Origin of the sequence: Streptomyces sp. NBC_01012 (assembly GCF_045162755.1) — a bacterium.
Classification (GTDB): domain Bacteria; phylum Actinomycetota; class Actinomycetes; order Streptomycetales; family Streptomycetaceae; genus Streptomyces.
Genome location: NZ_CP108688.1, coordinates 4449514 through 4562412 on the forward strand (window position 1 = coordinate 4449514; position 112899 = coordinate 4562412).

Below are 112899 nucleotides of genomic sequence, written 5' to 3' on the forward strand. Positions count from 1 at the left end.
ACCGTCGGCCCGGTAGTAGACCTGCTTGCCGTCCTTGCGGGAGATCACCAAGCCACCGCGGCGCAGCAGGCTCAAGTGCTCCGAGGTGGTCGACGGCTTCAGGGCACAGCGGTCGGCGATCTCGCCGACCGTCAGCTCGATCCCGCCGGCGAACTGCTGCAGCACTTTCTGGCGGGTTTCGCTGGCCAGTGCCTTGAGGAAGTCGGCCGTCGCCGGATCCACGCGGGTCGTACCAGCGCCGTCTTCTGTCACAGCTTCCTGCCCAACATTTCGTCACATCCCGAAATAACGACTAAAGTGAAGGGTCCACTTTCTCATGGAGCATGCCGATCTCATCGTCATCGGCGCCGGACAGTCCGGCTTGGCCACCGCTGCCCTTGCCCCGCGTCATGGCTTCACCCGCGTGCTGGTCCTGGAAGCCGCGGAGAAGCCGGGCGGGTCTTGGCCGCGCTACTACGACAGCCTCACGCTGTTCTCCCCGGCCCGGTACTCCTCCCTTCCCGGCATGCCGTTCCCCGGCGACCAGGACCGCTACCCGCGCCGGGACGAAGTCGTGGACTACCTGCGCGACTACGCCAAACGCCTGCCCGCCGACATCCGCACCTCGACCTCCGTCACCTCTGTAGCGCAGCAAGACGGTGCCTGGTCCGTGCTTGCCAGCGACGGGCGGAAGTTCACGGCTGGGGCGGTCGTCGCCGCGACCGGCGACTACGGCACGCCCTTCACTCCGGACCTCCCTGGCCGCCAGGACTTCGGCGGCCAGGCACTGCACGCCGCTGACTACCGCAGTCCCGACGTGTTCGCGGGGAAGCGGGTCGTCGTGGTCGGCGGAGGCAACTCCGCGATTCAGATTGCTGCGGACCTCGGCGTGGTCGCTGACACCACCCTGGCCAGCCGGCGCCCGATCGCTTGGGCACCTCAGCGCCCGCTCGGTCGGGATCTGCACTGGTGGCTCAAGCGCACCCGGCTCGACGTCGCATCGATCCGTCCCCTGCTCGCGAAGGTACCGGTCTCCGTGATCGACGACGGCAGCTACCGCACCGCGCTGGAGAGGTACGGCGTCGACCGCCGTGACATGTTCAGCCGGCTCACCACCGATGGCGTCGTCTGGGTCGATGGGGCCAAGGAGGCAGTTGACGTGCTCGTGTTCGCCACCGGCTACCGCCTCTCGTTCCCCTACCTGACCAGCTCGGGAACCCTCGACGAGACGGGGGCACCCCGGCATCGCGACGGAGTGTCCACCGCGGCGCCAGGACTGGGCTTCGTAGGCATGGAATTTCAGCGCAGCTTCTCCTCGAAAACTCTGCGCGGAGTGGGCCGTGACGCCGACTACCTCCTTCAGAGGCTGGCACCCGCCCGCCGTTGATCTTCAGGCGGTGCCGCTCTGGGGCCACAGTGCCTCGAACTCGCTCACCTCTTCAGGGCTGAGGTGGCTGGGGCCCAGGATCTTCACCAGCGTTGTGTCCCAAGGCCGCGTGCCGCTGTAGTTGGGGGTCAGCAGTACGCCCACGCTGCACAGCGACTCCGGACGCCCTGTGCGTTCGCCGACCTGATGGTGACGCAGCATGACGTAGCTGCCGAACGACGCTTCCACGTACTTGTCGAACCGCGTCCCGCACACAAAGAGCATCTGCCGGTCACCATCCGCCTCTTCGTGGAGCTGACGCCGGGATCGCCATTTCACGTGGCCCTCGGGGGCCTGCTCTACGTCGTCGAGCATGTCCAGGAGCAGCTGACCCCATTCCTCGCGCATGCCGACGGGGAGCCGGTCGAGGTCGGCGAGCACCATGAGCCGGTCGCTCTCCGCGACGCCGTCGCGCAGCATGCTGGTCGCCACGTCTTCGAGCACGACCCGGATGACCAGGTGAGCGTTGGTCTCCCCGCCGCCGGCCGGCACCTGGGGCAGCAAGGGCGTGGAGAAGCGGCGGCCTCCGGGTCCGACGAGTTCCGTGTCGATATCCACGGGCGGTGCGGCGGCGTCCGCCGCCGCTAGTTGGTAGTAGCGCACCGGCTCGTCGCCGAGGGCGATGGGCGGCTCTCCGGCCACCCGGAACAAGTAATCCAGGACTGCGGTGGTGGAGCGCAACTGGTCGAAGAGAAAGTCCCAGTCCCGGCGGGTTAGCGTCAGCGCGGGCATGCCAATGGGCTCGAACCTGGGCACCGTCTCGTCGGGGACATGCTCGTGATCGAGCAGGGACACAGCCATCCACTCGTAGGCGTGGCCTGCCACCGACAGCGTCGTGCCTCGCCCGTTGACCATGTCGGCCGCCTGGAGGCGCAGCATGCGCACAGTCCCTTTGGCCTGGCTCATGGCCTTCTTGGTCACCTTCTGGATCCAGGCCCGCTCTTCCTCGTCGCCCTTCGGCTTCACGGTGCGGCTCTTGATCTGGATGACCGCACCACGCTTGCCGCTGAGCAGCAACCGATCGCCGAGTTCCCGCTGCCCCGAGCCCTTGCGGGTAAGCGAGGACTGAAACACGAAGTCGGGCAGACCCCAGGTGGCAGCCGCTGTATGCGCTGCCTTCTCGGCGCCGATGCCCGGTTCCACATCGGTGGGCAGGGGCATGGCCCGTGGTATTCGGCGCACGTGTGTGCCGGCGGGAGTCTCGATGATGAGGCTCACGGATTCATTGCCGGGGTCGGTAAAGCGCCACAGGGCGTCAGACACAGTCACAGCGCTCATTAGAAGCCTTTTGGCAGCTCAAGTACCCATATTTTCAAAGGTCGGCATCACCCGGTCGAGGTTCCGCAGCAAGCTACTGGGCGCAAAGTGGCGTCGAGGTCGGCTGGTTACCCCGTCGCAGACACGTGACGTCCCTGTCAGGCCGCCATCGTCCGGCAAAGGCCGGTGTGATGTCAGTGGCTGCAGGGATGATGCTCTGGTGAGCATCGATATCGAGTGGGCTCGTGCTGAACTGGCCAGTTTTCTGAAGCTGACCGAGCTGTATTCGCCACCCGACCCGCCTGGCGTGGTCTTCTTCACCAGCAGAATGTCCAACCGGGGTGGAGACCGCGAGATAGTGGCAAGCGCCCAGGTCGTGGAGCAGATCCTGGACCGGGTTCTGCCGCGGTGGCGTACGGAGGTTCCCGACGACCGCAACAAGTCCGTCAATCGCTGGTGCCAGCACCGTGAAGCCGTCCAGCGGGCCGATGCTGTCCTGCTGCGGGACGTGGAGGTGCGTGAGCGACTTGGGGACGATGCGCCTCAGCTTAGCGCCGGGGCGATGCACCGGTGGGTGTGGGACGGGGCCAGGTCCCTGTGGCGCAGCGGGCACTTTCGTGAGGCGGTCACCGCTGCGGCCCGGAAGGTCAACGCCGAGACGCAGAACAAGGTTGCTCGCCGCGACGTGAGCGAGACGGCGCTGTTCCAGAGCGTGTTCTCGAAGGACGCGGCGAAGCCCGGTCAGCCTCGCCTTCGCCTGATGGCAGACGACAACAGCGACACGTTCCGCAGTGTGCACCGCGGCGCGATGTCCTTCGCCGAAGGCTGCTTCGCAGGCATCCGGAATCCCAACAGCCATGAGGACGGGCTGCCGGAGTTGCCCGAGCACGAGGCCCTGGAACAGCTCGCGGCGTTCAGCGTTCTGGCGCGATGGGTGGACAGGGCGGCCGTCGATTTCCCCTGAACACACTGCTGGGGAGACGTCAGTCCAGCAGGGCGGCGATCTCGCGGGCGGCCTCGCGGGCCGGGCGGCCGACGCCGATCAGCGTGGCCGAGGCGGGCCCGGTCCAGTCGCCGTAGCCCAGGAGATGCAGGCGCGGTTCGCCGATGGCCCGGGTTCCGTGGGTGTCGATGTGGCCGCGGCGGCCTCGCAGGCCCAGTGGGGCCAGGTGAGACAGGGCTGGTCGGAAGCCCGTGCACCAGATGATGGCGTCGGCCTCGGCACGCGTGCCGTCGGCCCACTCGATGCCGTTGGCGGTGAGCCGGGTGAACATCGGTGACGCCTTGAGCAGTCCGGCATCTCGGGCCTCGCGGACTGGAGAGACGGCGACGATGTCGCCCAGCGAGGCAACCCCACCGGTGTCGGTGCGACCCTCGTCCAGGGCGCGACGCCTGGCGGTCGCAGCGTCGAAGAGGGCCCGGCCGTCGATGTCGTCGGCGAGGAAGTGGGGCGGGCGCTGGGTGACCCAGGACAGGTCAACGCCTTCGTGTGTAGCGAGGTCCGCAGCGATCTGGGCCCCCGAGTTCCCGCCGCCGACCACGACGACTCGCTGCCCGGCGAAGTCGGACGGTCTCCTGTAGCCGGTGGTGTGCAGCTGGCGGCCGACGAAATCGTTGCGGCCGGGAGTGGCGGGCAGGAAGGGGCGCCACCAAGTGCCGGTCGCCGAGACGACCGCGCGGGCCGACCAGGTGTCCGTGCCTGTCTCCACTCGTAGTCGATCACCGTCCCGGCGCACCTGCTGGACACTGACCGGACGGTGAACTGGGAGGTCGTAGCGCTGCTCGTAATCGCTCAGGTAGTCCACGACATGCTTGGCGTCCGGGTACTCCTGGCCGGATTGACCAGGCATGAGTCGGCCAGGCAGCGAGGAGAACGCGGCCGGCGAGAACAAGTGCAGCGAATCCCACGTGTGCTGCCACGCTCCGCCGGGCGTGCCCTGGGCGTCCAGGATCACGAAGTCCAGCTGCTTGCGGCGCAGGTAGTACCCGGCGGCGAGGCCGGCTTGCCCGCCGCCGATCACCACTACGTCTGTCTGCCTGGTCACGGCGTCAGGACCGCCGCGCCCGGCGCCTCGGCTGCGGCACACAGTAGGCACAACACCCGGCGAGCTCCGGTTTCACCTGGAACTCCTAGCGGGCTGCCGAGCCGCACAGTCCGGGGTGCGATGCGGGCGTGAACCGCGCATGCCCCCGCTCCGCATGCCTGGCAGATGCCGATGGTGGGGCTGTTCGTCCCCATGGTGCGGCAGTCGAGACAGTGCATCAGGATTCTCCTCCTGATGTGGTGAGGGCTGCAGGGGCGAACTTCTTGCGCCAGGCCAGCGCCACGTACACGAGCCCGATCAGGACGGGCACCTCGATCAGCGGACCGACCACACCGGACAGCGCCTGGCCGGAAGTGACGCCGAAGGTCGCGATGGCGACGGCGATGGCCAGCTCGAAGTTGTTGCCTGCCGCGGTGAACGCGAGGGTGCTCGTACGGTCGTAGGCGAGGCCAAGGCCCTTGCCGAGGAGGAAGGAGCCGAAGAACATGATCGCGAAGTACACCAGCAGGGGGAGGGCGATGCGTACGACGTCCAGGGGCTGCGAGGTGATCGTCTTTCCCTGAAGTGCGAACAGGATGATGATCGTGAACAGCAGCCCGTACAGCGCCCAGGGGCCGATCTTCGGCAGGAACTTCGTCTCGTAGGACTGGCGGCCCATCTTCTTCTCGCCGATGCGGCGGGTGAGGAAGCCGGCCAGGAGCGGGATGCCGAGGAAGACGATGACGTTCAGCGCGATGTGCCACACGGGGACGTCGAGACCCTGTCCGTCGCCCAGGCCCAGCCACTGCGGCAGCAGGTCCAGGTAGAACCAGCCCAGCACGCCGAACATGATGACCTGGAACACGGAGTTCAATGCGACGAGGACAGCGGCGGCTTCGCGGTCACCGCAGGCCAGGTCGTTCCAGATGATGACCATCGCGATGCAGCGGGCGAGACCGACGATGATCAGACCGGTGCGGTACTCGGGCAGGTCGGGCAGGAAAATCCACGCCAAGGCGAACATGACCGCGGGGCCGACGACCCAGTTGATCACCAGCGAGGACACCATCAGCTTGCGGTCGCCGGTGACTGTGTCCAGCCGGTCGTAGCGGACCTTGGCCAGCACGGGGTACATCATCACCAGCAGACCGAGCGCGATCGGCAGGGAAATCCCGCCGACCTCGATCTTCGCGAGCGCGTCGTTCATCCCTGGGATGAGCCGGCCCAGCCCCAGGCCGACGGCCATGGCCAGCAGGATCCACACCGCCAGGTAGCGGTCGAGAGTGGAGAGCTTCTTGACGATCGAGTCGTCCCCCGCCGGGCCGGCACCCTGGGTGGAGACTGTGGTGGGCTCAGTGGAGGTCACGGGCAGGCCCTCTTGTTCTCGGCGGCTGTGCGGGCGGACTCGGCGAGCGCCGCGAATTGCTCGGAGAGCCCGGCGAGGACCTCGGGGCGCAGCTTGTAGTAGGTGAAGCGGCCACACGGCTCGGTCTCCACCACGCCGGCTTCGCGCAGGACCTTCATGTGGTTGGACAGGTTGGTCTGCTTCGCGCCGGTCTCCTCGACCAGGTGCGTCGTACAGAGCGTCTCGCGCGCCAGCAGGGTCACGATCTGGAGGCGGAGCGGATCGCCCAGCACCCGGATCAGATCAGGATCGACTGAAGTCAGCATGCACTGATACTCTCACATCATCACTCGCTGATACCAGCGGGGGCTGAAGTCATTGGCGGCTGGTCCCGCCGTGCGACGAGAGAGAACGATCACCATGGCCGAGTCTTCCGGCAAGCCGTCCGTCCTGTTCGTCTGTGTCCACAACGCCGGCCGCTCCCAGATGGCCGCTGCCTGGCTGACTCACCTTGCCGGGGACCGCGTCGAGGTCCGCTCCGCCGGCTCGAATCCGGGCGCCTCCGTCAACCCTGCTGCCGTCGAGGCGATGGCCGAGGTCGGCATCGACATCTCCGCCGAGACCCCCAAGGTCCTCACCATCGACGCGGTCCGCGAGTCTGATGTCTGCATCACGATGGGCTGCGGTGACACCTGCCCTGTCTTCCCCGGCAAGCGCTACCTCGACTGGAAGCTCGAGGACCCCGCAGGCCAGGGCGTGGAAGCCGTCCGCCCCATCCGCGACGAGATCAAGACCCTCGTGGAGGGCCTGATCGCCGAGATCGCTCCGGAGACCACGGCGTGAGCGTGATACGTGACGTCGTCATCATCGGCTCCGGCCCTGCCGGCTACACCGCTGCCCTCTACACCGCCCGTGCTCAGCTCAGGCCCGTCCTCTTCGGGAGCAGCATCTTCGTCGGTGGTTCCCTGACCACTACCACGGAGGTCGAGAACTTCCCTGGCTTTCCTGAGGGCGTCGACGGCCCCGATCTCATGGCAAAGATGCGGGCCCAGGCCGAGAAGTTCGGCGCCGAAATGATCGACGACGACATCACCAACGTCGACCTCACCGGCCCGGTCAAACTCCTCACCGACTCGAACGGCACCGTCCACCAGGCCCGGACGGTGATCGTCGCGACCGGCTCCGGCTACCGCAAGCTCGGCGTCCCAGGCGAAGAAGAGCTCTCCGGCCGAGGAGTGTCCTGGTGCGCGACCTGCGACGGATTCTTTTTCCGTGACCGCGACATCGTCGTGGTCGGCGGCGGCGACACCGCTATGGAGGAAGCCACCTTCCTGACTCGTTTCGCCAAGTCCGTGACCGTCGTCCACCGCCGTTCCGCCCTTCGCGCTTCGAAGGTCATGCAGAACCGCGCCTTCGCCGACGACAAGATCTCCTTCGCCTTCGACACCGAGGTCGCCGAACTCCGGCAGGAGGGGACCATGCTCGGCGGCATCGTTCTCCGGGACGTCTTCAGCGGCGCCACGCGAGAAGTAGCGGCCACCGGACTCTTCATTGCGATCGGACACGACCCGCGCACCGAGCTCTTCCGCGGTCAGCTCGACTTGGACGAGGAGGGCTACCTCAAGGTCTCCTCACCCACGACCCGGACGAACCTCCCTGGCGTCTTTGGTGCAGGCGATGTCGTCGACCACACCTATCGGCAGGCCATCACCGCTGCCGGCAGTGGGGCCTCGGCCGCCCTGGATGCCGAGCGCTATCTGGCAGGGCTCCCCTCCGGCGACCTGGCTGACGCATCCATAGCCTCTGTCGCGGTCGCCTGATCCTGAACCGCAGGAGGTCTGCGGGATCAAGGCCCCTGTCGCCCCGCCCTCGAAGGGGAGGCGAGGCGGGTTCCGAGCCGCCTGCTGGCCCTCGCCAGTCAGTCAGTCAGTCAGTCAGTCAGTGATGTGACCTGCTCGTTCACGAAGTTGCTGAGCCTCGGGAACCGCGCTGTACCGGCGCAGGCGTACGCGCATGTCCCGCAGTGCGGCCTGGACCTTGACCGAACGGATGCCGTCGGCGCAGTCGAGGAAGTCGCGCCAGGTGGCCATGGCACCGTCGATGTCTCCTTGGCGTAGGCGGACGCCGCCGAGGTCGGCGAGGACGATGGCGCGGGTGCGGCGGCGGTCGAGGCCGTGGATGTCGAGGGCGAGGTGGAGGTGTTCTTCGGCGGCGTCGAGGTCGCCGAGGCGGGAGAGGATCATGCCGGATTCGTGGGCCCAGCGGCCGGGGGAGTAGTGGGCGGCCCAGGAGTCGCTGCCTGCGACAGCGGGTCTGCCGATGGCGGTCTCGGACATGGCAAGGTGCTTGGTCGCCATGTGGCGGTCGTCGTCTTGGGCGGCTGCGTTGGCGAGGGTGGCTTCGTAGTAGGCGACGGCTCGCGGGTTGTCCAGGTGACGGCCGTACTCCACGCAGGCTTCGCCGAGCTGGACGGCTTCGGCTCGGTAGCCCAGGTCGACGCACTGGACGGCGAGCCCTCGCAGGGCTGTGGCAGACAGTTCGGCGTCGCCGGCCTCGGCGGCCAGGCGGAAGGAGTGGGCGTAGTAGCCCTGGGCGAGCCCGTGCAGTTCGGGGGTGTCGCCTTCGTCCTGGGCCATCCATCCGGCGAGGTGGACGAGCTGGGAGGTTGCGGCGAACAGCTGGCGCCCGGTGGCCTCGGTGAAGCGGCCTTCCAGCCCCGCGTCGTCGACGTCCTTCGCCTTCACCTCGAAGGTGACCGACGCATACGCCGTGGAGCCGTCCTTACTCACCGCGGCCGTTCCATACGGTCGGCCGCCCGGACCACCTGGTCGAGCCCCCCGACCTTGCCCACGACCTCGGTGACGGCCGCCCGGTTCGCCTGGTCGGTGACCTTCTCCCCGTCAGGCGCGACGAACACAAGCTTCGCGCTCGCCCCCTCTGAGGCGGCGCTCCCCGTGCTGTTGGCGGGGAAGCGCTCCTCGATGAGGTCGAACGCCCGCTGCGACTCCGTCCCCGGCATCGAGTAGGAACCATCCGGTGCGGCCGGGGCCAGCGCCGACGCCACCCCGGCAGCAACGAGTGCCACCACCCACACCGCCAGGACGCGCCAGCGTCGACGGAAGGCCAACCGGCACAAACGATCAAGAAAAGCAGCGACAGGAGGGTCTCCACATCCGAACTCGGGGAACCCTTTCCACCCTGTCCGACCTGGTGTTCGCCGGCGTCGTGCAGCTGCCGACAGTTCTCTAATACGTACGCAGTAGTGGCCGCCCCGATGGCGGCCGCTGCTCCGGCAACGGGTGGGGGCACCACGTGCTTCAGGTTTCTAACGGTGGCGGCCTGGACTCTTGGCCGGCCGGTGCAGTGCGGCAGACGGCGTCGGGCGACGCGGAGCCGAAGAGGTGCGTATGGTCTGGGTGCTACGGAGAACCCTGCCCCGGGTGGCCCGTCAATGCTGGTTCAGCGCGCGCCTGGCCGAGTTGATGACGTTGTGGGCGTCGGCCCCGTACACCGCCGATTCGCGGAGGGTCTTCCAGACTTTCATGTACAAGGTGACGCTGTCGGCGTCGTCCAGCCACATCTCGGCGTGCCAGTCCTCGGCGACGACGAGGCGGTCGTCGAGGACCCAGAAGCCGTTGGCCGGCACGATCTTCACGGACGCGGTGAACGGGATGATGCCCAGCTCGACCGTGTCCATCCCGATCACGCCCGTGAGGCGGTCGAGCTGCGCGGCCAGGACGGAGGGAGGGCAGATCAGCGAGCGCAACGCGGCTTCCCACGTCAGCACGTGCAGCTTGTGGCCGGGACGGTACAGCCACTCCTGCCGCTGTACCCGGGAGCGCACCGCATCCTCGATGCCGCCGGCTCCGCCCAGCAGCTCCGCGTAGCGCTGGATGACGTGGCGGGCGTACTCGGGGGTCTGTAGAAGTCCGGCGATCACCGACTCTTCCCAGAGCCACATTTCCGTGGTGCGCTCGATCTCCGCGCTCAGCCCCTCGTGCAAGGGCTTGAAGCCGTTCGCCAGTGCTCTGCGCCAGGATCTGATGTGGGACTCGAACCCGGCGAGCCGGGAGGCAAGCTCGGCGTACGCGCCTGGCTGCTCGGTAGCGTCGGCCCACGCCCGAAGATCCTCGGGGGTAGCCGTCTGCCTGCCGTTCTCCAGCTTGCTGACCTTGGACCCTTGCCAGCCCAACCGCTGGGCGAGCTGCTGACCGGTGAGCCGGCCCCCCGGGCACGAGAAGCGGAGTTCACGCAGCCGCGCCCCCAGAGCTGCCCGTGCCTGCTGGTAGTCGGTGCTCACCGGTCACGCACGCTATCCGGTCGCGGCCACCTGCGCCGCGAACCGGTCGTACGGAACGGCATGGTGCATGGCCGCGTCGCGGATGGTGGCGTAGCGCACGACCTGGGCCGGTTCGGTGATCAACTCGATGTCGAGCATGGTGTCTTCGTCGTCGAAGCGCAGCAGCGCCACGATCCGTGAATCGAAGATCCAGAAGTCCTCGGCGGGCAGGGTCGCCTGGTCGGCGTCCTCGCGCCACAGGTAGCGGATGTCCTCGCCGACCGCCGTGTTGTGCCGGGCGTAGTCGAGCAGGAATCGCTGCTCGGTAGTGGGCGGGTTGTCGGCGATGCGGACACGGCCGACCGTCTTGCCGGCGTCCGTCTGGGTCCTGATGTTGAGGAACCAGGGCTCCTCGGGGTCGCAGGGCGACGAGCCGGTGGCGAGGAACGCCTGGAAGTCGGGGTCCTGCCGGTCGGAGGCGTAGCCGCGCCGCGTCTCCAGCCGCCATGCGGTGTGCTCGAAGGTCGTGAACAGGCGCCGGAAGGTGTCCCGGTCGACCATCTCCGGTACCCGGTCCATTTCCTTCGGTCCCCAGTTCACGAGCAGTTCGCGAGGCACGGCAACCGCTGCGTCGTCCGGCCCGTAGTGCTGGAGCTGTGCGAGGTCTTCGGGGTCGGTCACGGGGGTTCCTTGAACGATGATCTCGCCGGTGCCCTCGTCCGTGTGCAGGGCGGGGCAGCCGTCGACCTTGCTGTCTGTGCCGCTGAAGCGCAACTGGCGAGCCATGGACGCTCTCCCTTCCAGGGGTGGTGATCAACAGCATGGCCGGAGCACCAGCTCGGCACTACGGGATCAGGCAGGGCCCAGGAGAAAACACCAGCAATCTTCATGACCTGTCGAGCAAATCCGAGAAAACAGCGTACCGCCGGACAACTTCCCACTTCTAGCGTCTGGTTCATGGCAACCAAGGAACAGCAGGACATCGATCCCTTCACTGCGGTGGAGTCCTTGAGAGAGGCACTGGCCGAGGCCGGGATTGTTCTTCCTTCGCTGAGCGTCGACGCCGCGTCACCGGAGTTGCGGCTCGTTGAACTGGGGCGCGTGCGCTCCGATGTGGCCGCCCGTCTGGCCGAGGCACTTCAGCGAGGAGGTCGCGAGTGACGGCGGCACAGCAGCCGGAGGGCGCACTGGTCGTCGACACCCAGCGCGACAGGCTGGGGTACGTCATGGGACACGAAGGGCCGTACGTTCAGCTTCGGCCGGTGACCGGTGGGTGCGAGTGGGACGCCGACCCCGATCGTGTCCGCCGGGCCACCGACGACGAACGCCAAAAGGCCATACGGGAGCGGACGCGCGCCCTGAACTCGGCCAGCAGCGGCGGCATCCTCTGATGAGCCCGGACACCTCAGGCATGTCGCCGGAATGTGCCCTTGCCCATCGTCCGGGCTACAAGGACCTGCACCGCGAGTGCCGCCAAACCGAGGACGTGTCGCTGCCCCACGGAGGTGGAATCCTGCTCGTGCGCCGCTGCACCTGCGCCCACCACGACTGCAGGGTGGAAGCACTTGACCTGCTCACTCCTGAGTCGACTGGCCAGGCGTGATCACCTGCGCCGGGGCCCAGCCGTGGTGGCGGGCGTGGTCGGTGCCGCGGGCTGCGGGGGAGCTGCGGGGCGTAGAGAAGCTGTTGGGCGCAGGAGGGTGCTGTGTGCTTGCGCTGCGAGGGCACGGCGGCTCGGTGCGGGTCGCTGCGAGAGCCGTTGCATGCGCCAGGCCAGGGTGCGTGCTGGGGAGCGGGCGTCGTTGAGGGTGCGTTCGTCTGCTGCTTGCTGCAACAGGCGTCCGGGATCGTGTCCTGCGGTTTCCGCGGCGGCCATTGCGGTGGTGAGTGCGTCGGTGGCGGGGTCGGTGAGGATCTGGTCGGCGTGCGTGGGGGTGGTCTGGCGGATGAGCTGGGCGTACCGGACTGCGACCTTCTGAGGCGGTCGGTGCTGGCCGGCGGTGAGTAGGTGCCCGGATGAGGTTCGGCCGTAGGCGGTCTGGAGGTGGAGCAGAGTCTGGTGGGCGGCTGCGGCCTGTTGGTTGTGCTGTCGTTGGTCGTGCCAGCGGGCGGCGGCGATGACGGCCAAGAGCGCGGCATCGAGGAACATCGCCAGGAGAGCTCCGTCCTTGGGTGAGGGCTCGCGGAGCATAGATTTCACTGCCCCGCGCAGGGCACGGGCGTGGTGGTGTTCGGCGTGGATACGTGAACGGGTTGCCCGTTCGAAGGCAGAGGCTGCTGCTCGGAGTTCGGTACGGATGTCCGGTGGTGCGGTGAGGGCCACGGCGTCGAGTGCTTCGCCGAGGGCGGCCAGGTGGGCCTGGGCGGCTTCGGCGTCCGGCCGGCCGAGGTGGTGGGGGATGCGCTCTGTGGCTGCGGTGGCTTGGTGCCACGGGTGCGGCCGTAGATGCCCGTTGGGATTGTCGGCAGGGATGTCTGCTGCGGCGAGACGGCTCTGGATCTTGGGGAGGGAGAGGTCCGGTGACAGCGTGGAGCCGGAGAACCACACCGGCTCTCCTTCGGCGTTCGTGTCGTGCTCCAGGGCGACTTTGTAGCCGCGTGGTTCTCCGGAGGGAAAGTGCAGGACCTCGACGAGGACGCCGCTGGTACGGGTGAGTAGAGCGAGGAATTCCTCGGTGTTGGTGGCGGCAGCCGCTGCTGTGCGGACAAGGGTGCGCAGGCGTACGCGGGCGGGCTTGTCGTGGCCGGCCCGGTGGGCCTTCTCCTGCTCGGCGCGGGTGGGCCGTTTCGCGGCGGTGCGGTCTCCGCATACGACTTGGAAGAGGCCGTATTCCTTCTCGACGGCTGCGAGTTCGCGGTCGGCGGTGAGGTAGTCGTTCCAGTGGCGTGCGGTGCGCAGGTCGCCTCGGATCTTGGTGGCGGCGATGTGGATGTGGTCGTCGGCATGCCGGACGGCGACCCATCGGCAGCCGTCGGGATCGTCTGTCGGTGCGATGCCGGTCGCTGTGACGACACGACGGGCGATCTCCGCCCATTCGGCGTCGTCGAGGATGCGGTCGCCGGGTGCGGCGCGGACGGAGCAGTGCCACACGTGCTGCTTCGGGGCCCGGCCGAGACGCCTGGCCTGCTGCACGCGTAGGTCGAGGTCGGCCACGAGCAGCTTCTTCGTGGCGGCGATGTCGTCGGAGCGGCCGGGGTCGGGTGCGAAGCCGTCCCAGGAGGCGACGAGGTGCGGGTCGGTGTGCTCGTTGGCCCGGCCGGGGCCGTAGAGGTAGCGGATGAGGCCGGCTGTGCTCCTGCCGCTGCTGATCTTCGCGATCACCGTGGCCCCTTTGTGGCGGCGGCCTGAGTGGCCGCTGCGGCGATGTGGCGGACGGCTGTGACGGCCGTGCTGAGGACGAGTTCCGCATGGTCGAGGAGTGCGGTGTCCCCAGGGTGTGGACGGTCGCCGGAGTTGAGCTTCTTGGCGATCTGGTTGATGTTGTGGCCGATCTTGGCGACTTCACCGCGGAGGGCTGTGAGTTCGTCGATGTAGTCGTCGAGCTGAGTGCGCTGACCAGGCAGCGTGAGGTCTCCCTGGATGTGGGCCATGACGACGGCGCCGACGTAGTGGGCGGCGGCGATGTTCAGCGAGCGGGCCACGGTGAGGATCGCTGTTTTCTCGTCGGTGCTGTAGCGGACGTCCACGCGTTCCTTGCGCTGGGTCTCTTTGCGCTGACGGCGGCGGGCGACTCGGTGCAGTGCGGCAGCTTCGGCGGCACGCTGCGGCAGCACGGTGCGGGTGGCGGTGTCGACGGGCTTGTTCCGGTCGGGCGCCCCCTGGCGCCCGAGCTCCTCCGCCACCCCCGGGGCGGAGGCATCTGCGTTGGACCGGCCCGTGGACGGTCCAACGCCATACCTTGCTCCGCCTGATGCCGGGGTGGAGGTGGTCTGCTGCTGCGCCGACGAGGGCTCGCGGACGGGCCTGTGCATGAGGGCTCCTGCAAGCGGTGGTGGAGGGAGAGGGCCCGTTCCTCCGGTGCTGGTTCATGGGAGGAGCGGGCTGGGGTGACGTGGGGTGCGAGGTTCAGTCGGTGCTTGTGGTGACGGCGTCGAGTTCGGCCTGCAGCAGGTCCTTGACCTGGTCCAGGCGGGCGCGTGACATGCCGAATCCGTTGTCCCGGATCGCTTTCTCGACGTTGCGGCGGGAGACGCTGTTGCCTCGTCCGAGGGGAGCCGTGCGGCCGATGGCCACGGCCTGCTCCAGGGAAACGCTCGACTGCTTGCCTCCCGGCTTACCGGGCTGCTGCGGCACATCGGTGTCCGTGTCCGTGTCCGTGTCGTGTGGTGGCGCGAGCTCACCGATGGTGTGGTCGGCGCCGGGTTCGTGGCGGTCGTCGCTGTTGTGGCGGTCAGGGGTAGTGGGGCGCCGGGCGACGAGGAGGTAGAAGTGGACGGCCCCGGCCAAGGCGAGTGGCGCGATGGCGGAGATGGCCCCGACGGTGAGGTCGTCGAGAGAGAGTCCGTTGTGGCGGGTCTGCTGGTTGAGGCGGATGGCGTGCAGGACGTTGGCCCAGATGCTTGTGGCGGTGGCGGTGCCGACTAGCGCCGAGACGTAGAGGCGGGCGGACAGGGGCGCGGTCCGCAGGACGAGCAGGGCGCCGATCCCGATGGCGATGAACCCGTCGATGACGAGCGGGAAGGCGTAGGTGAGCGCCGGGTGAATGTGGCTGGCGGCGGCCATCTGCCGCAGGGCGTCATAGGAAAGCGCGAAGGCTGCCACGGCCAGCAGCGCCACGCCTGTGCGGATCGCTGCGGTCAAGGGCACCGGGGCAGGGGAAGGTACCGCGGTGGAAGTGGGAGAAGGCAAGGGGGAGCGCTCCAGGAGTACGGAGATGAGACTGGTGTGGCCCGGTCGCGGGTGAGAGAGACCCGTCGCAACTCGTCGCGTGCCTGGTCAGGGCAGGTACGGGTGCGGAGGTGACATCGAGTCGACTCGTCACCGGGTCCCGACCCGTCACCGCGCTGACCTGCGCGGAGACGAGTCGCGACGGGTCGTGCCGGGTCAGGCCCCGGTCGTCGTTTCGGGTGCGGGCTCCGGGCAGTAGCGTGCCCAGGAGTCGGTGAAATGCAGGAGGGCGTAGCCCCGGGCCTGGACGTTGCCATGGAAGCGGCGGGGTGCGGAGCTGATGCCGTACTCCTTGAGCAGGATCTGCAGGCCCCGAGGAGTCAGGCCGTTGGTGGTGTACTCCGGCCAGGGGGTCTCGGCGTCCTGGTTGAGGATGTCGAGGAGCCGGCTGGTGCGGAGAGCCGGCGGATTGCCTTCGGTGGCGAAGGCGCGGCGGATGTCGGCCAAGAGGCGGATGCCGAGACTACTGCTGTCCTGGTCCTGCTCGGCCTCGTGCTTGGCCATGACCCGGCAGGCTGTGCGGGCAAGGTCGGGCCACGTCCCGCCGGCGAGGTCGGCAACGGTCACCAGCGGCTGCCAGGTGTCGGCCGCGCGGTCTTCGACCGGCATGGCCGGTGTCAGCTCCATCGCCTCGGCGTGCAGCGGGGCCAGCCAGGCGACGAGCCGGTCGCGCAGCGCGTGGAGGGGCGGGGTGTCACGGAAGGTACGGAACTCCGCCACCTTCTCGCCCGGCCTGCGGCGCCGCATCCGGATGACAATCGACCGGTCCATGATCGTGTCCGGCAGGTCGCCGATGCCGGCGAGGGCTGCCATGGCGAACGTGGGGAACTTCGAGACCTCGTGGTTGGGTCCGGAAACCCGCAGGGTGGGGCGGTTGCGCTGGTGCCCCGCGTTGAGCAGGCCGCGCATCTCCTCGTTCTTCTCCGCGACCTTCGCGGAGCCGAAGAGAGTGTCGGCCTCGTCGACCAGCAGGGTGGGCGGTGTGGCGGTGATCGACCGGAATACCGCGGCGGCTGACGCGTTGACCGTGATCAGCGGATCGTGGACGCTCTCGGTGATCACGTCCAGCAGCCGCGACTTGCCGCACCGCTTCGCCGGCCCGACCACAGCCAGGCGCGGGGCGTGCTGCCATGCCGTCTGCAGATGAGTCGCCGCCACCCACAACGTCACGGCCGTGAACGCTTCCTCGCTCGGCAGTACGACGTAACGGCGGATCTGCTCCAGCAGCTCCGTCAGCACCTGATCCCCCTCGGATACCGGGGCAGTCTCGGAGACGGCTGCGGGCGGCTCTCCCGGTGAAGCAGGGTGGCCCGTCGACTGGCCGGGTATGGCCACCGGCGGCCACGAAGGCTTGTCAGGGGTGGAATAGGGCTCGGTTGCCGCGTGTTCCACGGGGCAGCTCCTCGTCTGGCGGTGGTGGGCTTGCCTGCCCTTGCCGCCGGGTTGGTTCTTCCAGGGCCGTTCGGGGCTGCTCGGGCCTCCGGCGTTGCCTCGCCGGAGGCCCACTTCGTACCCCGAGGGAACACGGACCGTACGTCCACTCCTGCCGACAGTCCAGCGATTCTGTGTCAGCTCAACGCAGAATGCTTTGCTACGCTGCCGTCCCTTCATGCCGCCAGCCCGAGCAGATCCAGCAGATCTGCGGTCACGACGCGGTAGGCGTTGCCGAGCCGCAGGACCTTGCACGGGTACGCGCCCCGCTTCGCCAGCTCATACCCCTTGCTTCGGCCGAGGCCCAGGGCTCGATTGCTTGTTTCCAGGTCAACGGCTACCGGCAAGGCCAACAGGTCTTCCCGGCTCATGCCCTTGGGCTGTCCCCCTGTGGTGTTATCGCGCATGCGGCATCCCTTTCGGTACAGCCCTCGGCGGACGTGGTCATCCCGTCCGGCTCCAGGCGTCTACCAATCAGCATCCTCAAGCTAATGTGTCTACATGACACAACGTCGTTCGGATGATGAAGAGGATGACTTCCCGGAGTGGGTGGACCGGGTCCAGGCAAACGTGGCCGGTGAGGTCCGCCGGAGAAGGAAGGAGATGGGGTGGAGCGCGCAGGATCTGGCCGATCGGTGCGAGGGGCTCGGGCATCCCATTCCCCGCAACGTGATTGCCAACATGGAGTCGGGCCGTCGGGCTGGCCTCCCGCTGGTCGACGTCATCGTCCTCGCCGCCGCGTTGGAGACGTATCCGGCCTGTCTGATCTTCCCGGTCGGTTACGTCGACCGGACGCAGGAACTTCCATTCCAGGGTCTGGTGCCGACCTGGGACGCCCTGCGGCGCTTCACAGGCGAAGAGGAAGTGTTCGGTTATGACTCGGGCCTCGTGCCCGATTTCGAAGCCCACACCAGTCTCGTGCGCACCGCACTAGCCGCGCTCGACGAGGAAGAGCAGGCACGGTTTGCGGCCAAGACGGCAACGAGCCGCGCCCAGCAGGAAGAGGCCGAACGCAAGCAGAGCGCGTACGCCGACCAGGCCATCTCCGCCAAGTACAAGCTCCGCTACCTCCGTCGCGAGCTCAGCGAAGACGGAGCCACCCCACCCGACCTCCCACCCGCACTTCACGACGTAGACCCGCCCGAATGGGCCCCTGAGACCACCTAGGAGGAACGCCCTTGAAGGGCTCCACCCACCGCCGCTGCTACTGCCGCGACCCCAAGACGGGAAAGCCGCTCGGCAAGAAGTGCCCCAAGCTCGCCGGCCGCAAGCACGGCTCCTACTCCGTACGCCAGGAACTCCCGCCCCGTGCCGACGGAACCCGCCGCTCGTTCAGCCGTGCCGGCTACGAGAACCTCAAAGCCGCACAAGCCGAACTCGACCACATACGCGCGCTTCTCGGCCTTGCCGACGCCGACGACTCCGAAGGTCTGGATCAGATCGCCGAGTTGCTGGAGAAGGTGGGGGACGAGAAGGCCCCGCTACCGGACATCGAGTCGACCCGTCGTCGGCTGAGCCACGGCTTGGATCTCACCAGCCGCCTCACGGTCGGCGACTGGCTGGATATCTGGCTGGCGGGCAAGAAGGGGCGGCAGAGCGCGATCAGCCGCGACGAGAGCAACATTCGTGTCCACCTCCAGCCGCGCATCGGGCACCTGCGACTCGACCGCCTTCGGGTCACCCACCTGTCGGAGATGTTCGAGGCCATAGCCGAGGCCAACGTCGAGATCGCCGAAGGAAACGCCGCACGGCGCAAAGCGGTCGAGGATCTCGCACAGATCCCCTGGAAGGGGCGCGAGCCGCGCTCCCGCCGCATGGCGATGAAAGCGGCCATCGCAGAGATGGAGCCCTACCGCCGGATCGTCGGTCCGGCAACGCGCCAACGCGTTCGCTCCACACTGCGTGCTGCGTTGAACGCCGCGATCGCTCAACAGTTGATCACCTTCAACCCGGCCTCCCACGTCGAGTTGGAGGCAGGCAGGCGTCCCAAGGCACTCGTGTGGACCGAGGAGCGCATCCTCCACTGGAGGCGCACCGGAGAGACGCCCTCGCCGGTGATGGTCTGGACGCCGGAACACACCGGCCTCTTCCTCGACCATGTAGCCGAGGACCGGCTGTACGCGCTGTTCCACCTGGTCGCCTTTCGTGGGCTACGGCGAGGTGAGGCATGCGGTCAGAGGTGGACCGACACCAACCTGAGCGCCGGCCTCCTCACCGTCGCCAAGCAACTCGTGGTGAACGGCTGGGAGGTGTACGAGGACGACCCCAAGACCGACGCCGGAGCGCGCACCATCGCCCTCGACTCCGATACGGTCCAGGCCCTCAAGCGGCACCGCGCCCAGCAGGACAAGGACCGCGAGAAGTGGGGGAGCGCCTGGGTGGAGACCGGAAGGGTCTTCACTCGCGAGAACGGAGAATTGCTCCACCCTGCCAACGTCACGCGGCGATTTATCGAGCTGTACGAGGAGATCGGCCTCCCGCCGGTCCGGCTCCACGACCTCCGTCACGGTGCCGCGACTCTGGCTCACGCAGCAGGTGCCGGCCTGAAGGACATCCAGGAGATGCTCGGCCACTCCTCGATCACCATCACGTCGGACACGTACACGAGCCTGCTCCCCGAAGCGGATCTGGCAATCGCAGAGGCTGCGGCCCGGCTCGTGCCGCGAGCGCGCACAACCCCCGAGAACATCGCTCCCGAGGCGGAGGCCGAACTCGACGACGCGGAGTCTGCCGACGCGGAATCCGGGCCGGATGGTGCTGATCCGTTGGGGGAAATCCGGGAGATCAACTTCCCGTCCGCTCACGCACCGCTCACGCAAACGGCCCCGGACGAGAAGTCCGAGGCCGAGTAAGACCCCTCCCTGGGGGAGAAACCCCAGGTCAGAGCGGTAACGCGTTGTGCCCCCGGCAGGATTCGAACCTGCGACACCCGCTTTAGGAGAGCGGTGCTCTATCCCCTGAGCTACGAAGGCGAAGACGCAGGGACCAGCGTAGCGGATGGTGGTCCGGACAGGGTCATGGATACGGGGGTGGCTCGGATGCCGGGCGGCTGTAGTCGGGTGACCTGCACATTTGCCGGGATGTCCGGGGCTCCGGACATCCCGGGCCGGGATCGTCGGGCACCCCGTCGAACCCTGATGTGTCCGTGCGCGGGCGTGCGCATGGCTCGCATGTGCGCCCCCTTTCCGTTCAATGCGCCTCTATGGTGATAAACGCGCCAGCTCCAGCGCCACGGAAAGATCCCCGATACAGCGACTCGGCCTCAGCAACGACTTACTGATGCGCGCCGGCCTCAGCGTCGCGGACTGGGGTCGTCCTCGTGACTGACACGGCCTCCACTGCGGGGCCCCCTTGCCGGATGTTCACTCACCACGTCGTAACGGGGGCCAGAACCAGGCTCGTCCGGTTCGGAGCCCCGCCACTTGTGTTTCTTGAGGATCAACGGGGCATCGCATCCATCGGAACCCGGTTCAGCGGGGCAGGGTGTCCTGGGCCTGGTGGAAGCCCGCTCTGCGGTTGATGCTCGCGGCCATGCGTGTGACCGTTCTGCGGGGGAGCAGCCGTACCGCCCAGGTGGACGCCCGGTTGCTTGCCCGGCCCGGGTACGAGGCCGTCCTGCCGCGTGCGAAGTCGTCCAGCGTCTTCGCGGCGACCGTCCGGGGGCTGTCCGTTCGGCCGGGGTCCATGACGGCCGTGGTGTTGTCGAAGAAGCCGGTCGCGGTCGCGCCGGGGTGGGCGGCCATGACGCGTACCTCCGTGTCCTGGAGTTCCCCGGCGAGCGCCTCCGTGAACGAGAGGACGAACGCCTTCGTCGCGGCGTAGCTCGCCTGGTAGGGCATGGGCAGGAACGCGGCGGTCGAGGCGACGTTGATGATCCCGCCCGAACCGCGTTCGAGCATGCCCGCCCCGATGAGGCGGGTCATCAGCATCAGGCCTGTGATGTTGAGGTCGACCGACCGCAGGTTCTGGTCGAGAGGACGGTCGAAGAAGGGGCCGACGGAGCCCATACCCGCGTTGTTCACCAGCAGGTCGACGGTCAGGGGCCCTCTGTGCAGCTCTTCGACGACGGCCGCGGGGCCCGCCGGGTCCGCGAGGTCCGCTCCGATCACATGGACGTCCACCGGGTGTGCCGCGCGGATCCCGGAGGCGAGCTGGTCGAGGGCCGGGGTCGAGCGGGCGACGAGAATCAGGTGCGAGCCTCGGCGGGCGAGTTCCTGTGCGTAGGCCATCCCGAGCCCTTTGGAAGCTCCGGTGACCAGGGTGGTGGTGCCGTTGTAGCCGTACATGTGACCGGGAGCCTTTCAGCGAGGGTCGGGGGTCAGGTGCGTGGAGGGGCGGGGTGTGTGGTCCTCTCTCGCGTACCAGCGCCGGTAGCGGCGCAGCGCCCGATGGCGGTGGAGGCGTTCGCGCAGCAGTGCCAGGACGGGCGACAGGGGCGTGCGGGTGTCGCGTCCCGCGCCGAGGCGTGCGAGCCGGTGGCGGATCATGGCCTGGGTCGCGGCGGCGGTCAGTGACTTGTCCTTCCACCGCGGCTGCACCGGCTCGACGACCGTCTCGTCGCCGCTGAGCCACCGCTGCGGGAGGTCCGGGACGCAGGCCAGCGCCGTTGCCATGCCGGCCAGCGATCCTCCCTGGTCGAGGACGCGCCGGGCCACCGCGGCCCGTCTGATTCCGCCGGTCACCATGACCGGCAGCCGTGCGGTACGGATGATGTCGGAGGCCAGCTCCAGGAAGTAGGCCTCCCGTGCCAACGTCCGCTCATCGGCGGGGTATCCATGGGTGGCCAGGCTTTCGACGGAGCCGCCGGAGAGCTCGACCAGGTCGCAGCCTGCCGAGGCGAGCGCGTCCACGACCTGGACCGCTTCGCCCTCGTCGAATCCACCCCGCTGGAAGTCGGCGGTGTTCAGTTTGACGGCCACCGCGAAGCCCTCGGGCACTGCGGCGCGTACGGCGTGCACCACGTCGAGGAGCATCCGCGCCCGGTTCTCCAGGTCGCCGCCCCACCGGTCGGTGCGCCGGTTGGTCAGCGGGGAGAGGAACTGGGCCAGCAAGTAGCCGTGCGCGGCGTGGATCTGTACGCCGTGGAACCCTGCCTCGGCGGCCAGCGCCGCCGTCGCGGCGAAGCGGGCGACGGTGCCGGCTATCTCCGCCTCCGTCATGGCGCGAGGCCGGCCGAACATACGGGAGTAGCGCCCGACGTCGACCGCGACGTCCGATGCGGACAGCGCGGGACCCGGCATGTCGGAATTGACCACGCGGCCCGGGTGGTTGATCTGCATCAGGACCCGCCCGCCCGCTCCGCGTACGGCACCGGCCCAGCGGGTGAACGGTTCGAGCGGCGTGCCGTCCTGAAGGACCACGTCGGACGGGTCGGCCAGGGCGCTGCCGTCGACCATGACGTGTCCGGTGATCAACAGTCCGGCGCCGCCCCTCGCCCAGCGTCGGTACAGCTCCAGCAGCTGCTCGCCCGGCAGCTGTCCTTCGATGGCCAGGTTCTCCTCCATCGCGGCCTTCACCAGCCGGTTGGGCAGGGTCAGGCCGCCGGGAAGCACGAGTCGGTCGTCGATCCTGGGCAAGGGAGGACACTCCGTCCGCAGGGGTGCGCCGTGTGGCGGCACAATGTGTACAGCGCCAACAATCACCCAAGGAAGTGTGCAGTGTCAACATCCGATCGGTCGAGCTATCACCACGGTGATCTGCGTGCCGCGCTGCTGTGGTCCGCACTGGACCTGCTGGACGCCGACGGCGTGGACGCGCTGTCCCTGCGGGCCGTGGCCCGGCACGCCGGTGTCTCCGCCAACGCCCCGTACCGGCACTACCAGGACAAGGAGGCCCTGCTCGCGGCCCTGGCCGTACACGGCTTCACGGAACTCAAGGCGCGCTTCGAGGGGTCCTCGGAGGGCGGCGCGTCCTCCGCTCCCGCGGATCTGGCCGACGCTCTGGCGCCCGTGGCGCGGGCCACGGTGCACTATGCCCTCGACCACCCCGGCCTCTTCCATCTGATGTTCGGGCATCCGTGCGTCAGCCATGCCGAGGTGGGCGCCGCCTCCGACGCGGTGTTGGCTGTCGTGATGGCGCGGATCGCGCCCTTCGCGGCTCCGGACCGCCGTGAGCCCCTCAAGGTCGGGGTCTGGGCACTCCTCTACGGACTCAGCCTCCTGCTGCTCGACGGCCGCCTCGGTGACCCCGATGCCGACCGGATCGACACGGTGGTCGATTCGGTGGTGCGCACCGTGATCAGCGCCGACCGGATGTCCGGCAGTGACGCGCCCGATGCGCGGGACGTGCGGGATGCGCGGGATGTGCGCGATGAGCCCGGCGTGGCAGGCGCCCGTTCGGTCGAAGGGGGAGCCGGTTGACGGAGGCGGAGTGCGGGCATAGCGTCGCCGGGTCGCTGAGCCAGTACGCCGTACGTGGGAGGCCGCTCGTGCCGCACAGCAGTTCATCCGGCCCGGCGGATCTCGCCCGGATCGAGGCGTCACTGACCGGTCCGGGGGCCCCGTTCGCCGTGGTGCGGGCGGAGCACGGGCCTCTCGTCTACGCGAACGGCCCGCGCACACTGCGGGAGTTCATGGAGGCCACCTGGGCGTTCGGCGATCAGCCGTTCCTGGTCTCGGGTGAACGGACCTGCTCGTACGGTGAGTTCTTCGCCGCCGCCTCCTCGCTGGCCCGGCGCCTCACCGATGTGTACGGGCTTCGCCCCGGGGACCGGGCCGTGCTGGCCATGCGTAACCACCCCGAGTGGCAGATCGCCTTCTGGGCGGTTCAGCTGGCAGGCCTTGTCGCCGTACCGCTCAACACCTGGTGGACCGAAGGCGAGTTCGGATACGCCCTCGACGACTGCGAGCCCGCCGTGCTCCTGGCCGACGCCGAGCAGGTGCCGAAGGTGGCGGGCTGGGTCCGCGCGGCCGGGGCGCGGCTCGTCGTCTTCCATGACGAAGTCAGAGGCGAAGGCGAAGGCGACCGGGCGCACGTGCCCGGGGCCGAGCGATACGCCGACCTGCCGGAGCCCGATCCGTACGCCGCGCCGCCCGAGGTGGAGATCAGGCCGGAGGACGACGCCACCATCATCTACACCTCAGGCACCACCGGTCGGCCCAAGGGCGCCGTGGCCACCCACCTCGCGCAGGCGGGCGCCGCCCTCAACCCGCGCTACCAGGCGGCCGTATCGGCGCTCGGCCGTGGCATCGTCCCGGGCCAGGGCCCCGCGCCGGTCACCCTGATGACCTTCCCGTTCTTTCATGTCGCGGCGTTCACCGGGCTGTACGCGGCGATGGCCGCGGGCGGCGCCCTCGTCCTGATGCCGAAGTGGGACGCGGGCGAGGCCCTGCGGCTGATCCGCCGGCACGAGGTCACCCACTACGCGGGCGTACCCGCGACCGCGCTCCAGCTGCTCGCGGCGGCGGACGGCGCGGGCGACGGTCTGGAGAGCCTGAAGGGGCTGAACACCGGTGGGGCGGCGGTCCCTCCCGACCTGGTCGCGCAGCTCACGACCCGGTACGGCGAGCGCATCGAGCCGCGCAACGGTTACGGCCTGACCGAGACCAGCGGCGGGGTACTGGCCGCCTTCGGAGCGGCGTACCGGGCGCACCCCGAATCGGCCGGCACCCCGACGCCGGTCACCGAGGTGCGGATCGCCGGACCCGCGGGCGAGGCCCTCCCGGACGGCGATGCGGGTGAGCTGTGGCTGCGCGGCCAGTCCCTGGCCCGTGGCTACTGGCGTGACGAGGCGGCGACGGCCGAGGCGTTCACGGGCGGCTGGTTCCGTACGGGGGACCTCGCCGTCGTCCGGGACGGGCGGGTGACCGTCGTGGACCGGATCAAGGACATGGTGATCCGGGGCGGCGAGAACGTGTACTGCGTGGAGATCGAGGCCGCGCTGCACGACCACCCCGACGTCCGGGACGCGGCGGTGCTCGGCGTCCCGCATCCGGTGCTGGGCGAGGAGGTCGCGGCGGTCGTCCGGGTGCGCCCGGGGTCCCCTGTCACGCCGGACGCGCTGCGGGAGCACGTGGGGCGTGGCCTGGCCGCGTTCAAGGTGCCGGCCCATGTGCTGGTGACGGCGGAGCCGCTGCCCCGCAACGCCACGGGAAAGATCCTCAAGCGGGAGCTGCGCGGCGTGGTTCAGGAGCACGTACGAGAAGGGCGCCACCCTCAGGCCGGGTGACAGGGAGGCCCCGGGAGGTCCCACGACAGGGGCCCCGGATGGCCCCACGGCAGGGAGGTCCCGAAGGCCCCACGGCCGGGCGGCGCGGCGCGGCGGCAGCGGGACGGTCCGCGGCCTCAGGGCCGGGTGATCCGTACCCGGTAGTTCCCGTCGGCGTCCTTGTCCAGCACGGATATGCGTATGCCGTCGGTGCGGTCGGTGAACGTCTCGCCGGGCTGGAACGGGGCGTCGGAGAGCTCGGCGTGGACGTTCGGCCGACGGGTGCAGCCACCGCTGTCCTCGGTGCTGTCCACGACGGACACCGGGCCCCGGCCGGTGTCCACGTCGGAGCTCACCTTGTAGATGAGGACGCCTGGCCGGCACACCGCTTCGTCGTTGCCCTCGGCGGTCCGTACCTCCACCGCGTAGCCGGACTCCGCGCTCACCGGCACGAAGGCCAGCTTCGGGCCGCCCGGCGTGGCCAGCGGCCCGAGCGTGTGTTCGCTGGTGCCGGGCATGGCGGCGCAGCTGACCTGGTCGCTGTCCAGCCAGCCGAGCTTCCACTTGTGCCAGCCCAGGAAGTCGTTGTTGGCCCCCCAGTCCTCGGACATGATGTCCCAGTGCCCCACGGAGCCGCCGCCCTCCATCGTGTAGAGGTCGGGCAGTCCGAAGACATGGCCGTTCTCGTGGGGCAGGACCCGGTAGCCGGTCGTCGCGTACGAGCCGGAGCCGTCGTCCTGGCGGCTGTAGACGAAGGACGTGTTGGCGAGCGGGGTGCCGTCGGCGAACGGGGCGTCGTCGTTGCCCGAGAAGGTCACCGACAGGACGGTGTCCAGCGCCGAGGGGCCGGCGTTCGGGGTGACCAGCACGTTGACCAGGTCGTACGCCGAGAAGTCGACCTTCGGATCGGCGACGGACACCAGGTCCTTGACCATCTTGCGGTAGCCGGGTTCGTACGGTGAGCCGCGCTCGATCCCGTACTCGGAGAACGGCTTCGGCATCCGCAGCCAGTCCTTCACGGGTGCTTCGGGCACATAGGTGAGCCGGCCGTAGGAGCTGGTGCGGTACCAGTCGGAGGTCTGCGGGAAGAATTCGTCGAGGCGGTCGGTCGCCGGTTCCGTGGCCTGTGCGTCGGGGAAGTCGATCATCAGGTTCAGTGCTTTGATCCGGCCGGTGGAGCGGGCGTAGCCGGGCGGTGTCGGCATGCCCTCCGACATCTGCACGCCCATGGCCGAGGGTATTCGGCACGGCGCGAGCCCGGTTCCCCGTGGTGCGGACGCGGGCCCGGCGGAGGCGCGGCTGGCGACGGGGAGGGTGGAGCTGGCCGTGGCCACGGTCGCGATGACCAGGGCCGTCGCTCCGGCGAGTGCGAGGGGACGGCGGTATCGGCGTATCCGGTGGCGGGGCTGCGGCATGGGGCGACGCCTTCGGGTCCGCGGCAGTCGGCCGGCCCTGACTGCGCTCTGGCGATCAGCCTCTGCCGGGTGGTGGGGGACCGCTCGTCGGGTGCGCCGATGGAGGGTTTCTGCCCGCCATGTCATGTGATGTAGGTCACATGATCTGAGGGAAATAACTGGGGATCCCCTCCCCGTTTGCACCTGTGTCCCCATGAAGCGGGGACGCGGTCCCCGGTTCCGATCGGGGGACCGGTCAGACACCGGAAGGAAAGCCGTGAAGTCCGTCGCCGACATCGCCGCCTGCGCGGCGCAGCGCCGTACGCCCCGCACGCGGGCCGACGCACTGCGCAACCGGGAGCGGATCGTGACGGCCGCGCGTGAGATGTTCGTCGAGTTCGGTCCTGACGTGCCGCTCGACGAGGTCGCCCGGAGGGCGGGTGTCGGCAACGCCACGCTCTACCGGAACTTCCCCGACCGGTCGGCTCTGATCCATGAGGTCGTCCTCGCGGTCACCTCTCGTACCATCGAGAGGGCGCAGGAGGCCGTCGCGGCCGAGCCCGATCCGTTCGCCGCTCTCAGCCGCTTCGTGCACGCGGCTGCCGGCGAGAGGATCGGCGCCCTGTGCCCGATGCTGTCCGGTGGCTTCGACAGCACCCATCCCGAACTGCTCACCGAGCGCCGTCGCCTCGAAGAGGCCGTCGAGGGGCTCGTGGAGCGTGCCATGTCCGCGGGGAGGCTGCGCACCGACATCGCCGTCGGTGACGTACTCGTCGCCCTCTCCCAGCTCACCCGGCCACTGCCCGGCATCGCCTGCCCGGACATCGACCGGTTCACCCACCGCCATCTGCAGCTCTTCCTGGACGGCCTGGAGAATCCGGCCCGTTCCGAGCTGCCGGGATCGGCGGCGACCTTGGAGGACCTGCGCAGCGGGCGGTGACGCCCGCGCACCGGAGAACCGACCCACAGACTCCCGGCCCCCAGCGGCCCACCCCAGTCCCATGAAGCCGGACCGGACCTGACAGGCAGGTCCGGCCGCCGGAATCGCTCGCCCTTTTTTCGGCTCCGTACGCGGCCCCGTCGCGGCCCGTCCCGCCGGATTCACCACTCTTCGTGTCCTTAGGTGGCTAGTTCCATGTCGAAAACAGCCGGAACCCTTCCGGATCCCAGTCGCTGGAAAGCGTTGGCGTTCATCGCCCTCGCCCAGCTGATGGTCGTGCTCGACGCGACCATCGTGAACATCGCCCTGCCTTCCGCCCAGACCGACCTGGGCATCTCCGACGGCAACAAGCAGTGGGTGATCACCGCGTACGCGCTCGCGTTCGGTGGGCTCCTGCTCTTCGGTGGGCGCATAGCCGACCTCTGGGGCCGTAAGCGGACCTTCCTGGTCGGTCTGATCGGCTTCGCCCTGGCCTCCGCGCTCGGTGGCGCCGCCACCGGCCAGGCCATGATGTTCGGTTCGCGCGCGCTCCAGGGTGTCTTCGGGGCCCTGCTCGCACCGGCCGCGCTCTCGCTGCTCGCGGTGATGTTCACCGATGCCAAGGAGCGCGCCAAGGCCTTCGGTATCTACGGAGCCATCGCGGGTGGCGGTGGCGCGGTCGGCCTGATCCTGGGCGGCTTCCTCACCGAGTACCTGAACTGGCGCTGGACCTTCTTCGTCAACATCCCGTTCGCGATCATCGCCGCCGCGGGTGCGTACTTCGTCATCCGGGAGCCGTCCGGCGGCCGCAACCGCTCCCCGCTGGACATCCCCGGTGTCGTCCTGTCCACGCTTGGCCTGGTGTCCCTGGTCTACGGCTTCACCCGCGCCGAGTCGGCGGGATGGTCGGACTCGCTGACCATCGGCATGTTCGTCGCGGCCGGTGTGCTGCTGCTGGCCTTCGTCGTCACCGAGGCGCGGGTCAAGTCCCCGCTGCTGCCGCTGCGCGTCCTGACCGAGCGCAACCGTGGCGGTGTCTACCTCTCGCTGGGCCTCGCCATCATCGGGATGTTCGGGCTCTTCCTCTTCCTGACGTACTACCTCCAGGTCGTCCAGGGCTACTCACCGGTGAAGACCGGCTTCGCGTTCCTGCCGATGATCGCGGGAATGATCACCGGCTCCACGCAGATCGGCGCGCGGCTCATGACCCGCGTTCCGCCGCGGTTCCTGATGGGCCCCGGCTTCCTGGTGGCGGCCGTCGGCATGCTGCTGCTGACCCAGCTGGACCTCGACACGTCCTACGCGTCCGTCATCCTGCCGGGCCAGCTGCTGCTCGGCCTCGGTATGGGTACCGCGTTCATGCCGGCCATGTCGCTGGCCACGCACGGCATCGAGCCGCGTGACGCGGGGGTGGCCTCCGCGATGGTGAACACCTCGCAGCAGGTCGGCGGCGCCATCGGTACGGCGCTGCTCAACACCATCGCCGCCGGTGCCACCACGGCCTACATCGCCGATCACGCCGCAGGGGCGAGCGACCCGAAGGTACTCCAGCTGCAGGCCATGGTCGCGGGCTTCTCCGGCGCGATCTGGTGGGCGGTCGGCATCCTGGTCGCCGCCTCGGTGATCGCGGTGACCCTCGTCAACACCGGACGCCCCGGCACGGGTGCGACCGGCGGCTCGGGGGAGCTGACGGAAGGGGCCGAGGACGAGGTCAGGATCCCGGTCGTCGCACACTGACCGGTTCGCGCACCGGCCGGTTCGCGTACTGACCGATTTCGCGCACTGGCCGGTTCGCGCGCCGACTCTGCCCTGGTTCCGCTCAGCGGAGCCAGGGCAGGTCTGTGTCCGTGCCTTCCGGCTGCAGGCCTGAGGCGATGACCTGCATGATCTCGCCGAGGTGTTTCACCTGCTCAGGGCTGAGCCGGTCGAACATCGCCTGACGTACGGCTTCGACGTGCCCCGGTGCGGACCGCGCCAGCATGGCCTCGCCCTCGTCGGTGAGGATCGCGTTCTGGCCGCGCTTGTCGGTGCGGCAGTTCTCGCGGCGGACCCAGCCGTTCTTCTCCAGCCTGGCCACGGCGTGCGAGAGACGCGAGCGCGTGATCTTGGCGTCCTTGGCCAGCTCGGTCATGCGCTTGCGCCGCCGAGGGGCACGGGAGAGGTGGACGAGCAGTCCGTAGTAGACGTGCGGCATGCGGGCATCGCGCTGCAACTGACGGTCGAGGTGGTCCTCCATGAGCGCGGTGGCCTGGAGATAGGCCTGCCACACGCTCTGCTCTTCGTCGGTGAGCCACCGGGGCCCACCGTGGGATGCCGTGGTCATGTACTCCACTGTACGACCTTTTCTTGAAAGTTGAACTAGATAGAGCTAAGGTCTCTGGTAGTTGGAACTTGAATCTTCAAGTTTCCGTTACCTGTGTAGAACACACATACCTTGATCGGCAGCGGAATGGGAGCGTCATGACAACCACCACGGAGCGCATGCCCGCCCTCTACCTCTCGCACGGCGCGCCGCCGCTCGCCGACGATCCGGTCTGGCCCGGCGAGCTGGCCGCCTGGTCGGCCGGGCTGCCGCGCCCCAAGGCGATCCTGATGGTGTCCGCGCACTGGGAGGAGGCCCCGCTGGCACTCGGTGCCACCAGGACCGTGCCGCTGGTCTACGACTTCTGGGGCTTCCCCGAGCACTACTACCAGGTGCGTTACGCCGCCCCGGGGGCCCCGAAGCTCGCGGACGACGTCCGTAAGCTGCTGCGCGGCGCCGGGACCCCGGTCCAGGACATCCCCGACCGCGGTCTCGACCACGGGGCGTACGTGCCGCTGGTCGAGATGTTCCCGGATGCCGACATCCCCGTGCTCCAGATCTCGATGCCGACGCTCGACCCGCAGAAGCTGATGGCCATCGGACGCAAGCTGGCCCCGCTGCGCGACGAGGGCGTGCTGATCGTCGGGAGCGGCTTCTTCACACACAACCTGGCGGCGCTGCGGCACCCCGGTGGCGGCACCCCGGGCTGGTCGGCGGAGTTCGACGACTGGGGGCACCGGGCGCTGCAGGGGCAGGACATCGACTCCCTGCTGGACTTCGAGCACGTCTCACCGGCGGGCCGCCTCGCCCACCCCCGTACGGAGCACTTCGCGCCGCTGTTCGTGACCCTGGGCGCGGCCGAGGGTGAGCTGGATCAGGGGCGCAGCGTCATCGACGGCTTCTGGCTGGGGCTGGCCAAGCGCTCGGTGCAGTTCGGCTGAGCGGCCGGGCCTCTACGGCCCTGAGCGGCCGGGTCCCTGTGACGCCGGGCCGGCCGTGTCCGTACGGCGCTCAGCGGCCGGGCTCCTGTGGGGGCGTCCCCCGCAGTCGCTTCTCGTACCAGGACACGTCCCAGTAGCTGCCGAACTTGCGGCCCACCTCCGTGTACGTCCCGACGTGCCGGAAGCCGAAGGTGTCGTGCAGCCGCACCGACGGCTCGTTGGGCAGCGCGATCGCCGCATAGGCGCGGTGGACGTCCTCGCCGGACAGGGCGTCGAACAGTGCCTCGTACAGGAGGGTGCCGATGCCGCGGCCCGTGGTGCCGGGTGCGCAGTACACGCTCACCTCGACCGAGGTGCTGTAGGCGGCCTTCGGGCGGTACGGGCTGCTGGTGGCGTAGCCGAGGACATACGGCGCGTCGTGCCGGGTATCCGGATCCGAAGCAACCAGGAGCCGGTGGGGGCCGTCTTCCGGGTGGGAGTGCAACCACGGCAGGCGCTCGTCCCGGGTGAAGGCGACCGTGTCGAAGGTGAGCGCGGTCTCACGGACGTAATGGTTGTAGATGTCTGTGAGGGCCCCCAGGTCGGCCTCCGCGCCCGGCCTGACCTGCACTTTTGCGGGTATCTGCACGTTGTGTCCTCATTTTTTGGGCGACAGGGTACTGCATGATCTCGAAAGTGAATGGTCCCCGTGGGAATTCTGTCCGGATTCCAGTCGTTGTTTCCATCGGATGCAGGGCACCCGGGAGGGTGTCGCGACCTACTCAGCAAGGGAGCACGCATGGCAACCCGTGCCGTCGCCCGTCGTACGTCCGCCAGCACCGGCGGGACCGACCGGGCAAGCAGTGTTCGCGCCACAGGCGGGGAGATCGCCGATCGCGACCTGGTCGGCATGTACCTGGACGAGATCGCTCGTACACCACTGCTCGACGCCGCCAAGGAGGTCGAGCTCTCCCAGGCGATCGAGGCGGGCGTCTTCGCCCAGCAGATCCTCGACGGAGTGGTGGAGAGCGAAGCCGGCGGAGCGAAGCGTGAGGAGCTGGAGGCGCTGGTCGCCGAGAGCGAGCGCGCCAAGGACATATTCATCCGCTCCAACCTCCGGCTCGTCGTTGCCGTGGCCAGGCGCTACCCCAGGGCGGGCCTGCCCCTGCTCGACCTGATCCAGGAGGGGAACGCCGGCCTGGTGCGCGCGGTCGAGAAGTTCGACTATGCCAAGGGCTTCAAGTTCTCCACGTACGCCACCTGGTGGATCCGGCAGGCCATCACCCGTTCCATCGCCGACCAGTCCCGCACGATCCGGCTGCCCGTCCACCTCGTGGAGGAGCTCGGCAGGATCAGGCGCGTGCAGCGTGAATTCAACCGTGAACACGGGCGCGACCCGGACCACACGGAGATCGCCGCCGAGCTCGACTCCAACGCCGAGCGCGTCGGTAACGTCCTGGACTGGGCCCGCGACCCGGTCAGCCTGAACATGTCCGTGGACGACGACGGCGACACGCAGTTCGGGGACCTGCTGGAGGACACCTCCGCCGTGTCGCCCGAGCAGTCCGTCATGACGCTGCTGCGCAGCGAGGAGCTCGAGGACCTGATCGGCAAGCTCGACAACCGCACCGCCTCCATCATCAAGATGCGGTACGGCATCGAGGACGGCCGTGAGCGGACCCTCACCGAGGTGGGCAAGCAGCACGGTCTGACGCGGGAGCGGATCCGTCAGATCGAGAAGCACGCATTGCTCGAATTGAAGCGAATGGCTCACGACACGGGCTTTGACGCTGCGGCGTGAGCGAATAACCCGTAATCTCCCCATCAAGCCGGTTCGCACCGGCCCGACGACCGGTCTCCTTCCGGTCCCCTGAGCTGAGTCCCGGCGCCCACCCCCCCCCGGCGCCGGGGCTCATTCATGTCCGCCCCGCCTCCCGCGTCCCGCCCCCGTGTTCCGCCTCCTCCTTACGCCTCCCTCCCTACGCCTTCTGCCTTCCGCCGGACGACGCGGCGCGGGTCAGGCGGGTACCCAGTCCGCCGAGGTACTCCAGCAGACGGTCGGGCCCGTGTACCTCGAACTCGCAGTCCACGAGCGCGAGCCGCAGTGCCACCCACTCCAGCGAGTCGAAGGAGACCGTGCGCAGCCGGCAGCTCTGCTCATCCGTCGGCTCCACCGCACCGAGCGTCGCGGGCAGCCGCGCCGTCACGAAGCCCGCCGGCGCCTGGAAGGTCACGTCCAGGTGCAGTCCGGGCTGCGTACGCGCCATCGAGCCGGCGAGGAACTCCGCCGCGTCCCCGCCCCCGGTGGGCAGCTCACGCGGGATGAAGCGGGACCCGGTGACGAAGGGCTCACTCACCCGGTCCACCCGGAAGGTGCGCCAGTCCTCGCGATCCATGTCGTACGCCACGAGATACCAGCGGTTGCCCGTGCTCACCAGGCGGTACGGCTCGGCCTGCCGTCTGGAGCCGGTCCCGTCGCCCGCCCGGTAGGCGAAGCGCAGCCGCTCCCGCCCGGTGACCGCCGAGGCGATCGTGGTGAGCGTGTGCGGGTCGATGGTCGAGCCGTCGCCTCGGGTGAGCGGCACGGTGGCGTTCTGCAAGGAGGAGACCCGGTGCCGCAGCCGGGACGGAAGTACCTGCTCCAGTTTGGCCAGGGCGCGTACGGACGCCTCGTCGACGCCTTCGATGGCGTGACCCGCCCCGGCCCGCAGGCCCACCGCGATGGCCACCGCCTCCTCGTCGTCCAGGAGGAGCGGCGGCATGGCGGAGCCCGCGACCAGGCGGTATCCGCCGACCGAACCGCGCGAGGCCTCGACCGGATAGCCGAGTTCACGGAGCCGGTCGATGTCGCGGCGGATGGTGCGCGGGGTGACGTCGAGCCGGTCGGCCAGTTCGCTGCCAGGCCACTCGCGCGGGGTCTGGAGGAGCGACAGCAGTTTCAGCAGTCGTGCCGGGGTGTCGGTCATGCGTACAGGATGCCCATCCATTAGGTCACTACCTGACCTGTTGGCCCTCTAGCTTCGCCGCATGACTTCATCCGAATCTCTGCCGGCCACGCCGCCGCAGCCGGTGGACCGGCGTCGCTGGTTCGCGCTCGCGATCGTGATGACCGCGGCCTTCATGGACCTGGTCGATGTCACGATCGTCAACATCGCCATCCCGAGCATCACACGGGACACCGGGGCCTCGTTCACCTCGATCCAGTGGATCACCGCCGGTTACGCGCTGGCCTTCGCCGCCGGACTGATCACCGGCGGCCGGCTCGGCGACATCTACGGCCGCAAGCGGCTCTTCCTCATCGGCATCGGCGGTTTCACGATCGCCTCAGCCCTCTGCGGCTTCGCCGCGAACCCGGAGATGCTGGTCGCCTCTCGCATCCTCCAGGGCGGCATGGCCGCGCTGATGGTGCCGCAGGTGCTGTCGATCGTGCATGCCACCTTCCCGGCGCACGAGCGCGGAAAGGTCTTCGGGCTGTTCGGGGCGATCGTCGGGCTGGGTGCGGTGTCGGGGCCTCTGCTGGGCGCCCTGCTCACCGAGTGGAACCTCTTCGGTCTCCAATGGCGGCCGATCTTCCTGATCAACCTGCCGGTCGGCATCGCCGGACTGCTGCTCGGGCGGAAGTTCATCAGCGAGTCCAAGGCGCCGAAGGCGCTCCGGCTCGACCTGACCGGCGTGGCCCTGGTGACGCTCGGGCTCCTCATGCTGCTCTACCCGCTGACTCGGGGACGAGACCTTGGCTGGCCGCTCTGGGGTCATGTATCGATGGCCGCAAGCCTCCTGGTGTTCGCGGCGCTCGTCCTGTTCGAGCGTCGGAAGGCGGACCGGGACGGCTCACCGCTCATCGAACTGTCGCTGTTCCGGGTGAAGAGCTTCGCGGCGGGCACAGCCGTGCAGTTGACCTTCGGTATCGCCCTGGGGATCTTCTTCCTGGTCTGGACGCTCTACTTGCAGATGGGGCTCGGCTGGAGCGCCCTGCGCGCCGGCTCGACGGGCATCCCGTTCTCGGTCGCCGTCTCCTGCGCGGCCGGGATCTCCGTACAGAAGCTGGTGCCCCGCTTCGGCCGCAAGGTGCTTCAGGCGGGCGCGCTGCTGATGATCGCCGGACTGCTGCTGTACGTCTGGGAGGCCGGGCGCTACGGAACGGCCATCACCCCCTGGCAGATGGTGCTCCCGCTGGTGGTCATGGGCGTGGGCATGGGGCTGATCGTGGCTCCGCTGACGGACGCGGTGCTCTCCGGGGTGCCGAAGGAGCACTCGGGTTCCGCGTCCGGGCTGATCAACACCGTGCAGCAGATGGGTACGGCGCTGGGGCTCGGCCTCGTCTCGGTGGTCTTCTTCGGCTCGATCGGGGACCGGCTGCCGCCGGAGGCGATGGGCGCGGCGTTCGTGGAGGCGTTCCAGCGGTCGCTGTGGTGGGTGGCCGGGGTGCTCGCGGTGATCTTCCTCGTGATGTTCGCCCTGCCGGCGAGGCCTCGGGTGAGCCCGGACGAGGATCAGGCCCCGGACCAGGCTGGGGCTTCGGATCAGGCCCAGGACGACGGTCTGCCGAACGAGCCCGCGCTGACGAGCTGAACCTGCCGTACCCGGGTCAGCAGATCCGGGTACGGTCCTCCATGGCCAGGCGGGCGGCCTGCTCGTCGTCGTAGACCTCGCACATGTGCCGGCCGTCGGGTGTGGCCGTGTGCTCCACCTCCCACAGGCTCGTCTCGGTGCCGTCCAGGAGGAGGAAGGCGTGCTCGTAGAGCGTGAAGCCGGCGTCCCGTCCGTCGACGTGGAACTGGCGGCCGAAGACCTGGGTGATGTGATGGGCGAAGGCGGCCCGGAGGAGTCCGGCCGTCCCGTCGCCGGGCCGGTCGCCGTTCTCTGCGCGGCGCAGGACCCGGCGGGCGTGGTCCGCCGAATTGTCCTGGGCGTACATACGGGGCACGGGGGCGGGTGGGACGCTCATGAGCAGGGTGAACGCCTCCAGCTCCTCCCGCAGGCCCTCGTCACCGAGGGCGGGGGTGTCCCAGAAGCTGCCGGCGAGACGCGCCGCGGCGAGCTGGGCATCGCCCTCGTCGTCGTACAGCTCGTGGCGGAGAGGGGCGGGGACGGCGTCTCTGCCGCCGCCGTGCACCAGCTCCCACAGGGTGACCGTGGTGCCGTCGGAGAGCAGGTAGGTGTGTTTGTAGGTCTCGCGGTGCAGCACGGCGCTGTGGTGGGACGAATGCAGGGCGCTGCTGTGCGCCAGCGCCGTCCCGAGCCGGCCGACCGTGGTGTCGGACAGGTCGAAGGAGTTGAGGGCGCATCGCAGGAGTCGCTCGAGGTGCTGCTCGGTTGTCTCGTACGGATCGCTCAAGGTGCTGTCTCCAGGCCGTCGCCGCGTGTTACCCGATGCGTGCATAACGTAGTCCCTGGGTCTGACATCGTGACCGGGGTTCGCAAAAAACGTACCGCGCACGCAGAAAGTTCCCGGCTGTTCGTCACGGTGCACAGGTGTGTTCAGGGCGTGCCGTAGAGCTCGCCGTACGAGGGGAACGTGCCTCCGGGGCCATCGACGCCCTCGGCCGCCCTGACGGCCTTCACAATGGCGCGGGCCAGGGCATCTGCCCCCGCGGCCAGAATGCCGTTGAGTGCCGTGACGGGCTCCGGGGGCAGTGGCAGCCGGCCGGTGGAGAGTGCGAAGACGGTGTCCCCGTCGGTGAGCAGATGGACCGGCCTGACGGCGCGCGCCAGCCCGTCGTGCGCCGTGCCCGCGAGCTTCTGCGCCTGGGCCCGGGTGAGGGCGGCGTCGGTGGCGACGACGGCGATCGTGGTGTTGAGGACACTGCCCGCCCGTGAGTCGCCGCTCCGTGTCTCGTCCTCCGGCGCGCCCGCCCGTTTCGCGTGCGCCTCCCGCGCGCCCTGGATCTCGGCCAGCCGCCGGCGCGCGGCCTCGTGTACCTCCGACGCCGGGTGCGCGGGCGGCTCTTCGGCGCCGTACTCCCCGTACAGCACCCCTGTCACCGGGTCGAGGACCGAACCGGCGGCGTTGACGACGGCCAGTGCGGCGACCGTGATGCCCGAGGCCAGGCGGATACTGGCCGTGCCGACACCGCCCTTGAGCCTCCCGGCCACCGCACCCGTGCCCGCGCCCACCGTGCCCTCGGAGACCTGTGCGCCCGGTCCTGAAGAGGCGGCGGCCTCCACGGCGGCACGGCCGGTCGACGCGTCGGGGCGGGCCCGCCATGCGCCGCCCCGGCCCAGATCGAAGAGGCAGGCCGCCGGAACCACCGGCACCACCTGGGAGGGATCGGGGCCGACCTGGACGCCGCGCCCCCGCTCCTCCAGCCAGGCCATCACACCGGACGCCGCGTCGAGACCGTACGCGCTGCCGCCGGTCAGGACGACCGCGTCGATCCGCTGCACCAGATTGCGCGGATCGAGCGCGTCGGTCTCCCTGGTGCCGGGGCCCCCTCCTCGTACGTCGACGGCCGCCACGGCTCCGCCCTCGGGGGCGAGGACGACGGTGGTGCCGCTCAACGCGCCCTCGCCCGGCACCCGGGCGTGCCCGACGCGGATCCCCGCGACGTCCGTGAGTGCGTCCAGCGGACCCTGGCCGGGCCGTTCCTCGGTCATGGCGAGCTCCTCCTGGGCGAGGGCGGGCGAGAGCGTGCGTGGCGGGGATCGCCGCGTACCGGCGAACGTACAGGCGGCAGCCGGGGGAGGGGGAGATGTGTCGGAACGCACCACCCGGCGGGGCGCCCGCCCCGGATAGAATCGGCCGCATGGTCCGACCGTCCCGTGGCGACGCGCGCCCCGGGATGTGGCGGCGCGAGGCAGGCACCGTGCTGCGCGAGGTCGCACCGATCCCCGAGCAGGCGACAGCCCCTTTCGCCATCATCGCCGGGCTCCGGATTCCCCGTGTCCCCACGGAGTGGGCACCCCACGCGCATGCCCTGCACGAGCTCGTCTGGGTGCGCGGGGGAACGCTGACGTCCCGGGTGGCTGACCGCGTCTTCACCGTGTCCGAGGGGCAGGGGCTGTGGATGCCCGCCGGACTGGTGCATGGCGGCAGGGCGACGGCGGGCGCGAAGTTCTACGAGGCCTTCTTCGCCCCCGACCGTGCGCCGATCGCCTTCCAGGAGCCGAGGGCGATCGCGATGACGCCGCTCCTGGAGTCACTGCTGAACCATCTGTCCAGCTCGGACCTGGACGCGGCGGCCAGGGCGCGGGCGGAGTCGGTCGTGTTCGACGTGCTCCAGCCGTCGGAGCGCCAGTTCGTCCTGCAACTGCCCGGCGACGCCCGGATCGACGCGATCGCCGAAGCCCTGCTGGACGATCCGGCCGACTGCCGGTCGCTGGAGGAGTGGGCGCGACGGCTGGGCATCAGCGAGCGCACCATCACCCGTGCCTTCCGTCACGCGACGGGGCTGTCCTTCGCGCAGTGGCGGCAGGCGCTGCGGGTGCATCAGGCGCTGACGCTGCTCTCGGACGGGCTCGATGTGACAACCGTGTCCGAGATGCTCGGCTACGCGCAGCCCAGCACCTTCATCGCCTCTTTCCGAAGGGTCATGGGCACCACGCCGGGCGCGTTCTTCGACATCATCGATGACGGTCCACGGGATGTCCGGAATCCCGTATTGCCTGTCCAAAACTCCTGATTGCCGACATGACAAGCGGAACATACCCTTCTTGGAGTTAGGCAACCCTTAGTTTGCTCGCCGGGTACGGCGGAGGGTGCCGCCGCCCTGCCCCTCCGAGCATCCGGACCACCCATGTTCACAAGCCCCTCCCGGAGCGCCGACCGGCCCGTGGCCGATCCCGCCACGCCGGCGGCCTCGGCCCTCAACGGGCACGACCTGGTGCTGCGTTACAGCGGCACCCAGGTCGTCCACGGTGTCTCGCTGGCCCTGGAACCCGGCCGCGCGACCGCCCTGGTGGGGCCGAACGGCAGCGGGAAGTCCACGCTGCTGCGTGCGCTCTCCCGACTGCACCGGGTGGACGGCGGCAGGGTCACGCTCGGCGCCCCCGACGGCCCGTCCGAGCGCGACGCGGCTCTGCTCAGCGCCCGGCAGTTCGCCCGTGAGGTCACGCTGTTCTCCCAGTCGAGGCCCGCGCCCCAGGGGCTGACGGTCACGGAGGTCGTGGCGTTCGGACGGCACCCCTACCGGCGCGGCTTCGCCGGACTCACCGCCGACGACCGGAGCGCCATCGACCACGCCATGGGCGTCACGGGTGTGCGGGAGATGTCGGACAGGCCGGTCGGGGAACTCTCCGGCGGCGAGATGCAGCGCGTCTGGCTCGCGGCCTGTCTGGCCCAGGACACCGGCGTCGTACTGCTGGACGAACCGACCAACCACCTGGATCTTCGCTACCAGGTCGAGACCCTCGACCTCGTACGCGACCTCGTCGAGGAGCACGGCATCGCGGTCGGGATCGTGCTGCACGACCTCGACCAGGCGTCACGTGTCGCGGACACCTTGGTCCTGATGCGTTCCGGCCGTGTGCACGCGGCGGGCGCACCGGCCGACGTCCTCACCGCCGAGAACATCGGCGAGGTCTACGACATCCGGGTCGATGTCGGCATCGACCCGCGCACGGGCCGTCTCCGTATCGACCCGATCGGACGCCACCCCGCCTGAGGCGGCCGGACGTCAACGCCACGCCAACCCCGCGCCTGAAGCGGCACATCCGCCGCTGCGACTCCTCGCAATTCATCGCTTCATCGCAAGAACAAGAAAGAGGATCAGTCATGAACCGTGCCCATCGCCTGGCGGCGTCAGCCTCCACAGGGCTCATAGTCCTCGCCGCGACGGCTTGCGGCACGACCGATGTCGACAAGGCCACGGCCACCAGCAGCGCCAGCGCCTCGCCCGCGTCGAAGGACTGCGCGGCGGACACCACGGCCACCTCGACGAAGCCGGTCTCCTTCAAGGACGGCGTGGGCCGCCAGGTGAAGCTCGACAAGCCGGCCAAGCGGATCGCGGTCCTGGAATGGCAGCAGGTCGAGGACGCACTGACCTTGTGCGTCACCCCCACCGCGGTCTCCGACGCGAAGGGCTACAGCACCTGGGTCAGCGCGGAGAAGCTGCCCGGCGGGGTGACCGACATCGGCACCCGTGAGGAGCCCGACCTCGACACCCTCTACGCGGCGAAGCCCGACCTGATCGTCGTGGAGGCGTTCGACGCCGACGACGAGACCCTCGTGAAGCTGGAGAAGCGAGGCGTCCCCGTGATGGCCACCAAGGGGGCGAACCCGAAGGACCCGATCGGGAACATGCGGGACGTGTTCAGCATGATCGGCAAGGCGACGGGGCGCACCGAGCGGGCCGACCAGGTGCTCAAGGAGTTCGACGACCACCAGGTGGCGGCGAAGAAGCAGGTCAACGACGCCGATCTGCCGACGAAGGACTTCCTGTTCTTCGACGGGTGGCTGGAGGGCGGCAACCTCACGATCCGTCCCTACAGCAAGGGCGCCCTGTTCACCGAGATCGGTGAAGAGCTCGGAATGAAGTCCGCGTGGACCGACGACGTCAACAAGGCACACGGCGACGGAGGCGTCGACCCCTCCTACGGCCTCGCGCAGACCGATGTCGAGGGACTTACATCGGTGGGCGACGCCAACCTCTTCTACGCCAATGACGAGGGGGCCGGCGGATACGTCGCCGAGCTGGAGAAGAACCCGCTCTGGAAGACCATCCCGGCGGTGAAGGAAGGCCGCGCCCACGCCTTCCCGGCGCGGGTGTGGGGCGCGGGCGGTCCGCGCTCCTGCGAGCAGGCGATCGACGCCTACGTCGACGTGCTCGACAAGAAGTGAGCACACCGCACGACGTGTACGCACCGCACGGTGTGTACGCACCGCAGGACGTGAACCGGCAGGACGTGAAGTGAACGCACCGCAGGACGTGAGTACATCGCCGAAGGTGGGCTCACCGCGTACACCGGCACCCCGGAGGGAAGCGCTGCCGCGCGCGGAGCGCGGCAGCGGTCCCACCGGGGTGGCCGTCCTGGCCCTCCTTCTCGTCCTGACCGCGCTGGTGGGCATGTGGCACCTGACGCAGGGGACATCGGGCGTCGGGTTCGGCGACCTGGTGCGGTACCTCGCGGGTGACCGGGACAGCACCGGCGGGGCTCCGGTCGGTGAGATCCTCACCGGATCGCGCCTGCCGCGCCTGCTCGCGGGAGTGGCCGTGGGCATCGCCCTCGGCTCGGCCGGTGCGCTGCTGCAGTCCGTCACGCACAACACGCTCGCATCCCCCGACACCCTCGCGGTCTCGGCCGGGGCCTACTTCACGCTGTCGCTCGTCGCGGCCTTCGGTCTCTCCGTACCGCTCTGGGCGTCGGGTGCGGTCGCCTTCGCCGGTGGGCTGGCAGCGGCGGCGGTCGTACTGGCACTCGCGGGCCGGTCCGCGGGTACGTCGGGCACCCGCCTGATCCTCGCCGGATCGGCGATGGCCATGGCCCTGGACTCGGCGACCGGGATGGTCCTCATCCTTTTCAAGCAGAACACGACCGGCCTGTTCGCCTGGGGGAGCGGTTCGCTCGTCCAGCTGAACATCGACGCGTCCGTACGCGCCTTCCCGCTCGTGGCCGTGGTGCTGTGCGTCGCCCTGGCGCTGTCCCGGCGGCTCGACGTGATGAACCTCGGTGACGACGCCGCGTCCACCCTCGGCGTGCCGATCCGGGCCACCCGTGTGACCGCCGTGATCTGCGCGGTGCTGCTGTCCAGCACCGCGGTGACGCTCGCGGGCCCGATCGCCTTCGTCGGCCTCGGCGCCCCGGTCCTGGCCCGACTGCTCGCGGGGCGGGTCACATCGCTGCGCCCGCACCTCGTCCTCGTACCGGCGGCCGGGCTGCTCGGCGCGCTGCTCATCCTGCTCGCGGACGCGACACTGCGCGCGGTGCAGGGCGCGGACGGGGCGGCCTCCATACCCACCGGAGTCCCGACCGCACTGCTCGGCTCGATCGTGATCGTGGTCCTCGCGCTCCGCCTGCGCGACACGGGCCGGATCAGCCAACCACCGCACGCGCGGGTCGCCGCACGGTCGCGTCGCGCGTTCCTCCTGGTGGTGCTGGCAGCGGTGGCACTCCTGGTCGTGGCGGCCGTCGTGGCGGTGCTGGCGGGAAGTCTCTGGCTGCGCATGGGGGACATCGGGCTCTGGATCCAGGGAACCGCCCCCGACCTGATCGGGCAGGCGCTCGACGACCGGGTCCCGCGGGTGATGGCCGCGATCGTCGCCGGCGCGGCACTAGGACTGGCCGGATGTGTCGTACAGGGCGCGGTACGCAATCCGCTGGCGGAGCCGGGCATCCTCGGCATCACGGCGGGCGCGGGGCTCGGCGCGGTGTGCGTCGTCACGTCGGGACTGTCCGGCGGACGACCCCTGCTCATCGTGGCGGCGATCGTGACAGGGCTCGCCACGTTCGCGGTGATCGCCCTGCTGTCGTGGCGCGGCGGCTTCCTGCCCGACCGGTTCGTCCTGATCGGCATCGGCTGCGGATACGGCATCAACGCCATCACCACCTTCCTCCTGCTGCGTGCCGACCCGTACAACACGCCCCGGATCTTCACCTGGCTCTCCGGGACGACGTACGGGCGCACGTTCTCCGACGTCGTACCGGTCGTCGTGGCGCTGGCGCTCGCGCTTCCCCTGCTGCTCGCCATGCGCAGTCGGCTCGACCTGCTCGCGGTCGACGAGGACACCCCGCGCATCGTCGGCGTCCGGCCCGCGCGCGTGCGCTTCACGGCCCTGACGGTCGCCGCGGTACTCGCGGCGCTCAGCGTGATCGCCGTCGGTGTCGTCGGCTTCGTGGGACTCGTCGCGCCGCACCTCGCCCGCTCACTGGTGGGCGCCAGGCACGGACGGTCGATCCCCGTCTCGATGCTGCTCGGCGCGGTGCTGGTCTGCGTGGCCGACGCCCTCGGCCGCACGCTCGTCGCACCGTCCCAGGTGCCGGCGGGCCTCATGATCGCCCTGGTCGGTGCGCCGTACTTCGTCCGGGTGCTCCGGCAGTCCCGCGCATGACGCACCCACACTCCCCGTCCCTCGTCCCCTTCGGCCCGTCAGGAGCACTTGTGCGTAGCGTCGTCGTCCCCTTCGACCCGGACACGTCACCGGACCCGCTGAGCCGGTTCGGACTAGAGGTGCCGGAGCGCTGGAAGACGGTCGACCGCTCCGCCCACGCCCCTCGCATCGTGGCCGTACCCGGTGAGGACGGTGCCGACCGGGTCGCTGCCGCGCTCGTGACGGCGCGCCCGCGCACGGGGTACCTGAAGATCGTCGACGTCGTCGGTGATGTGCGGGCAGCGGTCGGGGCCGTCGTCGCGCAGGCGCGCGAGCAGGGGCTCGTACAGGTCAAGTGGGAAGGGTGGACGGCGAGTCCGGAGGATGCCGCAGCTGCCGGTTTCGCTCCGCTGCGTCCTCCCGCCGTGCCGCCGGAGGACGGGGCGGGACCGGATACCGGTTACGTCCGCTGGCTGTGCGACGGCGCGGGGACCGAGCCGCCGTACTACCGGCAGACCACGCACTTCACGTGCGGCGCCGTCACCGCCCTGGTGGCGCAGGCGCACGCGGGAACGCCGCCGGTGGAGGGGGAGGTGCTCGACCGCGAGGCGGAGCTGACGCTGTGGCGTGGCGCGACCAACTTCCCCGCGTGCGAACCCGTCGGGCTGGGTGTCGCCGTGCGCCGGGCATGGCCGACGTCTCCCGTCACGGTCCACCTCGATACGGACCTGCCCGTCCTGCTCGACCACTACCCGGCGGAGGAACAGGAGTGGCGTGCCCTGCTCCAGCGCACCTCGCGTACCGAGGCCGGACGGATCGGCGTCCCGGTCGACGCGAGTCGGCTCCCCCTGGCCGGGATCCGCAGTGCGATCGGCCGCCGGGAACATGTGCTGCTCCTGGTCTCGCTCGTCGGGATGCAGGGGTTCGACGTGCCGCACTGGGTGCTCTGCCACGGCGTCGTACCCGGTGCCGTCGTGATCGAGGACCCGTGGGCCCACGCGGTCGCGGGGGACACCTGGGTCGACGCCCATATGCTGCCCGTCCCCGACGCGTCCCTGGACACCATGTCGGCCATGTCGTCCGCGTCCGTGGACGGCTTCCGCGGAGCCGTGACCATCGGTCGCCCGCAGGGGAGCGATACGTCGGGCCACCTGGGCGATGCGCACACATCATAAGGGTGCATAACCGGGTCAAACAGCCATAGCGGTCCTACGGTGGCCGGGTGACCGAGCCACCCGTCCCCGCCGCAGCCGAGCAGCCCGAGACCGGTGCGCGTGCCGGCACGTCCGGCGGGATGGACGGTCGGCCACCCGGCAGATGGCGCTCGGTCACCGCGCGGGCCGCCCGGGGCCTTCCGCGAACCGTCTCCGGCCGAGGGACTCTGGCCGGCGCCGTCGTGTCCGGCCTGCTGATCCTCGCGATCGTGTTCGGCAGCCGCCTGCTGCACGACTTCGACTCCGCGCTGCTGCCGTACGCCGTGGCCACCGTGTTCCTCGCCTTCGGCGTCGCCTACCGCTACACGGTCTGGGTGTCGGCACCCGGCGCCCGACGGCTCTTCAGGAACGGCTGGCGCAGCCTGTTCTCGAGCGAGAACTTCGGCAGGACACCCACCGCCCTGCCGAAGATGATCGCGACCTATCTGGGTTTGCAGAAGTTCCTCGGCGCCCGCTCCCACGCCCGCTGGGCCGCCCATCAACTGATCTTCTGGGGCTGCGTCCTCGCCGCGCTGATCACCTTCCCGCTGACCTGGGGCTGGTTCACCTTCACGTCCGACAGCGGTCCGGGACCCGGCTACGCGATGCGGATCTGGGGCATCAAGGTCCTCGGTTTCGACTCGCTGAACATCCTCGGCTGGCTGATGTTCCACGGCCTGGACATCGCCGCGGCGCTCGTCATCCCCGGCGCGGGATACTTCCTCTGGCGCCGTATGAAGGACCGTGGGGCCATCACCGGACAGCGCTTCGCCTACGACATGGTGCCGCTGCTCGCACTGATCATCATCTCCGTGACGGGCCTGCTGCTCACCTTCTCCTCGCTCTTCCTGCACGGCGGGGGCTACGAGTTCCTGGCGATCCTGCACATGGTGTCGGTGGTCTTCACCCTGATCTACATCCCCTTCGGGAAGTTCTTCCACATCGTCCAGCGCCCGGCAGCGGTCGGCATGCAGCTCTTCAAATACACCGGGCGCCAGGACGACGAGGTCTTCGCCTGCCGCCGCTGCGGAGAGGCGATCGACACCGGCCCGTACGTCGAGAATCTGCGCGGCACCATGCGTGACCTCGAACTCGGCTTCGACGCATGGGCCGAATACTGCCCACGCTGCAAGCGGGTACTGCGCGGCAACGCCTATCTCACCCAGGTCAAGAAGGGTTTCCAGTGACCGCGGATCCACGCGTGGCCGACAGCCGTACGACCGTCCCCCTCGATCCCTCCCTCGCTCCGCCCGGCACCCGGGGCTTCCGGGACGCGGGCGGTATTCCGGCCGACCAGTGGCACGCGGACCAGAACGGCGAGACGCTCGTACCCACCCACTGCTGCTTCTGCGGCGTCCAGTGCGGGATGTATCTCCGGGTGGACCGCGGCGGCAAGGTCTTCGGCGTGGAGCCCCGCAACCACGACATCAACCGCATGCGGCTCTGTCCCAAGGGCATCAACGCCTATCAGCAGGTCAATCACCCGGACCGGCTCACCGCCCCTCTCATGCGCCGCTCCCGGGACGAGGAACTGCGGGAGGTCTCCTGGGACGAGGCGCTCGACTTCACCGTCTCCGAGATCGAGCGCATCCAGCAGGAGCACGGACGGGACGCCTTCGGTGTGCTCGGCGGGGCCAGCCTCTTCTCCGAGAAGACGTATCTGGTCGGCAAGTTCGCCCGGGTGGCGCTGAAGACCAGGCATGTCGACTACAACGGCCGGCTCTGCATGGTCAGCGCCGCCGGCGCCAACAAGCTCGCCTTCAACATCGACCGGGCCGGCAATCCCTTCGCCGACATCCTGCTCACCGACTGCCTCCTGCTCGCCGGGGCCAACGTCGGTGAGTGCTTCCCCGTGCTGACCCAGTACGTCTGGGGGGCCCGGGACCGGGGCGCCACCCTGATCGTGATCGACCCGCGTGAGACGGCCGTCGCGCGCACCGCCGACATCCATGTCGCGCTCAGGTCGGGCACCGACTCGGCCTTCTTCAACGCCGTGCTGAACGTGATCATCGAGGAGGGCCTCACCGACGAGGCGTACCTCGCCGACCACGCCACCGGCTGGGAGGAGGTCAAGGCCAACGTCGCCCAGTACCCCCCGTCCCGCGCCGCGGAGATCTGTGGGATCCCGGCCGAGCAGGTGGTCCAGGTCGCCCGCGCCTTCGCACGGGCGCCCAAGGCCATGGCCTTCCACGCCCGGGGCATCGAACACCACACACAGGGTGTGGAGAACTGCCTCAGCGTGATCAACCTCTGTACCGCCACCGGCCACATCGGCAAGCCCGGTGCCGGCTACGGCACCCTCACCGGGCAGGGGAACGGCCAGGGCGGCCGCGAACACGGCCAGAAGGCCGACCTCCTCCCCGGCGGGCGCTCGATCCTCAACGAGGAGCACCGCCGGCAGATCTGCGAGGTCTGGGGCATCGAGGAGTCCGAACTCCCCGCCGCCGGCACCTCGATGATGGAGATGGTCGGGCAGATGCAGCGCCAGGAGATCCGCGGCCTGATCGGCATCTGCAACAACCCCTTCGTGTCGCTCCCCAACTACGCCGTGGTCAAGGAGGGGTACGACACCACCGAATTCCACGCCCAGTTCGACTTCTTCCTCTCCGAGACCGCGGCCAACGCGCACGTCGTCCTCCCCGTCACCATCTGGGCCGAGGACGAAGGGGTGATGGCCAACGCGGAGGCACGCGTCGTCAAGCACAACAAGGCGCAGGAGCCGCCGTCCGGAGTCCGCACCGACACCTGGGTGATGTGTGAGATCGCCCGTCGTCTCGGAGCAGGGGACAAATTCGCCTTCGGCAGCTCCCGTGAGGTCTTCGACGAGCTGCGCCGGGCCTCCGCGGGCACCATCATCGACTACTCCGGCATCACCTACGAACGGCTCGAGGAGACCGGCGGAATCTCCTGGCCCTGCCCTTCCACCGATCACCCCGGCACCCCACGTCTCTTCGAGGACGGCACGACCTACCACGCCGACGGCAAGATCCATATGCAGGTCGTCGAGTGGCATCTGCCGGCCGACCCCTACGACGCCGATCACCCGATGTCGCTGACCACAGGTCGCACCGTCGCCCACTTCCTCTCCGGCAACCAGACCCGCAGGCTGGGAGCCCTCGTCGAACAGACCCCGCGGCCCTGGGCCGAGGTCCACCCCTCCCACGGATTCCGTAACGGCGAACCCGTACGCGTCGTCACCCGGCGTGGCAGCGAGGTGTTTCCCGCACTGGTCACGGAGGCGATCAGGCCCGACACGGTGTTCATCCCCTACCACTGGCCCGTTCCGACGGCCGCCAACGCGCTCACCATCGACGCCCTCGACCCCCGCTCCAAGATCCCCGAGTACAAGGTCTGCGCCTGCCGCATCGAGCACGCCGAAGCGATCGACGAGGTCCCCGCACCCCCGGTGGCCCCGGGGCACGTCGCCTGTCCCGAGACCCAGGTCTCCCGCACGGACCCGCTGCCCCCCACGGCCCCGCAGGGCCGCGGCACCTCGGAAAGGACCTGATGCCCGGATGATGGGCAGAACGATGTTCATCGACCCGGGGCGCTGCATCGGCTGTCAGGCCTGTGTCTCTGCCTGCCGGGAATGTGACTCGCACCGTGGCAAGTCGATGATCCACCTCGACTACCCCGACGAGGGCTCTTCCGTCGCCTCCCTTCCCACGGTCTGTATGCACTGCGAGGACCCGGTGGCCCCTTGTGCCGAGGTCTGCCCCGCCGACGCGATCCTCGTCACCGCGGACGGCGTCGTGCAGCAGGCCGACACCACCCGTTGCATCGGCTGCGCCAACTGCGTCAACGCCTGCCCCTTCGGTGTCCCGAAGATCGACCTCCAGGCGAAGCTGCAGATGAAGTGCAACCTCTGCTACGACCGCACCGCCTATGGGCTCGCGCCCATGTGCGCCACCGTCTGCCCCACCGGCGCGCTCTACTACGGCACCATCGAGGAACTCCAGGCCGAGCGCCCCGGTGTGCAGGTCGCCGACACCTTCGTCTTCGGCGAGAGCGAGGTCCGCACAGGCGTGGCCATGGTCGTGCCCGCGGAGCGGGTCCGGTGGCCGGTGCCCGGTGGACTTCCCGTCGTCGAGATCAACGGGAAGGACGTCCGCCGATGAGCGTCACCGAGCAGCAGCCGGGCCACGACCACGGCCGCGAGCACGGCCCCGGCCCCGGCCCCGGATCCCGTTCCGGCTCAGGGTCCGGCTCCGGATCCAGCTCCGGGGGCAGGCCCGGGAGCGACCCCCGTGAGGCGCTGCACGACCGGATCGCCGCGGACTCGCTGACCACCCGGCGCGACTACCTCCGGATCGTCGCCACCGTGTCCGGAGGCCTCGCCGTGGGCGGTCTGGCGGTCGCGGGCGGCATCCTCCACCGGCACGGCGAGACGGAGGACGGGAAGGCACCGGCCCCGAAGCGGATCGCCACGCAGCTGCTGCCCGGCCAGTCCCTCGCCTTCCGCTACCCGGGCGACGAGGACCGGGCCGTTGCCGTGCGGCTGGACGACGGGACCCTCGTCGGCTACTCCGCCGTCTGCACCCACCTGGCATGCGGAGTGCTCTGGCGTAAGGACCGGGGTACGGAGGGCGAGCTCTACTGCCCCTGCCACGAGGGGGTCTTCGACGCCCGCACCGGTGAGGTCACGGTAGGCCCGCCGCCCCGTGGGCTGCCCAAGGTGGTGCTGACCGAGATGGACGACGGCGGTATCTGGGCCGTGGGCACCACCCGCTCGGGAGAGACCGCCGAGGAAGGGCTGTGCCGCCAGCTCGCCGAGGACCGCCCGGATCTCGCCGAGCAGATCGGCTGCCCCGGCACCGGAGGCGGTGCGGAGGCCCCACCCGCGGCCGCCGCGTCCGGGGAGGCCCCACCCGCGGCCGTCGCGTCCGGCGCCGGGACCACGGGGAGTCGGTCATGACCGAGCCTCTGGACCCGGTCGAGCCACCACGGCCCCCCAGCGCCTCCGGACCGGGTCCTGCCTGTCCCGACTACCACCCGGGCAGCGCGCAAGCCGAGCTGAACCGCCCCGTCCAGGAGCGCTATCCCCAGATCCGGCCCACCAGCGGCTACGCCGACCCTCGGGTGCGCCACACCGGTCCGGGCCCAGGGGCCGGCTCCGAGCAGGAACCGGAGCGTTCCACCAAGCTGACGGCCCGGCTCGTGCTGGCGATGAGCGTCGTCATCGGTCAGCTGTGGGCGCTGACCGAGGTCGTCAACGTCTGGATGGAGGGCGACACGGGCACGGCCTGGTGGGGAGCCGGTTTTCTGTGCCTGTCCTTCCTCGTCGTGCTGGGGCTGTGGATGCTCGACCCCAAGGACCGCTGAGCTCGGCCGTACCCTTGAGGCATGAGTACCGCCTCCTCTTCCGGACCGCGCGAGTCGCAGCCGTCGCAGCCACAGCAGCGGCCACCGCGGGAGTCCGGGCCCCGGCCTCCGGCTCTGATCTTCGATGATCCGCTGGACCGGCAGTCCGCGGACGACACGGACCAGGGGTGGGGCGAGCGGGCTCCTGCCGGCGGCGGTGCTGCCGACCTGGCCCGCTTCCTCGACGAGAAGCCGCCCCACCACATCTGAGCCCGTCCTATTCGGCATGGGACACCGCCACCGCGAGCTGCCCCGACGCACCGGCCCCCGCCAGAGCCGCCGCGGTGTCCCGCTCCACGGACAGGACCACCAACGCGCCCTGGCCCATGCCCGCCCCGCCGTCGGCCGCCAGGAACGACGCTTCCCCGCCGGCCGCCGGCGACGGCGCCTCACCGGCACCCGCAGCACCCGAGCCATCCGCCGACACACGCGAGCCGTCCGCCGCACCATGGGGGAGGCCCGGCGCACCGCGCGGGACCTCCGCCACCCGTACGTCCCGTGCCACCACCTCGGCCCCGGTCCCGCCGTCGCCCGCGGCGATCACATCGACGCGGTCACCCGGCCGCAGCAGCCCGACCGTCGCCGCGTCGGCGATCCGCACCGGAGCTGACACCAGGTGTACGGCCGGCCTGTCCGGCCCCGGTGGCGCGCTTCCGGCGACGGCCGCCGCCCCTCTCTCACCGACCGCACCCGAAGCCGCGAGCACGGCGGAGGCAAGCGCGAAGCCCGCCGCCAGTGCCCGGCGCTGCCCGCGGAGGACCCGCCTCAGCCGCCCCCCACGGCCGCCGCGCACCCGCAGGGGCCCGAAGGGCGGGACCCCGCACGGCGCGGGAAGCGCGGGAAGCGCGGGAACAGAGGGCGAAACGGGACGTGTATCGGAAACCGAGGGGAACATGGCCAACACCACCTGCCGTGAGGGGAGTCCCGCGGGCGGCCCCGCCGGATTCCCTCACGATCCACCCTCCGCGGAAATCCTGCCCGGCCCTGTGGACAGCCCGCCCGATGTGGACAACTCGGCCACCCGCACGCGCCGCCCCAGGGGCAGAGCAATCCCAGTGCCGAGCCCGCCCACGGCAGTTCGCCCCAGTGCCGAGCCCGCCCACGGCAGTTCGCCCCTATCCAGCCCGCCTACGGCAGCATCCAGCCCGCCTACGGCAGCGCGATCCCCGTGTCGAGCCCGTCCAGCGCGTGCGCGCACACGCAGTCACGGTCCTGGGTCGCCGGCAGAGCGGCGACCGCGTCGAAGAGCACCGACCGCAGCCGGTCCACATTGGCCGCGAACACTTCGAGCACCTCCGTGTGGCTGACGCCCTCACCGGCCTCGGCCCCCGCGTCGAGGTCCGTCACCAGTGTCAACGTCGTGTAGCAGAGGTTCAGTTCACGGGCGAGGACCGCCTCCGGGTGTCCCGTCATCCCGACGACCGACCAGCCCATCGCGGCATGCCAGCGCGACTCGGCGCGGGTCGAGAAACGCGGGCCCTCGACCACGACCAGGGTTCCGCCGTCCACCGGCTCCCAGTCGCGGCCACGCGCCGCCGCCAGAGCAGCCTTGCGGCCGTCGGGGCAGTAGGGGTCGGCGAAGCCGAGGTGCACCACCTTCGGCTGGGTCCCGTCCGCCAGGGGCTCACCGTCGTAGAACGTCTGCGTGCGGGCCTTGGTGCGGTCGACCATCTGGTCCGGTACGAGCAGGGTGCCGGGGCCGTACTCCGGTCGGAGACCGCCGACCGCACACGGGCCGAGCACCTGGCGCACGCCGACGGAGCGCAGCGCCCAGAGATTGGCCCGGTAGTTGATCCGGTGCGGCGGGAGGTGGTGGCCGCGCCCGTGGCGCGGGAGGAAGGCCACCCGGCGGCCGGCGAGCTCACCCAGGAAGAGGGAGTCGCTCGGAGCCCCGTACGGGGTGTTCACCTGGACCTCGGTCACGTCCTCCAGGAAGGAGTAGAAGCCCGATCCGCCGATGACACCGATTTCCGCTGTACCTGTTTCTGCGTTCACCATGCGGTCACACTACGGGCCGTCACACCACGGGCCGCCGCCGCACCGTAGGCAGTTCTCCGCTGCCGGGCGGGCATGACGAAGACCCCGCCGATTCGATCGGCGGGGTCCTGCGAAAGGCGTGGCGTACGTGGGCCTCGGACGGCCTCGGACCGTCGCAGAGACGGCCCCGGACGGCCTCAGGCGGCCGACGTACCGCTCGACGTCGACGACGAGGAAGAAGCCGAGGAGGAGGACGAGGAGGCAGCCGAAGCGGCCGGCTTCGCGTCCGACGTCGACGATCCGGCGGACGAGTCCGATCCGGAAGACGAATCCGACGCCTTGTCCGATCCCTTGGAGGACGACGTGGCCGGTGTGCTGCTCGACGAGGAGCCACGGCTGTCGTTCCGGTAGAAACCGGATCCCTTGAAGACGATGCCGACGGCCGAGAACACCTTCTTGAGGCGTCCTTCGCAGTTCGGGCACACGGTCAGGGCATCATCGGTGAACTTCTGCACCGCTTCGAGGCCCTCGCCGCACTCGGTGCACTGGTACTGATAGGTCGGCACTTGCTCCTCCTGGCACTCTCACTCAATGAGTGCTAACGACGTTCTATAGTGACCTATTCCGCGCGATCAGTCCACCGTGACCGGCTCTCGGTGACCGATCCCACGCGCCACGGTCCGCCCTCCGTGCGTCGGCGTCAGCCGTGAACGCAGGGTCAGCAGGGTCGCCAGCGCCAGTGCGGTGCCGGCCAGCGGGACCACGAAACCTGTGCTCGCGCCGTGGGCGTCCGCCAGCTGTCCCGCGGCCGTGACGGCCGCCGCCTGGCCGAGCGCCACCGCGCCCGTCAGCCAGGTGAAGGCCTCGGTACGCGCGGACGCGGGCACCAGCGCGTCGACCAGGGTGTAGCCGCTGATCAGCGCGGGCGCGATGCACAGTCCGACCAGCAGCCCGAGCCCCGCCAGCAGCGGTACGGAGTGCACGGCCCAGAGCCCGGACGCGGTCAGTGTCAGGGTCAGGTAGCCGATGATCAGCCGGCGGCGCGGGCTGCTCTTCCAGGCGACGGCCCCGCAGGCGATGCCCGCCAGCATGTTGCCGGCCGCGAAAATCCCGTACAGCAGCCCGTTCACACCGGGCCGTCCGATCTCCTCCGAGAACGCCGTCAGGGAGACCTGCATGCCGCCGAAGACGGAGCCGATGCCCAGGAAGGTGACCGCGAGGACCCGCACCCCGGGCACGGAGAGCGCCGAGCGGTGCGGTTCGGCCGCCGTGGCGGCGACCCGGGGTACGGGCTGGGTGGAGCGCTGCGCGGCGAACAGTGCGCCGCCCAGCAGCGTCAGCGCCGCCTCGGCGATCAGTCCGGCCGCCGGGTGCACGCCGGTGCACAGCGCCGTCGCGAGCACGGGTCCGACGACGAAGGTGAATTCGTCCGTCACGGACTCGAAGGCGGTGGCCGTGACCAACAGCGGGGAGGCCGGGCGCCCCGGTGCGGCGCCGAGCCGGGCCGCCCAGCGGGCCCGCACCATCGGCCCCACCTGGGGGACGGACGCGCCCGTGGGCACCGCCGCGAGGAACAGCGCCCACAGGGGCGCGTCCGCGAGGGCGAGCGCCGTGAGCGCGCCGACGGACGCGGCGTGCGCGAGGACGCCGGGCAGCAGCACGGCGCGCTGGCCGAACCGGTCGGCGAGCCTGCCGCTCTGCGGCGCGAACAGGGCCATGGAGACGCCGGACACGGCGGCCACCGCGCCCGCGCTGCCGTACGAGCCGGTGGTGTGCTGCACCAGGAGCACGATGCCGATGGTCAGCATCGCGAAGGGCTGCCGGGCGGCGAAGCCCGGGAGGAGGAAGGTCCACGCACCCGGGGTGCGCAGCAACTGCCCGTAACCGGGGCGGTCGGAGACCGTGGACGCCACGGTCCTTGCCTTTCTGCCGCCTGGTGGCCGTGCTCCCCGGCCGGCCCGCGCCGGGGCGCGGGGAGTGTGCGGGGGCTGCCGAGAGCTGTCCTCTTCGCGCGGGACTGCGGTAGATGCCGGGCGCTCGATCCGGAGCCGGTGAGGACGCCACGACCGCCATACGGTCGCGCCAGCTCTGCGTCAGGCAGAGTTGGTCGATCAGATTGTCAAGTCACTGGATCAGGAGATCCGCCTTCATCTTACAGGTACCGGACCCGCTACACCTGCGATTGTGCGCGGATTCTCGTGGCCCGGAGACAGGCCCTCCGGGGCGCCGCGGGTCAGTGAGGCGCCTTGCTGCCGTCGGCCTTGCCGCCGGGGAGGCTCTCGCCGCCCTTGCCCAGCTTTCTGGCCAGCTTCGCGAGGCTCGGCACCTCCACCACGGCGTCGTCCGGTCCGTCCGTCCCGCCCGTCCCCAGCCAGCCGGCCAGCTTTCCGCCCTGGCCGACCGCCCGCAGCCGGGCCTCCGCCGCGTCGCGCACCGGATCGGTCGCGACGACCAGCAGTTCGTCCCCGCGGTGCAGCACGGTCGACGGCGCCGGGACGAAGCTCTTGCCGTCCCGGACGACGAGGGTGACCGCGGCCCCGGCGGGCAGCCGCAGCTCCGCGACCTCCACGTTGTGCATCTTGGACTTGCCGGGGACCGCGACGGACAGCAGATGGCCGCGCAGTCGTTCCAGGGGGGCCGACTCGATACCGAGGTCGGAGGTCTCCGACGGGTCGTCGGAGATCTTCAGGGTCTTCGCCAGCCAGGGCAGCGTCGGTCCCTGGATCAGCGTGTAGACGATGACGAGCACGAAGACGATGTTGAAGACCCGGGTGCTGCCGTCGACCCCGGACACCATGGGAATGGTCGCCAGGACGATGGGGACGGCACCACGGAGGCCCGCCCACGACATCAGGGCCTTCTCACGTCTCGGCAGCCGGAAGGGCGCCAGGCTGATGAAGACCGACAACGGCCGGGCGACGGCGGTCAGTGCCAGCCCCACGACCACGGCGGGCCAGAAGTCGTCGATCAGGTCGTGCGGGGTGACCAGCAGGCCGAGCAGGACGAACATGCCGATCTGCGCCAGCCAGCCCAGCCCGTCGGCGAAGCCCCGGGTGGCCGGCCAGTGCGGGAGCTTGGAGTTGCCGAGGATCATGGCGGCCAGATAGACGGCCAGGAAGCCACTGCCGTGGGCCATGGCGCCCGCCGCGTACGCGGTCACCGCGATGGCCATCACCGCGATCGGGTAGAGCCCGGACGCGGGCAGCGCGACATGACGGATCCCGTACGAACCGAGCCATCCCACCGCGAGGCCGATCGCCGCGCCGATGGCCAGCTCCAGGGCTATCTCGCCGATCAGTACGTACCAGTGCTCCACCGGGCCGACGGCGGAGAAGGCCACCACGAGGATGACCACGGGGGCGTCGTTGAAGCCGGATTCCGCCTCCAGGACACCGGTGATCCTGGAGGGCAGAGGGACCCTGCGCAGGACGGAGAAGACGGCCGCGGCGTCGGTGGAGGAGACGACGGCGCCGATGATCAGGGCCTGCCGCCAGTCGAGACCGACGAGGAAGTGCGCCGCGGTCGCGGTGACACCCACGCTGACGCCCACGCCGAGGGTCGACAGCACGGCTGCCGCCGGCAGCACGGGTTTCACTTCTTTCCACTTCGTGCCCAGACCGCCCTCGGCCAGGATGACGACCAGGGCGGCGTAGCCGATCACCTGGGTCAGCTCGGCGTTGTCGAACTTGACGTCGAAGATGCCGTCCTGGCCCATGGCGATACCGATGCCGAGGTACAGGAGCAGGCTGGGGAGCCCGCTGCGGGACGAAATGCGTACGGCCACCACGGCGACCAGCAGGACGAGTGAGCAGACGAGCAGAAGTTCGTTGAGCGTGTGGACAGTCAGGGTCCGTTCCTTCCCTGCGTACGCCTTCCGGATCGACCTCCGGGCGGCCGGTACTTCGTTACCTTACCTAATCGTTAACGTTTTCTTGACGCCTTCGAGTGTCCGTGCGAACCGGTGCGCAAATGGATGCATCCCCATACCGCGTCCGAGTGGCTTCGGCGGGGCGCTTATGGTTGCTCCTGCACTCCCAGGACCACCCTGCCCCTCGAAGGACAGCGATGCCCGCCAACACAACCGCCCCTTCCGGGTCTTCCGCTGCGAAGAAGGCCGGCAGGAAGAAGGGGCGACGCGCCCGCCTGCTCGTGATCGTCCTGGTGCTGGCGCTTGTCGCGGGTGTCGGATACGGCGCCTACTGGTCCGTTTCCACGGTCAGGGCCTCCTACCCGCAGACCACCGGGGCGATAGATCTGAAGGGTCTCTCCGGCGACGTCGAGGTCAAACGCGACGACTACGGGATCCCGCAGATCTACGCGGACACCGACAGCGACCTCTTCCGCGCCCAGGGCTTCGTGCAGGCCCAGGACCGCTTCTGGGAGATGGACGTACGCCGTCACATGACGTCGGGGCGGCTCTCGGAGATGTTCGGCGCCGACCAGGTCGGGACCGATTCCTTCCTGCGCACGCTGGGCTGGCACAAGGTCGCGCAGGAGGAGTACGACACGGTCCTGGACGAGGACACCAAGAAGAACCTCCAGGCGTACGCGGCCGGGGTGAACGCGTATCTGGACGGCAAGGACGGCAAGGACATCTCCGTCGAGTACGCGGCGCTCGGTCTGACCAACGACTACAAGCCCACCGAGTGGACCCCGGTCGACTCGATCGCGTGGCTGAAGGCGATGGCCTGGGACCTGCGCGGGAACATGCAGGACGAGATCGACCGCTCGCTGATGACCAGCAGGCTCAGCCCGGAGCAGATCAAGGACCTGTACCCGGACTACCCGTACAAGAAGAACAAGCCGATCGTCGAGCAGGGCGGGATCTCTCCGGCCACCGGCACGTTCGACCCGGACGCGAACCCGTCGGACGACATAGGCTCGCAGACGATCGAGGGCGCGACCGAAGGGCTGAACACCCAGCTCTCCTCGCTCTCCGACACCCTGGACCAGATCCCGGCGCTGCTCGGCCCCAGTGGCAACGGCATCGGATCGAACTCCTGGGTCGTCTCGGGCGAGTACACGACGACCGGTGAACCACTGCTGGCCAACGACCCGCACCTGGCGCCACAGCTCCCCTCGCTCTGGTACCAGATGGGGCTGCACTGCCGTCAGCTCTCGGACTCCTGCCAGTACGACACGGCCGGTTACACGTTCTCCGGGATGCCCGGTGTGATCATCGGCCACAACCAGGACATCGCCTGGGGCTTCACCAACCTCGGCGCGGACGTCACCGACCTCTTCCTGGAGAAGGTCTCCGCCGACGGCTACCAGTACGACGGGAAGACCAAGCCCTTCACCACCCGTGTGGAGACCATCAAGGTCGCGGGCGGCAAGAGCCGGAAGATCACCATCCGCGAGACCAACAACGGCCCCCTGGTCTCCGATCGCGACACCGAGCTGGAGAAGGTCGGCAAGAAGGCCCCCGTCACCACCTCCGCGCCCGACCGTGGCGAGGGGTACGGCGTCGCCCTGAAGTGGACGGCGTTGCAGCCGGGGAAGTCCATGGACGCGGTCTTCGAGCTCAACCGGGCCAAGGACTTCACGAGCTTCCGCAAGGCCGCCTCGCACTTCGAGGTGCCGTCGCAGAACCTCATCTACGCCGACACCGACGGCAACATCGGTTACCAGGCGCCCGGCACGATCCCGGTCCGCCTGGAGGGCGACGGTACGACGCCGAGCCCAGGCTGGAGCTCGAAGTACGGCTGGGAGAAGGACCCCATCCCGTTCGACGAGCTGCCGTACGAGTACAACCCGGACCGTGGCTACATCGTCACCGCGAACCAGGCGGTCATCGGCGACGGTTACGAGCACATGCTCACCAAGGACTGGGGTTACGGCACCCGCAGCCAGCGGATCAACGACCTCATCCAGACGAAGATCGACGGCGGCGAGAAGATCTCGACCGACGACATGCAGACGATGCAGATGGACAACCAGAGCGCCATCGCCGCGCAGCTGGTGCCCGAGCTGAAGAAGATCTCCATCTCCGACAAGAGCGTCCGCGAGGCGCAGAAGCTGCTGGAGGGCTGGGACTACACCCAGGAGTCGGACTCGGCGGCGGCCGCGTACTTCAACGGCGTCTGGCGCAACATCCTCAAGCTGGCGTTCGGCGACAAGCTCCCCAAGGAGATGCGCGCCGAGGACGACTGCATCTATGTCGAGCCGGTCGCCGGCACCGGGCCGGTGGACGAGCAGAAGAAGCTCGTACGCGAATGCGGACAGCGCGCCCATGACGCCGCGCAGCCGGACGGCGGCGACCGCTGGTACGAGGTCGTCGAGAACATCCTGGACGACCAGGACAACGACTGGTGGAAGGTCCCGGCCAAGGGGCGCGAAGAGGCCATCGACAACCGTGACGAGCTCTTCGCCCGCGCCATGAAGGACGCGCGCTGGGAGCTGACCGCCAAGCTCGGCAAGGACATCACCACCTGGAGCTGGGGCCGGCTGCACCAGATGACCCTGCGCAACCAGACGCTCGGCAAGGAGGGCCCCAGCCTTCTGCAGCGGGCACTCAACCGCGGGCCCTGGGACCTCGGCGGCGGCGAGGCGGCCGTCGACGCCACCGGATGGAACGCGGCCGGCGGCTACCAGGTCATCTGGGTCCCGTCGATGCGGATGGTCGTCAACGTGGGCCACTGGGACAAGTCCCGCTGGATCAACCTCACCGGAGCGTCCGGGCACGCGTTCAGCGCGCACTACACCGATCAGACCGGCAAGTGGGTCGACGGGAAACTGCTCAACTGGTCCTTCGGGGCGCAAGCGGTGGACAAGTCCACCGTCGACACCCTCACGCTCAAGAAACCGTAGGGGCCCCTCAGGCGCCGCCCGAGTAGTACACCAGCCTGCCCTGGTTGATGACGGAGGTCGCCTGCTTGAGGTGGTGCACGCGGATGCTGACCGTGTAGGAGTCGATGCCGGTGACGGCGGCGAGACGTGTCGTCAGATAGCGGTAGAAGTCCTGCGTGCCGGTGCAGATGACGATGGCCATGAGGTTGTGCTCGCCCGCGATGGCGCCGCTGAAGGCGACCTCCGGGTGGCGGCCGAGTGCGGAGCCGACCTGGTGGAGCCGCGCGGGGGGCGTGCGTAGCCAGAGGGTCGCCTGGAGGTTCCAGCCCAGGCGCTGGGACAGCAGGTCCACGTCGAAGTACAGGGAACCCGCCTCCACCAGGGTCTCCATCCGGCGGGCGACACGGCTCGTGGACCAGCCGGTGAGCTCGGCCAGCCGCGCATGGCTCGCCCGGCCGTCCTCGGCGAGCGCGGCCAGCAGCGGCTGGTCCTCCTCCTTCGGCCTGATGGGCGTGACGGGGAAGTCGGGCGGGTCGGGGAAGCCATGCGGGTCGGGGAAGCCGGGTGCGTCGGGGGAGAGCCGGGGCTCGGGGCGCGGGTCGTGGGCGGTCAGCAGCGCGACCGCTTCCGCGCTCAACGGAGGCCCGAAACCCGTCCAGTGCGCCCAGGGCCCGCGGAAGGCGTGCAGCAGCAGGGACATGTCGACGCCGAGCACTCCGGAGGAACGCTGGAGGCGGCGCGGCAGCAGATCCGGGCCGTGATTCTCGGCGAACGGCGCGGTGAGGGTGCAGATGATCTCGGCGCCGCCCGTGGCGAGGTGCGCGTGGGACACGTCGGAGCGACGGGTCAGCGCATCCGCGATCGCGTCGACCCGGTCCGGGCGGCAGGTGACGCGTGCGACCCAGGTGGCCCGGCCGTGGACCGCCGGATCGACCAGGCCCACCACGCGCACCACACCTCGGCGCCGCAGCGCCTGGAACCGTCGCGCCACCGTCTGCTCGGACACGCCGGCGACCTCACTGATCAGCCGGAACGGTGCCCGGGGCGAGATCTGGAGAGAGTGGAGGATCTGTGTGTCAACGGGGTCGACCATGGAGTGAATATCCCTCTCTCGAACTCCTGGCGCAATTTTCCCGCGCAGACGGTGGTTGGAGGGGGAAGTCAGGTGACCCTTGCCTGAGACTGGTCCACGGAATCAGGTACGGCCGGATCGCCGAGCACAGGACAACGAAGCCCGGTGCTGCACGGCCGGGCGTGGAAGAGCGGGTCGACCCGAGCCGTACCGGCGTCGGGAGCACCCTGACCGCGCCGCGTTCCGGCGTCGCCCCGACGACCGGCCTGCTTCCGATCGGACGGACCATCGCGCAGGCCCGACAGGGCGCGCGGTGAGGCTGTCGGGTCGTCCGTGCCCGTACGACAGGTGCGCGCGGTCGTCCCGCGGTCCGGCTCGGCGTGAAGAAGTCGCCGGGCGGTCGTCCACGCAGCCACATGCTCAGAAGGAGCTGTCCACGTGTCCCACAGCAGTCCGGCCACCACTCCGGGCCAGACCGTCGCCGCAGGCCGCCAGGCGTCCGCGCCGCCGGTCGCCCACCGGAGCGCCACCATCCTCATGGCCTGCCTGGGGGTCTTCGTCGCGTACCTCCCGGTCACGTCGGTGTCGGTGAGCCTCCCGGCCATCCAGGAGGCGCTGGGCGCCTCGACCGCCCAACTGTCCTGGGTGTCGGACGCGTTCGTCCTGCCCATGGCCGCGTTCATCCTGACAGCGGGAGTGTTCGGCGACGTACACGGCCGTAAGAAGGTCTTCCTCGTCGGTCTCCTGCTGACGGCGGCCGGAGCGGTGACCGCGCTGAGCGCGGGCAGCGTGCAGGTCCTGTGGATCGGCCAGGCGCTGTCCGGCCTCGGTGCCGCGGCCCTCCTGCCGACCACGCTCGCCCTCATCAGTCACGCCGTGCCCGACTTCCGGGAGCGCGGCAAGTACATCGGTATCTGGGCGATGTGCCTGCTCGGGGCGCTCGCCGTCGGTGGTCTCCTGGCCGGCACCGTCGTGGCCCACACCGAGTGGCGCTGGATCTTCGTGGCGCCCATCCCGGTCGCGCTGATCGCCTTCGGCATCGCCGTACGGCTGCTCGCGGACTCGCGCGCCCCGCACGGGCGGCGTCTCGACTGGCCCGGCCAGATCACCGCCGCTCTCGCGATCACCGGGCTCGTCTACGGCGTCATCGAGGGCGGAGCCGGTTCCTTCGGCGACGTCCAGGTCCTGGTGGCGCTCGCCGTGGCCGTGGTCAGCGGTGTGCTGTTCGTGCTCTTCGAACGCCGCTCCGCGAGCCCCATGCTCGATCTGTCCCTGTTCCGCAGCCCGGGCTTCGCCGCGACCACCCTTGTCGCGATGGTGATGTTCATGGCCATGATCGGGTTCTTCTTCGTCCTGAGCCTGTACTTCGGGATGGTCCAGCACCTCGACACCCTGGACGCGGCCTGGCGGATGCTGCTGGTGACCGGGGCCGCCCTCGTCGTCAGCGGTCCGGCCGGGCGGCTCATGCACCGGCTCTCCACGCGCGGCATGATCACCATCGGTCTGCTCATGGTGACGGCCTCGCTGCTGACCCTGCTGGGTGCGGAGGCCGACACGTCCTTCGGGGCCCTGTCCTGGCGGCTGCTCCTGCTCGGGCTCGGGATGGGCCTGGTCACCACGCCGATGACGGCGACCGCGGTCGGTTCGGTCCCGCACCGGATGGCGGGGATGGCCGCCGCGGGGAACAACGCCTTCCGGCAGGTCGGCGGCGCCCTCGGTCCCGCGGTGCTCGGCGCCCTGCTCACCAGTCGTGCCGCCAGTGCTCTGCCCGGCCACCTCGCCGACGCGGGGGTCTCGGACACGACGGGCTCCCGTGTCGTGGAGGCCGTACAGGCCAACGGTCTCGGCGGCGCCGGCGGGGTGCCGCTGGGCGCGGAGGCGGGACGGGTGTGGGCCGCCGTCGGCGACTCCTTCCTCGACGGCATGCGCCTGTGCCTGATCGTCGCCGCCGCGCTGACCTTCCTGGCCGCGGTGCTCGCCTTCGTCCTCCTGCGCACCCCGCGCCCCGCCGCGGCCCCTGCCGGACAGGTCGTACGGCAGGGCGGCGCCGCACAGCCGTCCGTCGCGCAGGACACCGTCGGGAGCCCGGACCTGCCTCCGGCCTCTGTGGCCGGCACGGCCCGTACGGAGAGCTAGAGCACAGCCCCGCCTGTCCCCTCCCGGTGCGGGAAGCGCCGGGCGCCGGCAGGTGTGATCACGGCGTCCACGGGGTGGTCGTGCGGTTCCTCGGGGACCCGCGCGACCACCTCGTCGTCGTACAGCAGGACGACCAGGGCGGGATGCGCCCCGGCGGACGCGAGGCGGGCCAGTACGCGGTCGTAGCTGCCCCCGCCGCGTCCCAGCCGCATCCCGCGCCCGTCCACGGCCAGTCCGGGCAGCAGGACCACGTCAGTGTCCAGGACCGCCCCAGGGCCGAGGCGTGCGCCGGCCGGCTCCAGGAGGCCCCGGCCGGCGGGCAGGAGGTGCTCCGCGCCCTCGAACTCGGCCCAGTCCAGGTCGTTGTCCGCCATGAGTACCGGCAGCAGTACGCGTACGCCCCGGGCCCGCAGGGCGTCCAGGAGCGCATGGGTCCCCGGCTCGCGCCCCACGGACACATAGGCCGCCACGGTCCTGGCGCCGGCCAGCTCGGGAAGATTCTCGGCGGCCGTGACGAGAACCGAAGCGGTCTTTCTCACGTCTTCCGAGGTGAGAAGGCGGCGGGCGGCGAGCAATTCACGCCGCAGTATTGCCTTTCGGGACATGTCGTCGTTCAACGGGTGCTCGCATAGTTCGTTTATGAGGGTATAGGGGGACGAAGTTAACCGGACGCTCATCTTCCGCCCATACTCACCGGTTACAGTGCTGGGCATGACTCAGTCGCCCCGCAGGATCAGCAAAGCTGTCATTCCAGCTGCAGGCCTCGGCACCCGGTTCCTGCCGGCCACCAAGGCCACTCCCAAGGAGATGCTGCCTGTTGTCGACAAGCCCGCCATCCAGTATGTCGTCGAGGAAGCCGTCGCGGCAGGCCTCTCCGACGTACTGATGATCACCGGTCGCAACAAGCGTCCCCTGGAGGACCACTTCGACCGGAACTACGAGCTGGAGTCCGCGCTGACCCGCAAGGGAGACGCCGAACGCCTCTCCAAGGTCCAGGAGTCCAGCGACCTGGCCACCATGCACTACGTACGCCAGGGCGACCCGCGGGGTCTCGGCCACGCCGTCCTCTGCGCCGCACCGCACGTCGGCGACGAGCCGTTCGCTGTGCTTCTCGGTGACGACCTCATCGACCCGCGTGACCCTCTTCTCGCCAGGATGGTCGAGATCCAGGAGCGCGAGGGCGGCAGCGTCGTCGCGCTGATGGAGGTCGACCCCGCGCAGATCCACATGTACGGCTGTGCGGCCACCGAGGTCACCGCCGACAGTGACGTCGTCCGGGTCACCGGACTCGTCGAGAAGCCCGACCTGACCGACGCCCCCAGCAATCTCGCCGTCATCGGCCGCTACGTCCTGGACCCGGAGATCTTCGGCATACTGCGTCGCACCGAGCCCGGCCGCGGCGGTGAGATCCAGCTCACCGACGCCCTCCAGCTGCTGGCGGAGGACGAGAAGATCGGCGGCCCTGTGCACGGCGTGGTCTTCAAGGGCCGCCGCTACGACACCGGTGACCGCGGCGACTATCTGCGTGCCATTGTCAGACTCGCGTGCGAACGTGAAGACCTGGGCCCGGACTTCCGGACCTGGCTGCGCAGTTACGTCGACGAGGAGTTGTAACAGCTTGAGCAGCACCATCTGGTCGGTGGACGAGCACCTGGACGACATCCTCGCCGCGGTGAAGCCGCTCGAACCCATCGAGCTGCAACTGCCGGACGCCCAGGGCTGTGTCCTGGTCGAGGACGTCGTGGTGGAGGTCTCCCTGCCGCCCTTCGACAACAGCTCGATGGACGGATACGCCGTCCGGATCTCCGATGTCGAGGGCGCCAGTGAGGAGTTCCCCGCCGTGCTCACCGTCATCGGTGATGTCGCGGCCGGCGACGGAGGCCTGGCCGGCGACCGCTCCGTCGGCCCCGGCGAGGCCGCGCGCATCATGACCGGTGCGCCGCTGCCCCGGGGCGCCGAGGCGGTCGTCCCGGTCGAGTGGACCGACGGCGGCACGGGCGGCGGCCCCGCCTCCGCCATGCGGGCCCACAGCGACGCCCCGGAGGGTGCGAGCGGCGAGGTCCGCGTCCACCGTTCCGTCGAGCCGCGCGCCCATGTCCGGGCCAAGGGCAGCGATGTGACCCCGGGAGATCTGGCGTTGCGCGCGGGTTCGGTCGTCGGACCGCCGCAGATCGGACTGCTCGCGGCCATCGGCCGGTCCACGGTGCGGGTTCGGCCTCGTCCGCGCGTCGTCGTGCTGTCGACCGGCAGCGAGCTGGTGCAGCCCGGTGACGAGCTGACCGCCGGCCGGATCTACGACTCCAACAGCTTCGCGCTGACCGCAGCCGCGCGGGACGCGGGAGCCATCGCCTACCGCGTGCCGGCGGTCGCCGACGACGCCGAGACACTGCGGGCCACGATCGACGACCAGCTGATCCGCGCCGACATCGTCGTCACCACGGGCGGTGTGAGCGTCGGCGCGTACGACGTGGTCAAGGAGGCCCTGTCCTCCGTGGGCGACGAGGACGAGCCGGGCAGCGGTGTCGACTTCCGCACGCTCGCCATGCAGCCGGGCAAGCCGCAGGGCTTCGGCTCGATCGGCCCCGACCACACGCCGCTGATGGCGCTGCCCGGCAACCCGGTCTCCTCGTACGTCTCCTTCGAGCTGTTCGTCCGGCCGGCGATCCTGGCGCTGATGGGGATCGAGGACGTCCACCGTCCGAGGGTGCGGGCCACGCTCAGCGCCGACGAGGCGCTCACCTCACCGGCCGGCAGACGCCAGTTCCTGCGCGGGACCTATGACGCCGAGGCGGGCACCGTGACCCCTGTCGGAGGACCCGGATCGCATCTGATCGCCGCCCTCGCCCAGGCGGACGCGCTGATCGTGCTGCCCGAGGACGTCACGAAGGCCGAGCCCGGCACGGAAGCCGAGGTGGTCCTCCTCCGCTGACCCGGGCGCGGTGACGGTACGGTATCTGGCGCTGTGCCTTACCGGGGGAAGACCCCGGGTCCCCTGGTGCGCGCTCCGGAGCGCGACGGGCGGGCAACCGGCGCCCTACCGCTAGGCGGAGTGAGTTGAGTACGCAGAACAGGCTGACGCACATCGACGAGGCGGGTGCGGCCCGCATGGTCGACGTGTCGGAGAAGGACGTCACGGCCCGTGTCGCCCGGGCGAGCGGCCGGGTCCTGGTGTCGCCGCGCGTCGTCGAACTCCTCAGGGGCGAGGGCGTACCCAAGGGCGACGCCCTCGCCACGGCGCGCATCGCCGGAATCATGGGGGCCAAGCGGACCCCGGACCTGATCCCGCTCTGTCACCCGCTCGCCGTCTCCGGGGTGAAGGTCGATCTGAGCGTCGCGGACGACGCGGTGGAGATCCTGGCCACCGTGAAGACCACGGACCGTACGGGTGTCGAGATGGAGGCGCTGACCGCCGTGACGGTCGCCGCGCTCACGGTGATCGACATGATCAAGGCCGTGGACAAGGGCGCGGTGATCACGGACGTCCGGGTCGAGGCGAAGTCGGGCGGCACGTCCGGCGACTACCGACGCCCCGCACCGGACGGGGCGGACGCATGACGGCGCCCGGCGGACACCGGTACCGGGTCCTGGTCGTGACCGCGTCCAACCGCGCCTCCGCCGGTCTGTACGCCGACAAGGGCGGCCCTCTCATCGCCGAGGCGCTCACCGGCCTCGGATTCGACGTCGACGGCCCCCAGATCGTCCCCGACGGCGACCCGGTGGAAGCGGCCCTCCGCGCAGGAACGGCCGCGGGCTACGACGTCATCGTCACCACCGGCGGTACGGGCATCTCGCCCACCGACCGCACCCCCGAGGCCACCCGCAGTGTCCTGGACCGTGAGATCCCGGGCATCGCCGAGGCGATCCGCGCCGAGGGCCGGGACAAGGTCCCCACCGCCGCACTCTCCCGCGGCCTCGCGGGCATCGCGGACCGCACGCTCGTCGTGAACCTGCCCGGCTCGACCGGCGGTGTGCGCGACGGGCTCGCGGTCCTGGGCAGGCTACTGGTGCACGCCGTCGACCAGCTGCGCGGCGGCGATCACCCCCGACCGGGGAGCCCGAGCTGAACGTCCGGACCTGGCCGGTGATCCTGACCGACGGCACCGTCACCCTCCGCCCGATAAAGCTGCGCGACCAGAGCATGTGGCGCGAGGTCAACCGGCGAAACCGCGACTGGCTGCGGCCCTGGGAGGCGACCGTACCGCCGCCTGCCCCGGGCGGCCCTGTGGCCCATCGCCCCACCTACCGTCAGATGATCCGCCATCTGCGCGCCGAGGCCAACGCGGGCCGGATGCTGCCCTTCGCCATCGAGTACGAGGGGCGCCTCGTCGGGCAGTTGACGGTGGCGGGCATCACCTGGGGCTCGATGTGCTCGGGCCATGTCGGCTACTGGGTCGATCAGGACGTGGCGGGCCGCGGGGTCATGCCGACCGCGGTGGCACTCGCCGTCGACCACTGTTTCCGTACGGTCGGACTGCACCGGATCGAGGTATGCATTCGGCCCGAGAACACCCCCAGCCGACGGGTCGTGGAGAAACTCGGATTCCGGGCCGAGGGACTACGTCCACGTTATCTTCACATCGACGGCGCATGGCGTGATCACCTGATCTTCGCGCTCACCGCGGAGGAAGTCCCCGACGGGCTGCTGCGGCGTTGGCGCAGGATGCGGCCGGGTTCGCCCCGCACACCCGGGGAAATGAAATAAGTGTTCGAATTTGATCGCTCTCTGACAGTAATCAGACTCACTTTCGGCGACTGTTGAGCCGAACAATCACAAAAAAAGTCCGCGATATCAGCCGGATCGTGCGACACACCGGTCCAATTGGCGGATGCCGCCGTGCAAACCCCTCTACGGTGTGAGCGTGAGCAGCAGCGGCCTCATCTACGCAGTCATCGTCGGGGCCTGGGCCGCCTACTTGGTGCCGATGTGGCTCCGCAGGCAGGACGAGCTCAATGAAGCCCGTCCGACGGAACGCTTCAGCACCGCCATCCGGCTGCTGTCCGGACGGGCGGCCATGGAGCGCCGTTACGCCAAGGAGCTGCGGGAGCGGGATGCCGAGCAGGCGCCTGGCGACGTGGACCCGGATGCCGTCACGGACCAGTTGGAGTCCGTCGACGTCCGGGCCTTTTCCACGCCCCCGGACCATACGGAAGTACGGGTACGCCCCCCGGTCCCCGCCGCCCGGCAGGACGAGGAGCGTCCGCAGGGCGGCGCCCGCCCGTCTTCCGCCCGCCGGGAGAGCCGCCGGGACGGCCGACGGCCTTCCGGTGCCGAGACCGAGCGGGAACGCCGACGGCGCTCGCAGGTCCTGGCGCGCCGTCGGCGTACCACCACGATCCTCTTCATGGCGTTCACGCTCGGCGCGGTCGTCGCGGCGGTGGGCGGACTCCGCTTCCTCTGGGCGCCGGCCGTACCCGCCGTGCTGCTGAGCACGTACATCGTGCATCTGCGCGGTCAGGAGCGCCGCAGGTTCGTCTTCACCATGGACCGGCGCCGGGCCGAGGTGGCCGCGCAGCGGCTGCGCGAGAACCGGCCCCGCAGGCACCAGGCCGCCTCCTCGGCTCCCGCCGATGCCGACGAGGAGCCCGAAGCGGTCACGCCCGTGCCCACGGTCTCGCCCCAGGAGGCGGGCCGCCGCGCCCTCGTCGAGCAGACGGACCACGCGGAGTGGGTCGACCAGCAGCGCGAACGCGGACCGGCCCAGGGCGACAGCTGGGACCCGGTGCCGGTCCCGCTGCCGACGTACGTCACCGCCCCGGTCGCCCCGCGCGCCACGGGCGGGGTCGAGGTCGGCGACCCGGAGACCTGGAGCGCGGCCCGCTCCAGCCCCGCCGAGCCCACCCGTACAGACGCCAAGGCCGCCCAGGACCCGGCAGCCCCCGACGCCGAAGCGGCCCCGCGCCGCCGGGGCAACGGCGGCCCCAGGCGCACCCGCGACCGCGGCCGCACGCCCCTCTTCGACCAGTACGACGACGAGGACCGGCCGCGCGCGGCCAACGAGTGACACCGACGGCGACCCCGACTCGGTGACCTGCCGGGATACGGATTTCCGAGCACCCCGATCGGGGTGCTAGAGTTTCACTCGTTGCAAGGGCCTGTGGCGCAGTCTGGTAGCGCACCTCGTTCGCATCGAGGGGGTCTGGGGTTCAAATCCCCACAGGTCCACCGCACACACGAGATCCCGTCCGATCGAAAGATCGGGCGGGATCTCGTCGTTTGAGGCCCTGGTTCTCAGGTGGGCCTGTCTTCTCAGGTGGGCCTGTCCTCGTCCGATGTGTCGATGGCTGCCTCCGGAGTCCCGATCACATACGTCCCTTTCGCGGGCAGGGTTGCGACGAGTTCGCGCCTGCGCAGTTCCACGATGGCGCGACGTACGGTCCCGATGCTCACCCCATGCAGATCCGTCATGGCGCGCTCGCCGGGAAGGGCAGCGCCCTTCGGGAGTTTGCCTGACGCGATATCAGCGGCGATGGCGTCGGCAAGCTTGACGTATTCGTAGCGCGGGAAATCGCTCATCCCCCAACAGTGGCGCACCATGGCGCAGCGTACAGAGGCGAGTAGCGGTGCACAGCGTCCGGACGCGGACCTTTGCAGGGGGGTGCAGGGGGACGCGGTTGCGGGTATGGTCGATACGACAGACCCCGGCGAGGTGGCTAGACCTCCCGGGGCGTGGCCAACGCTGCGCTAGGAGCGTCGACGTGTACGACCTTATCCGCTGGATTTCCGCATGCCTGCTGAGGAGGCCGGCCCTCGGTTTCCGTGCCGGCTGTCACCGCTCCGGGGACGCCCCCTCGCAGCGACAAAGTGCCCCACCCTGCCGCCGAAGCGCGCCTCGTCCTCATCTCCCCGCCGCTCGGTCGCCCTACGGGTCGGACCATGCGCTGGACGGCGCGACGAGTCCGCTGGTGCGCCCGTACCTCCTCGCCTCGGACCAGGAGTACGCACAGCGACGGCGGCGGCTCGCCCTGGTGCTCGCTGCCGACTTCGGGCTGGACCTCGACCTGCACGTGGTCGGCGCGCAGGGGGTGGTGGCCTGATGGGTGACACGCCGACCCCCGAGGTCCCGTCCGCCCCGCAGGCCGCGACACTGCCCCGCCTTCTGCCCTGGCCGTCCCCCGACGGCAAGCCCTGTTTCCTCGTCACGGACGACGAGAACAGCCACCTCTCGCAGGTGGCTGACGAGACGGAGGCCACGCAACTGGGCGCGGGGGCCGAGGTTCTCGGCAACGCCCTTACGGTGCTGGGCGACGTCATGTCCCCGTACAGCGAGGTGCGTTACGCCGGCATCAGGCTCGCCGAATGCCTCGGTGACGCTCTGCGGGTCGCCGAATCGCGCGGGATGCGTCTGGGTTGACGACTGACGGAAGGCACAGCGGTGTCCGTCGCCGCGACCGACCGGTAATCTGGGCCTCTTCGCTCACCCGTCCTGTCCGTGACCGCTGTTGAGGGTCACGTGGAGTCAGGGCGGGGGTGGCTGTTCGAGGTTCTGTATGGAGGGCGCACCGTGACTGCCGGCATACCCAGCTCCCACATCGACACCAGCAAGCCGCACCCGGCACGGGTATACGACTGGCTTCTCGGCGGGAAGGACAACTACCCGGTCGATCAGGAGGTCGCGGAGAAGCTGCCCGCCGAGGCGCGCGCCAACGCCGCGCGGAACCGGGCGTTCATGCACCGGGCCTCCGCCTGGCTGGCCCAGCAGGGCGTGGATCAGTTCCTGGACATCGGGACCGGCATTCCCACCGCGCCGAACCTCCATCAGATCGTCCAGGCCATCACCCCGAGCGCCAAGGTCGTCTACGCGGACAACGATCCCATCGTGCTGCGTCACGCGGAGGCGCTGCTGGTGAGCCACCCCGAGGGGGCGACCGATTACATCCAGGCGGATGTGCGGCAGCCCGAGGCGATTCTCGAACAGGCCGCGAAGGCGCTTGACTTCGGGAAGCCCGTCGCGCTGTCCCTCATCGCGCTGATGCACTTCCTGCCGGACGACCAGGACCCGTACGGCATCACCCGCACGCTGGTCGGTGCGCTGCCTCCGGGGAGCTTTCTGGTGCTGTCGCACGGCACCGCCGATCAGCATCCGGAGCTCAAGCAGGAGACGGAGGCCACGTACAAGAAGGGTGCCATCGCGCTCCGTATGCGTACGCGTGCGGAGGTCGAGCCGTTCTTCGAGGGGCTTGAGCTCGTCGAGCCCGGTCTCGTCACGGCGCCCGAGTGGTACCGCGAGGATCCCGCGCCGGTGTACGAGCGGAGCGGGTTCTACGTCGGGGTGGCGCGGGTTTCCTGAGAGAACGGCCGGAGAACGGTGGCCGGTGCCATGACCGGCCTCGTGGCCTCGCCGGCGGTCACGGGGCGGAGGTGAGGTGTTCGTACACAGTCACCCTTCGGCCGCGGACCTGTTCGTCGGACACCGGTGTGAAGTACTTCTTGAGCACCTCGGTCTTCGTCCGGTCCCGCTCCCCGCTCGTCGGCCTCGCCACCTGCGGCGCATCCGTGATCAGGAGTATCCGTCGCTCGGCGAGCATCGCCGCGCGGACCTGCGAAGGGCTCGCCTCCACTCCCTTCAGCGTGCCTGACTCCTCGGGCGTCCGGGCGAGGGCTATGTCCCGCAGGCCTGTGAAGGCGTCGGGGGAGACCAGCCTGGTGTCCCGTCGTGCTGCGGGTATGAACAGCACGCCGTCTCCGTCTTGTTTGAGGCGTCGCATCTGTTCGGCGGCCGCGAGTACGTCGTCGACCCGGCTCGCCGGGGACCTCTTCGCCAGCGACTGAGGAAGCAGCGAGATCACGGCCATGGCGATCACGACGGGAAGCACCCATCGCGAGGCCCTGGCCGAACGTCGTGCGGCCTCGCGTACTGCCGCGTCGATGATCCCGCCGGTCAGCAGCGCCAGGCCGAGCAGGCTGAACAGAATGTAGCGGTCCACGAAGAGTGGTTGGAACAGGGAGAGGCCGATCAGGCCGATCTGCGGAACTGCCAGCAGGGGTAGTCCGACCGCCGCCACCGACAACCTCGAAGCCGTCGGCCGGCTGACCAGGCTTCCGAGCCCGCCGATGGCCAGGAGCACCGCCGGGCCGATGAGCATGTGCCAGGTCAGCGGCGGCACCCAGGACACCTGGGCGGACTGGGTCATGCTGAACAGGATCAGGGGCACGACACCAGCCGTGGCGGCCGTCGAGGCTATGGCCCAGCGCACACGGACCCGCCCTGCGGTCCGTGTCCACAACAGAGTGGCCAGGTGCGCGGGGAGGATCAGCAGCGCCAGCCAGTTCAGGTAGCCGCACACGAGGACCGTGCAGCCGTAGGCCACCCAGTACCGCCCCCGGTCGCGTCCCTGCAGCACCGTCACGAGCAGCAGGGTCGAGATACCGGCCCCGGCTGCCACCAGTGCGTAGGGGCGGCCCTCCTGGAGGTAGAACTGCACGGCCGGGAGCATTCCGAACACCAGGCCACCCCCGAGGCCGACGTGTGTACCCGCCAGTCGCTGACCTATCAGCGAGACACAGGCGGCCCCCGCCGCTATGGCGAGCACGGACGGCAGTCGCAGGACGGTGGTGGAGGGCCCGAAGCACTCGAAGAGGCCATGCATCGAGAGGTAGTACAAGCCGTGCACGACGTCGACGTGCTCCAGCATGCGCGCTATGTCGCCAGTGGACCGCAGGGCCACCTGCCAGGTCGCGGCCTCGTCCCGCCAGACACTGGCCTGCCGTGAGAGGCCCCACATACCGAAGGCGATGGTCCACACCACCGGAATCAGCCAGATGGGAAAAGGTCTATGGGAAACGACGGCGGGTTTCATGGATGTTGGCTCTGACCCCTGATATTGGCGTCGGAGCACGTCTGGCGGCAAAGTAATCACGATAACCGAGATTGCTTACTGCGCAGAAGCAAAACAATCCATTTCAGGCCTATTTTCGCACTCACCGCCGAGGGGAGGCCTAGGTGTGGCCTGAAGTCTGCGGTCAGAGTTCCCTCATGGCTTGATCGGGTGCTCGAGAATATTGGTTTGCTTTTTTGGCGGCGCTCTGTAAGCCCAGAAAAGGTGTAGAGGTGTCGAAGCGTGCGAGAGGCCGCTCTCCGTAATTGGAATATTCTATTCCGCGCATGTCGGCTTCACCCTCAGCGCCTGGAATCGCCGAAGTGCTCGGTCGCGTGGCCGTCGCGCGGCTCCTGGTCCAGCAGGCACTCGTGCTCGCGGACGAGGATGGAGCCCGGGACGCGTGTGACGCCGTGTTCGCCGTGCACGAGCCCGCCGGCCGGGGGCTGGTGAAGCCCATGGTCTAGTGCCGCGGCAGGCCCAGCGGCTTGGCCATGCAGATGCTGCTGTCGTACAGGCGGTAGTGGCCGAACTTCTCGCAGAACGTGTAGCCGCTCGATGTGTACAGCGCGACCGCCTCGGGCTGCTGGTCGCCGGTCTCCAGGACCATGCGGGTGCGGCCGGCCGCGAGGGCGTCGGCCTCCAGGGCGGCGAGCAGGCGGCGTGCGAGGCCCCGGCCCCGGCCCTCGGGGATCACGAACATCCGCTTGATCTCGGCGTCGCCGTCGGAGTACCCCTCGGCGTTCCGCTCCTGGCTGCGCCAGCCGCCGGTGCCCACGGGGCGGTCCTGCTCGTCGTAGGCGAGCAGATAAAGACCGCGAGGCGGGTCGAACATGGTGGCGTCGAGCGGTGTGATGTCGCCCTCGTCGCCGTAGCGCTCGGCGTATTCGAGCTGCACCTGATCGTTGAGTTTGACGGCGTCAGGGTGGTCGAAAGGGCGCGGCTGGATAATCATGCGAGAAATGGTACAGCTATGCGCTAGCGCTCGTAGGTACCCTACGGGGATGCTGACTGTTACCACGGTAAACGTGAACGGGCTCCGTGCCGCCGCGAAGAAGGGTTTCGTCGAGTGGCTGGGGCGGACCGAGGCCGATGTGATCTGCCTCCAGGAAGTCCGCTCCGAGGCGCAGCAGCTCCCCGACGAGGTGCGTGAGCCCGAGGGCTGGCACGTCGTGTACGCCCCCGCCGAGGCCAAGGGGCGCGCGGGGGTGGCCGTCTATACGCGGCGCGAGCCGGAGCGTGTGCAGATCGGGTTCGGTGGGTTCGGGATCCCGGGGAGTGAGGAATTCGACACTTCCGGGCGCTATGTCGAGGTGGACCTCCCCGGTGTGACGGTCGCCAGTCTCTATCTGCCCTCCGGTGAGGTCGGCACCCCGAGGCAGGAGGAGAAGGAGCGCTTCATGGCGGCCTTCCTCCCCTATCTCCAGGGGCTGAAGGCGCGGGCGGCGGCCGAGGGGCGCGAGGTGGTCGTCTGCGGCGACTGGAACATCGCCCACCGCGAGGCCGACCTCAAGAACTGGAAGTCCAACAAGAAGAAGTCCGGCTTCCTCCCCGAGGAGCGGGAGTGGCTGACCCGGGTGCTCGACGAGGCGTCGTACGTCGACGTGGTCCGCGCGCAGCATCCGGACGAGGAGGGGCCCTACTCCTGGTGGTCCTACCGCGGACGTGCCTTCGACAACGACGCCGGCTGGCGTATCGACCTGATCTGCGCAACCCCCGGGATCGCAGCCAAGGCCGTCAAGGCGTACGTGGAGCGTGCTGCCAGCCATGACGAGCGCTGGTCCGATCACGCACCCGTCACGGCCGTCTTTGAAGTGCGGTAGGACGAGGCCCCGCAGCTCCGTGTATTCCGAAGGGGGGAGGGGTGAATTCCTGTCGAGCCTCGCCCCTCCCCTGGGTACGCGTGCCGCGGTTCGCCATGTTCTGGGTGATCAGCCGTGCCCCGGAACGTCACGCGCGATCACGAACCGCAAACGGCTCTTGTCCGGCCCCTCCAGGCGCTGAGCCCCTCCGCCGGAACACCCGCGCGGCTCGTCTTGCTCCTACGCGATTCCTTGATGGCGTACAGACGTAGTCGCCCGGAGGGAATCCCTTTCGAGGGGTCCGGTACATGCGACCCTGGCAACCCTCGCAATGGGTTACCTGAAGCAACAGGAACTTGGAATTCGAGTGTGTTCTGTTGGTGTGGTTCGTGCGCTCCGCCAACTTCTCCTTGGGAGTGTCGAACTCTTCCTGAGCAAGGAGCGGTTCGCCGATAAGTGCCCGGGCCCCGTCCTCGTCGCGTATCGGTCTGCCCTTGTGGGCGCGGTATCCCATAAGCGTCTGGGGGCGGAGGACCTTGGAAAACGTGGCCGTTCGAGGGGTCTGGTGGGGGACACGTCCAGGTCCGACTATCAGTTCACGGTACGGATGGAGCGCGCCGCCACGCATGACGAGCGGTGGAGCGACCACGCGCCGGTGACCGTCTCCTACGAGAGCTGATTCACCAGCCGTAGCACCGGTCGGCCTACGCCCGCTGCTCGTCCTCGTGCAGCCGCCGGTCCAGGGCCATCGACAGCTCGGCGTCCACCACCGCCTGGGCCAGTGTGCGTAGATGCTCCGGTTCGGATTGTGCGGTGTGGGTGCGCAGGACGCGTACGAAGAGGTCCGCGAGCGCGTCGGCGTGCTCGCGGACCTGGCGGCCCGAGCTCAGTACGGCGTCGAGCGGGACCCCGGCCCGCACCAGTTCGGACGACGCTTCCAGCAGCCGGCGGCTGATGTGGACGATCTCGTCGCCGTCGATGCCGAGATAGCCCAGCTCCATGGCGGCGGCGAGGTTCTCCGCCGTCGCCTGGTCCTGGAAGTAGTCGGCGAGCTGCTCGGGCGTGAGCCGGACCGGGGTCTCCTCGCTCGGTTCGCCCAGCCCCAGCACCTCGGCGACATCGCGGCCGCTGTCGAAGGTGGTGGCGAGGTCGGCGATGCCGTTGAGGGTGTGGCCCCGCTCCAACAGGCCCGTGATGGTGCGCAGTCGGGCCAGATGGTGTTGGTCGTACCAGGCGATGCGGCCCTCGCGGCGAGGTGGCTGGATCAGGCCGCGCTCGCGGTAGAAGCGCAGGGTGCGCACGGTGATGCCGGCCTCCTCGGCCAGCTCCTCCATGCGGTACTCGCGGTGCTCGTCTCCTTCAGCCACACCCGCACCCTATGTTGTACCGCCGGTAACTTTCCTTGCCACGCCCCCTACCCATCAGTACGGAGCTGCTCTACCCTCCCAACCATGCCAGTGATTGCTGGCAGAGTCGTGTCACGTACCGCGGGGAGGCGGCAGCATGGCCCAGCACGAGCATGTACGAGTGGCGGTGATCGGATCCGGATTCGGGGGCCTCGGAGCCGCGGTCCGGCTCCGCCGCGAGGGCGTCACCGACTTCCTGGTCCTCGAACGGGCCGGCTCCGTCGGCGGCGCCTGGCGGGACAACAGTTATCCGGGCTGCGCCTGCGACGTACCGTCCCACCTGTACTCGTTCTCGTTCGCGCCCAACCCCGACTGGCCGCGCACCTTCTCCGGGCAGCAGCACATCCGCGCCTACCTGGAGCATGTCGCAGACACCTTCGGACTGCGCCCGCACCTCAGGCTGAACCACGAGGTCACCGTCATGCGGTGGGACAACGACGAGCTGCACTGGGTGATCGAAGCCGCGAACGGTTCCACGGTCACCGCCGACGTGGTCGTGTCCGCCACCGGCCCGCTCTCCGACCCGAAGCTGCCCGACATCCCGGGGCTGGCCGAATTCCCCGGCAAGGTCTTCCACTCCGCCCGGTGGGACCACGACTACGACCTGAGCGGCAAGCGCGTCGCCGTGATCGGCACCGGCGCCTCCGCGATCCAGATCGTCCCGGAGATCCAGCCCAGGGCCGGCCGGCTCACCCTCTTCCAGCGCACCCCGCCCTGGGTGATGCCGCGCATGGACCGGGCCATCAGCGGCGCCGAGAAGTGGCTGCACCGGACGCTGCCCTTCACGGCCACCGCGCGGCGCGGACTGCTCTGGGGTATCCGGGAGCTGCAGGTGGGCGCCTTCACCAAGTACCCCGACCAGCTGGGCCTCATCGAGGGGATAGCCAAGTCGAACATGGCGCGGGCGATCAAGGACCCCGCGCTGCGGGCCAGGCTGACCCCCTCGTACCGCATCGGCTGCAAGCGCATCCTGCTCTCCAACACGTACTACCCGGCGCTCGCGCAGCCGAATGTGGACGTCGTCGACTCCGGCCTCAGCGAGGTGCGGGGCTCCACGCTGGTCGGTTCGGACGGCACCGAGACCGAGGCCGACGTGATCATCCTCGGCACCGGCTTCCATGTGACGGACATGCCGATCGCGAGCCGGGTCGTCGGTACGGAGGGCATCACACTCGCCGAGACGTGGAAGGACGGGGTGCAGGCGCTGCGCGGTGGGACCGCGGCCGGTTTCCCCAACTGGATGACGATCATCGGCCCGAACACCGGGCTCGGGAACTCCTCCATGATCCTCATGATCGAGTCCCAGCTGAACTACATGGCCGACTATCTGCGTCAGCTGGACGCCCTGGGCGGTCGCGTCGCGCTCGACGCGCGGCCCGACGCGGTGGGTGCCTGGAACCGGCGGGTCCAGGACCGGATGAAGCGGACCGTCTGGAACACCGGCGGCTGCACCAGCTGGTATCTCGACGAGAACGGGCGCAACACCACGGTCTGGCCCGGCACCACGGCCGAATTCCGGCGGGCCACCCGCTCGGTGGATCTCGCTGAGTACGAAGTGACCCGCCCACCCGCTGTCCTCCCCGGGGCACGGACCGTGACCGAGGAGGCCGCACGATGAGCAGGCTGACACGGCGGGGCAACACCCCGCCCGCCCCCGTACCCGCACGCGAACTGAGCGTGGTGTCCGCGGACGGCTCGCGCATACACGTCGAGCTGCACGGCCCCGAGGCCGCCCCGGCCGTGGTCCTGTCCCACGGCTGGACCTGCAACACCCGCTTCTGGGACGCCCAGATACGCGACCTCGCCGTGGACCACAGGGTCGTCGTCTACGACCAGCGCGGCCATGGCCGTACGCCCGAGCCCGGTGCCGGCGGATACAGCACGCGTGCGCTCGCCGACGACCTCGAAGCGGTCCTGGACGCCACCCTGGAGCCGGGGCGCAAGGCGGTGCTCGGCGGCCACTCCATGGGCGGGATGACGCTGATGGCGGCGGCGGGCCGCGCCGCCGTACGGGAGCACGGGGCTGCCGTACTGCTGTGCAGCACCGGCAGCTCGCGCCTGACGGCCGAGTCGCGGGTGATACCGCTGCGGGCCGGCGCCCTGCGCACCCGGATGACCGCGGCGGTGCTCGGTGCGCGCGCGCCGCTCGGCCCGGTCAACGCGGTGTCGAGGTCGGTCCTCAAGTACGCCACGATGGGGCGTGGTTCTGCCCCGGAACGGGTGGATACGTGTGCCAGGATCGTCCATGCGTGTCCTCGCGGGGCGCGGGTCGCCTGGGGCCATGTGCTCGCGGAGCTCGACCTGGAGGCGCGCGTACGGGAGCTGCGGCTGCCGACGGCGGTGATCGCGGGCACGGAGGACCGGTTGACGCCTCCGGTGCACGCGAGGGCCATAGAGGCCGCGCTGCCGCAGAGCCTCGGGCTCACCGAGCTGGTGGGCATGGGCCACATGACGCCGGTCGAGGCGCCGGGGACGGTCACGGGGAAGCTGCGCGAACTGGCGGCTCTGTACGTCACTGTGGAAGGCGCGGGCAGCGGTACGGCGGAAGCCGTGAGCGAGGAGGAGGTCGCATGAGCGGCAGGCGGAGTCTCGAAGGACAGGTCGTCGTCGTCACGGGTGCGGCGCGGGGAGTGGGCGAGCTGCTGGCCCGCAAGCTGTCGGCGCGGGGTGCCACGCTGGCGCTGGTCGGTCTCGAACCGGACGAGCTGAAGAAGGTCTCGGAGCGGCTGCACGCGACGAGCGGCCACTGGTACGCGGACGTCACCGACCAGGCGGCGATGAGCCGGGTAGCGGAAGAGGTCAAGGCGCGCTTCGGGAAGATCGACGTCGTCGTGGCCAACGCGGGTGTCGCCACCGGGGGTCCCCTCGTGGACTCCGACCCCGAGGCGTGGCGACGGGTCATCGAGGTGAACCTGATAGGCGGGGCGGTGACCGCGCGCGCGTTCCTGCCGGTACTCATGGAGAGCCGCGGCTACTTCCTCCAGATAGCGTCGCTGGCCGCGATCACCCCGGCGCCGATGATGAGCGCGTACTGCGCGTCCAAGTCGGGCGTCGAGGCGTTCGCGCACTGCCTGCGCGGCGAGGTCGGGCACCGGGGCGTGAAGGTCGGGGTCGGCTATCTGTCCTGGACCGACACGGACATGGTGCGGGGCGCCGACGAGGACGACGTCATGCGGGAGTTGAGGCAGCGACTGCCGTGGCCGACGAACCGCACGTACCCGCTGGGCCCCGCGGTCGACCGGATCGTGGCAGGGATCGAACGGCGCTCCGCGCATGTGTACGCGCAGTGGTGGCTGCGGGGGATGCAGTCGGTCCGCGGGTACCTGCCGATGGTCACAGGGACCGTCGGGCAGCGTGAGATGAAGCGGTTCGGATCCAGGCTCGACAGCGTCGGCAAGGGGCTCGTGGGGGCCGGAGGCGAGGCCGACCGGAAGGCCAGAGTCTCCCAAGGGTGATCGAAATGCGATGAATGTCCGGGTGTGTAAGTCTGAGCGAGGTCCCACCGGGGCCGACCCCACGCACCCACATAGGAGTGAACGGCATGGGCATCGCAGACCAGTTCAAGGACAAGGCGCAGGAGCTCGCCGACCAGGCCAAGCAGCAGAAGGCCAAGGGCGGCAAGGACGAGGGCCAGCGTCAGGGCCAGGGCGAGGGCCAGGGCCAGGACCGACGCCAGGACGCGTCCGGCCGGGCCCGCCAGGCGTCCGAGCAGGGTCGCGACAAGGCGCAGGACGCGGCGGACGACGTACGCCAGAAGTTCGACCGCTGACCTCGCGCCTCCGAGCGCTGTGTGTCGAGGGGGCGTTCCCGGGTGATTCCGGGAGCGCCCCTTTCCGCGCGGGACGGACCGGCTGTCCGGTCCGGGTCCACCACGGTCGTCCTGCCGTCCCCGCCGTCCCGCCGTCCCACCAAGCCGTCACCGCGGGCGGTGTTTCCGCAGCTCAGAGCGTGGGACGTCCCAGGGGTGCGTCACTTTTCGGCGGGTGTGGAAATGCCTCCTCACCGCCCCGCAATCTGGTTCCCGAACCGGCCGGCACGGTCGGATCGACAACGGGAGAGGGAACCAGCATGCGCATCATGACAAGGACGCTCGTGGGTGTCACCACCGCGATCGCCATCGCCGGCGGAGGCGTGGCGGCAGCGGGCACGAGCTTCGCCGCGACCGGTCAGTCCGCGGGGACGCAGGCAGTCTCCGGGACCGCCACCACGCTCGCGGTGGTCAACCTCGGCCTCAACGCGACGCAGGCCAAGAGGCTCCAGCGTGACCTGAAGGCCAACTGGGGGTACACCGGCGCCATCGACGGCCAGCTCGGCACCGAGAGCTGGAAGGCGATGCAGCGCTTCCTGAAGGCGAACTGGGGCTACACCGCATCGATCGACGGGATCGTCGGGAGCGGCACGGTGAAGGCGCTGCAGCGCTGGCTGAAGGCGAACTGGGGCTACACCGGGGCGATCGACGGGATCGCCGGGGCGGGCACCAAGGCGGCGCTCGCGCGGTACTGCAACTCCTGATCGGACCCGATCGATTCCTGGGCCGTCGTACGTGCCGGAGGGCAGGCCGGGCCCCCGGTACGTACGACACCGGCCTCCGGGCGCAGCCCGGCCGCACAGCGGTTCAGCCCGCGAAGCATTCGGGAAGGCTGTCCGGCCTGTCCAGGCAGATCCGGGCGCCCGTACCGCTGTCGCCGGCGGCCATCGGCGTCGCCAGATACCCTCCGGGCGCGCCGCTCCCCTCGGCCGCGACCCGCTGCACGCGCCCCGTCGGCAGGGTCAGTTCGACCCGGTCGCCCCGCGTGAGGCCGGTGGCTCGCACCCAGAGGGCGTGGCAGAGCTCGGCATGGCGGAGCTCCAGGCGCCGTCCGTCGGCTGCGGTGTGGGTGGCGAGCGTGGTGATCATCCCGGCGCCGCCGCACCCCATGGCCAACGCGTTGTGGCCCTCGCACGCGTCTCCCCGGCAGCCCGGGTTCCGTACGAGCGGCTCCTGAACGCCTCCCGGCCCGCCGCTCTCCGGTTTGCCGGGGAGCAGGGACGGCAGGAGGCCGCCCAGGCCGGCCGCCGCCGCACCGGCCACGAGCACCGTGACGGCCACCTTCCACCGGCGTCCGCCCGTGCGGGCCGCGGTGTCCTGGCCGTCCCCCGGCGAGGCCGCCGGCGTGGGCACGGGTGCGGGCCGTGCCCGGCCGCTCCACTCGGCGTCCGCCAGCTCCCAGAGGGCCAGCAGCCGGCCGGACGGTTCCCCCGTCACCTCGCACAGCGCCGCGACGGCCTGACGCGGGGCCGGCGTCCTGCCGTTGAGGTACCGCTCCCAGGACGACTTGCTGTACGGGGTACGGGACGCCAGTGCGGCCAGGCTCAGCCCGGACCGCCCCCTGATCGCCCGTAGCTCCTCCGCCAGTTGTTCGCACACCGGAGCCGTCATGCGCGTAGTTCCCACCAGGTGTCAGGGCCGATGATTCCGTCGGTGACCAGATGGCGGCTGCGCTGGAAGTCCGTGACCGCCTTCTTGGTCCGCTCGTCGTACAGCCCGTCGAAGACACCGGGGCTGAACCCCTTCGCGCGGAGCAGACATTGCGTCTCGACCACGTCGAAGCCCGTGCTGTTGATGTCGAGCAGCATCTCCCGGGTGTCGCTGTGGCCCGCCCGCAGCCGGCCGTCCTTCCTGTGCACCTCGCAGGTGTACGTCTGCCCTCGCAGATACCCGGTTTCGGCCGCCGAGCCACCGGTCGTGACCGCCGGGGCGTCGTCCTCCCAGGCCCGAGCCGTCAGCAGTCCGGCGCCGAAGGACACGACGACCGCGAGAGCCGACGCGAGAAGCATCCCGCGCAGACGCACCGTGCGGCCCGGCCGGGGCGGCGGCTCGGCCGTCGGCCCTTGCGGCTGTTCCTGGTCCTGTCCGGCTTCTCGCGCCCCCGTCCGTACGGGACTCGACGGGAGGGACCGCCTCCCGGGTGCCTTGGCGCGGTTGCGCTCGGCGACCTCGTGCAGCGCGATGAGCCGGGTGGGTTCCGTGCCGCAGGCCTGGGCGAGCTCCTCGACCGCTCTGCGCGGCACTGGCTTCTTCCCGTTCAGATACCGCTCCCACGAGGATCGGCTGTAGCCCGTCCGGCCGGCCAGTGCGGCCAGGCTGAGACCGCTGTGATCCTTCAAACGGCGTAAATGTCCCAGGAGTTGACGTTCGCTGCCGTCGATGTCCGGCGGCAGCTCCTTCCACTGCGCCATGCGGATTCCCCCGATGCGTCCTGTTGGTACCAAATATTCTGCGACATCGCGGGTGTTCCGGGGGAGTGCCTTGCGTGATTCGGCCAAAGCGTGGCGGGTCGGGGCATCTTGACGTATGCGATCAGCGGTGCCTACGCCGCATCGGACGCCGTCTGCCTAACGCGGCGGCAGCGGCGGCCTGCGTAGGTTCGGGGCCGTCTCGTAGGTGGGAGGTGTGGCCGCGGGGTGGGCGGCCAGGAGGTCCAGGGCCACCCTCACCGCGTCGTCCAGCACCGCGTGGCGGCCCTCCGCCCAGTCCAGGGGGGTGCGCAGCGCCTCCAGATCGGGTTCGACGCCGTGGTTCTCGACGGACCAGCCGTACGTGTCGAACCAGGCCGCGTTCATCGGCACCGTGATCACCGTGCCGTCACCGAGCCGGTGCCGCCCGGTCATGCCGACCACGCCGCCCCAGGTGCGCTGGCCCACCACGGGCCCCAGCTTCAACAGCCGGAACGCGGCCGTGATCATGTCGCCGTCCGATGACGTGGCCTCGTCGGCGAGGGCGACGACCGGGCCCCGGGGGGCGTTGGAGGCGTAACTGACCGCCTGGGCGTTACGGGTGAGGTCCCAGCCCAGGATGGTGCGGGTGAGTTTCTCGACGACCAGCTCGCTGATGTGGCCGCCCGCGTTGCCCCGTACGTCCACGATCAGTGCCGGGCGCGACACCTCGAGACGCAGGTCCCGGTTGAACTGGGCCCAGCCGGAGCCGCCCATGTCGGGGATGTGCAGATAGCCGCACTTTCCGTGGCTCAGCTCCCGTACGACCTCGCGGCGTTTGGCCACCCAGTCCTGGTAGCGCAGGGGGCGCTCGTCGACCAGGGGGACGATCGCGATGCGCCGGGACCGGCCGCCGCACTCGCCGCCGGCCGGGCGGAACGTCAGCTCCACCGTCGTGCCGCCCGCGGCCGTCAGCAGCGGGTACGGTCCGGCCACCGGATCGACCGGGCGGCCGTCGACATGGGTGAGGACGGCGCCCTCCCGGATTCCCGTACCGGCGAGCGGTGAACGGGCCTTGGAGTCGGAGGAGTCACCGGGCAGCACCCGCTGCACCGTCCAGTCGCCTTCCCGGCACACGAGGTTGGCGCCCAGCAGCCCGATCGCCCGCTGGTAGTGCGGGGGGCCCTCGTTGCGGCGGGCGGGCGAGACGTACGCGTGCGAGGTGCCGAGCTCGCCGAGCACCTCGCGCAGCAGGTCGGCGAACTCGGCGGGGGTGGCGACCCGTTCGACCAGCGGGCGGTACTGCTCCAGTACGCCGTCCCAGTCGATGCCGCACATGTCCGGTTCCCAGAAGTAGGACCGGGTGATGCGCCCCGCCTCCTCGTACGCCTGGCGCCATTCCGCCGCCGGGTCGACGTCGTGGAGGATGCGGCGCAGGTCGAGGAAGACCGTCGTGTCGTTGTCGCCCGGCTCGTTGGACGGTACGGCGCGCAGCTCGCCGTCGTCCATGACGACCAGCCGGGTCGCGTCCCCGCTGACCGCGAACCAGTCGAGGTGGCCGACCAGTTCGGTCCTGCGGGCCCTGGCGATGTTGAAGTGCTCCAGTGTGGGGCGGCCCGACATGTCCGCCGGGTTCGCGAAGGTCTCCCCGAGGGCGCCGGAGATCGGCCAGCGCAGCCAGACCAGCCCGCCGCCGCTGACCGGCTGGAGCCCCGAGTACTTCGACGCGGAGACCGGGAACGGGGTCACCCTGCTCTCCAGGCCCTCGAACTCCACCATGACCGTCGGCCCCTCGACCGGACCTTCGGCGATGTCCACCGGGTCCAGACCGCCGGCCGCCGGCCTGCCGTCCGGGAGCAGGGCGAAGGGGGAGGGGGTCGCCGACGAGAGGGGGACCAGATACGGGCGGCAGCCCAGCGGGAAGGAGAGGTCGCCGGTGTGGACGTCGTACACCGGGTCGAACCCGCGCCAGGAGAGGAAGGCGAGATAGCGGCCGTCCCCGGTGAAGACGGGGTTCTCGTCCTCGAAGCGGCCGTTGGTGACATCGACTATCACCGGGGCGTCGGGGCCGGTGATCCTGGCCAGTTTGATCTGCCGCAGCGACCGGCCGACGCCGGGGTGCGACCAGGTCAGCCAGTGGCCGTCGGGGGAGAACGCGAGATCGCGTACCGGGCCGTTCACGGAGCGGATGAGTTCGGTGACCTCCACGGCGTCATCGGCGACGGCTTCCGCGGGGGCCCCGGCCCGCACGAGGCTGCCTTCCACGCGCCCGCTGTCGACGTCCTCGATGATCTCGACGACGTCCACCACCCCGGTCTCCGTGTCCCGGCCGGTGTCCAGGAGCAGCAGCCGGCCGTCGTGCGACGCGATGGCCAGCCGCTCGCCCTCCGGGTCGGAGATGAGCTCGTGGACCCTGCCCAGCTGCCCCGCCGCCAGCCGGCGGGGCGGGCGGTCGCCGGTGGCGCGGGGGAGGTGGGCGATCTCGATCGCGTCGTCGCCCTCCGCGTCCGTGACGTACGCGACCCGGCCGCTGCTGCCGAGCATCTCCGGCAGCCTGACCCGCACCCCCGGGGTGTCGGCGATGGTCCGGGCGGGGCCGTCGCGGTGGGTGAGCCAGTACAGGCTGCCGCGTACGGAGACGGCGCTCGCCCGGCCCGTCTCGTCCACGGACAGCGAGTCGACATGGCTGGACGCCGGCACCTGGTAGGTACGCCGGCCGGTCCGTGGGCCGCCGAGGCGCACCTCCAGTTTCCGGGGCCTCGCGTCCGGCGCTTCCAGGTCGTCGACCAGCCACAGATCGCCCGCGCACTGGTAGACGACCCTGCTGCCGTCGCCGGAGGCGTGGCGGGCGTAGAACGCGTCGTGGTCCGTGTGCCGGCGCAGGTCGCTGCCGTCCATCAGGCAGGAGTACAGATTGCCGACGCCCTCGTGGTCGGAGAGGAAGGCGATCCGGCGCCCGACGAACATGGGCGCGTCCAGGTGTCCGCCGATGTCGGGCAGCAGCCGCTCGCCGTGCAGCCACAGCCGCCCCGTGGCGCCGCCCCGGTAGCGCTTCCAGGCCGCCGGCTCGTGCGGCGGCTTCCCGGTGAGCAGCAGCGTGCGGCGCTCGCCGTCGATGTCGGCGACCGCGATGTCCGACACGGGCCCCCAGGGCAGCTTGCCGCCGGGGCTGCCGTCGGTGGGGACGCTGTACGCCCAGGAGAAGTACGAGAACGGCTGGTTGTGCGAGGACACGGCGAGGATCTGGGACGAGTCCCCGGGGTCGGGGCTCCAGCCGCAGACCCGGGCGTCGGTCGAGCCCCAGTAGGTGAGTCTGCGGGCGGGCCCGCCCGCGACGGGGACGAGGTTGATCTCTGGATCGAGCGTGCGCCAGGTCGTGTAGGCGATACGGCTGCCGTCGGGCGAGAAGCGCGGATGGCTGACCATGGTGCGGTCGACAGTCAGCCGCCACGCCCGTCCGGGCCGCTGCCCCGCCGGGGCGAGAGGGGCGACCCAGAGGTCGTCCTCCGCCGCGAAGCAGAGCAAGTCCTTGTGGAGGTGCGGGAAACGGAGATACGCGAGGTCGTCACTCACCCTTCAATGCTTTCCGTGTGCAGGGCCCGCGGCAACTTGTGGTGCCGGAGCCTGTGGTGCAGGACACAAGCGAAACTGTTCCGTTTCGCTAGGGGTGGGGGTTACCTTCGATGTGTACGAAACGGTTTCGTTCCGCTAGTCGATCTTCGACCTTCCGTCTTCTGGTTGATCTTCGGCAGGCGTACGATCCAGCGGGCACAAAGGGAGAGGAGGTCGATCCATGGCACGCAGCCGGCTCACGCCCGAACGCGAGGGCGAGCTGTACACCGCCGTGCTCGACCTGCTCGGCGAGGTCGGCTACGAAGCGCTGACCATGGACGCCGTTGCCGCCCGCACCCGATCCAGCAAGGCCACCCTCTACCGCCAGTGGGGGAGCAAGGCCGAGCTGATCGTCAAGGCGCTCCGCAACGACAAGCCGGTGCACCTTGCCGATGTCGACACCGGTTCGCTCCGCGGTGACTTCCTGGCCGTGATGGGGCAGACCGACGACTGTCAGATGGAAAAGAACTCCGCGCTGATGCGGGGGCTGAGCCATGCCGTCCACAACAACCCCGACCTCTTCCAAGCGCTGCGGGACCTGCTGATCGAGCCGGAGATGACCGGCCTCGGTGCGCTGCTCCAGCGAGCCGTGGACAGAGGGGAAGTGCCTGCGGACAATCCGGCGCTTCCCTATGTCCCGCACATGATGATCGGCGCCTTCGCCGCTCGTGAGCTGGTGGACCACCAGCCCGTCGACCGGGCGTTCCTCACCGATTACGTCGAGTCCGTGGTGTTCCCCGCCCTCGGTGTCTGACATCCCCTTCTCCTTCCGTACGACCTGTCCCCGACGCTCCACCTGACACGCCGCTCTCGTCGTCGGGCTGGTTCCTCACGCCCTTTCCACTCAACGACCTGACCGGGAGTAACCCCTCCGTGGCTACATTCCTGTACAAACTCGGGCGGCTCGCCTTTCGGCGCCGCCGTTACGTCGCCCTGATCTGGGTGGCTCTGCTGGCGCTGGCCGGATTCGGCGCCTCCTCCGCGGCCACCGCGACCTCCAGCTCCTTCTCGATCCCCGGCACGGAGGCCCAGAAGGCATTCGACCTGCTGGACGAACGATTCCCCGGAGGCAGCGCGGACGGCGCGACCGCCCGGATCGTCTTCCAGGCACCCGAGGACCAGAAGGTCACGGCATCGGCCAACAAGGCCGAGATCCAGGAGATCGTCGGCGAGCTGAAGTCCGGCTCGGACCAGATCGCCTCGGTCGCCGACCCGTACGAGGCGAACGCCGTCAGCAAGGACGGCTCGACGGCCTACATCTCCGTCTCCTACAAGGTCAGCTCCATGGAGCTGACCGACGGGACGCGGGATTCCCTGGAGGACGTGGGTCACGACGCGCAGAGCAGTGGCATGAAGGTGGAGATCGGGGGTGACGCACTCCAGGTCATGCCGGAGACCGGCGCCACCGAGGTCATCGGCGTCGCCATCGCGGCGGTCGTCCTGGTCATCACCTTCGGCTCGCTGATCGCCGCCGGGCTGCCGCTGCTGACGGCCCTCATCGGGGTCGGTATCGGGGTCTCCACGATCACCGCGCTGGCCAGCGTCCTGGACCTGGGTTCCACGACATCGATCCTCGCGATGATGATCGGTCTCGCGGTCGGTATCGACTACGCCCTGTTCATCGTCTCCCGCTACCGCGCCGAACTGGCCGAGGGCCGGGAACGCGAGGAAGCGGCGGGACGGGCTGTCGGAACGGCCGGATCCGCCGTGGTCTTCGCGGGTCTCACCGTGGTCATCGCCCTGGTCGGCCTTGCCGTCGTGAACATCCCGATGCTGTCGAAGATGGGCTTCGCCGCCGCGGGCACCGTGGCCATCGCCGTCCTCATCGCGCTGACCCTCGTCCCGGCGATGATGGGCTTCGCGGGCAAGCGGGTCATGGGACGCAAGGCGCGCAAGGCCGCCGAGGCGGAGAACAGGCCCGACGCCAAGCCGAACGCGGGCACCCGCTGGGCCCGCTTCGTGCTGCGCCGCCCGGTGTGGGTGCTGCTGGTGGGTGTACTCGGCCTCGGCGCGATCGCCGTACCCGCGGCCTCCCTGGAGATGGGGCTTCCGGATGACGGCGCCCAGCCGAAGTCGACCACGCAGCGCCAGGCGTACGACATGCTCTCCGACGGCTTCGGGCCCGGGTTCAACGGCCCGCTGATGGTCGTCGTCGACACGAGGAACAGCTCCGACGGCAAGGACGCCGTGAACCGGGTCTCCGACGAGATCGAGGGTTCCGGCGGGGTGGCGATGGTCGCTCCGGCCGCCTTCAACAAGGCCGGCGACACCGCGACCATCACGGTCATCCCCAAGGACCGTCCGAGCTCCGTCGAGACGGAGAACGTGGTCCACGCCATCCGTGACGCGGGCCAGGACATCAGGAGCGAGACCGGTGCCGAGGTCCTGGTCACCGGTGCCACGGCGATGAACATCGACTTCTCCCAGAAGATGAACGACGCGCTGCTGCCCTATCTGGCACTCGTCGTCGGCCTCGCCTTCCTGCTCCTGATGCTGGTCTTCCGCTCGATCCTGGTACCGCTGAAGGCGGCTCTCGGCTTCCTGCTCTCGGTGGTCGCCGCGCTCGGCGCTGTCGTCGCGGTCTTCCAGTGGGGCTGGCTCGGATCGCTCTTCGGTGTCGAGCAGACCGGTCCGATCATGAGCATGATGCCGATCTTCATGGTCGGTGTGGTCTTCGGTCTCGCGATGGACTACGAGGTCTTCCTGGTCACACGGATGCGCGAGGCGTATGTCCACGGGGAGACGCCCGGCCAGGCGATCGTCACCGGGTTCAAGCACGGCGCCCGCGTGGTCACGGCAGCCGCGGTGATCATGATGGCCGTCTTCTCCGGCTTCATCGGCTCCAGCGAATCGATGATCAAGATGATCGGCTTCTCGCTGGCCATCGCGGTCTTCTTCGACGCCTTCGTCGTGCGGATGGCCATCGTCCCGGCGGTGCTCGCCCTGCTCGGCAAGCGCGCCTGGTGGCTGCCGCGCTGGCTGGACCGTGCGCTGCCCAACGTGGATGTCGAGGGCGAGGCCCTGCGCAAGGACCTCGCCGACGACGGTGGCCCTGCCGACGGCGGCGGGGAGCGGGAGCTGGTCCGCGCATGATGCGCAACGACCCCGGGGTCCGCGGCTGAGCGGAACGCGGCCCCGGAAGCGCCGGTTACCTGTGGGGACGGGGGACCGGGGCAAGGACGAGCCCCCGTGCACGCGGCACGGGGGCTCGCCCGCGTTCAGGCGCGGGTGGCGGTGGTCGTGGCGTTGGCGGCGGCGGCCGGCGGGCGCTTCGCCGCCTTCGCACCGGTGCGCGTCAGGAAGCGGATGATGGGCGCGTTGTCGAACTGGAGGACGGCGACACCGTCCGGCGCGTGCAGCTCCAGGACCAGCTGCGCACGGCCGCACGGCCATATCCGTATGTCGCCCCGGGTGGCGGGGGCGCGCAGTCCGCGCTCCAGGAGGTCGAGGCCGAGGGTCCGGTCGACGCCCCCGGGGAACCGGATGTGGACGGTCCCGGGATCGTCGGGGTCGTAGCGCAGCTCGACCGGGACCGGCCGCGGGTCGGGACCGTCGGTGATGAGCCGGGCTCGGGCGTGTTCTTGGATCACGAGGGACATGGCCGGCTCCTCCTGTGTGAAAATCTCTCCCCCCAATGTCCCATATATTCCCATTTGGGCATGTTGAGGTTGGCCTAGTTGTCACACATACGCTCTTGCAAACTCTTCGCAAGAGGGCTCTATCATGGAGCGTTTCCCGATCCGGCCAGCAGCGACGTCCGAAGCGGAGCTCCTTCATGCATGTACCCGACGGATTCATCAACGCACCTGTCTCCGCCGTCGCAGGTGTCGTCGCCGCCGGCGCGGTCGCCGTCAGCCTCCGCGGTGCCCGGCGGGAGCTCGGGGGCACCTCCCGCTCGAACGGAGCCGAGAGTGGGGGAGAGCGCACCGCGCCGCTGGCAGGGCTCGTCGCCGCGTTCATCTTCGCCGTGCAGATGCTGAACTTCCCGGTCGCGGCGGGTACCAGCGGCCATCTGCTCGGCGGAGCGCTGGCCGCGATCCTGGTGGGGCCCTACACAGGGCTGCTCTGCATAGCGGTCGTCCTGCTGATGCAGGGCATCCTCTTCGCCGACGGCGGGCTCACCGCGCTCGGCGTGAACATCACGGTGATGGGGGTCGTCACCACCGTCGTCGCCTACGCCCTCTTCCGGGGGCTGACCGGTGTGCTGCCCCGTACCCGCCGCTCGACGACCGTCGCCAGCTTCGTGGCCGCACTCATCTCCGTGCCGGCCGCCGCCGTCGTGTTCACCCTGATCTACGCGATCGGCGGGACCACCGACGTACCCGTGGGCAAGGTGCTCACCGCGATGGTCGGCGTCCATGTCCTGATCGGCATCGGGGAGGCCGTGATCACCGCACTGACCGTCGGCGCCGTGATCGCCGTGCGCCCCGACCTGGTGCACGGGGCCCGTGGCCTGGCCGCCCCGCTCAAGCTCCGCGTCGACGGCGAACTCATCGACGCACCGGCCGCACCGGCCGCCCGGGCCGCATCCGGCGCCCCGGCCCCCGCGGCCGCCCGCTCCACGCGCAAGGTCTGGGCCACCGGCCTGGTCGCCGCGCTCCTCCTCGCCGGCTTCGTCTCCTTCTACGCCTCCGCGAGCCCCGACGGCCTGGAGAAGGTCGCCGCTGACAAGGGCATCGACGAGAAGGTCCAGGAACACGGAGCGGCCGACTCCCCGCTCGCCGACTACGGCGTCAAGGACATCGGCAACGCCCGCGTCTCCGGGGGCCTCGCCGGAGTGATCGGCGTCGGCGTCACCATCGCCGTCGGCAGCGGCGTCTTCTGGGCCGTACGCCGGAGCCGTACGCCGGAGGCTCCCACGAACCGCTCCGCCGAGTCCGTCTGACATGGGAGCCGGCCACGCGCACAAGCTCTTCCGGCACGGTCACTCCCCGGTCCACGCCCTGCCGCCGCACTGCAAGCTCGCCGCCGTCCTGTGCTTCGTCGTGGTCGTCGTCTCCACCCCCCGCGAGGCCGTCTGGGCCTTCGCCCTGTACGCGGTGCTGCTCGCCGCCGTCGCCGCAGTGGCCCGGATTCCCGCCGGATTCCTGCTGAAGCGGCTGGTCATCGAGGTGCCGTTCGTGGCGTTCGCGCTCCTCATGCCCTTCGTCGTACCCGGCGAGCAGACCGAGCTGCTCGGTGTCTCCGTCAGCGTCCCCGGCCTCTGGGGCGCCTGGAACGTACTCGCGAAGGGCACCCTCGGTGTGGCCGCGTCGGTGATCCTGGCCTCGACCACCGAGCTGCGCTCCCTGCTCCTCGGCCTCCAGCGGCTCCGGCTACCGCCGCTGCTCGTCCAGATCGCGTCCTTCATGATCCGCTACGGCGACGTCATCACCGACGAGCTGCGCCGGATGTCGATCGCGCGCCGCTCCCGCGGCTTCGAGGCGAGCGGAGTACGCCACTGGGGTGTCCTCGCCAAGACGGCCGGCGCCCTCTTCATCCGGTCCTACGAGCGCGGCGAACGCGTCCACCTCGCGATGGTCAGCCGCGGCTACACCGGAACCATGCCGGTGATCGACGAGGTGACCGCGTCCCGCACCCAGTGGGCGCACGCCGCGGCACTCCCCGTGCTCGCGCTCGTCGTCTGTCTGCTGGGATGGACCATATGAGCCACACCAGCGCGGCCCCCGTCCCGTCCCTCGAGGTCAGCGGCCTCGCCTATGCCTACCCCGACGGCCATCAGGCCCTCTACGGCGTCGACCTGACCGTGGCCAGGGGCGAACGCGTGGCGCTCCTCGGCCCGAACGGAGCGGGCAAGACCACACTCGTCCTCCACCTCAACGGCATCCTCGACGCGGGCGCCGGCACCGTCCGGGTCGCCGGGCTGCCCGTGGAGAAGGGGAACCTCGCCGAGATCCGCCGCCGCGTCGGCATCGTCTTCCAGGACCCCGACGACCAGCTCTTCATGCCGACCGTCCGCGAGGACGTCGCCTTCGGACCCGCGTCGGCCGGGCTGCGCGGCCCCGAGCTCGAAGACCGGGTCATGGCCGCGCTGCGGCGGGTCGGCATGGAGGAGTACGCGGCGCGGCCCCCGCACCACCTCTCCTTCGGCCAGCGCCGCCGCGTCGCGGTCGCCACCGTGCTCGCCATGGAGCCGGAGATCCTCGTCCTGGACGAGCCCTCGTCGAATCTGGACCCGGCCTCCCGCCGTGAACTCGCCGACATCCTGCGCTCCTTGGACGTCACCGTCCTGATGGTCACCCACGACCTGCCGTACGCACTCGAACTCTGCCCGCGTGCCGTCATCCTCAGCGACGGCGTGATCAGCGCCGACGACCGCACACAGGACCTGCTGTGCGACGACTCACTGATGCGCCTGCACCGGCTCGAGTTGCCCTTCGGTTTCGATCCGCGTTCCGTGACCGTTCCGCGTTCGTGAACAGAGGGTGACCCGGCACCCGTCCCACCTGCGCAGGGATGCACCATGGGGGGATGAGCGGGAGTGCGGGAGCAGGCGTGGACGTACGGGGCACGGTGGCGCCGGGATTCGAGGCGGTACGGGACGCTTTCGTCCGTAACTTCGAACAGCGCGGGGAACGGGGAGCGGCCGTCGCCCTCTACCGTCACGGCAGCAAGGTCGTGGACCTGTGGGCCGGTACGAGAGATGTCGACGGCGTCGAGCCCTGGGCCGTCGACACCGTGCAGATCGTCCGCTCGGCCGGGAAGGGCGTCGCCGCAGCCGTACCGTTGCTGCTGCATCAGCGCGGACAGGTGGATCTCGACGCACCCGTCGGCACGTACTGGCCGGAGTTCAAGGCGAACGGCAAGGAGCGCGTCCTCGTGCGCCATCTCCTCGCCCACCGCGCGGGGCTGGCCGCCCTGGACAGGACGCTCACACCCGAAGAGGCCGCTGACGGGGTCACCGGGCCGCGGGCCGTCGCCGCCCAACGGCCCCAGTGGGAACCGGGCGCCGACCACGGGTACCACGCCCAGACCTACAGCTGGCTCGTCGCGGAACTGGTGCGCAGGGTCACCGGGCGCACCATCGGCCGCTGGATCGCCGAGGAGATTGCGCGCCCGCTCGGGCTGGACTTCTGGTTCGGGCTGCCGGCCGACGAGGCGCACCGCATCGGGCGGATCGGCCCCGTCGAACCTCCGCCGGCCGAAGGCAGCGGCGCCCTTCGTGTGCGGCCCAAGCGCTCCGTCGTCGACGCCTACGCGGATCCGGCCTCGCTGACCCGCCGGGCCTTCGGGGCGATCGACCCCTTCCCGGACGAGAACGCCCCGGACTACCGCGCGGCTGAACTCCCCGCGTCCAACGGCGTCGCCACCGCACGGGGACTCGCCCGCTGCTACGCCGCGATGATCGGCCAGGTCGACGGGCAGCGGCTGTTCGCCCCCGCCACCCTCACCCTGGCCAGGACCGAGGAGTCGGCCGGTCCTGACCGGGTGCTGGTCGTCAGCACGCGCTTCGGCCTCGGCTACATGCTGCACGGTCCGGCCGCGCCGCTGCTCGGCCCCGGGTCCTTCGGGCACCCGGGCCGCGGCGGCTCGCTGGGCTTCGCGGATCCCGAATCGGGTGTCGCGCTCGGCTATGTGACGAACGGTCTGCAGAAGGGAGTTACCGCCGACCCCCGTGCCCAGGCCCTGGTCCGGGCAGTACGGTCGGCGCTATGACTTCTCGCCCCGAAGGAAGCCCCGAAGGAAGCCCCGAAGGAAGCACCGAAGGAAGCACCGAAGGAAGCCCCGGCGGAAGCACCGAACGGCGCCTCGACGGATACGTCGCGCTCCTCACCGGCGCCGGACAGGGCATCGGGGCGGCCACCGCACGTCGGCTCGCATCCGAGGGCGCGGCCGTCCTGGTCACGGACCTGGACGCCGGCCGCGCCGAGCGCATGGCGGCCGCGATACGCGAGGCGGGCGGCACAGCCGAGGCGCTGGCCTGCGACGTCGGCGACCGGGCGGCGGTCGACGCGGCGGTGGCCCACGCGGTGACCGCCTTCGGACGGCTCGACACCCTGGTCAACAACGCCTACGCCGACCACCAGGACGCCGAACTCTTCGAGGACGAGACGGACGAGGCCTGGGCCCGCAGCCTCGACATCACCCTGACCGGCCCCTACCGCTGCTCCCGTGCCGCTCTGCCGCACCTGGTGGCCTCCGGTCGTGGCGCGATCGTCAACATAGGCTCGGTGAACGGCGAGCAGGACTTCGGCGGCCACGCCTACAGCGCCGCGAAGGCGGGCCTGGCCGGTCTGACCCGCACCCTCGCCGGCCACGCGGGACCACGCGGCGTCTGCGTCAACCTCATCGCCCCCGGCACGATCCGTACGGACGCCTGGGCGGGCCGCGAAGCCGTACTGGAGCGGGCGGAGTCCCTCTACCCGCTCGGCCGCGTCGGCGAACCCGAGGACATCGCGTCCGCGGTCGCCTTCCTCGCCTCCCGGGACGCGGCCTGGATCACCGGGATCACGCTGCGGGTGGACGGCGGCCTGCTGGCCGTCAACACGGGCTTCCGCGCGGCGCTGTCGGAGGTCGCCGAAACCCCCGTAGCGGGATCCTGACGCGGGCGTACGGTCAGCTCGTGTGCAGCATCAGGCCGATGCCGACCACCATCAGCCCCGCCGCGGCCAGCCGCGGAGCCCCGAACCGCTCCTTGAAGAACAGCGTCCCGATGGCCGCGCCCACGATGATCGAGGACTCGCGCAGTGCGGCGACCGGGGCGAGCGCGGCTCTCGTCTGCGCCCACAGGACCAGGCCGTAGGCGGCGACCGACAGGGCCGCGCCCAGCAGTCCACGTGCCGCGAACGGGGTCAGCCGGGGCAGCAGTTCGCCCCGGCGGCGCCAGAACGCGTAGGCGGGGATGGCGATCCCCTCCAGGATCATCAGCCAGGCGATGTAGCCGAGCGGGGTGTTCGAGGCGCGTACCCCCGCTCCGTCGACCGTCGTGTAGCCCGCGATGGCCAGACCCGTCGCGAGGGCCGCCGCGATGGCGGGCCGGTGGGGCCGCTTGCCGGAGCCCCGGATGCCCCACAGCGCCAGCCCGACGAGCCCCGCCGAGGCGACCGCGACACCCGCCGCCGCCCAGCGGTCCGGACGCTCCCCGATGAACACGGCCGCCAGCACCGTCACGACGAGCGGGGCAGTGCCCCGGGCGATCGGATACATCTGGCCGAAGTCGCCCAGGGCGAACGAACGCATCAGCAGCAGCATGTACGCCACGTGCAGGCACGCGGAGACGAGCAGATACGGCCAGGCTCCGGACGCCGGGAGCGGCGCGAAACAGGCCAGTACGAGACCGATCAGCGCCCCGCCGCCGGAGATCAGGGTGAAGGACACCAACTGGTCACGGATGGCGTGGGCGATGGCGTTCCAGCTGGCGTGCGTGATCGCGGCGGCCAGGACGGCCGCCGCCACCAGCGGGGTCACGCGGTCTGCTCGCGCACGTCCACCAGGGTGCCGCCGGCGTGCGTGACCAGGCTCCGCGGGTCCAGCGGGAAGACCGTGTGCGGGGTGCCCGCGGCCGCCCAGACCGTCGCGTGGGCGAGCAGCCCCCGGTCGGCCAGCACCCGGGTCCTCGTACGGTGACCGAAGGGCGGAACCCCGCCGATCGCGTATCCGGTGGTCTCCCGGACGAGGTCGGCACCCGCCCGCCTGACCTTTCCCGCGCCGAGCTCGGCCCGCACGCGCTCCACGTCCACCCGGGACGAGCCGTCCATCAGGACCAGGACCGGCACACCGTCGGCCTCGAAGATCAGGGACTTGACGATCTGGCCGAGTTCGCAGCCCACCGCGGCGGCGGCCTCGACCGCGGTGCGGGTGGCGTCGGGGAAACGGCGTACCTCGACGTCGAGGCCCAGCTCCCGCAGGGCCTCGGCGAACCGGGGGTGGGCATCGGACGAGCTCGTCGCGGGGGTGATGTCGGAAGTGCTCATACCCCGCACGCTACACACGGCCGGAAATCCCTCTTGCGCCTGTCTTCGCGCCCGTCCACGCCCCCAGAGTGGTGAAGAGTACGACAAGGGGGACGTCTTGCTGCGCATTCATTTCACTGCCCAGGACCTGGAATACGTCAGGATCGCCCGTAGCCCCGACCCGCTGTGGGAGATCGTCTGCAGCGTCTGCCGGCTGCAGAACAAGGAGGGGACCGTCGCGTTCGGCCCCTGGCGGCGCAGCGTCGCCGGGCGCCTGAGGACGGAAGGACCCGGGCGCAGTGCGGCCCGGTTCCTGTGCGGTCTGGTGCCGTACGGGCCCTACTTCCCCGACTTCCTGACACCCGCTGTGGACGGCGGAAACCGTGATCTGCGGGACGGGATCGACCGGGTGCTCACCACCCCGCGTACCCGGCTGCGCACCGAGCTGGGGCTGCTGGCGGGGGTCGGCGGCCGGCCCCCGGCGGCAGCGGAGCTCGCCCGGGGCGACACGGCGGCGCTGCGGGCGCTGGGCGGCGCGCTGAGCACCTACGACCGGCTGTTCGTCGCCCCGTTCCGGGAGACCGTCGACGCAGCGGTGTCCTCCGATGTCGCCTGGCGGTCCCGGGAGCTGTCGACCGGCGGCACACGGGCGCTGCTGGAGACCTTCCGGCCGATGTTCCTGTGGTCCCCGCCGGTGCTGGAGGTGGCCTACCCGGTGGACAAGGACCTGCATCTGGACGGGCGCGGCCTGCTGCTCGTGCCCTCGTACTTCTGCTGGCGGATGCCGGTCACGCTGGTCGACGATGCGCTGCTGCCGATGCTGGTCTACCCGGTCGACAAGCACATCGTCCCCGGATCATCCTCCGGACCGTCGTCCTCGGGGTCGGCGCCCGCCGGATCGTCGCTCGCCAAGCTGCTCGGTCCCACACGCGCCGCCCTGCTGTACGAGATCGCGGTCCAGGGCTGTGCCTCGACCTCCGAACTCGCCGCAGCCGTGGGCTCCTCGCTGCCCAACACCAGCCAGCAGCTGGCCATCCTGCGCGAGGCGGGACTGGCCGCCTGCCGCCGTGAGGGGCGGCGCGTGCTGCACCTTCCGTCACCGCTGGGGCGGCAGTTGCTCGATTCGACGGACGTCTCGGCAGGCGTCCGAAGGTGACGTTTCCACCGTGGTGAAAGAGTGCGGCGCCCGGGGTAGCCGGGGTGCCAGTCTTCAGTCAGGCCGAGCGCCCGCGCAACGGGGGAAGTTGCGGGGGAAGGGCGCCCGGGAACGCAATGGAGGAACCATGCGCAAGATCGTACGAGCCACCGTCGCACTGACCTTCGCGGCGGGCGCCGTGCTGGCGACGGGGGCCGCTTCACAGGCCGCCGAGTCGGGCGCCCAGGCCACCGTCCACGGATGCAAGGCGGGATACGTCTGCGTCTACCCCGGGGCTGGGTGGAACGGCGACAAGCCGACGCTGACGTACTACACGTACGGGGCGCACAACCTCGTCAACCAGTTCGGTACGCACCGTGTGTTCAACAACCAGACCGGAGGGGCATCCGTGGCCCTCTGCACGGGGTACGACGGCGTCAACTGCGGCACCAAGGGCTACCCGGGTCAGTACACCGACGCCAACCTGACCCCGATCAACTCGATCAAGCTCGCCAAGTCCTGACCCTGCCGGGCGGGTTCTGACCAGGCCCGTCAGGTTCTGCCCTGACACCCCGGGGGCCGCGCGGCCGGCGCCCCCGGGGTGGCGCGGGTTCAGGACCCCGCGCTGAGGACCGCCGCCACCACCGGGCCCGCCGCGTCGCCGCCGTGGCCGCCGGACTGGACGACCGCCGCTGCCGCGAGGTCGTCCCTGAAGCCGGTGAACCAGCTGTTGGACGTGCCCTGGCCGTCGACCTCCGCCGAGCCCGTCTTGGCGCCCTTGTCACCGCCGACCGAGGCCATGGCAGCCTTGCCCGTGCCCCAGGACGCGGTGGCCCGCATCATGTCGTTCAGCTGCTGTGTGACGCCTCCCGGCAGCGAACGTGACGCCTTGGCGAGCTCGCGGTCGTCCAGGGACTGCGGGACGATCACCGGCTGATGGAACGTCCCGGTGCGGGCGGTCGCCGTGATGGACGCGACGTTGAGCGCGTTCATCTGGACGGTGCCCTGGCCTATGTACTGGGCCGCGGCCTCACCACCGGCCTCCTCGGGCACCTTGCCGTCGACGGAGGTGATGCCGGTCTTCCAGTCGAGGCCGATACCGAAGACGTCACGGGCCTCCTTGGCCAGCGCCGTGTCGTCCTTCGTGTCGTCGATCAGCTTGATGAAGGCGGTGTTGCACGAGCGGGCGAAGCTCGTGGTGAAGCTGCTGGACGCGGGCAGCTCGAAGTTGTCGAGGTTGTGGAACGTACGGCCCTGGTACAGCACCTCCTTGGGGCACTCCGTGGGGCCGTTCGCCGTGACCAGGCCCTTCTCCAGGAGCAGCGCGGCCGTCATGACCTTCATCGTGGAACCGGGCGCCTGCGTGCCCTGCATCGCCGCGTTGAAGCCGGTCGCCGGGTTGTTGGCGACCGCGCGTATCTCGCCCGTGGACGGCTTGACGGCGACCACCGAAGCCTCGCTGAACTGCTTGACCGCCTTCTCGGCCGCCGCCTGGGCGCCCGCGTCGAGCGTCGTCCGCAGCTTGCCCGGCTTGCCCTTGGCGAGCGTCAGCAGGGTGGTGTCGGGAACCTTCTCGTCCGCCGGCTCGATCCATGTCTCGATGCCGGGGGAACCGCCGACCGTGTCGCCGTACCTCTCCCGCAGGCTGTCCAGGATCGTCCCGAGCGACGGGTAGGTCTCCTTGTCGAGCACCTTGCCGTTGTGGTCGACGGCCTCGACGGCCGCCGTCGAGGCCTCACCGGTCTTCAGCGAGGCGCCCTCGGTGAGCTGCGGATGGATCACCGCGGGCTGCCAGTCGACGAGGGCCTTGCCGGTCGTCTCGCCGCGCACCACGGTCAGTTCGGAGGAGTACGACCAGGGCTTGGTCTTGCCTCCGTACGACACGGTCGCCTTCACCGTGAACGGCACCTTCGCGCCGACGGCGGTACCCGGCGAGATCACCGCCTTGGTGACGTGGGCGTCCTCGGCGTAACCGGTCAGCAGCGGCTCGGCGACGCTCTCGTTGTTCGTGCGCAGGGCGGCGGCCGACGCGTCGCCCGACGCCCATGCCTCGAGGAAGCCCTTGGCGGTCTCCTCGATCTCCTTCTTGTCCGGTGGCCCTGTCTTCACCTCGGAGGACGCGGACCCCATCCCTCCGGACCCGCCGCCTCCCAGCACGACCTCGTACACGCCGTAACCGAGCCCCCCGGCCACCAGCACGAACACTCCGCCGATCACGGCGACCTTCGCTCCACTGCGCATCTGTGCAGTCCCCCCTCCCCAGGAGCGCCCCTTGAACACTGTTCCGAGGGGCGTGTCATCCTTCGAGACCTTACGGGACAGAAGGGAACGCCGGGGCGGTTGTTACCGGAGCCCGCCGCTATACCCAGGTGTCCAGCCACATCCGGTCGCGCCAGGAGCCGTCCGGGATGGACGTGCCCGTGTACAGCGGCCAGAAGTAGATGAAGTTCCAGACGATCAGCAGCACCAGGACGCCCGCGGCGATGGCACCCAGCGTGCGTCTGCGTTCGCCCGTGGGGTCGGCGGTGAGCTCCCCTCCCGGGCGGGGCCCCGCGCCCGTGCCGGTCGCGGGGCCCAGCAGGGCGCCGATCATCATCGTGACCGCCAGACACAGGAACGGCACGAACACGACCGCGTAGAACAGGAAGATCGTCCGCTCCTGGTAGAGGAACCAGGGCACCCAGCCCGCCGCCACCCCGCACGCGATCGCACCCGCCCGCCAGTCGCGGCGGAACAGCCAGCGCCACAGTACGTACAGCAGCGCCAGGCACGCCGCCCACCAGAGCAGCGGGGTGCCGAGCGCCAGGACCTCGCGGGCGCACTTGCCCGTCGCGGACTCCGCGCAGCCCGTCTTCTCCTCGTAGAAGTACGAGACGGGGCGGCCCAGCACGATCCAGCTCCATGGATTGGACTGATAGGTGTGTCCTGAGGTCAGGCCCACATGGAACTCGTACACCTGGTACTCGTAGTGCCACAGGCTGCGCAGCCAGTCCGGCAGCCAGGTCCAGCTGCCGCCCTTGCCCTCGGTGGCCGCCCAGTTGCGGTAGTACCCCTTGTCCGTGACGATCCAGCCGGTCCACGACACGAGGTACGTGCCGATCGCGACCGGCACCGTCGAGACGAACGCGGGCAGCAGGTCCCTGAGGGCGACGGTGCGGTACGGCTGTACGGCGCCCGCCGTGCGCCTCGCGCCGACGTCCCAGAGCACCGACATCACTCCGAACGCGGCCAGGATGTAGAGCCCGTTCCACTTCGTGGCGAAGGCCAGGCCCAGCATCAGACCGGCCATGATCCGCCACGGCCGCCACCCGAGGCGGAGCGTCTCGGCGATGTGGGCGTCCGGGCGCAGGACGCCCTCCTCGTCCACCGGGAGCGCGGCGGCCAGCTTGTGACGGGACCGGTCACGGTCGATGAGGAAGCACCCGAAGGCGGCGAGCACGAAGAACATCAGGATCAGGTCGAGCAGCGCGGTACGGCTCATCACGAAGTGCAGCCCGTCCACGGCCAGCAGGGTGCCCGCGAGGCAGCCCAGGAACGTCGAGCGGAACAGACGTCGCCCGATGCGGCACAGCATCAGGATCGAGAGGGTGCCGAGCAGCGCCACCATGAAGCGCCAGCCGAACGGTGTGAATCCGAAGACCTGCTCGCCGAACCCGATGATCCACTTGCCGACCGGCGGATGGACGACGTACCCCGGGTCCACCGGGATGTCCACCGAGGACGGGTCCTTGAGGATCAGCTTGTCGACGTCCTTGGGCCAGGAGCCCTCGTACCCCTGGTTGACCAGAGCCCAGGCGTCCTTGGCGTAGTACGTCTCGTCGAATATCACCGCCTTCGGACTGCCCAGGTTCCAGAACCGCAGCACGCCGGCGAACAGCGCGACCAGCAGCGGCCCGCCCCAGGCGGACCAGCGCACCAGACGGTCGGCGATGACCGGTGGCACCGGGAGGACGTCGCGGAACTGTTTGCCCGGGCGGGCATAGGGCGGGTCGAGGCGCTCGCGCAGCCCCGTCTCCGGCCGTGGGGAATGGCCGAAGCGGCGCAGCCGCTGCTGCCAGGAAGGCGGCTGGTCGCCGGTGTGAACCCCGGCGTCGTTGCCCTGCTGGGCCTCGGGCGCAGTACTCGTCACCGCGCCATCGTAGGGAACGCATCTGTGCGAGTGGTGCCGCCCGGGCTGGGAGGATGGCCGATGTGACTGGAACGACTGGAACGCTCGTACTCGCAGGGACCCCCATCGGCGATGTGGCGGACGCCCCGCCACGGCTTGCCACCGAGCTGGAGACGGCCGATGTGGTGGCCGCCGAGGACACCCGGCGGCTGCGTCGGCTCACCCAGGCCATGGGCATCCACACGACGGGGCGTGTCGTGTCCTACTTCGAGGGCAACGAGTCGGCGCGCACCCCCGAACTCGTCGAGGCACTGGTCGGCGGTGCGCGTGTCCTGCTCGTCACCGACGCCGGGATGCCGTCCGTCTCCGACCCCGGCTACCGGCTGGTGGCGGCGGCCGTGGAGCAGGACATCAAGGTCACCGCCGTACCGGGTCCGTCGGCCGTACTGACCGCGCTGGCACTGTCCGCGCTACCCGTGGACCGCTTCTGCTTCGAGGGCTTCCTGCCGCGCAAGGCGGGCGAGCGGCTCGGGAAGCTGCGCGAGGTCGCCGGTGAGCGCCGCACGATGGTCTTCTTCGAGGCCCCGCACCGGCTGGACGACACCCTGGCCGCGATGGCCGAGGTGTTCGGGCCGGACCGCAGGGCGGCCGTCTGCCGGGAGCTGACCAAGACCTACGAGGAAGTGAAGCGCGGCCCGCTGGGCGAGCTGGCCGTCTGGGCGGCCGATGGCGTGCGCGGCGAGATCACCGTGGTCGTCGAGGGCGCCACGGACACGGGGAACGAGGGGCTGGACGCCGCCGAGCTGGTACGCAGGGTGCGGGTGCGCGAGGAGGCGGGGGAGCGGCGCAAGGAGGCCATCGCGGCTGTCGCCGCCGACGCCGGGCTGCCCAAGCGCGAGGTGTTCGATGCGGTGGTCGCGGCAAAGAACGCGGCTCGGACCGGCCAGGATCAGGGCAAAGGACTAGCCTGAAATGTAAAGCCCGAGCCGCGTATCGGGTCGTTCGGCCACGGATCGGCCAAAAGCGTTCCAACACTCGGCAGACCTCGTGCTTCGCCGTCGGCGAAGGCGTCCACTTGAGGGTGGAACGCACCATCCGGAGCAGGTTGTCCGGAGTGCTTGTCCAGCGGACAAGAGGAGCAGGCATGAGTGAGATCGCAGCAACCACCGTGCATGAGGCGTACGCCTTCGCCTGCATGAGGTGCGGACACGGCTGGGAACAGGCCTACGAGATATCGCACCACGTCGACAACCACGGCAACCCCTTCGTGGTGTACACGGCGGACGGACAGCGCGTGCCGTCGCCGCTGTCCACCCCGACCTGCGCGAACTGCGGGGGGCACGTGGTGCGGATCATGCGCTCGGGACGGGTCTCCAACGTCCAGCGGATGAGCAGGCCCATGGAGACCGATCGTCCGGGGGCGGCCGCGACTCCCGGATCGACCGCGCGTCCCGGATCGACCGCGCGTCCCGAGGGGGACGACGCGGACGAGGCGGGTGACCGGATGTCCGTGGCCACCGCGGTGCCGGCACGCGCGCGCGAGGCGCACCACTGGCAGCTGTCCGATCTTCTCCGCCCCTTCCAGCGGCGGTGAGTGAAGGCCGCGCCACGCCCCGCACACCGCCCTCGTAGAGTCGTGGGCATGAGCCGTACCGACGCCCCGCCGCTCCCCGAACCCCTCAGGGTTCCGGTCGCCGATTCGCACACCCACCTGGACATGCAGGACGGAACCGTCGAGGAGGGCCTCGCCAGGGCCGCCGCGGTCAACGTGACCACCGTCGTCCAGGTGGGCTGCGACGTGAAGGGCTCGCACTGGGCCGCCGAGACCGCCGCAGCGCACCCCTCCGTCCACGCCGCCGTCGCCCTGCACCCCAACGAGGCGCCCCGCATCGTGCACGGCGACCCGGAGGGCTGGTCGCGTCAGGGGGCGCGGGAGCCGGGCGGGAAGGCGGCGCTCGACGAGGCACTGGCGGAGATCGACGCACTGGCCGCTCTCGGTCACGTACGCGCGGTCGGCGAGACGGGCCTCGACCACTTCCGTACGGGGCCCGAGGGCATCGCGGCCCAGGAGGAGTCCTTTCGGGCCCACATCGAGATCGCCAAGCGGCACGGCAAGGCCCTGGTCATCCACGACCGTGAGGCCCACGCGGACGTCCTGCGCATCCTCGCCGACGCCGGCGCACCGGAGCGGACCGTCTTCCACTGCTACTCGGGGGACGCCGACATGGCCCGGATCTGCGCGGCGGCCGGGTACTACATGTCCTTCGCCGGCAATGTCACCTTCAAGAACGCGCAGCCGCTGCGCGACGCCCTGGCCGTCGCCCCCGCCGAACTCGTGCTCGTCGAGACGGACGCCCCCTTCCTCACCCCCGCCCCGTACCGCGGACGGCCCAACGCGCCCTATCTGATTCCGGTCACGCTCCGTGCCATGGCCGAGGTGAGGGGCACCGACGAGGACACCCTGGCCGCGGCCGTCCAGGACAACACCGCGCGGGCGTTCGACTTCTGAGGGTGGTCGCGGCGCCCGGAGTGCGGGCCGCGCCGACACGTTGGGTAATCGTACGACTTTGTACGGTGACAGCACCTCCGCTAGGGTGCCCGCGCAATGGGGTCGGCCGGCCGGAACGTCTGGAGCGTCGTGGGCCATTCGCAGGGCAGTCACCGCGCGGCGCGCGGCACTCGGCGCACGAGGCAGGCCCCGGCGAGGGCCCCCGCCCCGCCCCCGACAGCGCCGCGCTCCCTCCACGAGGAGCGGACGATCGTCGCCGGGTCATGGCCGGGCGCCCAGCCGGTCCATGACCCCACCGTGCTGGACAGCCCCCTGGTGCCCCGGCAGGCCGCCCCGTCGAGGACCGCGGGGCCGCGCGACGAACCCGGCCCGCGCGGCAGGCGGACGGCCGGACACCGGGCCGCCCGGCGGGGGCCCGTCACCCCGGAGAGCCTGCGGCGGATCGTCCCGCGCGCCCTGGTCATCGCGGTCCTGGCCGGCGGGACCGCCGCGTTCCTCGCCCAGGACAAGGCCGTCCGCGTCAGCGTCGACGGGACGACGCACACCCTGCACACCTTCGCCGACGACGTCGGGGAGCTCCTCGACGCCGAGGGCGTCACGGTGGGCGCCCGCGACCGCGTCGCCCCCGCCCCCGCCACAGGTCTGGGCGACGGCGACGAGGTCGTCGTCCTCAGGGAGGCGCGAGGGTGAGGCCTTCGGGCCGCTCGGGCGGCCGTAGGCTTGACGGGTGAGCACCACAGAGCCCGACGCCCTCCTGGGCCCCGCAGACATCCGCGAGCTGGCCGCAGCGCTGGGCGTACGCCCCACCAAGCAGCGGGGCCAGAATTTCGTCATCGACGCCAACACGGTCCGCAGGATCGTGCGCACCGCCGAGGTGCGGCCCGATGACGTGGTGGTGGAGATCGGGCCCGGTCTCGGCTCGCTGACGCTGGCCCTGCTGGAGGCGGCCGACCGGGTCGTCGCCGTGGAGATCGACGACGTGCTCGCGGGTGCCCTGCCGGCCACGGTCGCCGCGCGGATGCCGCAGCGCGCCGACCGTTTCGCGCTCGTCCACTCCGACGCGATGCTGGTCGAGGAGCTGCCCGGCCCCGCACCGACCGCGCTCGTCGCCAACCTGCCGTACAACGTCGCCGTGCCCGTCCTGCTCACCATGCTGGAGCGCTTCCCCACCATCGAGCGGACGCTCGTGATGGTGCAGGCAGAGGTCGCCGACCGGCTGGCCGCCCGCCCCGGCAACAAGGTCTACGGAGTGCCGTCGGTCAAGGCCAACTGGTACGCCGAGGTCAAGCGCGCCGGATCGATCGGCCGCACGGTGTTCTGGCCCGCGCCGAACGTCGACTCGGGTCTGGTGTCCCTGGTCCGGCGTACGGAACCGATCCGTACGACCGCGAGCAGGACCGAGGTGTTCGCCGTCGTGGACGCCGCGTTCGCCCAGCGCCGTAAGACGCTGCGCGCCGCCCTGGCGGGCTGGGCGGGCTCCGCACCGGCCGCCGAGGCCGCGCTGACGGCGGCGGGCATCTCGCCGCAGGCGCGTGGCGAGGCGCTGACCGTCGAGGAGTTCGCCGCCATCGCCGAGAACAAGCCGGAGCCCTCCGCATGAACCACAGCGTCACCGTCCGCGTACCCGCCAAGGTCAATGTGCAGCTCGCGGTGGGCGCCCCACGCCCCGACGGCTTCCACGACCTGGCCAACGTCTTCCTCGCCGTCGGCCTCCACGACGAGGTCACCGTCACCCCCGCCGACACCCTGCGCGTCACCTGCTCGGGCCCGGACGCCGGCCAGGTGCCGCTGGACACCACGAACCTCGCCGCCCGCGCCGCGACGGCACTGGCCGCCCGGCACGGCATCGCCCCCGATGTGCACCTCCACATCACCAAGGACATCCCCGTCGCCGGCGGCATGGCGGGCGGCAGCGCCGACGGCGCCGCCGCCCTGCTGGCCTGCGACGCCCTGTGGGCCACCGGCGCAACCCGGGAGGAACTCCTGGAGATCTGCGCCGAGCTGGGCAGCGACGTGCCCTTCAGCCTGATCGGCGGGGCGGCGCTCGGCGTCGGCCGAGGTGAGCGGCTCACGCCCGTCGAGGTCGGCGGTACCTTCCACTGGGTCTTCGCCGTCGCCGACGGCGGGCTCTCCACCCCCGCGGTGTACGGCGAGTTCGACCGGCTCACCGCCGGCACCCGCGTACCGGAGCCGACCGCGTCCCCCGCGCTCCTGACCGCCCTGCGCAAGGGCGACACCACGGCGCTCGCCGACGCCCTGAGCAACGACCTCCAGGCCGCGGCGCTCTCCCTGCGCCCCTCGCTGGCCGACACCCTCGCGGCGGGTACCGCGGCGGGCGCCCTGGCCGCCCTGGTCTCGGGATCCGGACCGACCACGGCGTTCCTGACGGCCGACGAGGAGTCGGCGCGGAAGGTGGCCGACGCCCTGCTGTCCTCGGGCACCTGCCGCGAGGCCCGCGTGGCGACGTCCCCGGCGGCGGGCGCCACCGTCGTCTGACCGCGGCGGCGGGCGGCCACCGTCGTCCGCGGGCGGCCACCGCCGTACGGGGGTGCCACCGTCGTCCGCGGGCGAGCGCACCGCAGACGAGCGCACTCCGCGCGGCGACTACGCTGGGACATCGAGCGGTCCCCGACGCAGGGATCCCCGAGGCAGGAGTGAAATGGCCGTCAATCTGGTCAATGTCGAGCAGGTCACCAAGGTGTACGGCACCCGTGCCCTGCTCGACGGTGTATCCCTCGGGGTGTCCGAGGGCGACCGGATCGGCGTCGTCGGCCGCAACGGCGACGGGAAGACGACGCTCATCCGGATGCTCGCCAAGCTGGAGGAGGCGGACACCGGCCGCGTCACCCACAACGGCGGGCTGCGCCTCGGCGTCCTCACCCAGCACGACTCGCTGGACCCCACGGCCACCATCAGGCACGAGGTGATCGGTGACCTCGAGGATCACGAGTGGGCGGGCAGCGCCAAGATCCGCGACGTGCTGACCGGTCTCTTCGGCGGCCTGGCACTCCCGGGCTTCGAACACGGCCTCGACACCGTCATCGCCCCGCTCTCCGGCGGCGAGCGGCGCCGGATCGCGCTGGCGAAGCTGCTCATCGCCGAACAGGACCTGGTCGTACTCGACGAGCCCACCAACCACCTCGACGTCGAGGGCATCTCCTGGCTGGCCGGGCATCTGCGGGCCCGTCGCTCCGCGCTCGTCTGCGTCACCCACGACCGGTGGTTCCTGGACCAGGTCTGCACCCGGATGTGGGACGTGCAGCGGGGCGCGGTCCACGAGTACGAGGGCGGCTACAGCGACTACGTGTTCGCGCGGGCCGAGCGGGAGCGGATCGCCGCGACCGAGGAGTCCAAGCGGCAGAACCTGATGCGCAAGGAGCTGGCCTGGCTGCGGCGGGGCGCCCCCGCGCGTACGTCCAAGCCGCGCTACCGCATCGAGGCGGCCAACGAGCTGATCGCCGACGTGCCGCCCCCGCGTGACACCAGCGAGCTGATGAAGTTCGCCAATGCCCGGCTCGGCAAGACCGTCTTCGACCTGGAGGACGTGACCGTCCAGGCCGGGACCAAGACGCTGCTCACCCACCTCACCTGGCAGCTCGGCCCCGGGGACCGCATCGGCCTGGTCGGTGTCAACGGCGCCGGCAAGACCTCGCTGCTGCGGGCGCTCGGTGAGGCCTACCGCAGCCAGGGCGACGTACAGCCCGAGGCTGGGAAGATCGTCGTCGGCAAGACGGTGAAGCTCGCCTACCTCTCCCAGGAGGTCGCGGAGCTCAACCCGAACCTGCGGGTGCTCGAAGCCGTGCAGCAGGTGCGCGACCGGGTCGACCTCGGCAAGGGCCGGGAGATGACGGCAGGTCAGCTCTGCGAGCAGTTCGGCTTCGCCAAGGAGAAGCAGTGGACGCCCGTCGGTGACCTGTCCGGCGGTGAGCGGCGGCGGCTTCAGATCCTGCGGCTGCTGATGGACGAGCCCAACGTCCTCTTCCTCGACGAGCCCACCAACGACCTGGACATCGAGACGCTGACCCAGCTGGAGGACCTCCTCGACGGCTGGCCCGGGTCGATGATCGTGATCTCCCACGACCGGTTCTTCATCGAACGGACCACGGACAAGGTGATGGCGCTCCTCGGCGACCGCGCGCTGCGGATGCTGCCGCGCGGCATCGACGAGTACATCGAGCGCAGGCAGCGCATGGAGGAGGTGGCGACGCCCGCGTCCGCCGGCCCGTCGGCGCCCAGGGCGACCGCTCCGGCCGAGACGGTATCGCCGCAGGCGGCGCGCGCCGCGAAGAAGGAACTCCAGAAGGTCGAGCGGCAGCTCGACAAGATGTCGACGAGGGAGACGGCGCTCCACGCGCAGATCGCCGACAACGCCACCGACTTCGAGAAGGTCGCCACGCTCGACGCCGAGCTGCGTGAACTGGTCGCGGAGCGTGATGTGTTGGAGATGCGCTGGCTGGAACTGGCGGAGGACGCCTGAGCGCTGGCGGCACGGGCGCGTAACGGCGGCATCACGGACCGGTTCTCCCTTGGGCACAGGGGGTGGACCGATCCGGTGCCCGGTGTGGTGCGGGTGGTACAAAGAAGCCCCGCTCGACTGTCGTAACGCCGCGGAAGCCATGCCCGATTCGCTCCTTTCCGGGGGGAATTCAGAGATTTCTTGCACCTGAACCTCTGAGCCCAGCGGAATCGCGGGGGAGACCGGACCGGGCACCGGACCGCACGAAGGGGGACGTGCTGATGACCCAGCCGCCCAGCCAGCAACCGCCGCAGGGGGGTTTCGGGGCTCCGCAGGATCCGCAGGGCACTCCTCAGCCGCCGCAGACACCACCGCCGGCGGCTCCGCCGCAGATGCCGCCGCCCGCAGCCCCGCCGCAGATGCCGCCCGCACCCCCGCAGACGCCCCCGCCGGGTGCCCCGCAGACGCCCCCGCCCGCGCAGCCGGGCTACGGCTACCCGCAGGCGCCCGGGGAGCAGCCCGGCTACGGCTACCCCCAGGCTCCGGGACAGGCACCAGGACAGGCGGCCCCCGGCCCGTACTCCCAGCAGCCCGGCCCGTACGGCGCCCCGTCAGGTCCGTACGCCCAGCAGCCCGGCCCGTACGGCCAGCAGCCCGGTTACGGCTACCCGCAGCAGCAGTACCCCGGCGCCCCCGCGCCCGGCGGCCCCGGCGGCGGCGGTTTCTTCAAGGGCAAGCCCGCCGTCATCATCGGTGCCGCGCTCGCCGCGCTCCTCGTCGTCGGCGGCGGCATCTTCTTCGCCACGAGCGGTGGCGACGACAAGAAGGACCCCGTCGCCAAGTCCAGCAGCGGCGCCCCGGACCCGACCGCTTCGCCCACCGTCGACGAGGGCGACGGCAAGGGTGACGGCCGCGAGGCCGACGACGACCTGAACGCCGGGCGCAAGGAGGGCGAGGCGAAGGTCCTCTGGACCACGACGAACGACGTCGACCTGCCGCGCAACGGAGCCGACGTGTACGGCCCGTGGATTGTCGGTGACACGATCGTCAAGGCCATGTACCGCTCGGTCGTCGGCTACTCGGTGGCCGACGGCAAGGAGAAGTGGACCCTTCCGCTCTCCGTCGACGTGTGCGCGGCTCCCGAAAACGCCACGGCCGACGGCAAGATCGTCCTCGGCGTGAAGAGCGGCACCACGGAGAAGGCCGACTGCTCGGTGCTCCAGATGATCGATCTCAACACCGGCAAGGCCGGGTGGAAGAAGACGATCAAGGAGGGCGGCGCCTTCGACATGATGTCCAACATCGGTCTGGCGATCAGCGGTGACACCGTGACCGTCGGCCGTACGAGCTACTCCAACGGCTACCGGGTCAGCGACGGCAAGGAACTGTTCGCCAACACCTCGGGCAACTGCAAGCCGTACTCGTTCGCAGGCGGCGCCAAGCTGATCGCCGCGGTCAACTGCCGTACCGACGACTTGGACAACCCGAAGCAGCAGGTCCAGGAGCTCGACCCGGCCACCGGCAAGGCCAAGTGGACATACCAGGTCGAGCGCGGCTGGGAGGTCGACAAGGTCTACTCGGTGTCCCCGCTGGTCGTCGCTCTGATCCAGAACGAGAAGGAGACGCGGACCATCGTCGCGCTCAAGGAGAACGGCACACTGCGCACCCGGCCGGCCATCGAGAGCAAGGACAAGCTCGCCGCCGACTGCGGAGGCAGCCTGAACTTCACCGAGACGCTCGAAGGCTGCGTAGGCGTCACCGCCGACGCGAACACCTTCTACATGATGACGGGGGACGACACCAGCGGCACCGCCCGCACCAACAAGGTCGTCGCGTTCGATCTGAACACCGGCAAGGTCAAGTGGAGGGCCGACGCCCCCGCCGAACACACCATGAAGCCGCTCCAGATGGAAGGCGGCAAAGTCGTGGTCTACGTGGAGCCCACCTACGACGAGGGCGGGGCGATCGCGACGATCGCGCCCACAGGAGGCGCGCCCGAGGTGGTGCTGCAGCACCCGGACTCGACGACACGGATCGAAAACTTCTTCTCGTCCAAGGTCGCCTACGGGGGCGGCCGTTCCTTCGTCGTCAGCGACCGTGTCAGCGGCCGGGACGACGAGGAGGGCGCGACGACCATGATGGCCTTCGGCAAGTGACGGCCGACGCCGCCGACCGCCGCCCCTTCTTCTCAGACTCCGCAGAGGTACGCACGCCATGACCCAGCCCCCCCAGCCACCCAACGAGCCGCCCCAGGGCGGATTCGGCGCCCCGCAGGACCCGCCGCCCGGCGGATTCGGCGCGCCCACCCCGCCGCCGTCCGACCCGCTGGCCAAGCCCCCGGCCGCGCCGCCCACCCCGCCCCCCGGCGGTTACGGCACGCCGCCCCCGCCCCCGGGCGGTTACGGCACTCCGCAGACACCGCCGCCCCCGGGCGGCTACGGCACTCCGCCCACGCCGCCGCCCTCCGGTGGCTACGGCACCCCGCAGACGCCGCCGCCCGGTCAGCCGCCGCAGAGTCCCGCGTACGGCTACCCGCAGGCGCCGCCCCCGGGTCAGCCGCCGGCCCAGCCCGGCTACGGCTTCCCGCAGGGGCCCCCGCCCGGACAGCCCGGTATGCCTCCGCAGCAGGGGTACGGCTACCCGACCGCGCCGATGCAGCCGCAGTACCAGGGGCCCCAGCAGGGCGGCGGCAAGAAGTTCACCACCCAGATGCAGATCATCGTCGCCGCGGCCGTAGCCGTGGTGCTGATCGTCGGCGGCGGCATCTTCTACGCCTCCAGCGGCAGCGACGACGGCAAGCAGGACGAGGCGTCGTCGGCCGGGACCGACGGTGGCGGCGCCGAGGGCGGCGAGGGCAAGGGCGGCAGTGGCGACGGCCTGGCCGGCGGCACCGAGAAGGCCCCGTCCGACACCAAGTCCAAGGTCGCCTTCCAGCTGCCCCACCCGAAGGTCACCGACACCACGGTCGTCGCCGGTTCCTGGGCCACGGACAAGGCGTACGTGAAGACCGGCGTGAACGAGATCGTCGGCTACGACCTCGACAAGGGCACCAAGCTCTGGTCGATCCCGCTGGACGGCCAGCTCTGCGCCGCGTCCCGGCACATGAGCAAGGACTACAAGACGGCCATCGCCTTCCAGGACGGCAAGCCGAGCGCCAAGAACAAGTACCCGTCGTGCACCCAGATCGCCGGGCTCGACCTCGCCACCGGCAAGCTGATGTGGAGCAAGTCCGTCACCTCCGCGTCCAGCGGTGACGACGCCGTCAGGTTCAACGAGGTGACGGTCAGCGGCGGAACGGTCGCCGCGGGCGGTACCAGCGGCGGCGCCGCCTTCAAGCTCGCCGACGGTGCCGAGCTCTGGAAGCCGAAGGCCGACGCCAACGACTGCTACGACATGGGTTACGGCGGCGGCGAGGCCCTCGCGGTCGTCCGCAAGTGCGGCAGCTACGACGATCCGCAGCTGACCATCCAGCCGCTGAACCCGGACACCGGGGCACCGCTCTCCTCGTACAACATGCCGGCCGGTGTGGAGTACGCGAGCATCGTCTCCACCAAGCCGCTCGTGGTCGCGGCCGACGTCGGTGACACCGCGGGCGACGGCAGCAGCATCTCGGACTTCTTCTCCATCGACGCGGCCACCGGCAAGCTCATCGTCAAGATCTCGGCCGACGCGGACAAGTACGCGGCGGACTGCGGCTCCACCGAGGTCGAGGAGTGCACGGCCCTGGCCGTCGGCAACAACAAGATCTACCTGCCGACCGAGGACCACGAGGGCGGCGGCGAGTACGGCGACACCAACGAGATCGTCGCCTTCGACCTCACCACCGGCAAGCTCGTCGGCGGCAAGGCGGACGCGGGCGACCGCTACTCGCTGACCCCGCTGCGCATGGACGGCTCCAACGTCATCGCGTACAAGGAGCCCCCGTACGACAAGGGCGGCCAGATCGTCTCCATCGACGGCTCGACCTTCGAGCAGACCGTGCTGATGGTCAACCCGGACGACAAGTCGGTCCACGACGCGGAGACCAGCTTCTCCGTCGACTACGCCGAGTTCATCTACGAGAAGGGCCGGCTGTTCATCTCCGAGCAGATGCTCAGCAAGCCGAGCAAGAGCTCCCTGGACGACAAGCAGTACCTCGTCGTCTCCTTCGGCACCAGCTGACCCACCCTGCCCCATCCGGCCCGTTGGCGGGCCGGCCACGACGGCCCTGCCGGTTGATCATCCGACCGGCAGGGCCGATCGTTTTCTGACAGGTAAGCGCCCCTGAATGACGCATAATTCGGCATTACGGGGGGCTTCTGCCCGGTAGAGGGCGCGCGGCGTCGAACAAGCGTGTAACTTGCCGGGGCAGAAGGGCCGGGGGGCCTGTTCAGGGTTACGCAGCGGTCGAGCGCTGCACACATGGGGGCTATCTCGATGGGCGTGCGGCTCATGGTGGTCGATGACCACCGACTGCTCGCCGAGGCACTCGCCTCGGCGCTGAAACTCCGCGGGCACCGGGTGCTCGCGGCGGCAGCGCCGACGTCAGGGGCCGCGGAACTGGTCGTCAGCAGGGCGCCGGAGGTCTGCCTGTTCGGCACGGCGGCGCCCGCGGAGCCCGGGGCCTTCGACCCCATCCTGCGGATAGGACGCGAGCGTCCCCAGGTGGCCGTGGTGGTGCTCGGACCGGTGCCGAGCCCGCGGGGGATCGCCGCCGCCTTCGCGGCGGGGGCGGCGGGTTACGTCCGTCACGACGAGCGGATCGAGGGCGTCGAGCGCGCCATGGTCAAGGCCCGCGCGGGGGAGGTCGCGGTCGCCCCGCAGCTGCTGCGCGGCGCGTTCGCCGAGCTGCTGCATCCGGCGGCCCAGCCGGACGACGAGGGGCAGCGGCTGCTGCGGATGCTGACCCCGCGTGAGGTGGAGGTGCTGGTGCGGGTCGCCGAGGGTGAGGACACCCGGCTGATCGCGGCCGGCATGAGGATCGCTCCGAGCACCGCGCGGACACATGTGCAGCGGGTGCTGATGAAGCTCGGTGTCGGCTCCCGTCTTGAAGCGGCCGCACTCGCCGCCCGTACCGGGCTGCTCGACCGGGCGGCGGCGGGAACGCCGCAGGGGCCGGACGGCCTCGCGTGACGCGTGGTCGTCCGGCCCCTGCGGGTGGTGTGCCGGGTCAGCTCTCCGGTGTGCCGGGGCCTTCCGCGCCGGGCGCGGAGTCGGGCACCTGGGTCGGGCGCAGCTTCATCCAGATCAGGAAGAAGAGGCCGAGCACCAGCATGGCCAGGCCGGTCCAGAGGTTGATGTGGACGCCCTCGGCCTTCTTCAGGTCGGCGTCGGACGGGCTGATGCCGGCGATGGTGACGATCACTCCGTAGACCACGAAGAGACCGCCGATGATCCGCCGGATGTCGAAGAGCCGGGCCGCGGTCGCGGACTTCTGCTCCAGCTCGGAGACTTCCTTGTGCAGGTCGGACATGGTGAGTGCCTCCGATCAGAGCGAGTAGGGCAGGTAGCAGAGAGCGGCGAGGACCATGGCGCCCCAGCCGAGCAGGGCCGGCTTGCGGTACCAGGCGCTGTCGCCCTCCTCCGGCACCTCTTCGGCGTCCGGGGACTCCGTACCGTAGACCAGACCGGCCAGTTCGGCGTCCGGCTTGGGGGCGGTGAAGAGGGTGACGGCGACCATGACGACCGCACCGGCGACGAATCCGACGATCGCGGAGACGAAGTTGGCGCCCTGGTCGGACGGGATGTCGATGATGCCCTGCTTGTAGATCACGAAGTAGTTCACCATCGCGGCCGTGGTGCCCGCCACGAGGCCCCAGACACCGGACTTCATCGAGGCGCGCTTCCAGAACATGCCGATGATGAAGACGACGAACATCGGGACGTTGAAGAAGGAGAACAGCGTCTGCAGGTACGTCATGATGTTGGAGAAGCTGGCCGCGATGAACGCCGTGCCGATCGAGGCCAGCACACCCACCGCGGTGATCAGCCGTCCGAAGCGCAGGTAGTACGCGTCCGGCTGGTCCTTCTTCACGTAACGCTGCCAGATGTCCGTGGTGAACACCGTGTTGAACGAGGACACGTTGGCGGCCATACCGGCCATGAACGCGGCCAGCAGACCGGTCACCGCGATGCCGAGCACACCGTTGGGCAGGAGCTCCTGCATCAGCAGCGGAATGGCGTCGTTGTACGTGAGGTCCGAGCCGGGCGTGCCGATCTTCGGTACGACGACGGCGGCGACCAGGCCCGGGATCATCACCACGAAGACGATGAAGATCTTCGGGAAGGCGGCGATCAGCGGGGTGCGCTGGGCGGCCGAGAGGTTCTTCGCGGACAGGGCGCGCTGCACCTCGGCGAAGTTCGTGGTCCAGTAGCCGAAGGAGAGCACGAAGCCGAGGCCGAGGATGATCGTCAGCCAGTTGGCGCCGAGCGGGTTGGCGTCACCGATGCCGGTACCGCCCCAGGCGGACATGAAGTCCGCGCCGTGCTGCTTCTCCAGCGAACCGCTCAGACCGTCCCAGCCGCCGACGCGCTTGAGGCCCAGCAGAGTGATCGGGATCAGCGCGGCGAGGATGACGAAGAACTGCAGCACCTCGTTGTAGATCGCCGAGGAGAGTCCGCCGATGGTGATGTACAGCAGGACGAAGAGACCCGCGACGACGATCGCGACCCACTGCGGCCAGCCGAGCAGCGCCTCGACGACGATCGACAGGGCGTAGAGGTTGACGCCCGCGATCAGGATCGCCGCGAAGGCGAAGAGCACGGAGCTCAGCAGGTGCGCCGACTTGTCGAAGCGCTGGAGCAGGAACTCCGGTACGGAGCGGACCTTCGAGCGGTAGTAGAAGGGCATCATCACCAGGCCGAGGAAGACCATGGCGGGGATGGCGCCGATCCAGTACCAGTGGACGACCGCGACGCCGTACTGCGCGCCCGTCGCCGCCATGCCGAGGATCTCGGTGGCCCCGAGATTCGCCGCGACGAAGGCCAGGCCGGTCACCCAGGCAGGCAGCGACCGTCCGGACAGGAAGAAGTCGAGACTCGTCTTCACACTGGCCCGGGCGGCGAAGCCGATGCCGAGCACCACGACGAAGTAGATCGCCAGAATCGTGTAATCGAGCCCGTTCGTGGGGAGTCGGAGCCCTTCGGCCAGATATTGCATGGGGGGTACTCGCTTCGTTGCGCGA

The 112899-nt window shown here is 70.1% G+C and carries 106 protein-coding genes and 2 tRNA genes (1 of these 108 only partly in view); 64 read left to right on the forward strand and 44 right to left on the reverse strand.

Annotated elements, in window-relative coordinates:
• Positions 1-252, reverse strand: partial view of an ArsR/SmtB family transcription factor gene (locus OG623_RS20090; RefSeq protein WP_406148167.1) — the 5' portion only. Its footprint begins 75 nt before the window's first position; only the first 252 of its 327 coding nucleotides appear in the window; the start codon lies at positions 250-252; its stop codon lies off the left edge, out of view.
• A gap of 64 nt (positions 253-316) precedes the next feature.
• Here OG623_RS20090 and OG623_RS20095 point away from each other — a divergent pair, with 64 nt between their 5' ends.
• Positions 317-1366 carry an NAD(P)/FAD-dependent oxidoreductase gene (locus OG623_RS20095; RefSeq protein WP_219568946.1) on the forward strand — a complete coding sequence of 350 codons (1050 nt, stop codon included), beginning with the start codon at positions 317-319 and terminating at the stop codon, positions 1364-1366.
• A gap of 3 nt (positions 1367-1369) precedes the next feature.
• Here the strand turns inward: OG623_RS20095 and OG623_RS20100 are convergent, their stop codons facing one another.
• Positions 1370-2668, reverse strand: coding sequence for a hypothetical protein (locus tag OG623_RS20100; RefSeq protein WP_406148169.1), 1299 nt, complete (start codon positions 2666-2668; stop codon positions 1370-1372).
• Positions 2669-2882: 214 nt separating this feature from the next.
• Here OG623_RS20100 and OG623_RS20105 point away from each other — a divergent pair, with 214 nt between their 5' ends.
• On the forward strand, positions 2883-3626 hold the full coding sequence (locus OG623_RS20105; protein ID WP_355972207.1) for a TIGR02391 family protein: 744 nt from the start codon (positions 2883-2885) through the stop codon (positions 3624-3626).
• Positions 3627-3645: 19 nt separating this feature from the next.
• Here the strand turns inward: OG623_RS20105 and OG623_RS20110 are convergent, their stop codons facing one another.
• The 3 genes from OG623_RS20110 to OG623_RS20120 form a co-directional block, all read right to left on the reverse strand.
• Complete coding sequence (locus tag OG623_RS20110; protein WP_355972209.1) at positions 3646-4707, reverse strand: ArsO family NAD(P)H-dependent flavin-containing monooxygenase; 1062 nt, start codon at positions 4705-4707, stop codon at positions 3646-3648.
• 217 nt (positions 4708-4924) lie between these two features.
• Positions 4925-6052, reverse strand: coding sequence for an ACR3 family arsenite efflux transporter (gene arsB / locus OG623_RS20115; RefSeq protein ID WP_219568942.1), 1128 nt, complete (start codon positions 6050-6052; stop codon positions 4925-4927).
• Positions 6049-6357: a helix-turn-helix transcriptional regulator gene (locus OG623_RS20120; RefSeq protein WP_103492416.1), complete on the reverse strand. Its 309-nt coding sequence runs from the start codon at positions 6355-6357 to the stop codon at positions 6049-6051. The genes arsB and OG623_RS20120 overlap by 4 nt, the downstream gene beginning before the upstream one ends.
• Before the next feature lie 94 nt (positions 6358-6451).
• On the opposite strand from OG623_RS20120, the gene OG623_RS20125 reads away from it, so the two are divergent.
• The gene (locus OG623_RS20125) at positions 6452-6874 is read left to right on the forward strand and encodes an arsenate reductase ArsC (RefSeq protein WP_319225026.1); all 423 of its coding nucleotides are present in this window, start codon (positions 6452-6454) and stop codon (positions 6872-6874) included.
• Positions 6871-7851 carry a thioredoxin-disulfide reductase gene (trxB, locus tag OG623_RS20130; RefSeq protein WP_406148170.1) on the forward strand — a complete coding sequence of 327 codons (981 nt, stop codon included), beginning with the start codon at positions 6871-6873 and terminating at the stop codon, positions 7849-7851. The genes OG623_RS20125 and trxB overlap by 4 nt, the downstream gene beginning before the upstream one ends.
• Positions 7852-7965: 114 nt before the next feature.
• On the opposite strand, the gene OG623_RS20135 is transcribed toward trxB, so the two are convergent.
• The 4 genes from OG623_RS20135 to OG623_RS20150 form a co-directional block, all read right to left on the reverse strand.
• Complete coding sequence (locus OG623_RS20135) at positions 7966-8820, reverse strand: tetratricopeptide repeat protein (protein WP_406148172.1); 855 nt, start codon at positions 8818-8820, stop codon at positions 7966-7968.
• The gene (locus OG623_RS20140; protein WP_406148173.1) at positions 8817-9116 is read right to left on the reverse strand and encodes a hypothetical protein; all 300 of its coding nucleotides are present in this window, start codon (positions 9114-9116) and stop codon (positions 8817-8819) included. The genes OG623_RS20135 and OG623_RS20140 overlap by 4 nt, the downstream gene beginning before the upstream one ends.
• 363 nt (positions 9117-9479) lie before the next feature.
• Complete coding sequence (locus tag OG623_RS20145; protein WP_103492420.1) at positions 9480-10331, reverse strand: helix-turn-helix transcriptional regulator; 852 nt, start codon at positions 10329-10331, stop codon at positions 9480-9482.
• A 12-nt stretch (positions 10332-10343) separates the two neighbouring features.
• Complete coding sequence (locus tag OG623_RS20150; RefSeq protein WP_103492421.1) at positions 10344-11096, reverse strand: DUF6879 family protein; 753 nt, start codon at positions 11094-11096, stop codon at positions 10344-10346.
• Between the two features lie 171 nt (positions 11097-11267).
• Between OG623_RS20150 and OG623_RS20155 the strand changes: the two genes are divergently transcribed.
• On the forward strand, positions 11268-11471 hold the full coding sequence (locus OG623_RS20155; protein ID WP_103492422.1) for a hypothetical protein: 204 nt from the start codon (positions 11268-11270) through the stop codon (positions 11469-11471).
• The gene (locus OG623_RS20160; protein ID WP_103492423.1) at positions 11468-11701 is read left to right on the forward strand and encodes a hypothetical protein; all 234 of its coding nucleotides are present in this window, start codon (positions 11468-11470) and stop codon (positions 11699-11701) included. The genes OG623_RS20155 and OG623_RS20160 overlap by 4 nt, the downstream gene beginning before the upstream one ends.
• A 212-nt stretch (positions 11702-11913) precedes the next feature.
• Here OG623_RS20160 and OG623_RS20165 read toward each other — a convergent pair whose 3' ends face one another.
• The 5 genes from OG623_RS20165 to OG623_RS20185 form a co-directional block, all read right to left on the reverse strand.
• Positions 11914-13632, reverse strand: coding sequence for a relaxase/mobilization nuclease domain-containing protein (locus tag OG623_RS20165; protein WP_406148175.1), 1719 nt, complete (start codon positions 13630-13632; stop codon positions 11914-11916).
• Positions 13629-14282, reverse strand: coding sequence for a plasmid mobilization relaxosome protein MobC (mobC, locus tag OG623_RS20170; RefSeq protein WP_406148176.1), 654 nt, complete (start codon positions 14280-14282; stop codon positions 13629-13631). Before mobC ends, OG623_RS20165 begins: the two co-directional genes overlap by 4 nt.
• Before the next feature lie 94 nt (positions 14283-14376).
• Positions 14377-15159: a DUF2637 domain-containing protein gene (locus OG623_RS20175; protein WP_406148178.1), complete on the reverse strand. Its 783-nt coding sequence runs from the start codon at positions 15157-15159 to the stop codon at positions 14377-14379.
• A 195-nt stretch (positions 15160-15354) separates the two neighbouring features.
• Positions 15355-16590: a DUF3631 domain-containing protein gene (locus OG623_RS20180; RefSeq protein WP_181012368.1), complete on the reverse strand. Its 1236-nt coding sequence runs from the start codon at positions 16588-16590 to the stop codon at positions 15355-15357.
• 215 nt (positions 16591-16805) lie between these two features.
• Positions 16806-17036, reverse strand: a complete 231-nt coding sequence (locus tag OG623_RS20185; RefSeq protein WP_103492428.1) for a hypothetical protein — start codon at positions 17034-17036, stop codon at positions 16806-16808.
• 94 nt (positions 17037-17130) lie between these two features.
• Between OG623_RS20185 and OG623_RS20190 the strand changes: the two genes are divergently transcribed.
• Both OG623_RS20190 and xerC read left to right on the forward strand, forming a co-directional pair.
• On the forward strand, positions 17131-17796 hold the full coding sequence (locus OG623_RS20190; protein ID WP_103492429.1) for a helix-turn-helix domain-containing protein: 666 nt from the start codon (positions 17131-17133) through the stop codon (positions 17794-17796).
• A gap of 11 nt (positions 17797-17807) precedes the next feature.
• On the forward strand, positions 17808-19481 hold the full coding sequence (xerC, locus tag OG623_RS20195; RefSeq protein WP_406148180.1) for a tyrosine recombinase XerC: 1674 nt from the start codon (positions 17808-17810) through the stop codon (positions 19479-19481).
• Between the two features lie 47 nt (positions 19482-19528).
• Here xerC and OG623_RS20200 read toward each other — a convergent pair.
• The 3 genes from OG623_RS20200 to OG623_RS20210 form a co-directional block, all read right to left on the reverse strand.
• Positions 19529-19601, reverse strand: a tRNA-Arg gene (locus OG623_RS20200).
• Positions 19602-20099: 498 nt separating this feature from the next.
• The gene (locus tag OG623_RS20205) at positions 20100-20915 is read right to left on the reverse strand and encodes an SDR family NAD(P)-dependent oxidoreductase (protein ID WP_406148181.1); all 816 of its coding nucleotides are present in this window, start codon (positions 20913-20915) and stop codon (positions 20100-20102) included.
• A 15-nt stretch (positions 20916-20930) separates the two neighbouring features.
• Positions 20931-22205, reverse strand: coding sequence for a tRNA-dihydrouridine synthase (locus OG623_RS20210; protein ID WP_406148183.1), 1275 nt, complete (start codon positions 22203-22205; stop codon positions 20931-20933).
• A gap of 81 nt (positions 22206-22286) precedes the next feature.
• Here OG623_RS20210 and OG623_RS20215 point away from each other — a divergent pair, with 81 nt between their 5' ends.
• Positions 22287-22988, forward strand: coding sequence for a TetR/AcrR family transcriptional regulator (locus OG623_RS20215; protein WP_406148185.1), 702 nt, complete (start codon positions 22287-22289; stop codon positions 22986-22988).
• A 68-nt stretch (positions 22989-23056) separates the two neighbouring features.
• On the forward strand, positions 23057-24796 hold the full coding sequence (locus OG623_RS20220; RefSeq protein WP_406148187.1) for a class I adenylate-forming enzyme family protein: 1740 nt from the start codon (positions 23057-23059) through the stop codon (positions 24794-24796).
• A 116-nt stretch (positions 24797-24912) separates the two neighbouring features.
• On the opposite strand, the gene OG623_RS20225 is transcribed toward OG623_RS20220, so the two are convergent.
• On the reverse strand, positions 24913-26190 hold the full coding sequence (locus tag OG623_RS20225; protein WP_406148189.1) for a M6 family metalloprotease domain-containing protein: 1278 nt from the start codon (positions 26188-26190) through the stop codon (positions 24913-24915).
• A gap of 256 nt (positions 26191-26446) precedes the next feature.
• On the opposite strand from OG623_RS20225, the gene OG623_RS20230 reads away from it, so the two are divergent.
• Positions 26447-27109, forward strand: coding sequence for a TetR/AcrR family transcriptional regulator (locus OG623_RS20230; protein WP_406148190.1), 663 nt, complete (start codon positions 26447-26449; stop codon positions 27107-27109).
• 195 nt (positions 27110-27304) lie between these two features.
• The gene (locus OG623_RS20235) at positions 27305-28825 is read left to right on the forward strand and encodes an MFS transporter (protein ID WP_406148192.1); all 1521 of its coding nucleotides are present in this window, start codon (positions 27305-27307) and stop codon (positions 28823-28825) included.
• A gap of 82 nt (positions 28826-28907) precedes the next feature.
• Here the strand turns inward: OG623_RS20235 and OG623_RS20240 are convergent, their stop codons facing one another.
• Positions 28908-29420, reverse strand: a complete 513-nt coding sequence (locus OG623_RS20240) for a MarR family winged helix-turn-helix transcriptional regulator (RefSeq protein ID WP_406148194.1) — start codon at positions 29418-29420, stop codon at positions 28908-28910.
• 128 nt (positions 29421-29548) lie between these two features.
• Between OG623_RS20240 and OG623_RS20245 the strand changes: the two genes are divergently transcribed.
• Positions 29549-30331: a dioxygenase gene (locus OG623_RS20245; RefSeq protein WP_406148196.1), complete on the forward strand. Its 783-nt coding sequence runs from the start codon at positions 29549-29551 to the stop codon at positions 30329-30331.
• Positions 30332-30401: 70 nt separating this feature from the next.
• Here the strand turns inward: OG623_RS20245 and OG623_RS20250 are convergent, their stop codons facing one another.
• Positions 30402-30959, reverse strand: a complete 558-nt coding sequence (locus OG623_RS20250) for a GNAT family N-acetyltransferase (RefSeq protein WP_406148198.1) — start codon at positions 30957-30959, stop codon at positions 30402-30404.
• Positions 30960-31109: 150 nt separating this feature from the next.
• On the opposite strand from OG623_RS20250, the gene OG623_RS20255 reads away from it, so the two are divergent.
• Complete coding sequence (locus tag OG623_RS20255) at positions 31110-32111, forward strand: RNA polymerase sigma factor RpoD/SigA (protein WP_406148200.1); 1002 nt, start codon at positions 31110-31112, stop codon at positions 32109-32111.
• A 178-nt stretch (positions 32112-32289) separates the two neighbouring features.
• Here OG623_RS20255 and OG623_RS20260 read toward each other — a convergent pair whose 3' ends face one another.
• On the reverse strand, positions 32290-33276 hold the full coding sequence (locus tag OG623_RS20260) for a helix-turn-helix transcriptional regulator (protein ID WP_406148202.1): 987 nt from the start codon (positions 33274-33276) through the stop codon (positions 32290-32292).
• 61 nt (positions 33277-33337) lie between these two features.
• On the opposite strand from OG623_RS20260, the gene OG623_RS20265 reads away from it, so the two are divergent.
• Positions 33338-34882, forward strand: a complete 1545-nt coding sequence (locus OG623_RS20265; RefSeq protein ID WP_406148204.1) for an MFS transporter — start codon at positions 33338-33340, stop codon at positions 34880-34882.
• Between the two features lie 16 nt (positions 34883-34898).
• Here the strand turns inward: OG623_RS20265 and OG623_RS20270 are convergent, their stop codons facing one another.
• Entirely contained in the window at positions 34899-35648 is a 750-nt protein-coding gene (locus tag OG623_RS20270; protein WP_406148205.1) for a DUF6227 family protein, read from the reverse strand.
• A gap of 143 nt (positions 35649-35791) precedes the next feature.
• Positions 35792-36907 (reverse strand): P1 family peptidase, encoded by a 1116-nt coding sequence (locus tag OG623_RS20275; RefSeq protein ID WP_406148206.1) that lies wholly within the window; start codon positions 36905-36907, stop codon positions 35792-35794.
• Between the two features lie 149 nt (positions 36908-37056).
• Here OG623_RS20275 and OG623_RS20280 point away from each other — a divergent pair, with 149 nt between their 5' ends.
• From OG623_RS20280 to OG623_RS20330, 11 genes are all read left to right on the forward strand, one after another.
• Positions 37057-37932 (forward strand): helix-turn-helix domain-containing protein, encoded by an 876-nt coding sequence (locus OG623_RS20280; RefSeq protein ID WP_406148208.1) that lies wholly within the window; start codon positions 37057-37059, stop codon positions 37930-37932.
• 114 nt (positions 37933-38046) lie between these two features.
• Positions 38047-38913, forward strand: coding sequence for an ABC transporter ATP-binding protein (locus OG623_RS20285; protein WP_406148209.1), 867 nt, complete (start codon positions 38047-38049; stop codon positions 38911-38913).
• A gap of 110 nt (positions 38914-39023) precedes the next feature.
• Entirely contained in the window at positions 39024-40088 is a 1065-nt protein-coding gene (locus OG623_RS20290) for an iron-siderophore ABC transporter substrate-binding protein (RefSeq protein ID WP_406148210.1), read from the forward strand.
• A 106-nt stretch (positions 40089-40194) separates the two neighbouring features.
• Positions 40195-42297, forward strand: coding sequence for an iron ABC transporter permease (locus OG623_RS20295; RefSeq protein WP_406151926.1), 2103 nt, complete (start codon positions 40195-40197; stop codon positions 42295-42297).
• Positions 42294-43451 (forward strand): peptidase C39 family protein, encoded by a 1158-nt coding sequence (locus tag OG623_RS20300; protein ID WP_406148211.1) that lies wholly within the window; start codon positions 42294-42296, stop codon positions 43449-43451. Before OG623_RS20295 ends, OG623_RS20300 begins: the two co-directional genes overlap by 4 nt.
• 47 nt (positions 43452-43498) lie before the next feature.
• A complete protein-coding gene (locus OG623_RS20305) occupies positions 43499-44656 on the forward strand; it encodes an MFS transporter (RefSeq protein WP_406148212.1) in 1158 nt (385 codons plus the stop codon).
• Positions 44653-46977, forward strand: coding sequence for a molybdopterin oxidoreductase family protein (locus tag OG623_RS20310; protein ID WP_406148214.1), 2325 nt, complete (start codon positions 44653-44655; stop codon positions 46975-46977). Before OG623_RS20305 ends, OG623_RS20310 begins: the two co-directional genes overlap by 4 nt.
• Positions 46978-46984: 7 nt before the next feature.
• Positions 46985-47587 carry a 4Fe-4S dicluster domain-containing protein gene (locus OG623_RS20315; RefSeq protein WP_406148215.1) on the forward strand — a complete coding sequence of 201 codons (603 nt, stop codon included), beginning with the start codon at positions 46985-46987 and terminating at the stop codon, positions 47585-47587.
• Positions 47584-48384 carry a ubiquinol-cytochrome c reductase iron-sulfur subunit gene (locus OG623_RS20320; RefSeq protein WP_406148217.1) on the forward strand — a complete coding sequence of 267 codons (801 nt, stop codon included), beginning with the start codon at positions 47584-47586 and terminating at the stop codon, positions 48382-48384. The genes OG623_RS20315 and OG623_RS20320 overlap by 4 nt, the downstream gene beginning before the upstream one ends.
• On the forward strand, positions 48381-48791 hold the full coding sequence (locus OG623_RS20325; RefSeq protein ID WP_406148218.1) for a hypothetical protein: 411 nt from the start codon (positions 48381-48383) through the stop codon (positions 48789-48791). The genes OG623_RS20320 and OG623_RS20325 overlap by 4 nt, the downstream gene beginning before the upstream one ends.
• Before the next feature lie 21 nt (positions 48792-48812).
• The gene (locus OG623_RS20330) at positions 48813-49040 is read left to right on the forward strand and encodes a hypothetical protein (protein WP_406148219.1); all 228 of its coding nucleotides are present in this window, start codon (positions 48813-48815) and stop codon (positions 49038-49040) included.
• Positions 49041-49047: 7 nt separating this feature from the next.
• Here the strand turns inward: OG623_RS20330 and OG623_RS20335 are convergent, their stop codons facing one another.
• From OG623_RS20335 to OG623_RS20355, 5 genes are all read right to left on the reverse strand, one after another.
• Positions 49048-49725, reverse strand: a complete 678-nt coding sequence (locus OG623_RS20335) for a hypothetical protein (protein WP_406148221.1) — start codon at positions 49723-49725, stop codon at positions 49048-49050.
• A gap of 254 nt (positions 49726-49979) precedes the next feature.
• A complete protein-coding gene (locus OG623_RS20340; protein ID WP_406148222.1) occupies positions 49980-50828 on the reverse strand; it encodes an S-methyl-5'-thioadenosine phosphorylase in 849 nt (282 codons plus the stop codon).
• A 176-nt stretch (positions 50829-51004) separates the two neighbouring features.
• Positions 51005-51373 (reverse strand): FmdB family zinc ribbon protein, encoded by a 369-nt coding sequence (locus OG623_RS20345; RefSeq protein ID WP_406148223.1) that lies wholly within the window; start codon positions 51371-51373, stop codon positions 51005-51007.
• 66 nt (positions 51374-51439) lie between these two features.
• Positions 51440-52720: an MFS transporter gene (locus OG623_RS20350; RefSeq protein ID WP_406148225.1), complete on the reverse strand. Its 1281-nt coding sequence runs from the start codon at positions 52718-52720 to the stop codon at positions 51440-51442.
• Between the two features lie 320 nt (positions 52721-53040).
• The gene (locus tag OG623_RS20355; RefSeq protein WP_406148226.1) at positions 53041-54594 is read right to left on the reverse strand and encodes a potassium/proton antiporter; all 1554 of its coding nucleotides are present in this window, start codon (positions 54592-54594) and stop codon (positions 53041-53043) included.
• Positions 54595-54872: 278 nt separating this feature from the next.
• Here OG623_RS20355 and OG623_RS20360 point away from each other — a divergent pair, with 278 nt between their 5' ends.
• Positions 54873-57617 carry a penicillin acylase family protein gene (locus OG623_RS20360; protein ID WP_406148228.1) on the forward strand — a complete coding sequence of 915 codons (2745 nt, stop codon included), beginning with the start codon at positions 54873-54875 and terminating at the stop codon, positions 57615-57617.
• A 7-nt stretch (positions 57618-57624) separates the two neighbouring features.
• Here OG623_RS20360 and OG623_RS20365 read toward each other — a convergent pair whose 3' ends face one another.
• The gene (locus tag OG623_RS20365) at positions 57625-58689 is read right to left on the reverse strand and encodes an Lrp/AsnC family transcriptional regulator (RefSeq protein WP_406148230.1); all 1065 of its coding nucleotides are present in this window, start codon (positions 58687-58689) and stop codon (positions 57625-57627) included.
• 516 nt (positions 58690-59205) lie between these two features.
• On the opposite strand from OG623_RS20365, the gene OG623_RS20370 reads away from it, so the two are divergent.
• A complete protein-coding gene (locus OG623_RS20370; RefSeq protein WP_406151928.1) occupies positions 59206-60804 on the forward strand; it encodes an MFS transporter in 1599 nt (532 codons plus the stop codon).
• Here the strand turns inward: OG623_RS20370 and OG623_RS20375 are convergent.
• Positions 60801-61409 carry a 5-formyltetrahydrofolate cyclo-ligase gene (locus OG623_RS20375; RefSeq protein ID WP_406148231.1) on the reverse strand — a complete coding sequence of 203 codons (609 nt, stop codon included), beginning with the start codon at positions 61407-61409 and terminating at the stop codon, positions 60801-60803. The genes OG623_RS20370 and OG623_RS20375 overlap by 4 nt on opposite strands.
• A gap of 106 nt (positions 61410-61515) precedes the next feature.
• Here OG623_RS20375 and galU point away from each other — a divergent pair, with 106 nt between their 5' ends.
• The 7 genes from galU to OG623_RS20410 all read left to right on the forward strand — a co-directional run bounded on the left by galU (position 61516) and on the right by OG623_RS20410 (position 66967).
• Positions 61516-62418, forward strand: a complete 903-nt coding sequence (gene galU, locus OG623_RS20380) for a UTP--glucose-1-phosphate uridylyltransferase GalU (RefSeq protein ID WP_406148232.1) — start codon at positions 61516-61518, stop codon at positions 62416-62418.
• A gap of 4 nt (positions 62419-62422) precedes the next feature.
• Positions 62423-63733, forward strand: coding sequence for a gephyrin-like molybdotransferase Glp (glp, locus tag OG623_RS20385; RefSeq protein ID WP_406148233.1), 1311 nt, complete (start codon positions 62423-62425; stop codon positions 63731-63733).
• 125 nt (positions 63734-63858) lie between these two features.
• A complete protein-coding gene (gene moaC / locus OG623_RS20390) occupies positions 63859-64359 on the forward strand; it encodes a cyclic pyranopterin monophosphate synthase MoaC (protein ID WP_406148235.1) in 501 nt (166 codons plus the stop codon).
• Positions 64356-64868 carry a molybdenum cofactor biosynthesis protein B gene (locus OG623_RS20395; RefSeq protein WP_406148237.1) on the forward strand — a complete coding sequence of 171 codons (513 nt, stop codon included), beginning with the start codon at positions 64356-64358 and terminating at the stop codon, positions 64866-64868. The genes moaC and OG623_RS20395 overlap by 4 nt, the downstream gene beginning before the upstream one ends.
• Before the next feature lie 17 nt (positions 64869-64885).
• The gene (locus OG623_RS20400) at positions 64886-65506 is read left to right on the forward strand and encodes a GNAT family N-acetyltransferase (protein WP_406148239.1); all 621 of its coding nucleotides are present in this window, start codon (positions 64886-64888) and stop codon (positions 65504-65506) included.
• 124 nt (positions 65507-65630) lie between these two features.
• A complete protein-coding gene (gene glpR, locus OG623_RS20405) occupies positions 65631-66806 on the forward strand; it encodes a gephyrin-like molybdotransferase receptor GlpR (protein ID WP_406148241.1) in 1176 nt (391 codons plus the stop codon).
• Between the two features lie 87 nt (positions 66807-66893).
• A tRNA-Ala gene (locus tag OG623_RS20410) sits at positions 66894-66967 on the forward strand.
• 84 nt (positions 66968-67051) lie between these two features.
• Here OG623_RS20410 and OG623_RS20415 read toward each other — a convergent pair.
• Positions 67052-67318 carry a GntR family transcriptional regulator gene (locus tag OG623_RS20415; RefSeq protein WP_406148243.1) on the reverse strand — a complete coding sequence of 89 codons (267 nt, stop codon included), beginning with the start codon at positions 67316-67318 and terminating at the stop codon, positions 67052-67054.
• Positions 67319-67707: 389 nt separating this feature from the next.
• Here OG623_RS20415 and OG623_RS20420 point away from each other — a divergent pair, with 389 nt between their 5' ends.
• The 3 genes from OG623_RS20420 (at position 67708) to OG623_RS20430 (ending at position 69092) form a co-directional block, all read left to right on the forward strand.
• Positions 67708-67839, forward strand: a complete 132-nt coding sequence (locus OG623_RS20420; RefSeq protein WP_406148245.1) for a hypothetical protein — start codon at positions 67708-67710, stop codon at positions 67837-67839.
• Entirely contained in the window at positions 67839-68156 is a 318-nt protein-coding gene (locus OG623_RS20425) for a hypothetical protein (RefSeq protein ID WP_406148247.1), read from the forward strand. The genes OG623_RS20420 and OG623_RS20425 overlap by 1 nt, the downstream gene beginning before the upstream one ends.
• 150 nt (positions 68157-68306) lie before the next feature.
• Complete coding sequence (locus OG623_RS20430) at positions 68307-69092, forward strand: SAM-dependent methyltransferase (protein ID WP_406148248.1); 786 nt, start codon at positions 68307-68309, stop codon at positions 69090-69092.
• A 58-nt stretch (positions 69093-69150) separates the two neighbouring features.
• Here OG623_RS20430 and OG623_RS20435 read toward each other — a convergent pair whose 3' ends face one another.
• Positions 69151-70602: a hypothetical protein gene (locus OG623_RS20435; protein ID WP_406148249.1), complete on the reverse strand. Its 1452-nt coding sequence runs from the start codon at positions 70600-70602 to the stop codon at positions 69151-69153.
• A 305-nt stretch (positions 70603-70907) separates the two neighbouring features.
• Here OG623_RS20435 and OG623_RS20440 point away from each other — a divergent pair, with 305 nt between their 5' ends.
• Positions 70908-71087, forward strand: coding sequence for a hypothetical protein (locus tag OG623_RS20440; protein ID WP_406148250.1), 180 nt, complete (start codon positions 70908-70910; stop codon positions 71085-71087).
• Here OG623_RS20440 and OG623_RS20445 read toward each other — a convergent pair.
• Positions 71084-71575 carry a GNAT family N-acetyltransferase gene (locus OG623_RS20445; RefSeq protein WP_406148252.1) on the reverse strand — a complete coding sequence of 164 codons (492 nt, stop codon included), beginning with the start codon at positions 71573-71575 and terminating at the stop codon, positions 71084-71086. The genes OG623_RS20440 and OG623_RS20445 overlap by 4 nt on opposite strands.
• 49 nt (positions 71576-71624) lie before the next feature.
• Here OG623_RS20445 and OG623_RS20450 point away from each other — a divergent pair, with 49 nt between their 5' ends.
• On the forward strand, positions 71625-72443 hold the full coding sequence (locus OG623_RS20450; protein ID WP_406148253.1) for an exodeoxyribonuclease III: 819 nt from the start codon (positions 71625-71627) through the stop codon (positions 72441-72443).
• Between the two features lie 683 nt (positions 72444-73126).
• On the opposite strand, the gene OG623_RS20455 is transcribed toward OG623_RS20450, so the two are convergent.
• Entirely contained in the window at positions 73127-73756 is a 630-nt protein-coding gene (locus tag OG623_RS20455) for a MerR family transcriptional regulator (protein WP_406151930.1), read from the reverse strand.
• A 169-nt stretch (positions 73757-73925) separates the two neighbouring features.
• Here OG623_RS20455 and OG623_RS20460 point away from each other — a divergent pair, with 169 nt between their 5' ends.
• The 5 genes from OG623_RS20460 (at position 73926) to OG623_RS20480 (ending at position 78340) form a co-directional block, all read left to right on the forward strand.
• Positions 73926-75446: a flavin-containing monooxygenase gene (locus tag OG623_RS20460; protein ID WP_406148255.1), complete on the forward strand. Its 1521-nt coding sequence runs from the start codon at positions 73926-73928 to the stop codon at positions 75444-75446.
• Complete coding sequence (locus OG623_RS20465; RefSeq protein WP_406148257.1) at positions 75443-76402, forward strand: alpha/beta fold hydrolase; 960 nt, start codon at positions 75443-75445, stop codon at positions 76400-76402. The genes OG623_RS20460 and OG623_RS20465 overlap by 4 nt, the downstream gene beginning before the upstream one ends.
• Positions 76399-77283 carry an SDR family oxidoreductase gene (locus OG623_RS20470; RefSeq protein WP_406148259.1) on the forward strand — a complete coding sequence of 295 codons (885 nt, stop codon included), beginning with the start codon at positions 76399-76401 and terminating at the stop codon, positions 77281-77283. The genes OG623_RS20465 and OG623_RS20470 overlap by 4 nt, the downstream gene beginning before the upstream one ends.
• Positions 77284-77369: 86 nt before the next feature.
• Positions 77370-77597: a hypothetical protein gene (locus OG623_RS20475; RefSeq protein WP_406148260.1), complete on the forward strand. Its 228-nt coding sequence runs from the start codon at positions 77370-77372 to the stop codon at positions 77595-77597.
• A gap of 299 nt (positions 77598-77896) precedes the next feature.
• Positions 77897-78340, forward strand: coding sequence for a peptidoglycan-binding protein (locus tag OG623_RS20480; protein WP_406148262.1), 444 nt, complete (start codon positions 77897-77899; stop codon positions 78338-78340).
• 103 nt (positions 78341-78443) lie between these two features.
• Here OG623_RS20480 and OG623_RS20485 read toward each other — a convergent pair whose 3' ends face one another.
• The 3 genes from OG623_RS20485 to OG623_RS20495 form a co-directional block, all read right to left on the reverse strand.
• Positions 78444-79247, reverse strand: coding sequence for a helix-turn-helix domain-containing protein (locus OG623_RS20485; protein ID WP_406148264.1), 804 nt, complete (start codon positions 79245-79247; stop codon positions 78444-78446).
• Complete coding sequence (locus OG623_RS20490; protein ID WP_406148265.1) at positions 79244-80047, reverse strand: helix-turn-helix domain-containing protein; 804 nt, start codon at positions 80045-80047, stop codon at positions 79244-79246. The genes OG623_RS20485 and OG623_RS20490 overlap by 4 nt, the downstream gene beginning before the upstream one ends.
• A gap of 156 nt (positions 80048-80203) precedes the next feature.
• Complete coding sequence (locus tag OG623_RS20495) at positions 80204-83596, reverse strand: S41 family peptidase (RefSeq protein WP_406148267.1); 3393 nt, start codon at positions 83594-83596, stop codon at positions 80204-80206.
• Positions 83597-83816: 220 nt separating this feature from the next.
• Between OG623_RS20495 and OG623_RS20500 the strand changes: the two genes are divergently transcribed.
• The gene (locus tag OG623_RS20500; protein ID WP_406148268.1) at positions 83817-84389 is read left to right on the forward strand and encodes a TetR/AcrR family transcriptional regulator; all 573 of its coding nucleotides are present in this window, start codon (positions 83817-83819) and stop codon (positions 84387-84389) included.
• A gap of 119 nt (positions 84390-84508) precedes the next feature.
• Complete coding sequence (locus tag OG623_RS20505; RefSeq protein ID WP_406148269.1) at positions 84509-86728, forward strand: MMPL family transporter; 2220 nt, start codon at positions 84509-84511, stop codon at positions 86726-86728.
• 125 nt (positions 86729-86853) lie between these two features.
• On the opposite strand, the gene OG623_RS20510 is transcribed toward OG623_RS20505, so the two are convergent.
• Positions 86854-87234: an SsgA family sporulation/cell division regulator gene (locus tag OG623_RS20510; RefSeq protein ID WP_406148270.1), complete on the reverse strand. Its 381-nt coding sequence runs from the start codon at positions 87232-87234 to the stop codon at positions 86854-86856.
• A 176-nt stretch (positions 87235-87410) separates the two neighbouring features.
• Here OG623_RS20510 and OG623_RS20515 point away from each other — a divergent pair, with 176 nt between their 5' ends.
• From OG623_RS20515 to OG623_RS20535, 5 genes are all read left to right on the forward strand, one after another.
• Complete coding sequence (locus OG623_RS20515; RefSeq protein ID WP_406148271.1) at positions 87411-88520, forward strand: energy-coupling factor ABC transporter permease; 1110 nt, start codon at positions 87411-87413, stop codon at positions 88518-88520.
• Position 88521: 1 nt separating this feature from the next.
• Complete coding sequence (gene cbiQ / locus OG623_RS20520) at positions 88522-89283, forward strand: cobalt ECF transporter T component CbiQ (RefSeq protein ID WP_406148272.1); 762 nt, start codon at positions 88522-88524, stop codon at positions 89281-89283.
• On the forward strand, positions 89280-90053 hold the full coding sequence (locus tag OG623_RS20525) for an energy-coupling factor ABC transporter ATP-binding protein (protein ID WP_406148273.1): 774 nt from the start codon (positions 89280-89282) through the stop codon (positions 90051-90053). Before cbiQ ends, OG623_RS20525 begins: the two co-directional genes overlap by 4 nt.
• A gap of 77 nt (positions 90054-90130) precedes the next feature.
• Positions 90131-91291, forward strand: a complete 1161-nt coding sequence (locus tag OG623_RS20530; RefSeq protein ID WP_406151932.1) for a serine hydrolase domain-containing protein — start codon at positions 90131-90133, stop codon at positions 91289-91291.
• Positions 91288-92178 (forward strand): SDR family NAD(P)-dependent oxidoreductase, encoded by an 891-nt coding sequence (locus OG623_RS20535; RefSeq protein WP_406148274.1) that lies wholly within the window; start codon positions 91288-91290, stop codon positions 92176-92178. The genes OG623_RS20530 and OG623_RS20535 overlap by 4 nt, the downstream gene beginning before the upstream one ends.
• Positions 92179-92191: 13 nt before the next feature.
• On the opposite strand, the gene OG623_RS20540 is transcribed toward OG623_RS20535, so the two are convergent.
• Both OG623_RS20540 and OG623_RS20545 read right to left on the reverse strand, forming a co-directional pair.
• Positions 92192-93043, reverse strand: coding sequence for an EamA family transporter (locus OG623_RS20540; RefSeq protein ID WP_406148276.1), 852 nt, complete (start codon positions 93041-93043; stop codon positions 92192-92194).
• A complete protein-coding gene (locus OG623_RS20545) occupies positions 93040-93549 on the reverse strand; it encodes a YbaK/EbsC family protein (protein ID WP_406148277.1) in 510 nt (169 codons plus the stop codon). Before OG623_RS20545 ends, OG623_RS20540 begins: the two co-directional genes overlap by 4 nt.
• Before the next feature lie 97 nt (positions 93550-93646).
• Between OG623_RS20545 and OG623_RS20550 the strand changes: the two genes are divergently transcribed.
• Complete coding sequence (locus OG623_RS20550; RefSeq protein ID WP_406148279.1) at positions 93647-94684, forward strand: ArsR/SmtB family transcription factor; 1038 nt, start codon at positions 93647-93649, stop codon at positions 94682-94684.
• A 127-nt stretch (positions 94685-94811) separates the two neighbouring features.
• Positions 94812-95186: a hypothetical protein gene (locus OG623_RS20555; protein ID WP_406148280.1), complete on the forward strand. Its 375-nt coding sequence runs from the start codon at positions 94812-94814 to the stop codon at positions 95184-95186.
• A gap of 89 nt (positions 95187-95275) precedes the next feature.
• On the opposite strand, the gene OG623_RS20560 is transcribed toward OG623_RS20555, so the two are convergent.
• Both OG623_RS20560 and OG623_RS20565 read right to left on the reverse strand, forming a co-directional pair.
• Positions 95276-96904, reverse strand: coding sequence for a penicillin-binding transpeptidase domain-containing protein (locus OG623_RS20560; protein ID WP_406148281.1), 1629 nt, complete (start codon positions 96902-96904; stop codon positions 95276-95278).
• A gap of 118 nt (positions 96905-97022) precedes the next feature.
• Entirely contained in the window at positions 97023-98792 is a 1770-nt protein-coding gene (locus tag OG623_RS20565) for a dolichyl-phosphate-mannose--protein mannosyltransferase (RefSeq protein WP_406148283.1), read from the reverse strand.
• A gap of 53 nt (positions 98793-98845) precedes the next feature.
• Here OG623_RS20565 and rsmI point away from each other — a divergent pair, with 53 nt between their 5' ends.
• The 10 genes from rsmI (at position 98846) to OG623_RS20615 (ending at position 110848) form a co-directional block, all read left to right on the forward strand.
• The gene (rsmI, locus tag OG623_RS20570; RefSeq protein WP_406148284.1) at positions 98846-99742 is read left to right on the forward strand and encodes a 16S rRNA (cytidine(1402)-2'-O)-methyltransferase; all 897 of its coding nucleotides are present in this window, start codon (positions 98846-98848) and stop codon (positions 99740-99742) included.
• A gap of 173 nt (positions 99743-99915) precedes the next feature.
• Complete coding sequence (locus tag OG623_RS20575; protein ID WP_406148285.1) at positions 99916-100365, forward strand: hypothetical protein; 450 nt, start codon at positions 99916-99918, stop codon at positions 100363-100365.
• Between the two features lie 48 nt (positions 100366-100413).
• Positions 100414-101280 (forward strand): TatD family hydrolase, encoded by an 867-nt coding sequence (locus OG623_RS20580; protein WP_406148286.1) that lies wholly within the window; start codon positions 100414-100416, stop codon positions 101278-101280.
• Positions 101281-101409: 129 nt separating this feature from the next.
• Complete coding sequence (locus OG623_RS20585) at positions 101410-101970, forward strand: ubiquitin-like domain-containing protein (protein WP_406148287.1); 561 nt, start codon at positions 101410-101412, stop codon at positions 101968-101970.
• A 37-nt stretch (positions 101971-102007) separates the two neighbouring features.
• Positions 102008-102880: a 16S rRNA (adenine(1518)-N(6)/adenine(1519)-N(6))-dimethyltransferase RsmA gene (rsmA, locus tag OG623_RS20590; RefSeq protein WP_406148288.1), complete on the forward strand. Its 873-nt coding sequence runs from the start codon at positions 102008-102010 to the stop codon at positions 102878-102880.
• Positions 102877-103776: a 4-(cytidine 5'-diphospho)-2-C-methyl-D-erythritol kinase gene (locus OG623_RS20595; protein WP_406148289.1), complete on the forward strand. Its 900-nt coding sequence runs from the start codon at positions 102877-102879 to the stop codon at positions 103774-103776. Before rsmA ends, OG623_RS20595 begins: the two co-directional genes overlap by 4 nt.
• A 163-nt stretch (positions 103777-103939) precedes the next feature.
• Entirely contained in the window at positions 103940-105757 is a 1818-nt protein-coding gene (locus OG623_RS20600) for an ABC-F family ATP-binding cassette domain-containing protein (RefSeq protein WP_406148290.1), read from the forward strand.
• 260 nt (positions 105758-106017) lie between these two features.
• On the forward strand, positions 106018-107892 hold the full coding sequence (locus tag OG623_RS20605; RefSeq protein ID WP_406148291.1) for a PQQ-binding-like beta-propeller repeat protein: 1875 nt from the start codon (positions 106018-106020) through the stop codon (positions 107890-107892).
• A gap of 58 nt (positions 107893-107950) precedes the next feature.
• Positions 107951-109897, forward strand: a complete 1947-nt coding sequence (locus OG623_RS20610) for a PQQ-binding-like beta-propeller repeat protein (protein ID WP_406148293.1) — start codon at positions 107951-107953, stop codon at positions 109895-109897.
• 255 nt (positions 109898-110152) lie between these two features.
• Positions 110153-110848, forward strand: coding sequence for a LuxR C-terminal-related transcriptional regulator (locus OG623_RS20615; RefSeq protein ID WP_362890081.1), 696 nt, complete (start codon positions 110153-110155; stop codon positions 110846-110848).
• A 37-nt stretch (positions 110849-110885) separates the two neighbouring features.
• On the opposite strand, the gene OG623_RS20620 is transcribed toward OG623_RS20615, so the two are convergent.
• Entirely contained in the window at positions 110886-111188 is a 303-nt protein-coding gene (locus tag OG623_RS20620) for a hypothetical protein (protein ID WP_406148294.1), read from the reverse strand.
• Between the two features lie 15 nt (positions 111189-111203).
• Positions 111204-112874: a sodium:solute symporter family protein gene (locus OG623_RS20625; protein ID WP_406148296.1), complete on the reverse strand. Its 1671-nt coding sequence runs from the start codon at positions 112872-112874 to the stop codon at positions 111204-111206.
• Positions 112875-112899 lie beyond the last annotated feature (25 nt).

What these genes read in the sequence shown, in the direction of transcription:
- OG623_RS20095 (WP_219568946.1), top strand. Translation starts at nt 317, where the DNA reads ATGGAGCATGCCGATCTCATCGTCATCGGCGCCGGACAGTCCGGCTTG.
- OG623_RS20120 (WP_103492416.1), bottom strand. Translation starts at nt 6,357, where the DNA reads ATGCTGACTTCAGTCGATCCTGATCTGATCCGGGTGCTGGGCGATCCG.
- OG623_RS20125 (WP_319225026.1), top strand. Translation starts at nt 6,452, where the DNA reads ATGGCCGAGTCTTCCGGCAAGCCGTCCGTCCTGTTCGTCTGTGTCCAC.
- OG623_RS20150 (WP_103492421.1), bottom strand. Translation starts at nt 11,096, where the DNA reads ATGGCTCGCCAGTTGCGCTTCAGCGGCACAGACAGCAAGGTCGACGGC.
- OG623_RS20155 (WP_103492422.1), top strand. Translation starts at nt 11,268, where the DNA reads ATGGCAACCAAGGAACAGCAGGACATCGATCCCTTCACTGCGGTGGAG.
- mobC (WP_406148176.1), bottom strand. Translation starts at nt 14,282, where the DNA reads ATGCACAGGCCCGTCCGCGAGCCCTCGTCGGCGCAGCAGCAGACCACC.
- OG623_RS20185 (WP_103492428.1), bottom strand. Translation starts at nt 17,036, where the DNA reads ATGCGCGATAACACCACAGGGGGACAGCCCAAGGGCATGAGCCGGGAA.
- OG623_RS20190 (WP_103492429.1), top strand. Translation starts at nt 17,131, where the DNA reads ATGACACAACGTCGTTCGGATGATGAAGAGGATGACTTCCCGGAGTGG.
- OG623_RS20205 (WP_406148181.1), bottom strand. Translation starts at nt 20,915, where the DNA reads ATGTACGGCTACAACGGCACCACCACCCTGGTCACCGGAGCTTCCAAA.
- OG623_RS20225 (WP_406148189.1), bottom strand. Translation starts at nt 26,190, where the DNA reads ATGCCGCAGCCCCGCCACCGGATACGCCGATACCGCCGTCCCCTCGCA.
- OG623_RS20235 (WP_406148192.1), top strand. Translation starts at nt 27,305, where the DNA reads ATGTCGAAAACAGCCGGAACCCTTCCGGATCCCAGTCGCTGGAAAGCG.
- OG623_RS20245 (WP_406148196.1), top strand. Translation starts at nt 29,549, where the DNA reads ATGACAACCACCACGGAGCGCATGCCCGCCCTCTACCTCTCGCACGGC.
- OG623_RS20255 (WP_406148200.1), top strand. Translation starts at nt 31,110, where the DNA reads ATGGCAACCCGTGCCGTCGCCCGTCGTACGTCCGCCAGCACCGGCGGG.
- OG623_RS20260 (WP_406148202.1), bottom strand. Translation starts at nt 33,276, where the DNA reads ATGACCGACACCCCGGCACGACTGCTGAAACTGCTGTCGCTCCTCCAG.
- OG623_RS20265 (WP_406148204.1), top strand. Translation starts at nt 33,338, where the DNA reads ATGACTTCATCCGAATCTCTGCCGGCCACGCCGCCGCAGCCGGTGGAC.
- OG623_RS20275 (WP_406148206.1), bottom strand. Translation starts at nt 36,907, where the DNA reads ATGACCGAGGAACGGCCCGGCCAGGGTCCGCTGGACGCACTCACGGAC.
- OG623_RS20280 (WP_406148208.1), top strand. Translation starts at nt 37,057, where the DNA reads ATGGTCCGACCGTCCCGTGGCGACGCGCGCCCCGGGATGTGGCGGCGC.
- OG623_RS20285 (WP_406148209.1), top strand. Translation starts at nt 38,047, where the DNA reads ATGTTCACAAGCCCCTCCCGGAGCGCCGACCGGCCCGTGGCCGATCCC.
- OG623_RS20290 (WP_406148210.1), top strand. Translation starts at nt 39,024, where the DNA reads ATGAACCGTGCCCATCGCCTGGCGGCGTCAGCCTCCACAGGGCTCATA.
- OG623_RS20300 (WP_406148211.1), top strand. Translation starts at nt 42,294, where the DNA reads ATGACGCACCCACACTCCCCGTCCCTCGTCCCCTTCGGCCCGTCAGGA.
- OG623_RS20315 (WP_406148215.1), top strand. Translation starts at nt 46,985, where the DNA reads ATGATGGGCAGAACGATGTTCATCGACCCGGGGCGCTGCATCGGCTGT.
- OG623_RS20320 (WP_406148217.1), top strand. Translation starts at nt 47,584, where the DNA reads ATGAGCGTCACCGAGCAGCAGCCGGGCCACGACCACGGCCGCGAGCAC.
- OG623_RS20325 (WP_406148218.1), top strand. Translation starts at nt 48,381, where the DNA reads ATGACCGAGCCTCTGGACCCGGTCGAGCCACCACGGCCCCCCAGCGCC.
- OG623_RS20330 (WP_406148219.1), top strand. Translation starts at nt 48,813, where the DNA reads ATGAGTACCGCCTCCTCTTCCGGACCGCGCGAGTCGCAGCCGTCGCAG.
- OG623_RS20335 (WP_406148221.1), bottom strand. Translation starts at nt 49,725, where the DNA reads ATGTTCCCCTCGGTTTCCGATACACGTCCCGTTTCGCCCTCTGTTCCC.
- OG623_RS20340 (WP_406148222.1), bottom strand. Translation starts at nt 50,828, where the DNA reads ATGGTGAACGCAGAAACAGGTACAGCGGAAATCGGTGTCATCGGCGGA.
- OG623_RS20360 (WP_406148228.1), top strand. Translation starts at nt 54,873, where the DNA reads ATGCCCGCCAACACAACCGCCCCTTCCGGGTCTTCCGCTGCGAAGAAG.
- OG623_RS20365 (WP_406148230.1), bottom strand. Translation starts at nt 58,689, where the DNA reads ATGGTCGACCCCGTTGACACACAGATCCTCCACTCTCTCCAGATCTCG.
- OG623_RS20370 (WP_406151928.1), top strand. Translation starts at nt 59,206, where the DNA reads ATGGCCTGCCTGGGGGTCTTCGTCGCGTACCTCCCGGTCACGTCGGTG.
- OG623_RS20375 (WP_406148231.1), bottom strand. Translation starts at nt 61,409, where the DNA reads ATGTCCCGAAAGGCAATACTGCGGCGTGAATTGCTCGCCGCCCGCCGC.
- galU (WP_406148232.1), top strand. Translation starts at nt 61,516, where the DNA reads ATGACTCAGTCGCCCCGCAGGATCAGCAAAGCTGTCATTCCAGCTGCA.
- OG623_RS20395 (WP_406148237.1), top strand. Translation starts at nt 64,356, where the DNA reads ATGACGGCGCCCGGCGGACACCGGTACCGGGTCCTGGTCGTGACCGCG.
- glpR (WP_406148241.1), top strand. Translation starts at nt 65,631, where the DNA reads ATGCCGCCGTGCAAACCCCTCTACGGTGTGAGCGTGAGCAGCAGCGGC.
- OG623_RS20415 (WP_406148243.1), bottom strand. Translation starts at nt 67,318, where the DNA reads ATGAGCGATTTCCCGCGCTACGAATACGTCAAGCTTGCCGACGCCATC.
- OG623_RS20425 (WP_406148247.1), top strand. Translation starts at nt 67,839, where the DNA reads ATGGGTGACACGCCGACCCCCGAGGTCCCGTCCGCCCCGCAGGCCGCG.
- OG623_RS20435 (WP_406148249.1), bottom strand. Translation starts at nt 70,602, where the DNA reads ATGAAACCCGCCGTCGTTTCCCATAGACCTTTTCCCATCTGGCTGATT.
- OG623_RS20440 (WP_406148250.1), top strand. Translation starts at nt 70,908, where the DNA reads ATGTCGGCTTCACCCTCAGCGCCTGGAATCGCCGAAGTGCTCGGTCGC.
- OG623_RS20445 (WP_406148252.1), bottom strand. Translation starts at nt 71,575, where the DNA reads ATGATTATCCAGCCGCGCCCTTTCGACCACCCTGACGCCGTCAAACTC.
- OG623_RS20450 (WP_406148253.1), top strand. Translation starts at nt 71,625, where the DNA reads ATGCTGACTGTTACCACGGTAAACGTGAACGGGCTCCGTGCCGCCGCG.
- OG623_RS20455 (WP_406151930.1), bottom strand. Translation starts at nt 73,756, where the DNA reads ATGGAGGAGCTGGCCGAGGAGGCCGGCATCACCGTGCGCACCCTGCGC.
- OG623_RS20460 (WP_406148255.1), top strand. Translation starts at nt 73,926, where the DNA reads ATGGCCCAGCACGAGCATGTACGAGTGGCGGTGATCGGATCCGGATTC.
- OG623_RS20465 (WP_406148257.1), top strand. Translation starts at nt 75,443, where the DNA reads ATGAGCAGGCTGACACGGCGGGGCAACACCCCGCCCGCCCCCGTACCC.
- OG623_RS20470 (WP_406148259.1), top strand. Translation starts at nt 76,399, where the DNA reads ATGAGCGGCAGGCGGAGTCTCGAAGGACAGGTCGTCGTCGTCACGGGT.
- OG623_RS20475 (WP_406148260.1), top strand. Translation starts at nt 77,370, where the DNA reads ATGGGCATCGCAGACCAGTTCAAGGACAAGGCGCAGGAGCTCGCCGAC.
- OG623_RS20480 (WP_406148262.1), top strand. Translation starts at nt 77,897, where the DNA reads ATGCGCATCATGACAAGGACGCTCGTGGGTGTCACCACCGCGATCGCC.
- OG623_RS20485 (WP_406148264.1), bottom strand. Translation starts at nt 79,247, where the DNA reads ATGACGGCTCCGGTGTGCGAACAACTGGCGGAGGAGCTACGGGCGATC.
- OG623_RS20490 (WP_406148265.1), bottom strand. Translation starts at nt 80,047, where the DNA reads ATGGCGCAGTGGAAGGAGCTGCCGCCGGACATCGACGGCAGCGAACGT.
- OG623_RS20500 (WP_406148268.1), top strand. Translation starts at nt 83,817, where the DNA reads ATGGCACGCAGCCGGCTCACGCCCGAACGCGAGGGCGAGCTGTACACC.
- OG623_RS20510 (WP_406148270.1), bottom strand. Translation starts at nt 87,234, where the DNA reads ATGTCCCTCGTGATCCAAGAACACGCCCGAGCCCGGCTCATCACCGAC.
- OG623_RS20515 (WP_406148271.1), top strand. Translation starts at nt 87,411, where the DNA reads ATGCATGTACCCGACGGATTCATCAACGCACCTGTCTCCGCCGTCGCA.
- cbiQ (WP_406148272.1), top strand. Translation starts at nt 88,522, where the DNA reads ATGGGAGCCGGCCACGCGCACAAGCTCTTCCGGCACGGTCACTCCCCG.
- OG623_RS20525 (WP_406148273.1), top strand. Translation starts at nt 89,280, where the DNA reads ATGAGCCACACCAGCGCGGCCCCCGTCCCGTCCCTCGAGGTCAGCGGC.
- OG623_RS20535 (WP_406148274.1), top strand. Translation starts at nt 91,288, where the DNA reads ATGACTTCTCGCCCCGAAGGAAGCCCCGAAGGAAGCCCCGAAGGAAGC.
- OG623_RS20545 (WP_406148277.1), bottom strand. Translation starts at nt 93,549, where the DNA reads ATGAGCACTTCCGACATCACCCCCGCGACGAGCTCGTCCGATGCCCAC.
- OG623_RS20555 (WP_406148280.1), top strand. Translation starts at nt 94,812, where the DNA reads ATGCGCAAGATCGTACGAGCCACCGTCGCACTGACCTTCGCGGCGGGC.
- OG623_RS20560 (WP_406148281.1), bottom strand. Translation starts at nt 96,904, where the DNA reads ATGCGCAGTGGAGCGAAGGTCGCCGTGATCGGCGGAGTGTTCGTGCTG.
- rsmI (WP_406148284.1), top strand. Translation starts at nt 98,846, where the DNA reads ATGGCCGATGTGACTGGAACGACTGGAACGCTCGTACTCGCAGGGACC.
- OG623_RS20575 (WP_406148285.1), top strand. Translation starts at nt 99,916, where the DNA reads ATGAGTGAGATCGCAGCAACCACCGTGCATGAGGCGTACGCCTTCGCC.
- OG623_RS20580 (WP_406148286.1), top strand. Translation starts at nt 100,414, where the DNA reads ATGAGCCGTACCGACGCCCCGCCGCTCCCCGAACCCCTCAGGGTTCCG.
- OG623_RS20595 (WP_406148289.1), top strand. Translation starts at nt 102,877, where the DNA reads ATGAACCACAGCGTCACCGTCCGCGTACCCGCCAAGGTCAATGTGCAG.
- OG623_RS20600 (WP_406148290.1), top strand. Translation starts at nt 103,940, where the DNA reads ATGGCCGTCAATCTGGTCAATGTCGAGCAGGTCACCAAGGTGTACGGC.
- OG623_RS20605 (WP_406148291.1), top strand. Translation starts at nt 106,018, where the DNA reads ATGACCCAGCCGCCCAGCCAGCAACCGCCGCAGGGGGGTTTCGGGGCT.
- OG623_RS20610 (WP_406148293.1), top strand. Translation starts at nt 107,951, where the DNA reads ATGACCCAGCCCCCCCAGCCACCCAACGAGCCGCCCCAGGGCGGATTC.
- OG623_RS20615 (WP_362890081.1), top strand. Translation starts at nt 110,153, where the DNA reads ATGGGCGTGCGGCTCATGGTGGTCGATGACCACCGACTGCTCGCCGAG.
- OG623_RS20620 (WP_406148294.1), bottom strand. Translation starts at nt 111,188, where the DNA reads ATGTCCGACCTGCACAAGGAAGTCTCCGAGCTGGAGCAGAAGTCCGCG.
- OG623_RS20625 (WP_406148296.1), bottom strand. Translation starts at nt 112,874, where the DNA reads ATGCAATATCTGGCCGAAGGGCTCCGACTCCCCACGAACGGGCTCGAT.